General features: G+C 65.7%; 97 protein-coding genes and 1 riboswitch (1 of these 98 running past the window's edge). Of the genes, 52 read left to right on the plus strand and 45 right to left on the minus strand.

The window, feature by feature from the left end; genetic code table 11:
* Positions 1-264: the final stretch of a TetR/AcrR family transcriptional regulator gene (locus tag AB0L58_RS02790; protein ID WP_364379830.1), read on the plus strand. It extends 309 nt beyond the left edge of the window; the window shows 264 of its 573 coding nt (coding positions 310-573); the start codon falls outside the window, past its left edge; the stop codon is at positions 262-264.
* Between the two features lie 31 nt (positions 265-295).
* On the opposite strand, the gene AB0L58_RS02795 is transcribed toward AB0L58_RS02790, so the two are convergent.
* Positions 296-1,642 carry a CoA transferase gene (locus AB0L58_RS02795; RefSeq protein ID WP_364379833.1) on the minus strand — a complete coding sequence of 449 codons (1,347 nt, stop codon included), beginning with the start codon at positions 1,640-1,642 and terminating at the stop codon, positions 296-298.
* Between the two features lie 44 nt (positions 1,643-1,686).
* Between AB0L58_RS02795 and AB0L58_RS02800 the strand changes: the two genes are divergently transcribed.
* Positions 1,687-2,592, plus strand: a complete 906-nt coding sequence (locus AB0L58_RS02800) for a dienelactone hydrolase family protein (protein WP_364379836.1) — start codon at positions 1,687-1,689, stop codon at positions 2,590-2,592.
* Between the two features lie 63 nt (positions 2,593-2,655).
* Positions 2,656-3,414 carry an alpha/beta fold hydrolase gene (locus AB0L58_RS02805; RefSeq protein WP_364379839.1) on the plus strand — a complete coding sequence of 253 codons (759 nt, stop codon included), beginning with the start codon at positions 2,656-2,658 and terminating at the stop codon, positions 3,412-3,414.
* Here the strand turns inward: AB0L58_RS02805 and AB0L58_RS02810 are convergent.
* From AB0L58_RS02810 to AB0L58_RS02825, 4 genes are all read right to left on the minus strand, one after another.
* Complete coding sequence (locus AB0L58_RS02810; protein ID WP_364379842.1) at positions 3,354-3,743, minus strand: DUF2784 domain-containing protein; 390 nt, start codon at positions 3,741-3,743, stop codon at positions 3,354-3,356. The genes AB0L58_RS02805 and AB0L58_RS02810 overlap by 61 nt on opposite strands.
* A gap of 45 nt (positions 3,744-3,788) precedes the next feature.
* Positions 3,789-5,258 (minus strand): SDR family NAD(P)-dependent oxidoreductase, encoded by a 1,470-nt coding sequence (locus AB0L58_RS02815; RefSeq protein WP_364379845.1) that lies wholly within the window; start codon positions 5,256-5,258, stop codon positions 3,789-3,791.
* Between the two features lie 104 nt (positions 5,259-5,362).
* Positions 5,363-6,622 (minus strand): hypothetical protein, encoded by a 1,260-nt coding sequence (locus tag AB0L58_RS02820; RefSeq protein ID WP_364379848.1) that lies wholly within the window; start codon positions 6,620-6,622, stop codon positions 5,363-5,365.
* Positions 6,623-6,683: 61 nt separating this feature from the next.
* Entirely contained in the window at positions 6,684-7,619 is a 936-nt protein-coding gene (locus AB0L58_RS02825) for an alpha/beta fold hydrolase (protein WP_364379851.1), read from the minus strand.
* 195 nt (positions 7,620-7,814) lie between these two features.
* Between AB0L58_RS02825 and AB0L58_RS02830 the strand changes: the two genes are divergently transcribed.
* On the plus strand, positions 7,815-8,519 hold the full coding sequence (locus tag AB0L58_RS02830; protein WP_364379854.1) for a TetR/AcrR family transcriptional regulator: 705 nt from the start codon (positions 7,815-7,817) through the stop codon (positions 8,517-8,519).
* A gap of 154 nt (positions 8,520-8,673) precedes the next feature.
* Here the strand turns inward: AB0L58_RS02830 and AB0L58_RS02835 are convergent, their stop codons facing one another.
* Entirely contained in the window at positions 8,674-9,147 is a 474-nt protein-coding gene (locus AB0L58_RS02835; RefSeq protein ID WP_364379857.1) for a nuclear transport factor 2 family protein, read from the minus strand.
* 387 nt (positions 9,148-9,534) lie between these two features.
* On the opposite strand from AB0L58_RS02835, the gene AB0L58_RS02840 reads away from it, so the two are divergent.
* Together AB0L58_RS02840 and AB0L58_RS02845 are read left to right on the plus strand one after the other, a co-directional pair.
* Positions 9,535-10,680, plus strand: a complete 1,146-nt coding sequence (locus AB0L58_RS02840; protein ID WP_364379860.1) for an acyl-CoA dehydrogenase family protein — start codon at positions 9,535-9,537, stop codon at positions 10,678-10,680.
* 19 nt (positions 10,681-10,699) lie between these two features.
* Entirely contained in the window at positions 10,700-11,335 is a 636-nt protein-coding gene (locus tag AB0L58_RS02845; protein WP_364379862.1) for a helix-turn-helix domain-containing protein, read from the plus strand.
* 14 nt (positions 11,336-11,349) lie between these two features.
* Here the strand turns inward: AB0L58_RS02845 and AB0L58_RS02850 are convergent, their stop codons facing one another.
* Positions 11,350-11,718, minus strand: a complete 369-nt coding sequence (locus AB0L58_RS02850) for a hypothetical protein (RefSeq protein WP_364379865.1) — start codon at positions 11,716-11,718, stop codon at positions 11,350-11,352.
* A gap of 312 nt (positions 11,719-12,030) precedes the next feature.
* On the opposite strand from AB0L58_RS02850, the gene AB0L58_RS02855 reads away from it, so the two are divergent.
* Positions 12,031-12,786, plus strand: a complete 756-nt coding sequence (locus tag AB0L58_RS02855) for a DUF4190 domain-containing protein (protein ID WP_364379868.1) — start codon at positions 12,031-12,033, stop codon at positions 12,784-12,786.
* Positions 12,787-12,831: 45 nt separating this feature from the next.
* On the opposite strand, the gene ligD is transcribed toward AB0L58_RS02855, so the two are convergent.
* The 6 genes from ligD to AB0L58_RS02885 all read right to left on the minus strand — a co-directional run bounded on the left by ligD (position 12,832) and on the right by AB0L58_RS02885 (position 18,022).
* On the minus strand, positions 12,832-13,845 hold the full coding sequence (gene ligD, locus AB0L58_RS02860; protein WP_364379871.1) for a non-homologous end-joining DNA ligase: 1,014 nt from the start codon (positions 13,843-13,845) through the stop codon (positions 12,832-12,834).
* Complete coding sequence (locus AB0L58_RS02865; protein ID WP_364379874.1) at positions 13,842-14,927, minus strand: ATP-dependent DNA ligase; 1,086 nt, start codon at positions 14,925-14,927, stop codon at positions 13,842-13,844. Before AB0L58_RS02865 ends, ligD begins: the two co-directional genes overlap by 4 nt.
* A gap of 307 nt (positions 14,928-15,234) precedes the next feature.
* Complete coding sequence (locus AB0L58_RS02870) at positions 15,235-15,633, minus strand: cold shock domain-containing protein (protein WP_364379877.1); 399 nt, start codon at positions 15,631-15,633, stop codon at positions 15,235-15,237.
* A gap of 31 nt (positions 15,634-15,664) precedes the next feature.
* Positions 15,665-16,765, minus strand: a complete 1,101-nt coding sequence (locus AB0L58_RS02875) for an SPFH domain-containing protein (RefSeq protein ID WP_364379879.1) — start codon at positions 16,763-16,765, stop codon at positions 15,665-15,667.
* Between the two features lie 37 nt (positions 16,766-16,802).
* The gene (locus AB0L58_RS02880; protein ID WP_364379882.1) at positions 16,803-17,036 is read right to left on the minus strand and encodes a hypothetical protein; all 234 of its coding nucleotides are present in this window, start codon (positions 17,034-17,036) and stop codon (positions 16,803-16,805) included.
* A gap of 65 nt (positions 17,037-17,101) precedes the next feature.
* A complete protein-coding gene (locus AB0L58_RS02885; protein WP_364379885.1) occupies positions 17,102-18,022 on the minus strand; it encodes a hypothetical protein in 921 nt (306 codons plus the stop codon).
* A 102-nt stretch (positions 18,023-18,124) separates the two neighbouring features.
* Here AB0L58_RS02885 and AB0L58_RS02890 point away from each other — a divergent pair, with 102 nt between their 5' ends.
* Positions 18,125-21,082: a tetratricopeptide repeat protein gene (locus AB0L58_RS02890; RefSeq protein ID WP_364379888.1), complete on the plus strand. Its 2,958-nt coding sequence runs from the start codon at positions 18,125-18,127 to the stop codon at positions 21,080-21,082.
* A 61-nt stretch (positions 21,083-21,143) separates the two neighbouring features.
* Complete coding sequence (locus tag AB0L58_RS02895; protein WP_364379891.1) at positions 21,144-22,259, plus strand: BTAD domain-containing putative transcriptional regulator; 1,116 nt, start codon at positions 21,144-21,146, stop codon at positions 22,257-22,259.
* Here the strand turns inward: AB0L58_RS02895 and AB0L58_RS02900 are convergent.
* From AB0L58_RS02900 to AB0L58_RS02935, 8 genes are all read right to left on the minus strand, one after another.
* The gene (locus AB0L58_RS02900) at positions 22,246-22,992 is read right to left on the minus strand and encodes an MgtC/SapB family protein (RefSeq protein ID WP_364379894.1); all 747 of its coding nucleotides are present in this window, start codon (positions 22,990-22,992) and stop codon (positions 22,246-22,248) included. The genes AB0L58_RS02895 and AB0L58_RS02900 overlap by 14 nt on opposite strands.
* Before the next feature lie 233 nt (positions 22,993-23,225).
* Positions 23,226-23,397, minus strand: a riboswitch (M-box (ykoK) riboswitch).
* 98 nt (positions 23,398-23,495) lie between these two features.
* The gene (locus AB0L58_RS02905; RefSeq protein WP_364379897.1) at positions 23,496-24,122 is read right to left on the minus strand and encodes a TetR/AcrR family transcriptional regulator; all 627 of its coding nucleotides are present in this window, start codon (positions 24,120-24,122) and stop codon (positions 23,496-23,498) included.
* 97 nt (positions 24,123-24,219) lie between these two features.
* Positions 24,220-25,539, minus strand: a complete 1,320-nt coding sequence (locus tag AB0L58_RS02910; protein WP_364379900.1) for a pyridoxal-phosphate dependent enzyme — start codon at positions 25,537-25,539, stop codon at positions 24,220-24,222.
* Entirely contained in the window at positions 25,539-27,164 is a 1,626-nt protein-coding gene (locus AB0L58_RS02915; RefSeq protein WP_364379903.1) for a decarboxylase, read from the minus strand. The genes AB0L58_RS02910 and AB0L58_RS02915 overlap by 1 nt, the downstream gene beginning before the upstream one ends.
* Complete coding sequence (locus tag AB0L58_RS02920; RefSeq protein ID WP_364379906.1) at positions 27,161-28,453, minus strand: heavy-metal-associated domain-containing protein; 1,293 nt, start codon at positions 28,451-28,453, stop codon at positions 27,161-27,163. Before AB0L58_RS02920 ends, AB0L58_RS02915 begins: the two co-directional genes overlap by 4 nt.
* The gene (locus tag AB0L58_RS02925) at positions 28,450-29,658 is read right to left on the minus strand and encodes an aminotransferase class V-fold PLP-dependent enzyme (RefSeq protein WP_364379909.1); all 1,209 of its coding nucleotides are present in this window, start codon (positions 29,656-29,658) and stop codon (positions 28,450-28,452) included. The genes AB0L58_RS02920 and AB0L58_RS02925 overlap by 4 nt, the downstream gene beginning before the upstream one ends.
* A gap of 229 nt (positions 29,659-29,887) precedes the next feature.
* Positions 29,888-30,322: a CBS domain-containing protein gene (locus tag AB0L58_RS02930; protein WP_364379912.1), complete on the minus strand. Its 435-nt coding sequence runs from the start codon at positions 30,320-30,322 to the stop codon at positions 29,888-29,890.
* A gap of 84 nt (positions 30,323-30,406) precedes the next feature.
* Positions 30,407-31,666, minus strand: coding sequence for a helix-turn-helix domain-containing protein (locus AB0L58_RS02935; protein WP_364379915.1), 1,260 nt, complete (start codon positions 31,664-31,666; stop codon positions 30,407-30,409).
* Between the two features lie 193 nt (positions 31,667-31,859).
* Here AB0L58_RS02935 and AB0L58_RS02940 point away from each other — a divergent pair, with 193 nt between their 5' ends.
* Positions 31,860-32,246 carry a hypothetical protein gene (locus tag AB0L58_RS02940; RefSeq protein WP_364379918.1) on the plus strand — a complete coding sequence of 129 codons (387 nt, stop codon included), beginning with the start codon at positions 31,860-31,862 and terminating at the stop codon, positions 32,244-32,246.
* On the opposite strand, the gene AB0L58_RS02945 is transcribed toward AB0L58_RS02940, so the two are convergent.
* From AB0L58_RS02945 to AB0L58_RS02955, 3 genes are all read right to left on the minus strand, one after another.
* Positions 32,243-32,440, minus strand: a complete 198-nt coding sequence (locus tag AB0L58_RS02945) for a hypothetical protein (RefSeq protein ID WP_364379920.1) — start codon at positions 32,438-32,440, stop codon at positions 32,243-32,245. The two genes, AB0L58_RS02940 and AB0L58_RS02945, sit on opposite strands and share 4 nt — an antisense overlap.
* Positions 32,441-32,633: 193 nt before the next feature.
* Positions 32,634-32,870 carry a hypothetical protein gene (locus tag AB0L58_RS02950; RefSeq protein ID WP_364379923.1) on the minus strand — a complete coding sequence of 79 codons (237 nt, stop codon included), beginning with the start codon at positions 32,868-32,870 and terminating at the stop codon, positions 32,634-32,636.
* Between the two features lie 203 nt (positions 32,871-33,073).
* Positions 33,074-33,871: an SAM-dependent methyltransferase gene (locus AB0L58_RS02955; protein WP_364379926.1), complete on the minus strand. Its 798-nt coding sequence runs from the start codon at positions 33,869-33,871 to the stop codon at positions 33,074-33,076.
* 360 nt (positions 33,872-34,231) lie between these two features.
* On the opposite strand from AB0L58_RS02955, the gene AB0L58_RS02960 reads away from it, so the two are divergent.
* Together AB0L58_RS02960 and AB0L58_RS02965 are read left to right on the plus strand one after the other, a co-directional pair.
* Complete coding sequence (locus AB0L58_RS02960) at positions 34,232-34,456, plus strand: DUF397 domain-containing protein (protein ID WP_364379929.1); 225 nt, start codon at positions 34,232-34,234, stop codon at positions 34,454-34,456.
* An 88-nt stretch (positions 34,457-34,544) separates the two neighbouring features.
* A complete protein-coding gene (locus tag AB0L58_RS02965; protein ID WP_364379932.1) occupies positions 34,545-35,432 on the plus strand; it encodes a helix-turn-helix transcriptional regulator in 888 nt (295 codons plus the stop codon).
* Positions 35,433-35,445: 13 nt separating this feature from the next.
* Here the strand turns inward: AB0L58_RS02965 and AB0L58_RS02970 are convergent, their stop codons facing one another.
* Positions 35,446-36,393 (minus strand): carbohydrate kinase family protein, encoded by a 948-nt coding sequence (locus tag AB0L58_RS02970; RefSeq protein WP_364379935.1) that lies wholly within the window; start codon positions 36,391-36,393, stop codon positions 35,446-35,448.
* A complete protein-coding gene (locus AB0L58_RS02975) occupies positions 36,390-37,058 on the minus strand; it encodes a class II aldolase/adducin family protein (protein ID WP_364379938.1) in 669 nt (222 codons plus the stop codon). The genes AB0L58_RS02970 and AB0L58_RS02975 overlap by 4 nt, the downstream gene beginning before the upstream one ends.
* A 54-nt stretch (positions 37,059-37,112) precedes the next feature.
* Here AB0L58_RS02975 and AB0L58_RS02980 point away from each other — a divergent pair, with 54 nt between their 5' ends.
* The gene (locus AB0L58_RS02980) at positions 37,113-37,751 is read left to right on the plus strand and encodes a TetR family transcriptional regulator (RefSeq protein ID WP_364379941.1); all 639 of its coding nucleotides are present in this window, start codon (positions 37,113-37,115) and stop codon (positions 37,749-37,751) included.
* A 53-nt stretch (positions 37,752-37,804) separates the two neighbouring features.
* Here AB0L58_RS02980 and AB0L58_RS02985 read toward each other — a convergent pair whose 3' ends face one another.
* The 5 genes from AB0L58_RS02985 to AB0L58_RS03005 all read right to left on the minus strand — a co-directional run bounded on the left by AB0L58_RS02985 (position 37,805) and on the right by AB0L58_RS03005 (position 40,311).
* The gene (locus AB0L58_RS02985) at positions 37,805-38,032 is read right to left on the minus strand and encodes a hypothetical protein (protein WP_364379944.1); all 228 of its coding nucleotides are present in this window, start codon (positions 38,030-38,032) and stop codon (positions 37,805-37,807) included.
* A gap of 310 nt (positions 38,033-38,342) precedes the next feature.
* Complete coding sequence (locus AB0L58_RS02990; protein ID WP_364379946.1) at positions 38,343-38,651, minus strand: putative quinol monooxygenase; 309 nt, start codon at positions 38,649-38,651, stop codon at positions 38,343-38,345.
* A 26-nt stretch (positions 38,652-38,677) separates the two neighbouring features.
* Positions 38,678-39,373: an SDR family oxidoreductase gene (locus AB0L58_RS02995; protein WP_364379949.1), complete on the minus strand. Its 696-nt coding sequence runs from the start codon at positions 39,371-39,373 to the stop codon at positions 38,678-38,680.
* A gap of 49 nt (positions 39,374-39,422) precedes the next feature.
* A complete protein-coding gene (locus tag AB0L58_RS03000; protein WP_364379952.1) occupies positions 39,423-39,929 on the minus strand; it encodes a DUF2599 domain-containing protein in 507 nt (168 codons plus the stop codon).
* 115 nt (positions 39,930-40,044) lie between these two features.
* The gene (locus AB0L58_RS03005) at positions 40,045-40,311 is read right to left on the minus strand and encodes a hypothetical protein (protein WP_364379955.1); all 267 of its coding nucleotides are present in this window, start codon (positions 40,309-40,311) and stop codon (positions 40,045-40,047) included.
* A gap of 355 nt (positions 40,312-40,666) precedes the next feature.
* On the opposite strand from AB0L58_RS03005, the gene AB0L58_RS03010 reads away from it, so the two are divergent.
* The 7 genes from AB0L58_RS03010 (at position 40,667) to AB0L58_RS03040 (ending at position 47,986) form a co-directional block, all read left to right on the plus strand.
* Positions 40,667-41,842, plus strand: coding sequence for a lipase family protein (locus tag AB0L58_RS03010; RefSeq protein WP_364380217.1), 1,176 nt, complete (start codon positions 40,667-40,669; stop codon positions 41,840-41,842).
* A 264-nt stretch (positions 41,843-42,106) separates the two neighbouring features.
* Positions 42,107-43,522, plus strand: coding sequence for a lipase family protein (locus AB0L58_RS03015; RefSeq protein WP_364379957.1), 1,416 nt, complete (start codon positions 42,107-42,109; stop codon positions 43,520-43,522).
* 70 nt (positions 43,523-43,592) lie between these two features.
* Entirely contained in the window at positions 43,593-44,648 is a 1,056-nt protein-coding gene (locus AB0L58_RS03020; protein ID WP_364379959.1) for a fused (3R)-hydroxyacyl-ACP dehydratase subunits HadA/HadB, read from the plus strand.
* A gap of 108 nt (positions 44,649-44,756) precedes the next feature.
* Positions 44,757-45,698: a helix-turn-helix transcriptional regulator gene (locus AB0L58_RS03025; RefSeq protein WP_364379963.1), complete on the plus strand. Its 942-nt coding sequence runs from the start codon at positions 44,757-44,759 to the stop codon at positions 45,696-45,698.
* Between the two features lie 137 nt (positions 45,699-45,835).
* Complete coding sequence (locus AB0L58_RS03030; protein WP_364379967.1) at positions 45,836-46,678, plus strand: SAM-dependent methyltransferase; 843 nt, start codon at positions 45,836-45,838, stop codon at positions 46,676-46,678.
* Positions 46,679-46,733: 55 nt separating this feature from the next.
* Positions 46,734-47,381, plus strand: coding sequence for a helix-turn-helix domain-containing protein (locus tag AB0L58_RS03035; protein ID WP_364379970.1), 648 nt, complete (start codon positions 46,734-46,736; stop codon positions 47,379-47,381).
* Positions 47,378-47,986, plus strand: a complete 609-nt coding sequence (locus tag AB0L58_RS03040) for a hypothetical protein (protein ID WP_364379973.1) — start codon at positions 47,378-47,380, stop codon at positions 47,984-47,986. Before AB0L58_RS03035 ends, AB0L58_RS03040 begins: the two co-directional genes overlap by 4 nt.
* A 228-nt stretch (positions 47,987-48,214) precedes the next feature.
* Here the strand turns inward: AB0L58_RS03040 and AB0L58_RS03045 are convergent, their stop codons facing one another.
* Positions 48,215-49,762: an acyl-CoA carboxylase subunit beta gene (locus AB0L58_RS03045; RefSeq protein WP_364379976.1), complete on the minus strand. Its 1,548-nt coding sequence runs from the start codon at positions 49,760-49,762 to the stop codon at positions 48,215-48,217.
* A gap of 444 nt (positions 49,763-50,206) precedes the next feature.
* Here AB0L58_RS03045 and AB0L58_RS03050 point away from each other — a divergent pair, with 444 nt between their 5' ends.
* From AB0L58_RS03050 to AB0L58_RS03070, 5 genes are all read left to right on the plus strand, one after another.
* Positions 50,207-51,178 carry a transcriptional regulator gene (locus AB0L58_RS03050; protein ID WP_364379979.1) on the plus strand — a complete coding sequence of 324 codons (972 nt, stop codon included), beginning with the start codon at positions 50,207-50,209 and terminating at the stop codon, positions 51,176-51,178.
* A gap of 46 nt (positions 51,179-51,224) precedes the next feature.
* Positions 51,225-52,175: an acyl-ACP desaturase gene (locus AB0L58_RS03055; RefSeq protein WP_364379982.1), complete on the plus strand. Its 951-nt coding sequence runs from the start codon at positions 51,225-51,227 to the stop codon at positions 52,173-52,175.
* Positions 52,172-53,182 carry an alpha/beta hydrolase family protein gene (locus tag AB0L58_RS03060; protein WP_364379985.1) on the plus strand — a complete coding sequence of 337 codons (1,011 nt, stop codon included), beginning with the start codon at positions 52,172-52,174 and terminating at the stop codon, positions 53,180-53,182. The genes AB0L58_RS03055 and AB0L58_RS03060 overlap by 4 nt, the downstream gene beginning before the upstream one ends.
* A gap of 595 nt (positions 53,183-53,777) precedes the next feature.
* A complete protein-coding gene (locus tag AB0L58_RS03065; protein WP_364379988.1) occupies positions 53,778-54,458 on the plus strand; it encodes a hypothetical protein in 681 nt (226 codons plus the stop codon).
* 149 nt (positions 54,459-54,607) lie between these two features.
* On the plus strand, positions 54,608-55,333 hold the full coding sequence (locus tag AB0L58_RS03070; protein WP_364379991.1) for a 4a-hydroxytetrahydrobiopterin dehydratase: 726 nt from the start codon (positions 54,608-54,610) through the stop codon (positions 55,331-55,333).
* Between the two features lie 755 nt (positions 55,334-56,088).
* Here the strand turns inward: AB0L58_RS03070 and AB0L58_RS03075 are convergent.
* Together AB0L58_RS03075 and AB0L58_RS03080 are read right to left on the minus strand one after the other, a co-directional pair.
* Positions 56,089-56,556: a hypothetical protein gene (locus AB0L58_RS03075; protein WP_364379994.1), complete on the minus strand. Its 468-nt coding sequence runs from the start codon at positions 56,554-56,556 to the stop codon at positions 56,089-56,091.
* 81 nt (positions 56,557-56,637) lie between these two features.
* Positions 56,638-59,367 carry a discoidin domain-containing protein gene (locus AB0L58_RS03080; RefSeq protein WP_364379997.1) on the minus strand — a complete coding sequence of 910 codons (2,730 nt, stop codon included), beginning with the start codon at positions 59,365-59,367 and terminating at the stop codon, positions 56,638-56,640.
* 157 nt (positions 59,368-59,524) lie between these two features.
* Between AB0L58_RS03080 and AB0L58_RS03085 the strand changes: the two genes are divergently transcribed.
* On the plus strand, positions 59,525-60,556 hold the full coding sequence (locus AB0L58_RS03085) for an LLM class flavin-dependent oxidoreductase (protein ID WP_364380000.1): 1,032 nt from the start codon (positions 59,525-59,527) through the stop codon (positions 60,554-60,556).
* On the opposite strand, the gene AB0L58_RS03090 is transcribed toward AB0L58_RS03085, so the two are convergent.
* Positions 60,460-60,969: a MaoC/PaaZ C-terminal domain-containing protein gene (locus AB0L58_RS03090; RefSeq protein ID WP_364380003.1), complete on the minus strand. Its 510-nt coding sequence runs from the start codon at positions 60,967-60,969 to the stop codon at positions 60,460-60,462. The genes AB0L58_RS03085 and AB0L58_RS03090 overlap by 97 nt on opposite strands.
* Before the next feature lie 303 nt (positions 60,970-61,272).
* Here AB0L58_RS03090 and AB0L58_RS03095 point away from each other — a divergent pair, with 303 nt between their 5' ends.
* Entirely contained in the window at positions 61,273-62,481 is a 1,209-nt protein-coding gene (locus tag AB0L58_RS03095) for a lipase (protein WP_364380006.1), read from the plus strand.
* A 353-nt stretch (positions 62,482-62,834) separates the two neighbouring features.
* The gene (locus tag AB0L58_RS03100; RefSeq protein WP_364380009.1) at positions 62,835-63,635 is read left to right on the plus strand and encodes a VOC family protein; all 801 of its coding nucleotides are present in this window, start codon (positions 62,835-62,837) and stop codon (positions 63,633-63,635) included.
* On the opposite strand, the gene AB0L58_RS03105 is transcribed toward AB0L58_RS03100, so the two are convergent.
* Positions 63,636-64,589, minus strand: coding sequence for an AsnC family transcriptional regulator (locus AB0L58_RS03105; RefSeq protein ID WP_364380012.1), 954 nt, complete (start codon positions 64,587-64,589; stop codon positions 63,636-63,638).
* An 84-nt stretch (positions 64,590-64,673) separates the two neighbouring features.
* On the opposite strand from AB0L58_RS03105, the gene AB0L58_RS03110 reads away from it, so the two are divergent.
* From AB0L58_RS03110 to AB0L58_RS03130, 5 genes are read left to right on the plus strand one after another with little or no spacing between them, the layout of a single operon-like run.
* Complete coding sequence (locus AB0L58_RS03110) at positions 64,674-65,552, plus strand: VOC family protein (protein ID WP_364380015.1); 879 nt, start codon at positions 64,674-64,676, stop codon at positions 65,550-65,552.
* On the plus strand, positions 65,552-66,799 hold the full coding sequence (locus tag AB0L58_RS03115) for a carboxylesterase family protein (RefSeq protein WP_364380220.1): 1,248 nt from the start codon (positions 65,552-65,554) through the stop codon (positions 66,797-66,799). Before AB0L58_RS03110 ends, AB0L58_RS03115 begins: the two co-directional genes overlap by 1 nt.
* The gene (locus AB0L58_RS03120) at positions 66,796-67,752 is read left to right on the plus strand and encodes a hypothetical protein (RefSeq protein ID WP_364380018.1); all 957 of its coding nucleotides are present in this window, start codon (positions 66,796-66,798) and stop codon (positions 67,750-67,752) included. Before AB0L58_RS03115 ends, AB0L58_RS03120 begins: the two co-directional genes overlap by 4 nt.
* Positions 67,749-68,201, plus strand: a complete 453-nt coding sequence (locus tag AB0L58_RS03125) for an ABA4-like family protein (protein WP_364380021.1) — start codon at positions 67,749-67,751, stop codon at positions 68,199-68,201. Before AB0L58_RS03120 ends, AB0L58_RS03125 begins: the two co-directional genes overlap by 4 nt.
* Positions 68,202-68,714, plus strand: a complete 513-nt coding sequence (locus tag AB0L58_RS03130) for a hypothetical protein (RefSeq protein WP_364380024.1) — start codon at positions 68,202-68,204, stop codon at positions 68,712-68,714.
* Here the strand turns inward: AB0L58_RS03130 and ugpC are convergent, their stop codons facing one another.
* Genes ugpC through AB0L58_RS03155 form a run of 5 tightly spaced genes read right to left on the minus strand, consistent with a single transcriptional unit; the run spans position 68,715 to position 74,032 of the window.
* The gene (gene ugpC, locus AB0L58_RS03135; RefSeq protein WP_364380027.1) at positions 68,715-69,794 is read right to left on the minus strand and encodes a sn-glycerol-3-phosphate ABC transporter ATP-binding protein UgpC; all 1,080 of its coding nucleotides are present in this window, start codon (positions 69,792-69,794) and stop codon (positions 68,715-68,717) included.
* 16 nt (positions 69,795-69,810) lie between these two features.
* Complete coding sequence (locus tag AB0L58_RS03140; RefSeq protein ID WP_364380030.1) at positions 69,811-70,695, minus strand: carbohydrate ABC transporter permease; 885 nt, start codon at positions 70,693-70,695, stop codon at positions 69,811-69,813.
* Complete coding sequence (locus AB0L58_RS03145) at positions 70,695-71,660, minus strand: sugar ABC transporter permease (protein WP_364380033.1); 966 nt, start codon at positions 71,658-71,660, stop codon at positions 70,695-70,697. Before AB0L58_RS03145 ends, AB0L58_RS03140 begins: the two co-directional genes overlap by 1 nt.
* Positions 71,657-72,994 carry a sugar ABC transporter substrate-binding protein gene (locus AB0L58_RS03150; RefSeq protein ID WP_364380036.1) on the minus strand — a complete coding sequence of 446 codons (1,338 nt, stop codon included), beginning with the start codon at positions 72,992-72,994 and terminating at the stop codon, positions 71,657-71,659. The genes AB0L58_RS03145 and AB0L58_RS03150 overlap by 4 nt, the downstream gene beginning before the upstream one ends.
* A 24-nt stretch (positions 72,995-73,018) precedes the next feature.
* Positions 73,019-74,032 carry a sugar-binding domain-containing protein gene (locus tag AB0L58_RS03155; RefSeq protein ID WP_364380223.1) on the minus strand — a complete coding sequence of 338 codons (1,014 nt, stop codon included), beginning with the start codon at positions 74,030-74,032 and terminating at the stop codon, positions 73,019-73,021.
* Positions 74,033-74,137: 105 nt separating this feature from the next.
* Here AB0L58_RS03155 and AB0L58_RS03160 point away from each other — a divergent pair, with 105 nt between their 5' ends.
* The 3 genes from AB0L58_RS03160 (at position 74,138) to AB0L58_RS03170 (ending at position 79,015) form a co-directional block, all read left to right on the plus strand.
* Complete coding sequence (locus tag AB0L58_RS03160; protein WP_364380226.1) at positions 74,138-75,142, plus strand: NAD(P)-dependent alcohol dehydrogenase; 1,005 nt, start codon at positions 74,138-74,140, stop codon at positions 75,140-75,142.
* On the plus strand, positions 75,139-76,602 hold the full coding sequence (locus AB0L58_RS03165; RefSeq protein ID WP_364380039.1) for a mannitol dehydrogenase family protein: 1,464 nt from the start codon (positions 75,139-75,141) through the stop codon (positions 76,600-76,602). Before AB0L58_RS03160 ends, AB0L58_RS03165 begins: the two co-directional genes overlap by 4 nt.
* Positions 76,603-77,005: 403 nt before the next feature.
* Positions 77,006-79,015 (plus strand): polyprenyl synthetase family protein, encoded by a 2,010-nt coding sequence (locus AB0L58_RS03170; protein ID WP_364380042.1) that lies wholly within the window; start codon positions 77,006-77,008, stop codon positions 79,013-79,015.
* 57 nt (positions 79,016-79,072) lie between these two features.
* Here AB0L58_RS03170 and AB0L58_RS03175 read toward each other — a convergent pair whose 3' ends face one another.
* Together AB0L58_RS03175 and AB0L58_RS03180 are read right to left on the minus strand one after the other, a co-directional pair.
* On the minus strand, positions 79,073-79,891 hold the full coding sequence (locus tag AB0L58_RS03175) for a hypothetical protein (RefSeq protein ID WP_364380045.1): 819 nt from the start codon (positions 79,889-79,891) through the stop codon (positions 79,073-79,075).
* A complete protein-coding gene (locus tag AB0L58_RS03180) occupies positions 79,888-80,493 on the minus strand; it encodes an ABC transporter ATP-binding protein (protein ID WP_364380048.1) in 606 nt (201 codons plus the stop codon). The genes AB0L58_RS03175 and AB0L58_RS03180 overlap by 4 nt, the downstream gene beginning before the upstream one ends.
* A gap of 190 nt (positions 80,494-80,683) precedes the next feature.
* Between AB0L58_RS03180 and AB0L58_RS03185 the strand changes: the two genes are divergently transcribed.
* Positions 80,684-81,067, plus strand: coding sequence for a hypothetical protein (locus tag AB0L58_RS03185; protein ID WP_364380051.1), 384 nt, complete (start codon positions 80,684-80,686; stop codon positions 81,065-81,067).
* Between the two features lie 39 nt (positions 81,068-81,106).
* Here the strand turns inward: AB0L58_RS03185 and AB0L58_RS03190 are convergent, their stop codons facing one another.
* On the minus strand, positions 81,107-82,324 hold the full coding sequence (locus tag AB0L58_RS03190) for a helix-turn-helix domain-containing protein (RefSeq protein WP_364380054.1): 1,218 nt from the start codon (positions 82,322-82,324) through the stop codon (positions 81,107-81,109).
* An 825-nt stretch (positions 82,325-83,149) separates the two neighbouring features.
* Here AB0L58_RS03190 and AB0L58_RS03195 point away from each other — a divergent pair.
* The 13 genes from AB0L58_RS03195 (at position 83,150) to AB0L58_RS03255 (ending at position 102,129) form a co-directional block, all read left to right on the plus strand.
* Positions 83,150-83,413 carry an acyl carrier protein gene (locus AB0L58_RS03195; RefSeq protein WP_364380057.1) on the plus strand — a complete coding sequence of 88 codons (264 nt, stop codon included), beginning with the start codon at positions 83,150-83,152 and terminating at the stop codon, positions 83,411-83,413.
* Between the two features lie 3 nt (positions 83,414-83,416).
* Complete coding sequence (locus AB0L58_RS03200; RefSeq protein WP_364380060.1) at positions 83,417-89,431, plus strand: aminotransferase class III-fold pyridoxal phosphate-dependent enzyme; 6,015 nt, start codon at positions 83,417-83,419, stop codon at positions 89,429-89,431.
* Positions 89,428-90,267: a hypothetical protein gene (locus AB0L58_RS03205; protein WP_364380063.1), complete on the plus strand. Its 840-nt coding sequence runs from the start codon at positions 89,428-89,430 to the stop codon at positions 90,265-90,267. The genes AB0L58_RS03200 and AB0L58_RS03205 overlap by 4 nt, the downstream gene beginning before the upstream one ends.
* Entirely contained in the window at positions 90,264-90,518 is a 255-nt protein-coding gene (locus AB0L58_RS03210) for an acyl carrier protein (protein WP_364380066.1), read from the plus strand. Before AB0L58_RS03205 ends, AB0L58_RS03210 begins: the two co-directional genes overlap by 4 nt.
* Positions 90,515-92,230, plus strand: a complete 1,716-nt coding sequence (locus tag AB0L58_RS03215) for a fatty acyl-AMP ligase (protein ID WP_364380069.1) — start codon at positions 90,515-90,517, stop codon at positions 92,228-92,230. Before AB0L58_RS03210 ends, AB0L58_RS03215 begins: the two co-directional genes overlap by 4 nt.
* On the plus strand, positions 92,227-93,630 hold the full coding sequence (locus tag AB0L58_RS03220) for a cytochrome P450 (protein ID WP_364380072.1): 1,404 nt from the start codon (positions 92,227-92,229) through the stop codon (positions 93,628-93,630). Before AB0L58_RS03215 ends, AB0L58_RS03220 begins: the two co-directional genes overlap by 4 nt.
* Positions 93,627-96,350, plus strand: a complete 2,724-nt coding sequence (locus AB0L58_RS03225) for a PEP/pyruvate-binding domain-containing protein (RefSeq protein ID WP_364380075.1) — start codon at positions 93,627-93,629, stop codon at positions 96,348-96,350. Before AB0L58_RS03220 ends, AB0L58_RS03225 begins: the two co-directional genes overlap by 4 nt.
* On the plus strand, positions 96,347-97,669 hold the full coding sequence (locus tag AB0L58_RS03230; protein WP_364380078.1) for a pyridoxal phosphate-dependent aminotransferase family protein: 1,323 nt from the start codon (positions 96,347-96,349) through the stop codon (positions 97,667-97,669). The genes AB0L58_RS03225 and AB0L58_RS03230 overlap by 4 nt, the downstream gene beginning before the upstream one ends.
* Before the next feature lies 1 nt (position 97,670).
* Positions 97,671-99,074 carry a nucleotidyltransferase family protein gene (locus AB0L58_RS03235; protein ID WP_364380081.1) on the plus strand — a complete coding sequence of 468 codons (1,404 nt, stop codon included), beginning with the start codon at positions 97,671-97,673 and terminating at the stop codon, positions 99,072-99,074.
* Complete coding sequence (locus AB0L58_RS03240) at positions 99,071-99,799, plus strand: HAD family hydrolase (RefSeq protein ID WP_364380084.1); 729 nt, start codon at positions 99,071-99,073, stop codon at positions 99,797-99,799. The genes AB0L58_RS03235 and AB0L58_RS03240 overlap by 4 nt, the downstream gene beginning before the upstream one ends.
* On the plus strand, positions 99,784-100,716 hold the full coding sequence (locus AB0L58_RS03245) for a diacylglycerol kinase family protein (RefSeq protein ID WP_364380087.1): 933 nt from the start codon (positions 99,784-99,786) through the stop codon (positions 100,714-100,716). The genes AB0L58_RS03240 and AB0L58_RS03245 overlap by 16 nt, the downstream gene beginning before the upstream one ends.
* 11 nt (positions 100,717-100,727) lie before the next feature.
* Entirely contained in the window at positions 100,728-101,489 is a 762-nt protein-coding gene (locus AB0L58_RS03250) for an SDR family NAD(P)-dependent oxidoreductase (protein WP_364380090.1), read from the plus strand.
* A 166-nt stretch (positions 101,490-101,655) separates the two neighbouring features.
* The gene (locus AB0L58_RS03255) at positions 101,656-102,129 is read left to right on the plus strand and encodes an HAD-IIIC family phosphatase (protein WP_364380093.1); all 474 of its coding nucleotides are present in this window, start codon (positions 101,656-101,658) and stop codon (positions 102,127-102,129) included.
* Positions 102,130-102,288: 159 nt separating this feature from the next.
* On the opposite strand, the gene AB0L58_RS03260 is transcribed toward AB0L58_RS03255, so the two are convergent.
* Entirely contained in the window at positions 102,289-103,047 is a 759-nt protein-coding gene (locus AB0L58_RS03260) for an alpha/beta hydrolase (protein WP_364380095.1), read from the minus strand.
* Between the two features lie 73 nt (positions 103,048-103,120).
* Between AB0L58_RS03260 and AB0L58_RS03265 the strand changes: the two genes are divergently transcribed.
* Positions 103,121-103,534 (plus strand): MarR family winged helix-turn-helix transcriptional regulator, encoded by a 414-nt coding sequence (locus AB0L58_RS03265; RefSeq protein WP_364380098.1) that lies wholly within the window; start codon positions 103,121-103,123, stop codon positions 103,532-103,534.
* A gap of 60 nt (positions 103,535-103,594) precedes the next feature.
* On the plus strand, positions 103,595-105,301 hold the full coding sequence (ilvD, locus tag AB0L58_RS03270; RefSeq protein WP_364380101.1) for a dihydroxy-acid dehydratase: 1,707 nt from the start codon (positions 103,595-103,597) through the stop codon (positions 105,299-105,301).
* Positions 105,302-106,407: the final 1,106 nt, after the last annotated feature.

Consider the following 106,407-nt stretch of genomic DNA (forward strand, 5'->3'; position numbering starts at 1 on the left):
CTGGAGAATCTGGTCCGCGTCGCACGGACGCCGGAATCGCAGACATTCATGGCAGATAGCCTCGACGGCGCATACCGGGACATCGGTCGAGCCTTACGCGAATCCCGTCCGGATCTGGATGCGGACACCGCCCAGGCGATTGCCGAGTTGTATTTCGTACTGACCCAGGGCCTCGGCATTCTGTGGACGATCACCCGCGGCGCGAACCTGCCCGACGGCGCGCGACTGACCAAGGCCATCGCGGCCCTGGCCGACGAGTCCTGATCGGTCGAGGCGCGGCCGAGCTGTGCGCGTGCTATCGGGTGTGCAACGGCCACACCGGCCGGTCGGCGCCGTACCGCGGTGCAGGCCATGCGTAATCCGGATATTCGGCGAGTACCGGCGCGGCGGTCGTGACATTGCCGTGGGTGACCGCCGACGCCGGACTCGGCGGCGCGGCCTGCGGATGACGCGGTGTCCGGCCGGGCGCGGTGAGGAGCCAGGATGCGGTGCGCGCCAAGGCGACTCGGACGTCGCGGCCGATGCCGTCATGGGCGCGGGCGACGAGTGCGTCGATAACCCCGGCGGCGAGCAGGTAGCCGGAGGCATGGTCGAGTGCCTGCGCGGGCAGCGTCCCCGGCACCGCCGGTGCGCCCTCGACGATCGAAATACCCGCCGCGGCCTGCACGATGCTGTCGAAACCGCGGCGCCGACCCCACGGGCCGGATTCGCCCCATGCCGATATCCGACCGTGTACGAGGCCGGGACGACGGGCGGCGGTGAGTCCGGCGTTTTCCAGTGCGCCCGGTCGATATCCGGTGATCAACACATCGGCGGCGGTGAGCAACTCGTTGACCAGTGGCAGGTGCCGGTGCAGATCGAGCAGAGCGGAACGCTTGCCCTGGCAGGTGTCGTGGTACTGCCAGGGGATCTCGGATAGGTGCGGCGGGTCGATCCGTAGCACCTCGGCACCGAGCAGTGCGAGGGTTCTGGTCGCAACGGGTCCGGCGATCACGCGGGTCAGATCGAGTACGCGCACCCCGCGCAACGGCTGCAATGGTGAAGCGCCGATCGGCAGGCCGAGCTGGCCCCGGTCGATCCGGGCGTCGATCGCCACCAGCGGACCCGATGCGGCCGCCTGGCCCTGCGGGGTCGCCGCCCACTCCTGTTCGGTCCGCACCTGGACCGCGATGGCGCCGTGCGTGGCCGCATTCTCCTCGACATCGCTGGCGCGGCTCATCGCCATCTGAGCGACCGCGAGATCGACGGGAGCGTCGTCGGGTAGTCCGAGCGAGGCGAGCAACCGCGCGCGATGATGCGGATAGTTGGCATGAGTGCGGACCCAGCCGTCGAAGGTGGGAAAGAATCCGGACAAATCGGCGAACACTTCGGCAGGCGCACCACCGATGCGCAGCAGGCGTTCGCTGGCGAACGCGGCGCTGATCCGGTCCGGATCCAGCCGGTGCAGCACCGGATTCAGGTGGTGGGCGTCGCGGATTCGGTTCGCCGCCGCCGTCACCGCGCCGACCGATCCGGCGGCCAGTGCCCAAACCGGCAGCGCCGCAGCCAAACAGCTGCCCGGATCGGCGGCGGGGATGGAGCCGGAGGCCGGCACACCGATTCCGGCCTCGTAGTCGCGGACCAGCTGTTCGTGCGCAATCACGAGATCGAGAGTAGTTGTTGTGCCGCAGTAGTAGGGTCGGGGCCATGACGCCGCTGCAGCGTTATATCGCCGAAGAGATTGCCACCGACCATGCCGACGGATTGATCGGCCGCCGGGAAGCACTGCGCCGACTAGGGATGCTCGGGGTCGGAGCAACCGCCGCGGTCGCATTGCTCGCCGCCTGCTCCAGTAGCGGCGACCAGGCGAATTCCGCGTCGACGGGATCGAAGCCCGCGGCGTCGTCGGCCCCGCCGGGAACCAGCGGCGCGGTTGCGGCCACCGCGATCACCTTCGCCGGACCGGGAGGTCGTCAGCTACAAGCCGCATGGGCGGCCGCGCCGCAGCCGCGCGGCAGTGTGCTCGTCATCCATGAGAACAAGGGGCTCACCGACCATATCCGTTCGGTGACAGGACGTTTCGCCGGCGCCGGATACTCCGCACTCGCGGTCGACCTGCTGTCCGAACTCGGCGGTACCGGCGCCTTCACCGATCCGGCGGCAGCCACCGCCGAACTCGGCAAGATCGCGCCGGAACAGTTCGTCGCCGATCTGCAGGCCGGGATCGCCGAGTTGGAACGGCGGGTGCCGGGAAAGAAGATCGGCGCCACCGGATTCTGCTTCGGCGGCGGTCTGGTGTGGTTGCTGCTGGCCGACGGCACGCCGCAACTCGCCGCGGCGACACCGTTTTACGGTCCCTTCCCGGAGAACGGGGACCTGTCCGGGTCGAAGGCGGCGGTGCTCGGCATCTACGCCGCCAAGGACGAGCGGGTGATCGCCTCGCGCCCCACCGCGGAGGCGGCGCTGGACCGGGCCGGCCTCATACACGACATCTACGTCGCACCCAATGCGGACCACGCCTTCTTCAACGACACCGGACCTCGCTACAACCCGACCGCGGCCACCGAGGCTTGGCAGCGGGTCCTGGAGTGGTACGGAACCTATCTCGGGTGAAACGCGGCCGTGCGGGTGGCGATATCTGGGTCGGCGGAACTTTCGACAGCGAAGGAGATCGACGTGGACAAGGCCATTGCCGCGACGGACTGGTTGCGGGTGTTGCGCGCGCATCCCGCGCCGAGCCATCAACTGCTGTGTTTCCCGCCGGGGGGTGGATCGGTCACGGCATATCGGGCACTGGCCGAACGGTTCGACAATGGCATCGCCGTCGCGGCCGTTCAGTATCCAGGTCGGCAGGACCGGCTCGGCGAGCCCACCATCGGCGATATGGACACCCTCGTCGATCGGATCGTGGACGAGGTACTGAATCAGGGGCCGGTGGAACAACTTTCCCTGTTCGGGCACAGCATGGGTGCGACCGTGGCCTTCGAAACCGCACGCCGACTGGAAGGCAAGGGACAATCGCTCGTCGCGCTGTTCGTATCCGGTCGCCCCGCACCGACTTTCGTCGAGTACGGTCGCCTGCATCTCGGCTCCGACGACGAGCTGATCGGTGACCTGGAACGGCTGGCGGCCGATCCCGCGTCCATCCGGATTCTGCGTGACGAACCGAGTCTGGCCGAACTGGTGCTGCCCGCGGTGCGCAGTGACTACCAGGCCGTCGAGACCTACCGCTACCGCCCTGGCACCCCGCTGACCTGCGCGGTCTCGGCCTTGGTCAGCACCGAAGATCCGACGATGACACCGGAGCAGGCCGAGCAATGGCGCGAGCACACCACCGGCTCCTTCGACCGCACGGTGTTTCCCGGTGGTCACTTCTACCTGGATGACAAGGTCTCCGAGGTCGTCGACCTCATCGCCCGCACCCTCCACACATAGCCCACCCACGACACCACCACACACACCGCGACCAGCACGCGCACCAATCCCAGTGCGCTCTCCGGGTAGATCACCCCGGTCAGGTAGTGGTCGATGAACCCGCTCGGCGGCAGTCCGGCCATCCCGGCCCGATGCCGCGCCCAATTCTCCAAATACGTAAGCGGACAATCGAATCCGAACAGCACCGTGCTGAACCCCCAGCCGAATGCGATCAGATGCAGCCAGATGGTGCGCGGCCACCGCCACGCTACGAACCCGCCGACCACCACATACGCCACGAATGCGAAATGCACCGCGGCGGTGGCATCGGCCAGCAGCCGATACACCATATGCCCAGCGTAACTCGGGCGCGTGTACCGCACCGGTGCGCTGGATCACCAGGGTGAGGGTTGATAGTCCTTGAGGAAGCAGCCGTAGAGATCGGTGCCGGTTTCGCCCTGGACGATGGGGTCGTAGACGCGGGCGGCGCCGTCCACCAGGTCCAGGGGCGCGTGGAAGCCCTCTTCGGCGAGGCGCATCTTGGTGTAGTGCGGTCGTTCGTCGGTGATCCAGCCGGTATCGACGGCGGTCATGAGGATGGCGTCCTGTTCGAACATTTCGCGGGCGCTGGTGCGGGTCAACATGTTCAGCGCGGCCTTGGCCATATTCGTATGAGGGTGGCCCGCGCCCTTGTACGCGCGGGAGAACTGGCCCTCCATGGCGGAGACGTTCACGACGTATTTGCGCCGCGCCGCGGCGGCGGCCATGGCCGGGCGCAGCCGGGAAACCAGAATGAACGGTGCCACCGAATTGCACAGCTGGACCTCGAGCAGTTCGGTCGGGTCCACCTCGGCGATGGTCTGCACCCAGCTGTTGGTGTGCGCCAGATCCGGCACCAGCCCACCGGCATCGATAGCGATGCCGCGCGAAATGCGTTCCGGCGTGGCCGATCCCGCGACCAGGGCCAGCTCCGCCACCTCGGCCGAGGACAGCGTCGGAGTCAGGGATTCGGTGAGTGCGGTGGGATGGGCCTGCATGGTCTTGCCGAATGTCACCACATCCGGCAGCGCACCCGCGGGCAGCGGGCCGGATTCGGACTCGACCAGCGCGCTGTACGCGCCGGGGGACCGGCGCACGGTCTGGGCGGCATTGTTGATCAGGATGTCCAGCGGTCCCTGCGCGGCGACATCATCGGCGAGCGCGACGACCTGGGCCGGATCCCGCAGATCGATACCGACGATGCGCAGCCGGTGCAGCCAGTCGGCGCTGTCGTCCATGGCGGCGAAGCGGCGGATCGCATCGTTCGGGAAGCGCGTGGTGATGGTGGTGTGCGCACCGTCGCGCAGCAACCGCAGCGCGATATACATGCCGATCTTGGCGCGACCGCCGGTCAGCAGAGCCCGCCGCCCGGTGAGATCGGTACGGGCGTCCCGCTTCGTGTGGCTGCTGGCCGCGCAGTCCGGGCACAACTGGTGGTAGAACGCGTCGACCCGGCTGTAGCGCTGTTTGCAGATATAGCAGGGCCGTGGGCGGATCAGCGTGCCCGCGCTCGCTCCCGCCGCATTCGAGGTCAGCGCAATGCCCGCGGTTTCGTCATCGATGCGACTCGGCGATCCGGTCGCGGTCGCCGCGACCACCGCCCGATCCGCCTCGGCGACCGCATCCCTGGCCTCGGTTCGCTTGCGCTGCTTCAACTTCTTGAACATATGGCCGACGGCGCGCTGCACCGTGACCGAATCCGGATCGTCCTTGTCCAGCTGCCCGGCCTGCTCCAGCACCCGCAGGCAGGTCGCCAGCTCATCGGGGTCGATGGCGATGCCGCTCGGCGCTGGTGCGGTAGACGTCGACGCGGTGTTCTCGACCATCGGAATGCGGGTTGATCCTTCGTGAACTGGGAGGTTGACCCAGTCATTGTCGCATTCGAATGCGAACCGGTCGGCGCGGGCGGTCCCGCACCGACCGGACCGCCCTATTTGCGCAGCTTGCTCATTGTCGAGGTGGCCGTCTTCTTCAGCAGGTCGGTGACCTCGGACGCGCTGAGGATCTTGCCCGTTGACTTCGACGAACCGGATGAACTGGACGAATACTGCGACCAGCTGATGTGGTAGGTGGTCCAGCCGTCGCGCACGGCCAGTGAGACGTCGGCCGTCGGATCGTCCGACTTGTGCTTGCCGGTGATCACATATGCCTCGTCACCGAGTCCGGAGATCTTGTCGACCTTCGCATCCTTGCCGTACTCGCTCTGGGTCCAGGTCTCGTACGACGCGGTGAATTCCGGCCCCGGATTGCTCTGCTTGTGCACCTGCGCGCTGGTGTAGATCGCGGCGTAGTCGTATTTCTCGGTCGACCCGGACGGGGTGAAGCGGACATCGCACCCCATCGAGTCGACCGCGGCGTGCTTGGAGCCCTCGTGCTTCGGATAGGTATCGCCCGAGGAATCGGTCTTCGACAGCGTGAAACCGGCGCTGGTATAGGGCGAGGTTTCGGTGATATCGCAGAGATTGTCGATGTACTTGTAGCCGCGCAGATCGGCATCCTTGCTGATATCGGCCTTGCCCGCGTCGAAGGCGCCGATCGCGAACATCGCGCCCGCCCATACCGCGGAGGTGACGACGACCGCGCCGAGCGCCCAAAGCCAGCCTTTACCACCGGATTTGGGTGGCTGCGGATATCCGGGTGCGGCTTGCTGGAATCCAGGCGTGGGCTGGAATCCGGCGGGCTGCTGGTATCCGGGCTGTTGGAAACCCGGTGCGCCCTGCTGGTATCCGGGCGCGGATTGTTGGAAACCCGGTGCGACTTGCTGGGGTCCGGGTGCGGGCTGCTCGAATCCGGGCTGTTGGAAACCTGGTGTGGCGTGAGGTGCCCCGGGTTGCTGGAATCCAGGTGTGGCCTGCGGAGCACCACCCTGCGGGAATCCCGGCTGCGGATATCCGGGCGAGGATTGGTGATATCCCGGTTGCGGATATCCGGTCCCCGATGGGTATCCGGCCGGCGCGTTCCCCGGCTGATCGAACGGCTGTCGCACCATCGTCGGATCGGCGGGCTGCTGCTCCGCGGCAGCGGATTGCGGTGGGGCAAGTGGAACCGCGGGCTGCGACGGCAGTTGATAGCCTGGCTGCCCGACCATCGTCGGATCCGATTGTGAATACTGCGGTCCCTGCTGTTGCGGCTGCTCCTGCGCCCACCATGCATCGTTGGGCTGGTTCTGTTGTTCCCCCGGTCCGGTCATGCGCGCAAAGTACCACCTCGTCGGATTTTCCGGCCACCCAGCGCTGGCGGGACCCGCGCGGTCACTGCGGGATGTCGGCGCTCGCGGCGCGCAGATCCTCGACGAAGTTCGCGATGGCCTCGGCGACGAGCAGCGGTTCCGTTACCGGCAGCCAGTGGTCGGCGGGAATCGGGCAGCGCCACAGCCGATCCACCCAGCGCGCGCTGCCGTAGTAGAGGAACGGCGGTACCAGCACGTCGGTGGTGTCGACGACGAGCTGTACCGGGACCGCGGTCGTGCGCTCGCGCGGGCGCAGCAGATGATGAGGAAGGTTGGTCACGGCGATCCGGGCGCCCGCGGCCAGATCGCCACGCCACGTCGCGGCGGTCGGCGCGTACGCGTGGGCGACGCCGCCGAGTTGTTCGATCAACCAGGTGCGCACCCGCGGCGGATAGGCGATCCGCCGCGCCGCGGTCGCGGCCGTGCCGACTCCGTGCCGCCAGAATTTCCGGTCGGCGATCAGCTGCCCTGCCCGGCGCGGTCGACCAGCTAATGCGCGCAGTGTCATGCCGACGTGATCGAGATTCGGACCCGCGACGGCGGTGAACGAGGCGATCCGGGTATTGGCGCGCGGATCACAGACCGCCTCCCACAACTGCACCGCACCCCAGCCGTGTCCGCAGACGTGCACCGGTCGCTTCGGGCTGATCGCATCGATCAGCGCGAAGCAGTCCTCGGCCAGTTGATCGAGTCGATAGTCCTGCGGCACACCGGGTTTCGCCGATCCACCGTGCCCGCGCACGTCATAGGCGATGACCCGGAATCCATCGGCCAGCAGCGTCGCCACCGCGGACCACACCAGATGGGTATCGGACAGCCCGTGCACCAAGACGAGCGGTTCCGCGCCCCGCTCACCCCATTCGAAGGCGGCCAGCTCACCATTCGCGCCGGTGACGGTGTATCGGCGGTGTGGACGCTGGACGCCGGTCGGGTCGGGGGAGTCGAGCTGTTCGGTCATTCGCTTGCCTCGATCGATGCGCTGGATGCTGCGTGTGTACCGCCGGTACGTGATCCGATACTGACAGTACGAATGGCCCGAATCAATGGGTCGAAACCAGGGCCTGGTATGAGGTCGGTCACCCGTATCGCCCACAAACCCTGGCGTTGGTTGGGCGCAATAGAACGTACCGCCGGTACGTGTATGCTCCGGACCATGGCCCGTTCGGACAGATCTGCCGGATCAGCGTCGCGGACGATCACCCGCGAGGAGATCGTCGACGCCGCTATTCGGGTGATCGACCGGGACGGCCCGCGCCCGAGCATGGACGACATCGCCCGCGAGGCCAGGATCACCAAACCTCGCCTGTACCGCCAGTTTGCCGATAAGGCCGATCTGTACACCGAAATCGGCGATCGGATGGCCGGATCGGTCGCGGCCGGCGCGGGCAACGATCTGACGCTGATGCTGCAACCGCCCCGGGTCGCGCTGCGCCGCGTGCTCACCGGTTATGCCGACAGTATTCTTCAGCACCCCAATGTCTTTCGGTTTCTCGGCGGAGCGCACACCACCCAGCATTCGGACGGTTCGGTACCGCAATTCGATCTCGGCCGCGCGGCCGCGAGCCGAGTCGCCGGTCAGGCGCGTGTGGTCGCCGAATCCATTCCTATCGATACCGCCGGCATCGACTATCTGGCCCGCGCGGTCGTCGGCGTCGTCGTCGCGATCACCGATCTGTGGCTGGGCGACGCGGAGTGTCGCCGTCCGGACGACACCGTCGAATTCGTCGACCAGGCAACCGAATTCGTCTGGGGCCTGATCGATGGATTTCTGCGCCGCCAGGGCATCTCGGCCGATCCGGATAGCCCGATCTTTACCTCGCTCGCAGCCGTCAACCAGGCCCAGCGGTCGACCCGCTGATCCGCATTCCGCCTGGCGCACGACGCCTCGGAGGCCCTGCCCACCTCCAGCACCCGGCAACCATGGCTGCGGCCCGGACCCGCCGATAGCCGGAGCGGGGCGCCCTCGCGGCCTGGTACCTGCCGGAGGTCCGGCGGGAATCACTCTCCTCCGGTCATAGCCCGAGATCGCTCAGCCCCGGGTGGTCATCGGGGCGGCGCCCCAGCGGCCAGTGGTACTTGCGCTCGGATTCCTTGATGGGCAGGTCGTTGATGCACGCGTAACGCCGGCTCATCAGTCCGTTGTCGTCGAACTCCCAGTTCTCGTTGCCGTAGGAGCGGAACCAGTTGCCGGAGTCGTCGTGGCACTCGTAGGCGAAGCGCACGGCGATGCGGTTTCCGTCGAACGCCCAGAGTTCCTTGATGAGCCGGTAGTCCAGTTCCCTATTCCACTTGCGGGTGAGGAAGGCGATGATCTCGTCGCGGCCAGTGGCGAACTCCGCACGGTTGCGCCAGCGGGAGTCCATGGAATAGGCCAGGGCGACCTTTTCGGGGTTGCGGGAGTTCCAGCCGTCCTCGGCCATCCGGACCTTCTCGGCGGCCGTCTCTCGGGTGAACGGAGGAAAGGGGGGAAGCGATTCCGCACTCATATCGGCTCCTTGGTTGTCGTGCCTTCCGGGGGATCAGCTTCTTTTCCATCGAGCGGCCCGCGGGTGCGAAGTAGCGGTTTGACGTGATGCTTGATCCGGTATCGACCCTATGGCCGTCGGGCGGGTTCGTGTTGATCAGCGCCCTTCGCGACGGCCAGTGTCTGTAGGTCGTTGCCTTGACGGGCAGGTCGTGCCGGTGATGGACCGCCTTCGGACAATGAAGCCTTTGTTGACATCATGCCAATAGTGCGCCAATCTGATGATGAGACGCGGGTGCGACAGGCCCGCGCCCGCGGCAGGAACGACGGGCCCGAAGGCGGTAGCTTGCGTGACCACGCAGGGCCCCGTGCGTGCCGCAAATTCGACACCGAGCAAAGGATTTCTGCGATGGCACGCGCGGTATGGAGTGACGACGAGGTCGAGGCGGTCCGGGAACTGGCGCGAAACTTCTTCCAGAAAGAAGTCGTCCCGCACGAGGAGAAGTTCGTCGCACAGGGTCATCCGGACCGCACGCTGTACAACCGGGCCGGTGAACTCGGCCTGCTGTGCACCGCGATTCCGACCGAATACGGCGGCGGTGGCGGCACTTTCGCGCACGAGGCCGCCATCATCGAAGAACAGGCCTTTGCGGGCGACGGCTCGATGGGCATGGCCGTGCACACCTCGATCATCGCGCCCTATATCCGCGACTTCGGCACCGAAGATCTCAAGCAGCGGGTGCTGCCCAAGGCCGCGACGGGGGAGATGGTGCTGTCCATCGGCATGACCGAACCGGGCACCGGCTCGGATCTGCAGAACATCAAGACGCGTGCGGTCCGCGAGGGTGACGAGTACGTCATCACCGGTTCGAAGATCTTCATTACCAATGGCTGGCTCTGTGACGGCATCCTCATCGCCGCCAAAACCGATCCGGCCAAGGGTGCGGCGGGTGTTTCGCTGATCTTCGCCGAGGTCGGCGACGCCACTCCGGGCTTCAAGCGCGGCCGCATCCTGAACAAGATCGGCGGCAAGGCCCAGGACACCGCGGAGCTGTTCTTCGACGGACTACGCGTGCCCGCCTCGAATCTGCTCGGCGAGGCCGAGGGGCAGGGCTTCTATCAGATGATGCAGATGCTGGCCCAGGAGCGACTGGTCACCGGCATCATCGCGGTGGCCATGATGGAGCAGGCGGTGCAGCTGACCGTCGACTACACCAAGGGGCGCGAGGCATTCGGCAGGCCGCTGTTCGCGATGCAGAACACCAAATTCGAGCTGGCCGAATGCGCGACCATCGCCAAGGTGAGCCGAACCTTCCTCGACGACTGCATCGGCAAACATCTGCGTGGCCAACTAGATATTCCCACGGCTGCGATGTCGAAGTACTGGCTCACCGATCAACTCGGTATTGTGGTCGATCGCTGCCTGCAACTGTTCGGCGGCTACGGCTACATGACGGAGTATCCGATTTCCCAGCTCTACACCGGTGCCCGCGTGCTGCGCATCCTCGCGGGCAGCAACGAGGTAATGAAGGATCTCATTGCCAGGTCACTCTGAGGTCAGCACTGGCGATCGTGTGCGGGTCGCTCGGCACGACAGCGAGGCACAGCCGCGCAGGCGCAGGCTGGAACCGGACGAGCGACGCGCACAGATACTGGAGTGCGCGATCGACATGTTCGGCGAGCGGCCCTACGCGGCGGTCTCCACTGCGGAGCTCGCCCAGCGGGCCGGTGTCGCGCGCGGGCTGATCAACCATTACTTCGGCAATAAGCGCGACCTGTATCTCGCGGTCGTGCGCCGGATGGTCACCCTGCCGCGCCTGGACGATATGGTCACCCCGACCGGCACCGATCGCGAACGCGTCGACGCGAGTGTGCACTGGCTGCTGGATGTGATCTCCGAACACGGCAGCACCTGGGTCAAGGTCACCAGCCACGAAGGCGTCGGGGACGATCCCGAGGTGCAGCAGATCCTGGATCAGGCCGATGACGCGGCCGCCGAGCGGATGCTGCTGATGGTCGGACGCGCGGATTCGGCACATAGTGCGCAATTGCGCGCCATGGTCCGCGCCTTCGGTGGGTTGGTGAAAGTCGCCGGCCGGGAATGGATCACCCGCGGCACCCTCACCCGCGAGCAGGTGCATGTGCTGCTGTCCGACATGCTGATGACACTGATGACCGAAACCATGCCGAAGGTGGATCCCGGGCGCTGACCTTGCGGCGCGGACTATTTCGGCAATTCCGAAGGGTTTTCACCCGCTGCGATCCGGCGCTCGGTGGCACTGTAGCGGACGGGCCGCACGTGGCCGGGCGCGTGCCCGTGGCGGCCGTACTTCAGCTCGATCACTTCTTCGCGGCGATGCTCGATCAGCAGTGCGCCGATTCCGGTTATCCACAAGGTGGCCGTCGCTATCGCACCGATCTGGGTCCAGCCGATGAAGCCGTAACCGGCCGCGGTCAGCGTGCACGCCATGCCGACGATGCCGAGCGCGCACAGAATGATGCCGGGAACGTTGTAGTCGTCACCGAGTAGATCGCCCGCATGGGAATGCCACGGGCGGGTTGGTTGTCCCTTCGAACCGGATTCACCGCGCATGGATCCCTCCTGTGCCGAAGTCCCGCAAGGTTGGTCCGAGAACAGCATGTACCCCGACGGCGCGGCGCGCGAGAGCTGTTTGCCGGTTTGTTACTCCGGTGCTCGCACCGCACCGCGTCGGATCCGGTCGCCCAAGTGTCGAGTAGAGGCCGAGTTGACATGGCGGCGTTCGCGGTTACGGTTTGATGACGATCGATCGGGCCGTTTCGGATGATGTTGCGGCCGTCGGCCCCTATTCTTTGTCGGTATCGGGGGCCGGTCCGGGCAGTTCGAGGTTCCTGCGCGGTTTGGTGGTGTGGAAGAGGGACCTGGATGGCACGGACGGATAACCGTGAGCGCGAGCGCTGGCCAGAGGCGCAGCCGGAGGAATACGACGCGGAGACGGCGGCCATCGGCCGGTGGCCGGATCCGGATCCCAACGACCGCTGGCCGGAGGTGGAGCCGCCGGCGCGGCGCGCTCCCCGGGCCGGTCGACTACGGGTCGAGGTTCCGCCCATCGTCAACCCGTATGCGATCGTCGCACTGGTGGCTGCCCTGCTCGGCCTTTTCCCCGTCGCGATCGTCTTCGGGTTCATCGCGTTCAGCCATCCGCGCGGTAAGACGATGGCGGTGTGTGCGCTGCTGCTCGGTGTGCTCGAGGTGGTCGCGATCGCCGGATATGTCGTGCTGTCCGGCAGCAATTTCTCCGACGCGCTGTCCGGAGTGAACCGGACCCCGGTCGTATCGAGTGTCTCGCTGCCCTCCACCATCGCGCAGACCGCCGTCGTGCCGCCCTCGGTGGCGCCGACGACCGTCGTCACACCCCCGTCCGCCACGTCGACGAGCCAGGTGACCCCGAAGAAGGGCACAGTGTGCACCGAGCCGGGTCGCATCGGCACGGGGACCGATGGCACCACCCTGCTGTGCCTGGCCAGCGGCGGTGTCTACCAGTGGAACGGTCCCTACACCGTCGGCGGCACCGTCGCGGAGCCCGGCGGCAAATGCGACGGCTCGGCGAAGAGTGCCCGCACCGCGGACGGGCGCGCGGTGACGTGCGAGAGCAAGGTGTGGGTGCTGTGGACCGAATAGGCCCGAGGACCGAATAGGCTTCGCAAACGAATAGCCCTCCGGTAGCTATCCTTCCATTTCCGGCTTCTTGGCCCGGCTCGGTTGCACTCGGGGCGGCTCGTTCGGCATCTTGGGATACTGCGGTGGCCACGGTGCGTCCATGAGTCCGGATGCCATATCCCGCTCCGACATTTTCAGCAGTGGCTCGATGGATTGGGCCGGTCGGTCCGCCCAAGGGTCGCCGGATTCGACCAGCCGTGCGGGGACGGTGGCGATGGTCAATTCCTCGGGGACAACGGTGTCCAGATCGGCCCAGGCGATCGGCGTGGAGACCTGTGCGCCGACCTTCGGACGCACACACCACGCGCCGAAAACCGTTTTGTGCGGGGCATTCTGGTTGAAGTCGACGAAGACGCGGTTGCCGCGCTCCTCCTTCCACCACTGCGCGGTGATCTCGTCCGGATACCGCCGCTCCAGCTCCCGAGCCAGCGCCACCGCGGCCGCACGCACCTGATAGCCGTCCCATTTCGGTTCCAGCGCAACGTAAATGTGCAATCCACGCGAACCGGAGGTCTTGATGCGGGAGTCGATGCCGAGTTCGGTGAACAGCTCACGGGTGAGTACGGCGGCGTGTTTGAGATCGTCGAAGGTGATGCCGGGCGAGGGATCCAGGTCGATGCGCAGCTCATCGGCGATATTCAGATCGTCGACGTGATTGGGCCAGACATGAAATCCGAGGCAGCCCTGGTTCACCGCCCACAGAATGTGTGCGAGATCGTGGGCGACGAGAGCATCGCTGGTGGTGCCATTGGGCGTGGCGACCTCGACGGTGTGCAGCCAATCCGGCGCGGATTTCGGCACCCGCTTCTGGAACCATGATTTGCCGGATGCTCCGTCGGGATACCGCTCCAGCAGCAGCGGCCGATCGCGCACCACCTTCAGGAGCGGTTCCGCCACCGCCTCGTAGTACCGCACCAGATCGAGTTTCGTCTCACCGCGTTTGGTGAAGTAGACCTTGTTGGGATTGCTGATGGCGACGGTTCTGCCGTCGACCTCGATATCGACCGATTCGCTCGTCATTTCCCCCGGCCTTCGCTGAAGATGGCACTCAATTCGGCCGGTGCGACCTCGTCGAGCTGCGCATAGGTACACGATTCCGGAGTGCGATCGGACCGGAAGCGGACCAGTCTGCCGCCGTGCCGCAAGCGGCCGGATTGCACATGTTCATAGCGGACCTCGGCGACCAACTCCGGACGCAGCGCCTCCCAGGACAAATCCTTACCGCCGGTCCACCGGCTCACCCCGCCCGGCATCTTGCCCTCGGCCTTCGCCTGTGCCGCCGCATCGGCCCATTCCCGCCACGGATGGTTCGCCAAGGCGTTCTCCCGCAACGGTTTCAACTCATCCACCAGCGACTTGCGTTTGGCCGCGGTGAAACTGCTCGCCACCCCGACATGATGCATATTGCCCTCGTCGTCGAAGAGTCCGAGCAACAGTGAACCGACGCCCTCGCCATCCTTGTGCCAGCGGAAACCGGCCACCACACAGTCGGCGGTGCGCTCGTGTTTGACCTTGAGCATCACACGCTTGTCCTGCAGATACGCCAGCTCGTTGGACTTGACCATGACGCCGTCGAAACCCGCACCCTCGAAACGGGTGAACCAGTCCTCGGCCACGGCGGGATCCTGGGTGATCGGGGTCAGGTGCACCCGGGCGAGTTCGGTATCGAGAATGGTCTCCAGCAACCGGCGGCGTTCGGCGAACGGCTCACCGGTCAGATCCTTGTCGCCGAGGGCGAGCAGATCGAAGGCGACGAAACTGGCGGGCGTTTCCTCGGCCAACTTGTTGACCCGCGAGGCCGCCGGATGCAACCGGTTCTGCAAGGTGTCGAAATCGAGTCCCTCATCGGTGACCACCACGATTTCACCGTCCACCACGCATTTATCCGGCAGCGCCGCCTTCAGCAGTTCGGCGACCTCCGGAAAATAGCGGGTGAGGGGGCGGTCGTTGCGGGAACCGAGTTCCACGTCATCGCCGTCGCGGAACACCACGCAGCGAAAGCCGTCCCATTTCGGTTCGTAACTCAGGCCCGGCTCGTGTGGCACTGAAGGCGCCGTTTTCGCCAGCATCGGTCTGACGGGTGGCATCACAGGCAAATCCACACCATCCTCCTCGAGGGTCCGTTCTCTCACCCATGTCGACGTCGCAGTCGACGCCAATTCATCGGTGCGGCCGTGGCTGTGGCTCGATCCTAGGACGGCGGTCCGACAAGGTCGTGAACCTCGCTTGAACTGCCCGAAGTGGCGGCTCCCCGCCTCCCTGGGCCTTCAGGCAGACTCAGGTGCCACGAAATTGCGTTGGCGCCTGGTGGCAAGGTGTGAGTCGAGTTGGCCCGTCTCCCGTGGGTTACCCATGTTCACACCTGATCAGTTGGTGCGTGGTCGGCCACACCCGACGCCACTTCGTGCTCTATTCGAGCCAGCCGTGTTGATCGGCGAAGGCGGTGAGGCGGTCACGGATGGTGAGGATCTCACCGGCGGTGAGGGCGGGGCTCGCGTCCAGTAGTAGCTCGGTGATCAGGCGTTTGTGTTCGGTGGCGGTCAGCTGGGCGGAGCCCGATCTGTCCTTCTTGTGCCGAGGAGCGGGTGGTAATGGTTGACCGCCGACCACGGCGAGGTTGACCGCCTTCGGACCACGATCACCCTCGGTCACATCGAATTCGAACACCCGGCCCTGGCGCAGTTCGTCCTCGTCCAGTCCGATGTCGTTCACGTGAACGAACACATCCGGTCCACCATCGTCGGGCCGAATGAAACCGAATCCCCGCGAACTGTCGAACGACACCAATTTCCCTATGGACACCAACACCCGCTCCTCGCGCCGTCGCTACCCGGCCACTTTAGCCCGCATTATCCCCGTCGTTGGATGAAAGCGCCTTTTGTAACGAGTTGAATACAGTGAGGCCCTGACCGACCATTCCGTTCACCAATTCGCTGACGCCGTCGGGTCCGTTGAGCACCGTCAGGTTGGCGTTTGCCAGGCCGTTGGAAGCCTGCCTGACGATTTCCGGCAGTTGCTCGATCAGCAACTGGTCCAAGGCGATCCGGTTGTTCGAGGCCGCTGCCTCGGCCTGGATCCGGGTTCGATCGGCCTCGGCCTCGGCGAGAATGCGTACCCGTTCCGCTTCGGCCTGAGCGGGTTTCACGACCTCGGCCTGCAACTGCTGCTCGCGCAGCTCGGCCTCCTTGCGTGCCTGTTCGGCCTGCGCGGTGAGCACCTCCTGCATCGCCTTCGCCTCGGCCAGCGGACCGGCCTGGGCTGCCTCGGCATTGGCCTTATCGATATCCTGCTGATATTGCGCCTGGAGAATGGCGGTCTCGCGCTGATATTCGGCTCGGCGGCGCAGCGATTCCTGTTCGGCCTCGGCGGCGTGCTGCGCGGCTTGGGATTGCGCGATCTGCGCATCGCGCTGTACGGCCGCGTTGTGCGGTGCGGCCAGCGCGGTGATGTACCCCAGATTGCCGTCGTCGATGGACTGGATCTGGAACGAATCCACCCACAGGCCGATATTGCTCATCTCCACCTTGGAGGCCACCAGCACCTCGTCGGCCAACCGCTGGCGTTCGCGGATGATTTCCTCGACCGTCATCGAGCCGACGATCGAACGCAGATGCCCGGAGAAAATGCGACCGGTCAGCACCGACATCTCCCGCTCCTGTTCGGACAGAAAGCGTTGGGCCGCATTGACGATCGACTGGGTGTCGTTGGCGACCTTGAACGCGATCACCGCGCGCACCTCGAGCTGGATGGCCTGCTTGGTGACGCAGCGTTCCTTGATCTCGGCCTCGAACATGGCCAGCGACAGATAGCTCACCTTGCGGAAGAACGGCATCACCCATTTGCCGCGCCCGATGACCACGCCGAACGGCGCGTTGTCCTTGCTCGTACCGCCGCTGACCAGCATCGCCTCGTCAGGATCCGGAACGTGATATCCCAGCACAGTGCCTCCCTAGCAGTTCATACTTCGATCGCGGGTGTCAGATGTCGTCGATCGGGACGGGTTCCAGCGGAATCCACGGCACCACATCGACGATGCGGCCAGGATGTACCGCGATGATCAGGACGGTTTCGCCGACCGAGATCGGCTCGGCCGCCCGCGCGATGTATATCTCCGTGCCCCCACGAATCGCAACCAATACTTCGCCGAGCAGTCCGGAGCCCCGGATCGGCGAGGTGAGCGTACCCGTCAAACCTTGCACGGGGTCGGTCATCGCGGTGAACTCCTCGCACTCGGTGCCAGAGTTGTCAGCGTACGCGCGAATCGGAATGGCTCCGGTTACGAGAGAGACTCGGCGATGATGCGCCCGACCGACTTCTTGGTGAGATAGTTCGCGACGTCGTGCGGACTCGAACCATTGTCGAGTTCAGGGTGGCTCGTCGGCACCACTTCACGTCCCGGCGCGGGCGGGAAATACCGCGCCAGATCCAGATGCGCCGCGACGATATCGTCGCGATCGGCCAGATTCTCCCAGCGGGTGAGCGCGGCGGGCACCGTCGGCGGTTGTGGGCGCAGTAGCGGATAGATGATGGACTGCAGTGCCAGCGGCGAACCCAGCGTGACCAGCGCCACGGGCCGCTCGGTCCGATGCAGCGCCTCGTACGCGACCACCGAGCCGAGCGAATGTCCGATGACGAGCCGGGTCTCCGGTCCGATCAGGTCGAGCACCTGCTGTTGGGCGTGCGCACGCACCGCCTCCTCGGCCAGATATCTGCTGACCTGGTCCAATGACCGGTTGACGAATTTGCCCGCCATCCCGAAACCGAAGGGCGCGAACCACTTCAGCTTGGTCAGCGCATTCGCCGCCGGTCTGGCCTTGCGTCCCAGGCCCTGTGCGCCGTCGGTGCCGAGCACTGAATTGTCCAGGTAGCGTTGCGCTTCCAGCCGATCGCGCTGCTCGGCCGCCTGCTCGGCCGCTGTCGCCAACCAGGCCTCGGCGATCCGCTCGGTGAGTTCGGCGTCCTCGGCACCGACCGGTCCGCCGCCGCCTTGCGCGCCCGGATCGAGGAAGACATTGCCGTAGAACGCCATTCGAACCTCGAGCACACCCGGACGCTGACCGCGCCACAGCTGATCCGCGAGTACGCCGTGGCCAGCCGAGCGGACCCCGGACGCCAGCGCCGGAAGCCATTGCGCTTCCAGCAGATCCGGACCGTACTGCTCCTGTGCGATTCCGTGCACCAACACGATCGTTGCCATCAGCCGCCCCCGTTGTCCGTTGCCCCGATGTGTGTTCGGGTACCTTCCTACCACGCACGGTGGCCGGTGTCGGGGTGTTCACGGTCGTCGGGGGAGTCGACGGTGGGAAATGGTGATGCTGATATGGGTGGCAGGCTGGCTCTGGTGGTCGGGTCCGAGTGCACGGCACTGGGAGATCTGGGGTTCACCGGTGAACTGGCCGCGGATCTGTTCGGCGCGCTGACCGAGTTCGGTGGTTGGCGAGCGGCGACGCAGGTGGCGGGTCCGGTACTGAATCCAACAGTGGCACAGTTGGTTACGGTGGTGGACGAGGCGTTCGAGGCGGCCGCGCGGGAGCAGGCGACGCTGCTGATCGGATTCGTCGGACACGGCACCGCGACCAGTGCGGAGGACTTCTTTCTACTCGGCCATGATTCGCCCGAGGTGCCGAATTCACATACGGCCTTCCATTTGACACAGGAGATTCGGGAGCGGTTGAACCGATCGGCGGTGGATGGGCTGGTGGTGCTGGTAGACGCGTGTGAGACCGAACAGGGCGTACTCGGCGCGGCGCGCCGCTGGACCGACCTGTTGTCGCGGGCTGCGGGCCGGATGGAGTTGCTCGTCGCCGCCGGTGACGGGCCCGCGTACGCCGGTTGCTTCACCCGAACGCTGTTGTCCACCTTCGCGGCCGGGCTTTCCGCACGCGGGGAGAATCTGCTGCCGTCGGATCTGGTCGATCCGATCGCCGCGGCGTGCACCCGGCAGCAGCCGGAACATCTGTCGTTCACCTCGGGCACGGTATCCGCGTCCGAGGGCGGTGATCCCGGCCTGTGGCTGGTGCCGAATGTCGCCCGGCGCCGTGATGCCGTAACCGGTCGTCCGGCAGCGGGTTTCGTCGATCAGCTGACCCGCAGACTGCTCCTGACCCCGGCCGTGCGCGAGACTCTCGACGATATCGTCGGATCCGGCAGCTACCGCTTGCGCGGGGTGATCGGACCGCCCGGTGTCGGCAAATCGACACTGTTGGCCATGCTCATCCGACCGAGCCTGGTCGACACCCTGCCGGTCGCACCCGAATACATCACGGCCGCGGTGTTCTTGACGGTCAGTAGTTCCATCGAGGCGGTCGCCGCGGAGCTGTCGGCGCAACTGAGCACTCGCCTGCCCGGCTTCCGCGCCGCGGTCGCGGCGGCGCGGAGCCTGGCCCGCCACAGCCTCACCGCGCCCGATGTCTTCGATGTCGAGGTGCGGCAACCGCTGGCGGACCTGGGTGGGTGGGGTCGCCGGGTCACCATCGTGGTGGACGGACTGAACGAACCGGAACAGGGCACCCAGCGACTGCTGGTGGCCGCTGTCGCCGAGTTGACCCGGCGACCGGAGCTCGCGCACGTCCGGGTAATCGTGGGCATACGGGCGGGGCTCGGCTTCGAGAACGATCCGGCACTGCGGCATATGCATCGGATCGTGGTGGCCGAGCCGGTGGCCGAGGATATCGCCGCGATCGTGGAGTCGGCCGGATATGAGCGTGCGGCCGTCGACGAACAGGAATGGGTCGGCTGGATCGATGCGCGGTTGGCCGAAACACCAACGGCGCGTGCCGATCCTCCCGCAGCTGCGGCGGGCTGGCTGCTGGCCGGACTGCTGGCCGAGGTCGCCACCGAAGTCACCGATCGGGCCGTCGCCGAGGATATCGGCGTCGACGGTCTGGTGGCGCTGCGGGTCGGCGCGGCCATCCGAGCCGCGGCGGGCGATGGTCCGGATATCGCACCGAATGTCGCCGATGCCTGGGGAATCGGTGCGCTGCTCGGTGTGCTGGTCGCCGCGGGTGTTGGTCCGGCGCTGCCGCTGGAGCTGCTCGATGCGGCGATGCGTGAACTCGGAGCCGAGGTGAGCATTGCCGGAATTCGCGATCTCACAGTGGGTTTGGGTGTACTTGTCACGCGCAGTCGCCCCGGGACGGCGGACGAATCGCTCGGTATCGCCCATGCCGCGCTGATTCCCGGATTGGCCGACGAATGCGACCGGCTCGGCGTACACAGTGAAGATGCGCACCGCGCGGTGATCGCAGCTGTCGAGGCGGGCACCACCGAGCGCGTGGCCGACTATGCTCGCGGTGCGGCGGTGCGCCACTATCTGGCCTACGGCGCGGCTGCGGCCGCCTTCGGCTACCTCGAATCGCTCGAAACCACACGCGTGGTGGATAATCGGGATCTCTGGGCGGCCTGGCTGCCGAGTTTCACTGCCGCCATGGGGCCGGACCATCGTGTCACCCTGTTGGTTCGCAATCATCTGGCGAACTGCCGTGGCCGCAGTGGTGAATTCGGGGCGGCCATCGCCGAATTGGAAGAGTTGGCCCGCGATCAGACGCGCGTACTCGGCGCGGATGACCTCGATACCGTCACCACCCGCTACGACATCGCGGATTGGCGTGGCCATATGGGCCAGCTCGAACGGACGGTCGCGGACTTCGAACGACTCGTCCTCGATCACATCCGCATTCTCGGCACCGCCCATCCGTGGACACTGCGCGCGCGAAACAGCCTGGCCTACTGGCGCAGTGAGCGCGGCAGCCTGCGCCGGGCGGTCACCGAATTCGAACAGCTGATCGCCGATCAGGAACGCATCCTCGGTCCGGTCGACCCACAAACCCTGCGCACCCGACTGCATCTCGCGCGTTCCCGCGCCATGGCGGGCGAGTTGGCGCGCGCGTTCACCGAATTCGAACTGCTGCTGATCGACCAGGTCCGCATCCTCGGCCCGGATGACGCCCAGACCCTGCGGACTCGCATCAGCATGGCGCGCTGGCGCCGAGAGAGCGGCGAAACGACCAGGGCCATTGCCGAATACGCGGCCCTGCTGACGGATCAGTTGCGCATCCTCGGGCCGGATCATCCGGACACCCTGCACACCCGCAATTGCCTTGCTGGCTGCTACGGCGAAGCGGGTGATATCGGCGCCGCCATTGCCGAATTCGAGCCGCTGCTCGCCGATCAGATCCGCGTCCTCGGCCCCGATCACCCGCATACCCTGCTCACCCGCAGCAACCTGGAGTACTGGCGCGCCAGGTCCGGTGGGTAGCCGGGGTCGAGGTTAATGTTCTTGCGGGCCACCGGGTGGCCCAGTCGTAAGGAGTGCGGCCATGACCGAAATGCGGGCGCAATTCGGTGTGCTCGGGCCGGTGCAACTGTCGATCGATGGCGTCGCTCAGCCGGTCGGCGGGCCGAAGCAGCGCGCGGTGCTGGCGTATCTGGTGATCAATGCCAATCATCCGGTCTCGGTGGATGCGTTGGCGCAGGCGGTGTGGGAGGAGAATCCACCCTCGGATGTGCGGGCGAGCCTGCACGCCATCACTTCGAATCTGCGCAAACCGCTGCGTGCTGCCGGACTCGACGCTCGCGACGTCCTTGCACAGGTCGGCACCGGCTACCGGATCACGGTGCCCGATGGGGCCGGTGACGTGCAGCGGTTCCGGGCACGCAAGGAGGCTGGCCTGCGGGAATTGGCGGCGGGGCGCTTCACGGCAGCCGCCGAAGCACTGTCGACCGCGCTGGAGCAGTGGCGGGGTCCGGTGCTGTCGGATCTGCGCGGGCTCGGATTCGCCGACGCCTACGCCGCCGCGCTCGACGATGAACGCCTCGGCGTCATCGAGGCGCGGGCCTCGGCCGATATCGCGCGCGGGCGCGCGGACACCGTCGCGGCCGAACTCGCCTTGCTCGTGGGGTCGCATCCGCTGCGAGAACCATTGTGGGAGAAGCTGATCACCGCGCTGTATCTGAGCGGACGGCAATCCGACGCGCTCGGCGCGCTCCGACAGCTACGAACCACATTGGACGACGAACTCGGCATCGATCCGGGCCCGGCGATCCAGGAGTTGGAGGCGCGGATCCTGCGTCAGGATCCGCTCAGCGTCCGTACCGTCGCCGATGCGACGGTCACGCGGGCGACCACCATTGTCGAGCAGGCCTCGGGGGGTGCACGGGCCGAATTGCACGGTCGGCACGGCGAGAGCTACCCGATCACCGGATCGGTGACCAGGATCGGGCGGCTGCCCGATAACGACATCGTGCTCGAACACGGCAAGGTCAGCCGCCAGCACGCGGTGATCGTGGACAACGGACTGAGCTTCGTGATCAAGGATCTGTGGTCGTCCAACGGGGTGTACCTCGACGGCGCGCGCATCGTCGACAGTGTGACACTGACCGACGGCGCCGTGCTCCGCATCGGCGAGTTCGAGTTCGTTTTCAGGCTGATCTGAGCTGTGCTGCCGGATCGCCGGTGATCCGATCGGAGTCGGTGTCATCGCTCGAAATATGCCAGCCGACGCTGGTCACCGACGGCTCCAGGCTGAGCCGACTCACCGCCGATTCCATTTGCCGATCGTCGCGCTGATCACCGGCGAGCTCGGCGCGCACCTCGACCCGACCCGCGATATCGGTATTCGCACTGGCCACCGAGATCAGCCGAAAGTCGGTGCGGGTCAACGCCTGAACCAGCAGTGCTCGCACATGCGCTTCCTGCTCGTCGCTGGTCACCGCGACGAACACATAGGACGCGGGTTGTTCGGCGGCATCGGGCTGGCGGTCCACCGCACGTCCGGCGGCGCGCAGCGCGATATTGACCAGCATCACCGCCAGTGCGCCCGCGGCGGCCGTGGTGTACATGCCCGCACCGGCCAGCGCGCCGACGGCGGCCGAACACCACAGTGTCGCGGCGGTATTGAGCCCACGGACGTTCAAACCGTCCCGGATGATCACACCCGCGCCGAGGAAACCGATACCGGAGACGATCTGCGCGGCCACCCGGGTCGGATCGGCGTCTCCGCCGTGGAAGCCGTGCGCCGAGAGCAGGACGAACAGCGTCGCACCCGCGGCCACGAGCGCATTGGTGCGCAGCCCCGCCATCCTGGCCCGATACTGCCGCTCGAATCCGATCACGGCGCCGAGGCCGACACCGGCCAGCAGCCGCAGGAGCATCTCTACCGTTGACATGACGCACTCCTGACCAGGTCAAGCGCACCATCGAACAGCAGGCTACCGGCCGGTTCCGTTCCGGAGCGCCGCTGCGGAGGTGTCGCCGGGTGAATATTCGGCTAACAGGGGCATGGGACTATCACCGCCGGACATCCGGCTCACCTCCTCTCTCCGATCGGACGCACGGCACCGCCGGGCATCATGTGTCACCGTCGCAGAGCACATCAGAGGAATCCGACAAATCACCGGTCAGAGCCTCTCCTCGTAAGACCTTTGGCACTTCACGGCGTGAACCCGACGGTGTCGGGAGCCAATCGGGATCACCCCTTAGGCCGGGGAGATCTGTCCTGACCCGGGGCGTCTCTCGACGTTCGGGGTCGCTGGCCTGTATCCGTGAAGGAGCCTCAGCGAACGATCGGCACCTTGCGTTGGCAAGTAAACACCCGCATCGCCGACCGTGCAACCCGATGTGCGCCGCGCAACGTCCAATCCCGCTGCGCCGGAGCCGAATGCGGGCCGAATCAGGTCTGGTACAGCGAGCGGTAGGCGGCGAGCGTGGCGACGCAGTGGTCGATGACCTGCTCGCGGGTGGCGCGCAGCGATCCGTTCAACCAGGCCGAGAACATGCCCGCATTGCCGCTGGCCATGGTGAGCGCGGCCAGTCGGCGGCGCACCGGATCATCGATATGGGCGAACAGGTGGTCCTGCAGGACTTTCGTGAAGACCGGCATGACCGCGATGGTGGTCTGGCCGAGGCCGGTACTCGAATACGGTTCGACCAGGAACAGGCGGGACTTGCGTGGATCGGCGAGCACCTTGTCGACCAGGATCTCCGATAGTGCGCGGTCACGGGAGGGATCGGCGGCGGCGAAGGCCGTCATCGGCTCCAGGAATTCGTCGGCGACCTGTCGGTAGAGCACATCCAGCAGTTCGTCGCGGCTGGCGAAGCTCTCATAGAAGTACCGGTCCGTCAGATTGGCGCGCCGACATACCGCGCGCATGGTGACACCGCCGGCACCCGATTCCCCGATCAGGTCGAGCGCGGCCTCGAGCAGCGCGGCGCGGCGAGCGTCGCGACGCTCGGTGAGCGTCGTACCGCCCCAGATCCGTGGACCGGCATCGTCAGCTGATTCCTGGCCTTTCTGCACCCGCCCACATTAATGCCTGGCGGTCGAGGCGCGGTCACGGCTGCGCACACACACCCGGTCTCCGCGCGCGGGTCGGGTGGAATGCCGAATTCGGGGTTCAGCTGCCGCGTTCGAGTGTGAATCCGGCATCGCGCCAGGCGACGATTCCGCCGCCCAGGCTGCTGGCGTCGAAACCGTACCGGCGGGCGATCGCGGCGAAGCGCAGGGACAGTTCGCCGACCGGGCAGACGAATACCAGGGGGCGTGATCGGGAGAACGGGATGCCGTGGGTGAACATATCGTCGAGTTGGTCGTCGCGGATATTGATCGCACCCGGGACGTGACCGATGCGATAGGCCATGGCACCGCGGGTGTCAACGATGGTGGGCCGGGCGGTGCGGTCCAGCTCGGCCAATTCCTGCGGGGACACCACCTGGGTCGCGGCGAGTTCGGCCGGGGTCGGTGCGCGGCGGCGATCGGCGCGGTCGAACAGTTCCGGCCTGCGCTTCTTGATATAGGACAGATACGGTTCGAGTCGATCGCAGACGATGAAGACCGCGACCACCGGCTCGATCGATGAAATAGACTGCTCGCCAAGGGTTTCCAGCGCCGCGGCATAGCTCGCGCCGCTGGTCGGACCGGCCAGGATGCCGTATCCGGTGGCCAATTCGAGGGCGGCATCCACCGCACGGGCGGAATCGATGGTGACGATACGGTCGTAGAAATCGGGTTGGAACAGCCCCACATCCCACATTTCGCTCTCCGAGCGAATACCGGGTATGAAATCCGACCGCTCGGAAACCACCGCGACGCAGCGCAATTCGGGATTGTGTTTGCGCAGGTAGGTGGCGGTGCCACGGGTGGATCCGGTGGTGCCGAGTCCACCGATCAGATAGTCGACGCGGGTGATGCCGTCGGCGGCCAGATCCTCATGGATCTCGCGGCCGGTGCCGTGGTGATGCGCCTCTATATTCTTCTGGTTGGTGTACTGCGATGCGTGATAGTAAGCGCCCGGCTCCTTGCCCATGGTCGCCTCGATCACCGAATACACATCGTTCGGCGTGGTCGGGTCCGGACATTCGGACAGTCCGGGCAACTCCACGATCTCGGTGCCGAAGAGCTGCAGCAGCTCGCGCACCTCGGCGACCTTGATCCGATTGGTCACCGCTCGCAGGCCGATGCCGTGTATCGCGCCGAGAATGCGCAGGGCCTTGGCGGTATTGCCGCTGGACGCCTCGATGAGCGTCTGCCTGCTCGCGCGGATCTCGTCCAAGTCGTCGCGGATCATGCCCCACGCCACCCGGTCCTTGACCGAGCCGAAGGGATTGTGCGACTCCAGTTTCGCGTACAGCTCGACATGGGCCAAGCCGTGCACCGCCGGGTCCAGGCGCAGTAGCGGCGTATTGCCGATGAGCTCGGTGATGTGGTCGTAGCGCATTACGGCGCCCCGGAGGGTCGGCGCGGCAGCGGTGGTCGGCGTGGGCCACGCGGTGGCGTGCGGCGCGGTGGCGGGACACCGACAGGGATGAGCGGTTCGTAATCGGTATCGCGGTAGACCTGGAAACTCCCCGTGCGGTGCACGACCGCGAGTTTCGCGGGCAGTGCGTGCATCGACGCCGATGCCGCGGACAGATCCATGTGATAGGCGGCGGTATTCGGGAACACCACCAGATCGCCCTGGCGTGGGCACTCGGGCAGCCACACCTTGTGATTGGTGATCAGATCGCGCTCCAGGCACAGGCGTCCGGCGAAATACACACCGACCGGCCCGGATTCGACGACTGGACGCAATGTCGGCATAGTGTCGGCGGCGCTGCGCAACGGCGTCACACGATCGCCCGGGATGGCATTGCGGACGGGGGCATCTGGCGCGGTGCCGGGTATATGTGTGGCGTTGGGCCTATGCGCGATACTCGGCAGGATCACCGGATCGACCATGACCTCCTGATCTGCCGGAGTGACCTGATCCCGGCTCAGATCCAGGTTCACCAGCACCGTGCCATCGGCGAGTTCCTTGACGAACTCCACCCGGGACACCGTCACCCCCGCATGATCGACGAGCGCCTTACCCGGCTCCAACCAGATATCGAGCATATTGTCCCCGGCGACCTGAGCCACGGTTCGGCCCCCGTGCCGCTCCAGCGGCGCGCCGAGCAGATCGTCCAACATGCGCGTCGCGGGTATCGTGTTCGCGTATTTGTGAAAGACCGGAATCCCGTGCACCGCACCATCATCGACGTGGTAGCCGAAGGTATTGTTCGACCAGCTCATCGATTCGCCATGGCCGAGCAGCGATTCGCGCAGTGCCCGTACATACCCGTCGAAGCGGTCCGCGTCAGCGGTGAACACCTGCCGCAAGCCGCCGCCGATATTCAGCACCGAGGGGCCGAGTCCGCGATCGTAGGCGCGCTCGACCAGATCGAGGCAGACGTCGATGGCCCGTACGCGTTCCGCGGCATCACCGGAGTCGATATGAAAGGCGAAGCCCAGGAACGCAATTCGTCGGCGATTGGCCGACAGCAGATCCAGCGCACGGTCCATGTGGGCCAGCGGCACACCGAACCGGCTCACGGCCGTCTCATCGAAGCCGGAAACCCGCAGCAGCACCGGAACTCGCGCACGCTCGCCGGCCAATTCCGTGATCCGCCGCAGCTCCCACAGATTGTCGACATTGATGGTGACGCCGCAATCGATCAGATCACGCAGGAACGCTTCACCTTTCGGCCCGGTCACCTCGATCCGCATCGGGCCGAATCCCGCCCCGATGGCATTGGCCAACTCCTGCGGTGACGCGACGTCGATGGCGATACCGGCATGCTCAGCGGTGCGCACGAAGGCGCGGGACTGATTCACCTTGTGCGCGTAGCAGATTCGGTAGCGCGCGCCCTTGCTGTCGAGTACGGCGCGCAACCGCTTCAGGTTCTCCGCGTAGACCTGCGGAAACAACAGGTGGATTGGGGATCCGAAGCGAATCAGCGTCTCCTCGACGGCATCGCGGGTATCGAGAAAGGTGCGCACCAGCGGATGGATCTTCGCGGGTAGCGCCGGTAGCGGTGCCGTCATACCGCGGTTTCCGTGGGCTGGGACCGCGTGGGCGCCAATGCGGTTCGCGCCGGTTTCTCGGTGACCGGGTTGTAGCCGCCGTCACGGATCGACTCGAACGCACGGGCCCGATTGCGCGGACTGCGGAATTCGGCGACCACGCGTTTACTGGGCAGATCGATCTCGATCACGTTGATGCCCATTGTCTCCAGCACCCCGGTAATGGTGCGGACACAGTGCTGACAGCTCATATCCGGCACATAAAAGATCCGGTCCTCGGCACTGGCGGGCGCGTCGGCGGCCGGTTCGTCCAGCTCGGCAGTCACCTCCGTGATCCGGACCCGTTCGGCGAGCTGTTCGAAGATCTCGACGAACGTGTCGACCACCACTGGTAACAACGTGTAGTGCCCGCCGCCGAGATGATGTGGCATAGCGGCCAGACATGCGGGCCGGGTATTGGCGGGCACCAGCGCGTACTGGCGAGAGATCAGATCGAGATCGTCGTGGTATTTGGCAATGGCCGCCTCGACGCTCAATCCCTCGGCGCGGGTCGCTCGCCGCATCACTGTGTGCGCGTCCTCGATGGTCGCATCCTTCATGGCGCGCAGCGTCGCCGCGGTGTCGGCGGTATAGCGGACCGTGCCGTCTGGTTGGGCGGCCAGTGTCACCGGGATCATGCCACGCCGGTAGGTGGAGGCCTGTAGTTCCCAGTACCATCGGGTGGCTACCGCCGCGAAGATGCCGGAATCGTGGATGCCCCTGGCGAATTCGGCCGCGCTGCGATAATGCGTCTGCCGCGCGAGCAGCGCGTGCTGGGCCAGTGCGCGCCCGATGGCCTCGATACCGACGCGGAAGATTTCGATCGGGTCGTGATCGGTGGTGGTGCCGTCGAGGACCCCGTGCTCGCGCAGGCCGAGGCCGCCGACCCGTTGTGTCAGTGCGGAATTCGAGGCAAGGGCATGCCACAACACCAGCACCGTCTCGCGCATGGCGATGGGAACCAGCGGTCCGAGGCCATCGGCGCGGAAGTGTCCGGTATTGGGAACGCCGTCACTATCGGTCCAGGCGATGCGGTGCGTCGCACTGGTGACCTGTGCGGGCTGGCACGGCCGCATGAACTGCTGTAGGTACAGTCGCTGCGAATAGGTGAGGTGACTGCCGGGTTCGGGACGCAGTGCGGCACAGGTGTATTCGATATGTCGACTCGACGGGACCGCGATGGGAGTGGCGAACAATCCGGGTTGGGCCAGGCCCGCCAGCACCCGGGACGCCGCGCGCCGGTCATAGCGCGGGGTGTCGTCCATTCTCATGTGACCTCCTCGGCAATCGTCTTGACGCAGGTCGCGAACCGGTCGATCTCGTCGACGGTGTTGTAGATGTGCGTGCTGACCCGTACCGAGTCCGTGGCATCGTCGCCACCCCGGGGTGAGCAGTGTAAGCCGGTGCGGACCAGAAAACCCAACTCGCTCAATACGAATCCGAGATCGGTCGCGGAAATGCCTGCGAGCGTGAAGGACACGATGCCGTAGCCGATCGCGCACGGCGCGTGTGCCGGACCGGGTAGGAATTCCAGCCCGGGTACCAGACGCAGATTGTCGATGAGCCGCAGCGTCAATGTGCGATTGTGTGCGGCGATCACGCCGAGGTCCAGTGATTCCAGCACCTCCAGTGCGCTGCCGAGGGCCAGGATGCCCGGAATGTTCTGGGTGCCGCCCTCGAGCAGTTCCGGCATGCCGGTCGAGGTCAATCCGGCGTCGGTGAGGTCGACCCCGGTATTCCCACCGGGCAGGAACGGCAGCAGCCGATCGTGAACTCTGCGGTGGCAGTACAGGATTCCGGTACCGGGCGCACCGAACATCTTGTGGGCGGCGAAGATGGCGAAGTCCGCGCCGAGTTCGGTCACGTCCAGCGGCATATGCCCCCCGCTCTGACTGCAGTCGAAGCACAGCAGAATCCGCGGATCGAGTTCTCCACGCAGCTCCTCGAGCGTGGTGAGCCCGCCGAAGACGTGGTGCAGATGGCTGGTGGTGATCAGCCGGGTGCGCGGACCGACCTTGGCCAGAATATCGGCGGTATCGGCTTCACCGAGTTCGGTCACCCGGTAGGGGACCAGCTCGATGCGCCGGCCGAAGCGGGCGAGCACTTGGCGCAGATGGTGCCACGGGTGCACATTCGAGGCGTGATCGCGTGGGTTGTAGAGGATTTCGTCGCCGTCATCGAGTTCGGCCAGCCCCCAGGACAGTGCGACGGCATTGAGCGCCGCCGTCGCGCCACCGGTGAAGACCACCTCCGCGGGCGATTCGGCGCCGATGAAGGTGGCCATGCGATCGCGGACCCTGGCCAGGCGGGCGGTGAGATCGGTGGCCCACGGATAGGTGCCGCGACCGGCATTGGCGGTACGCGAGGTGTGGTAGCGGTGGATGGTCTGGATGACCGGCCGCGGCTTCTGCGTGGTGGCCGCGCTGTCCAGATAGATGTCTGTGGATTCGGCCAGCGCCGGAAACAGTTCACGCACGGCGGTGAGGGGCGATGGCGCCGATATCCGCGGGGCGGACCGGGTGGTGGTCGGTCGAGCTGGGTGCGTACCGGACGCAGGTGAACGCAACGTGCCGCTCCCTTCCGAGAACGCGCTGGACGTCACCAACGATACGCACTTTTCCGAGCGACTTCGAACGTTTCTCCTAGCCAACGTCTTTCGGCAAGCCGCAGGTACCAAAGGCACTGTCGGGGTTATCCGTCGTCGTTCAGTACTGCCCCTGTACGTACTCGACCAGATGCTGGCGTTCAGTGGCCAGTTCGGAGATCGCGCTCTTGACCACATCGCCGATACTGACGATGCCGATCAGGTGGCCGTCACGGACCACGGGCAGGTGCCGGATGCGGTGCTCGGTCATGGTGCTACGCAGTCCGTCGACCCGGTCGTCGGGATCGCAGGTGCGCACATCGACGGTCATGATCTCCGAGACCGGCGTATCGAGCAGTGCGGCGCCGCGCGCGTGCAGACTGCGCACCACATCGCGCTCGGAGACAATGCCGAAGATCCGGTTGCCGTCCGGCGATACCACCACCGCCCCGATATTGTGTTCGGCGAGTGTGCCGAGCAGGGTCCGTACCGTGGTCTCGGGCGCGACGGTCGCCACGTCGCTGCCCTTCCTGTGCAAGATCTCCGCAATTTGCATAATCCACCATCCCGACGTCGTGGCACTACCAGGATGACGCCTTTGTGATCTACTGACCAGCACAAATCCGCATCAGGCTGTAATTTACAGTCGTCGCGCGACGCTGCGCTCCAGATCGCGGGCGAGCAGGGCGATGGCGGCCTGTGAGATGCCCGCCGAGGTGGCCAGATCGATCGAGGTCAGCTGCGCGATGCGGCGCAGCCGGTAATCGACGGTATTCGGGTGCACATAGAGCTGACGCGCGGTGAGCTGGCGATTCATATCGTTGCCGAGGTAGGCGCGCATCGTGTCGAACAGTTCGCGATGGGCGTCGAGCGGATCGAGAATGGTCGCGATGCGCCGGGTGGCGGGTCCGCCGCGGGTGAGTTGGTACTCCACGGCCAGGTCGGCCATCTGGTACAGGCCCGGATTGCGGCCGCCGACCCGCACCAGATTGAGTAGTTCGTGGGCCTGATCGGCGGCGTCGGGTATCTCGTCGGTCTCACTGGTGACCAATGTCGCGGTCAGCGCGACCTCGGCGGATTCGGCCAACAGAGCCAGTGTCTCGGCGGTCAGGACCGGCGCATCACCCTCGATCGGGACCAGCAGCGTGCCGCCCTTGGTACTCAGCAGCGCGAGCACCCGGGACTCGAAGGCGGTCGCCAGTTCCGATTGCAGTCGGCGCAACTTCCTGCGGGCGGCCACATGGCTGTCGACCCGCGGATCGCGCTCATCCGGATGTTCGGGAATCGATAGCGCGACCACCTGATACGAGTCGGCGATCGGAATGCCGGCCTGGCGGGCGAGTGCGGAACTACCGCGACCGCTGAGCAGCGCCGAGGCCAGCGTCTGCGTCGCGGTCTGGTGTTCGCGCGCAACGAGATGCTGTTCCTCTACATACGCGTCCGAAACCGACGCGGTAATCGCCTCCAGGAGTTCGAGCATGAGGTCGGTGGCGACCAGCAGCTCATCGATATCGTCGGCCTTGGCTCGCGCGGTCACCAGACCGAACGCGATGCGCAGCCCCTCGTGGTAGGCGCGCAGGATGGTGCCGAGCGGTACCGCCTCGCGGGCCCATTGCGCCGCCGCCTCTCTGACCTCGCCGAGCTGTTCCTCGCCGGGAACCGTTCGCTTGTCGAACATTTCGGCGGCCAGTGCCAGGCAGCTGCGGGTCAGCTTGGTGACATCGCCGCGCAACTGTTCGCCGGGCAGCGTGCGACACGGCGCCATACAGGTCGCGAAGTAACCGACCATGCGCGAGGCGACGCGGTCGGTATTGAGTAGGGGAATCGACGCGGGCTGGCCGCCGATCTCTAGGACAGGTTCCGTCGGCTCGACGGAAAGATCCAGCGCGGAGAAGGTCATCAGCGTCGCTCCAGTGCCACCTCGGACGTGATAGATCTGCGTCCGAATCGTTGCATCACTATACGAAATGGTTATGAACCGAGGGAAGACTACGCGAGATCTATTGCGCTGCTGCAACGTTGTGCATTGATTGCAAACGGGCTATGTCCTGTGGTGGGAAGCTCCAGCGCGCGGTGCTGGTTGTCGAAAATCCGTGGCCAGCCGTCTTAACGTCGGTCGCGGGGCGGCGTTCGCGCGTGATTCGCCTATGTCGTCGTGTCCGGGCACGGCACCCGGCTCAACGTCTATGACAGCTTCGCCTACCTCGCACCGCAACTGGCGCGCGCCGGTTTCTGTGTCTTCGCGCTACGACCAGGTGACCAACCCCTATGAGCCGGCCTTCCAGACCACGGGTCCTGGCACGGCCGTGCACAACATCACGCTTCAGGACGACTGCGATCAGGATATGTCCGATCGCCTGACGAGGATGTACTCGCCGCGCGCGAATTCGATTGCGCTGTCGGCGCTCGATCCTGCCGCGTATCCGAACCCGGTGTGCACCTTCGATTCCTGGTTCATCGGCGGAGGTGGCGCAATCTAGGCCGCGCCTTGTTGATTCCGCAGATCTGAATCGGTTATCAATGCGCCGCCACGGATTTCACGTTCGATCGCGATGGCGGCGTAGTGCCGACCGCTGGCGCGCAACTCGGCAATGCGCTGCTGCAGTGCCTCGGTGCCGTATGCCGCGGCGATATCGGCGATCCCGAGTCGACCGACAGCGTGTGGTGGATTCATGCGAACGCCCCTGTGGCTCTGGCGCCGAGAGATCCCGGTGGCGACAGCGGCACGGGCTCCCGGATGCGAAACTCCCTTGTCGCGCAAGAGTTTAGAGCGATGTAGCTTGCAGATGCAAGTACATCCGCACGAACATCGCTGCATGCGAAGCGATTTGGGGGCTGGTCTGATGTGGAGCCGTTGGGGTCGAACGCTATTCGTCGTCCAATCCGGCCGAGAGGTAGGCCGCGGCGGCGAGCCACTGGCGACACTGTGGGCCGTGTACTTCGTGTAGGCGCAGGATCTCGCGGGCCTGCCGATAGGTGAGTCCGCCCGGTTCGACGCCGCAATCGAGTGGCGCATACTCCGGCGTCGAGCGTTGCCGCAGGGTGTCGATCCCGGATACTCCGGCGATCGTGTCCCCACGCGGAGTTCGGAATGGCGTACTCATCTCGACCGCCCCTCGCGTCTACCGGATGGGGAGGCGATTGTGGTGACGCCGGCGCGAACTCCCTGCGTACCTCCCCGATTCTGGTTCCGAGTTTAGGCCGTCGGCACTTACAGATGCAAGTACATTTGCACGAACGACCAACAGAAATATGAACGGCGGTCGTCGACCGGATGGCCGATGGCCGCCGTTGTGCCGCTTGCGCTTTAGGGCTTGCGCGCGACCGCACCATAGGCGGAGATCGGCCGGATCTCGCCGACCTCGGCGGCATCGGTGCGCCACTGGGTGATCGAGACGAATCCGGGGTCGACCTGTTCCAAACCGTCGAAGACGGCGCGGATTTCGGCCTGGGGGCGGGGAATATAGGGTACACCGCCGGTGCCGGTGTAGTTCTCACACAGTGTCACGTACTCCTTGCTGTCATCGGTGCCGTCCCACATGACCAGGAAGCTGCCCGACGGCACCGCGGCGAGCACCGTGCGCACGATGCGCAGCAGTTCGCCATAGGACTTGGCGTGCCCGAGCACGCCCATGAACATCACCGCGATCGGCCGGTTGAAATTCAGTACGTTCTTGGCATCGGCGATGATCTGCTCCGGATCATGGAAATCGCAGTCCACATATGTTGTTACGCCCTCCGGAGTGGTGCTGGTCAGCAGTGCCCGCGCGGTCGCGAGGACCAGTGGGTCGTTGTCGACGTAGACGACCTTGGACTCGGGCGCGACGCCCTGCGCGACCTCATGGGTATTCTGCATGGTCGGTAGGCCGGTGCCGATATCGAGGAACTGGCGGATGCCCTCCTCGCCGGCCAGATAGCGGACCGCGCGCATGAGGAACTGGCGTGATTGCACGGCCATGGTAGTGATGTCGGGGTCCACTTCGACACCGGCGTCACCGGCGATCCGATCGATTTCGTAATAGTCCTTACCGCCCATCCAGTAGTTCCAGATGCGCGCGGAATGGGGGATGTCGGTTCGGATGAGTGGGCTGTGATCGTCGGACATGGGGCTGGACTCCTCGGCGAGCTGATAAACGGTGAACCGGACTGCTCAGGCGGCGGGTGTCGCGATTGGCTGGCACGGCCGATGTGCACTGTGACAGTACAAGATTCGCCTCCCCTCGACCGTCGGGATGGAGTAGTCGATCACGCACTTCGGGTACGTCGCGTGGTGGGGTCCACGGCACTCGGGTAACCCGTTGAACAGGCGTCACGAAGAGGACCGACAGGTCTGAATTCTTTTGTGCCGCAGGGCGGAGCATCGTGCTATCTTGCAGATGTAGGTGCAAATGCAAGAACGTTTGAGCGCACATCTGTAAGGCCGCTCGAGCGTACATCTCACACTGGAAGCCGAGGAGTGGGGAAGATGTTCGACACCGGTACACCCAAGATCAAAGGCGCGTGGCGCAAGAGCTCGTTCAGCGGTCCGTCGGGCGGTAACTGCGTCGAGGTCGCCGAGGCGTCGGATGGTTCGATCGCCGTTCGCAATTCACGCGACCCGGAAGGTGGCATGCTGTTCTACACTCGACCGGAGATCGATGCGTTCGTGCGCGGCGCGAAGGCCGGGGAGTTCGACGACCTGACTAGCTGAGCGGTAACATAGGCGATCGGTGCGGTGTGTTTCCAAACGTGGTTTCTATGACACACTGTGGTCAAACCCGAGTATCGGAGATGACTTGATGATCGCAGAACCCGATGACGACGGTCGCGTGCAATCGGTTGTAGTGGAACGTGGTCCGACCGTTTTGCGGATCGCGCTGGGTGGGCAATTGCGCGACCTCCGGGTGAAGAACGGCATCACCCGTGAGGCCGCAGGTGACGCCATCCGCGGTTCACACGCCAAGATCAGTCGTCTCGAGTTGGGTCGCACCGGTTTCAAGGAACGCGATATTCGCGACCTGCTCACCCTGTACGGTGTCAGCGACGCCGAGGAGCGGGAACGTTTCCTGGATCTGGCCCGGCAGGCGAACGAACCAGGCTGGTGGCATCGTTACAGCGATCTGCTGCCGTCCTGGTTCGGAACCTACCTCGGTTTGGAGCAGGCCGCGACCAAGATTCGTACCTACGAGGCGCACCTGGTGCCGGGGCTGTTGCAGACACCCGAATATGCCAGGGCCGTAATGTCACTGGGGTACGAGGACGCCGATATGGACCGCCGCGTGCAGGTCCGCATCCGTCGACAGGAAGTGCTGCGCCGCGTCGATCCGCCGATCATCTGGGCGATTATCGATGAGGCGGCGCTGCATCGGCCGGTCGGTGGTTCGCGGGTACATCGCGAGCAGATGGAACACCTCATCGAGCTGGCGCAACTGCCGAATGTCACGGTGCAGGTCCTGCCGTACTCGGCGGGCGAGCATGCTGCCGCGGGTAGTTCGTTCAGCATCTTGCGTTTCGCCGAGACCGAGCTGCCCGACATCGTCTACCTCGAACATCTGACCAGTGCGCTGTACCTGGATCGGAAGCAGGATCTGGCGCTGTACCTGTCGGTCATGGACCGCCTGAGTGTGCAGGCCGAGTCGCCCGGCGAGTCGCTCGAGATCCTCGCCGACTACGCCGAGAAAGCCTGACGGCCCAATTCCCCTATCGACCCGGCCTGTTCGGGTCGATAGTGCTTGTCTCGGCTGCGAACGCGTCCGCAGCCGCGAGATCGAAATCGCCGTGGTCACTGCCGAGTCCGCGGGCGACCAGCGCCGCGACGGCATTGCCGAGTATCACGGCGGCACGCAGATTCCGGCCGAGTGCGATCGCCCGGATGAAACCGGCGGAGAAGGCGTCGCCGCAGCCGGTGGTGTCAACGACGTCGACGGCGAACGCGGGAATGTGCTGATGGTTGTCGGGGCCCACGAGTAGCGTGCCGTCGGCGCCCCGGGTGATCGCCAGAATTCCTGCGCCCGCGTCCTTCAGCACCTCGCAGCCTGCCATCAGATCGGTGGTGCCGGTGAAGCCGAGTACCTGTTCGTCATTCGGGAGAAAGTAGTCGGTATGCGGGAGGACCTCGGCGATGGCGTCGAGGCTGCCCAGTGCGCCGGGGGCGATCAGATCGACGGAGGTGCTGACGCCATTGTCCTTGGCATGCCGCAGAATTCGCGCGGCATTGGCCGCACCGATGAGTTCCGGACCACCGAGGTGGAGATGATCGGCGGCGGCGAGTGCGGCCCAGTCGATATCGTCGAGGGTGTAGAACGGGTTGGCGCCCAACAGATGCAGGCTGGGACGCGCACCATCCGGGCGGATCGGCAGCACCGACGACGAGGTGGGCTGGCTTTCCTTACGCACCACCAGATTCGTATCGATGCCGGCCTTGGCGAGCAGCCCGAGCAGAATATCGCCGGAGTTGTCGGTGCCGATCGCCCCCGCGGTCCGCACGCTCGCACCGAGTTTGGCCAATGTCAGCGCGGTGCCCGCGGCCGTACCCGCCGGCGTAATGCGAATGTTCTCGACCAGGGCCGTCTGCTGGCCCTCCGGTATGGCCGCGACAGGTCGAACTAAAATATCCAAAACATGTGCGCCCAAAGCGATTACGTTCATTCGGTATCCTCCTCCAGCGGTTTGCGGGTGCCGTACCCGGTGCGCAGTGCCACCTCGACGACCGCGGCCTGCTGCTGTTCGGAGAGTTCGCGCGGCCTGCCGATCGTCACCGCGTCCAGATACAGTGCGCAGGCCCATTCCAGCAGCAGTGCGGATTCGACGGCCTGCGGCAGCGACGCACCGATGGTGACCGCGCCATGATTGGCCATCAGCGCAGACTGCCTGTCCTGCAATGCCGTTCGCACCGCATCCGCAAGTTCGGCGGTGCCGAACGGGTGGAACGGAGCGACTCTCGTCGCACCGCCGAGCAGCAGCTGCTGGTAATGGATGACCGGGAGTTCGTCGAGCACACAGGAAATGGCCGTCGCCTTGGGCGCATGGGTGTGCACGACCGCCTGCGCGGCGTAGGTGCGATAAATATCGAGATGCAAACCCAATTCGGAGGTGGGTGCGTACTGTCCCGCGACCACCCGGCCCGCCAGGTCGACCACGGTGACGTCATCGGCGATGACCTCCGCCAGCACCGCACCGGTTGCGGTGACGGCGACCAGCTCACCGCAGCGCAGGCTCACATTACCCGCGGTGCCGATCAGCAGCCCCTGTGCGGCCAAGCGCTGACAGGCGACCGCTACCTGGGCGCGTTCGGTTGATGCGATGGTGGTCATCCGGATACTCTACCGAAATCTGAATATGATTCACATTACGTTCGGAGGTAATCTGTGCCGATCCGTGCACTACCCCAGGCGGGTCTGCGTCGTGTGCCGATTCAGGCGCGCAGCCGGGAGCGGCTGGCGCGGGTGCTCGAGGTGGCGGATCGACTGATCGCCACCGAGGGTGTCGAGGCGCTGACCATGATCAGAGTGGCTGCGGAGGCACGGATTTCGGTCGGCTCCCTGTACCAGTACCTGCCGGATCGCGAGGCGGTCATCGAAACCCTCGCCGCGGCCTATATCGAACAGTTGGAGGCCAAGGCGGCCCTGTTGCTCGAGCTCGCGCGCCAGCAGCGCTGGGACGATCCGATCGGTGTGCTGGTGGATGCGTTCGCTCAGGTGTATCGGGACGAACCCGGCTTCCGGGCGCTGTGGTTCGGCAAGGATTTCAACGAGGCCGCACGGGCCGCCGACCGTGAGCACAAACGCCGGATGGCGGTGACGCTGCGGGAGGTCATGCTCGCCCAGGGCGCCGTGGCCGATATCGAAGGACTTGATATCGCCTGCCGCGCCGCCCATCTCATGGGCGATGCCGTCCTCCAGGAGGCCTTCCGATCCGACCCCGACGGTGACCCGAATCTGTTGCGCGAGGCCAAGGTCGCACTGCGGGCCTATACGGCACAGTGGGCATCGCCGACCGAGGTGTGACGCAATTCGGTTGCGCTGCTACATCATTGAATGCAACGGCTGGTGCTTACCGTTCACTGCTTGATGAAGCTGGAGGCGATGCGCCAGAACGTGGCCGGCTGCAGGGTCTCGAGATCCCAGTCGTCGGCCATCGCATGCGCGGTGGTGACGATCCGGTCGATATCGAAATCGTGTCGAGTGGCCGCACCGGTTGACTCGACGGCATCGATAACGAAAGCGACTGCGGTTTCTCGCGAGTACGCGGTACTGCGCTGTCCGCTTCGGGTCGACGGTGTGCTCATAGTTGTTATACCGTTCGCTGGCTGGTCGGCCAGTGCGGCTTCGGCGATCCCGAGCCGGCCGCCGTGAAGTGGTTGGTCCATTCGAACGCCCCTGACGTCTGGCGGCAGCAAACCTCTGGCGACATCGGCCCTTGGTTCACCCACGCGGCCTCCCCTGGTTGTCCCCTGTAATGCCTTGCGGGACTGAGTTTAGGTCGGTGTGCCTTTCAGATGCAAGCACATCTGCACGATCGATTGTGCGTTCGCAGTTGGGTTTTCGCATCTGCTAATAATCCGCGAACCAGCGCGGTGGCGGGCGAATTCGCCGCGATCATTTCGCATTGATAACCACATCGGTGCTGTAGTGCACCTGAGTGCCGGGTTCGACAAATCGGTCGGCGGCGCAGCGCCAGGCCAGGAAATGATCGGTGAAACGGTGCGCTTCGGCGGCCTCCTCATCGATATAGACCTGGTAGAGGAAAAACCGATGCGGATCAACGCGGTCGGCACACACATCGAATCGCAGGCAACCGGGTTCCTCACGCACTGATGCGGTCGCACTGCGGCCGACCACATCGAGGAATTCACCGCGGGATCCGGGTCGCAGCTTCAGGGAAGTGATACGGCTGAACACGGTCATGTTCTCCAATCTTGCGGCGAAAAATATCAATCGGTAAGTGCGGCACCGCCTTCGGCGACCGACTGGCTACCAAAATCTGAGACCGCGCGCGTTACCGGTGTATCGCCCGCGACGAGCTCCAAAGTGGTGTGCGTGGTCGGTGGCGCGTGCAGAATTTCGGCAAGGACGGCGGCGACATCGGCACGGCCGATGCTGCCGAATGGCAGCGGCGGCGTGCTGAGCAGAACCCGGTCGGTCGCGGCGGTATCGAGCAGTCGGCCGGGGCGCAGGATCGTCCAATCGAGATCGCGGGCCCGTAGATCGTCCTCGGCCTGGGTCTTGGCGTCGATATAGGCGGCCCAGACCTCATCGGTGCCGGGTGCGGGCGGTTTACCCGCGCCCATGGTGGAGATCTGCACGAACCGCCGGACACCGGCCGTCTCGGCGGCATCGGCCAACAGCACCGAGCCGCCCTTGTCCACCGTGTATTTGCGGGCGGCCCCGCTGCCCGGACCGGCGCCCGCCGCGAAAATCACGGCGTCGGAACCCTTTACGACGGCGGCGAGCTCTGCCGCCGTGCTGTGCTCGAGATCGAAGACGACCGGTCGGGCGCCGGTCGCCGCGACCTCGTCCGCGTGGTCGGCCTTGCGGATCAGGCTGGCGACCTCGTCGCCGCGCCTGGTGAGTATTTCGCCGAGCAATAGTGCGATCTTCCCGTGTCCGCCTGCGATGACGACGCGCATATGGGGTCCTTTCTGGCCGTAGCGACTGCGTGCAGGTCGCTCGAGATGATCAGCGTTCGGGTCCTCCGGGATTGCACGATGCCTGGACGGTGGCCTGATAACCCACCGCCGGACGCCAGGGTTCCAGATTCCAGCTCTCTTTGTTGGGCTGCACCATTCGAGCCCAGACCCAGTGACAGACGAACTGGTCACGCATTCCGGGCGTATCCGCGTCGGGGGAGCGCGTGAGCACTTCCTGCCAGGCCCGCTCCTCGGTACCCGGGAAGGCCTCGCGCCGCCCGGCCTCGGTGGGGTAGACCAGCAGGCGCGAGCCGTCGAGGCCCTCGGTCCAGGTGGTGTGGTCGATGAGCGGCATACCGGCGTAGGGATCGACGCTCGGCAGTGCGGCAAGGGGCGTGCTGGATGCGGGCCCGGCCGCGGTCGTCGTGGCAGGCGTTACGGTCGCCACGGCCGACGGTGTCGCGTCGGAGCCGCACGCGGTGACGGCCGGGGCCAGCGCGCCGCAGCACAACAGCATCGCACCCCATCGTGCCCGTTCGGTATTCCGGTGGGTCAACGTCGATCCTCCCGCATGGTGTCCACCATCCGAGAGTAGTCATCGTGCGGCGCCACATCAGCCATACCGGGATGTGGCCGCGCGGTGGTTTATGGCAGCGGTGCCGCAGCAACCGTCAGTGCCACAGCGAGCGGCACGGCAGGCGGCGCAGGTCCGGTCGCACCTTGCCGTCGACCGTCACGGTCAGCCCGGCGTTGACCGCCGCAGAGGTGAATTCCCAGGCCTCGGTGAGGGTGGCGGCGTATTCCAGAACCAGTGCGTCCTCGGGGGTCGGACCGTCGAAGTAGACCGTGATCCGTCGGGTCGGTGGATCCTGGACATCCATCGGATACACCGAGTTGCACTCGCTGGAATCCGTTTCAGATTTCACAGTGCCGTCCATGCCACCGTCTCCTTCCGACCCGACTCGCCGCGTCGACGGATATGACGGTAGGGCGCGCACCATGACGTGGTACATGGTCCGGCAGATCGGTTGGACATGTCACAGACCCGACACCTCGCGATCGGAGACAGTCACGAAGGCGCCCGACAGTCGACCACTGTCGGCGCGCCCGAGAGTTGTGATTTCTCAGAACATTTCGCCTTGCCTTTGCTTTCGAGACAATCGTGGTCGACTATGTTCGCAACGTTGGACCAAACTCTCACCCGGAGGCAATACGTCGATGAGACCGGCCCTACGTAGCCCGATTCGCGCACTCGGCGCCGTGATGAGAGCGACCGGCAAACAGTCGCTGGCAATGACGATCGGTCTGCTCATGGTGCTTACGGCGGCAGGCGCCGCCCACACCACCCCCCTGTATCCCACCCCGGATCCCGACCCCTTCTACGCGACTCCGCCCGATCTGGCGGACAAGAAACCCGGTGATGTGATCGCGACGCGGGTGATGCCCCCGCTGGCGATCTTCCCAGGTACCACCGTGACCGTCGTGCGCTTCCGTTCGACGAGCTCCGAAGGCCAGCCGATCGCGGCGACCACCACGGTGCTCACTCCGAAGTCGCACGCCCCTGACGGCCCCCTGCTCTCCTACCAGCACATCATCAACGGGCTCGGCGCCGAGTGCTCGGTATCGCGGGTGCTCTACACCGGCGACCCGAACCTCATCGTCCGGGAGGCCCCGGGCTGGAATGTGCTGCTCTCGCGCGGCTGGAGCGTCGCGCTGCCGGATCACCTCGGTCCGAATTTCGCCTACGGTGCGGCCAAATTGGGCGGCATGATCACCCTCGACGGGATCCGGGCGGTGAAGCAGGTCGCCGACTTGCAGGTGCAGCAGAGCCCGGTGTCGATGATCGGATACTCCGGCGGCGGTATGGCCACCGCGTGGGCGGCCGCGCTGGCTCCCGAATACGCGCCGGAACTGCAGATCGCCGGTGCGGCGATGGGCGGTGTGCCGATGAATCTGGTGACCATGCTGGAGACCCTCGGCTTGAACTCGCATCCGGTTTTCGGGCTCGCCCTGGCGGCCGGACTCGGCCTGGAGCGGGAGTATCCCGACCGCTTCCCGCTCAGCGACCAACTCAATGAGCGCGGCCTCAACGCACGGGCCGCGATCGCCAATAGTTGCACCAATGACATCCTGGCCGCTGGCGCGGGGCGCGGGGCGCTGGACTTCGCGAAGTCGACCTCGATGATCAACGATGCCACCGCACGCGCGGTGGTCGAGGAGAACAGCCTCGAGCTGTACGACGGCGTGCCGACAACGCCGGTCTTCGAATGGCATTCGCCGATCGACGGACTCATTCCGATCGATGCGGTGGTGAATACCGATAAGCGCTGGTGCGCGGCCGGGGCACGGGTGCAATCCGAGCAGATCCCGGTACCCGACCATCTCACCGCCGCGGTCCTGGGTATTCCGGCGGCGCTGAATTGGTTGGATGCGCGATTCCGAGGTGAGGTGGCGCCGAGCAACTGTTGAGAACGGGCACAAGCGAATTGGTGCGATCCGGCGGATCCCGGATCGCCACCGAGCCGGATTCGTGTTGATGGACAGGCAGATTCGGCCTGGATTGTTGCGATTCGGCGACGTGACACACACAACTCGGGCACGGTGAGGTATCCGGCCGGGTCGTCTCGGTTAGCCTGACTTCCTGGCCTCGGCACTCAGGGGCATTTCGGGGGTCGAAGGCACCACAAACCCGGGCGCCAGGGAACCCGACGTCGCACCCTGGGGCGTGTTTCAATGAGTTGCCTGCGTGTCATCGTTTTCGTGCTGTTGCTGGTGTGTACGGCCGCGACGGGAGAGGCGGCGGCCGAACCACCGGCCGCACCGGGCCCGCCCGTCATTCCCGGTCTGCCCGCTTTGCCGATTCCGACCGGCGGATCGATCCTCCCGGATCTGCAGCAGTGGATCGATAGCGTGATCCCCCCGCCACCGATCGCGCCCGCCCCGCAGGTGTCCGGTCCGATGCAGGAGGCCACCACGCTGTCCCCGGCGCTGGCCGCCTTGCGGCAGGCCTCGGCGCCGAGCGCCATCGGTGATCCGATCTTCGACGCGTGGCCGGCGAATCTGGACGATTACGCACCGGGTGAGCTCGTGGAGGTGCGCGATGTCAGCGCGACGGCCGCGCCGCTGGTGCTGGTGCCGCTACGGCAGGCGCTGTTGCTGAAATACCGCACCACCGATTCGCGCGGTGCGGCCTCGTATGCCACCGCGACATTGATTGTTCCGGCCACCGCATGGTCCGGTCCGGGTAGCCGACCGGTCGTGGTGAACAATCTCCCGATCGACGCGCTCGGCCGGGACTGCACGCCCGGCTACACCTTCGCGCACGGCTGGTCACGCAATACCAGCATCACCGACTTCCTCCCGCCCACAACGCAATTGGCGGCCTTGCGCGGATACGCGGTGCTGGTTCCGGACCACGAGGGACCGTGGATGGCCTACGCGGAACCCTACGTCGCAGGGCATGCCGTCCTCGATGCCATTCGCGCGGTGCGTGGACTGCGCCCCGACGAATTCGGCGACAGCCGATTCGGCATGACCGGGTACTCCGGTGGCGCTATCGCCACCAAGGGAGCGGTGAAGCTGATCGACAGCTACGCCCCGGAATTGGCCGGGTCGATCGTCGGCGCCGCGCTCGGCGGCGTGCCCGCCGACTACGAAATCCTCGGGCGCAGCATGAACGGCAACCTCGCCTCGGGGGTGTTCCTGGCCGCGACCTTCGGCGTCGGCCGGGAGCGTCCGGAGATTCTGGCCAGCATGAACAATCTGGCGCAGTGGGCGGCGACCTCACCGCTGAAAGATCTGTGCGGCAGCGTATTCGGTGCGGTCGGCGTTCTGATGCTGCCCATCGATATCGCCGCGAAGATTCCGGATCCACTGCACTCCGAGGTCGCCGGTGAGATCTACGATGTGACCCGCATGGCGGGCATGAAGTCCGCGACACCGCTCTACATCTACAACGGCGAGCAGGAATTCTGGATTCCGGCCGAGGGCGCGCGGAATCTCTATCGGGAGCAGTGCGATCTCGGCGTGTCGGCGGCGTATCGCAGCGTCCTCGGTGAACACATCATCGCCGGGGTGCTCGGCTATCCGGATGCGATGGTCTGGCTGGATCAGCGTCTGCAGGGCGTGCCGGCGCGTGATGAATGCTGAAGGAATTATGGCAATCGGCTATCAACGTTGCATCTGCCGGCGGAACCGCGATTTATGACATGTGACGGTTTTGAATGGATCTGAGCAGGCCAGCGCGATGGTGGGGCGCCACTATCGGATGTCCGACCATTACGAGGTCGGGCGGGAGAAGATTCGCGAATTCGCTCGTGCGGTTCGTGACTTCCACCCCGCGCATTGGCATGAGGACGCGGCGTGGGAACTGGGCTATGACGGGCTGATCGCACCGCCCACCTTCTCCTCGATCATCTTGCTGCTGCTACAGCGCAAGATGTTCGATTCGGTACTGACCGGTTACGACATCAGCCAGGTGCTGCAGACCGAGCAGAGCATTCGGACGCACCGGCCGCTGGTCGCCGGTGACCAACTGCGCTGCGACTCCTATATCGAATCGTTCCGGCAGTTCGGCAATACGGACTTCATGGTCATCCGGAGTGTGCTCACCAACCAGTACAAGGAACTGCTGCAGACCGCACACACCACGGCGGCGGCCCGCACCGGCGCCGAGGTGGCCACCGAACTGGTCAAGGCGGTCGACGGCGTCATCATGAGTGGCGAGGCGCTGACCCAACGGCAGGACGTGTCGCGGCGGTTGCCGGACCATGCGCTGGAGAGCGGCATGTTCGAATGCTTCGATGAGATGCCGCCCGAGGCCGATGCGGACGAGATCCCGGCACGGGTGCGGTGTGGCGTCGAATACGACGAACTGCGGGTCGGTACCGAACTGCCCACCAGTGTCGTCCCGCTCTCGCGCGGAGATCTGGTGAATTATGCTGGGGTATCCGGTGATTCGAATCCGATCCACTTCAGCGAGCATGTCGCGGTCGCCGCGGGACTGCCCGGCGTGGTATCGCACGGCCTGCTGACCATGGGCCTGGGCGCGAGCTATCTCACCGACTGGCTCGGCGATCCGGCCGCGATCACCGAATACGGTGTCCGGTTCGCCGGATTCGCGGCGGTCTCGGCCACCAGGCAGTCCGAAATCGAATTCCGCGGCCGGGTCAAGGCATTGGATCCGGACCGCCGTGCGGCGACCATCGCGCTCACCGCGACCTCCGATGGCCGCAAGCTGTTCGGCCGGGCCACCGCGGAGGTGCTGCTGCGCTGAGCCAGGGCCGAAGATATTGATAAATGTCCTTGCAGATGTACGAATGTTTGTGGAAATGAGGCATTTTGGTTCTAGAGAGTGGCGGCTACTTCATGGCAGACTCGTCGAATGCGTGCTTCGCAGGTGCGACATTCATTCGCCGGCCAGAACCCGGCTGACGATGGTGGGCCGACCGTACTGCGGATGATGCTCGGCAGTCGGATGCGACGACTGCGCGAGGCCTGTGACATCTCCCGTGAGGATGCGGGCGAGGCGATCCGCGGTTCGCATTCCAAGATCAGCCGACTCGAATTGGGCCGCACCGGTTTCCGGGAACGTGATTTGCTCGATCTGCTTACGCTCTACGGGGTCGCCAACCCGGAAGAGCGCGAGGAGTTCAAGGAGCTCGCGCGCCAGGCCAATGCCTCGGGCTGGTGGCACCGCGACAGCGATTGGTTGCCGAAGTGGTTCGACACCTATCTCGGACTCGAGCAGGCCGCCAAGCTGATCCGCGGCTACGAGCCGAGGGCGGTACCGGAACTGCTGCAGACCGCCGACTATGCGCGGGCTTTGCTGGCACTGGCGCATCCAGCCGAGTCGGCGGCGGGGATCGCCCGCCGGGTCGCGCTGCGGCTGCGCCGTCAAGAGATCTTGCGCCGCCCACATCCGCCGCAATTGTGGTTGATCGTCGAGGAGGCCGCGCTGCGCCGGCCGATCGGTGGGTCGACGGTGTGGCGGGCCCAGCTCGAGTACCTGCTACGCATCGCCGAAGAGCCGCACATCACCCTGCAGGTGCTGCCCGATCATGTCGGTGGTCCGGCGTTGGCCGATGGTGCGTTCACCATGTTGCGTTTCGCGGAAGCCGATCTCCCCGATATCGTCTATCTGCAGCAACTCACCAGTGCGCTGTATCTGGACAAGACCGCCGACCTCGACGCGTACCGCGCGGTGGCCAATCAACTATCGGTCCATGCCGCCCCGCCGGAGTTCACCCCTGGATTGCTCCGCGCCCTGTGCGAACGGCATCCGGAGACGCTCGATCACCCGGCCGTGCCGGGCGATCCACGGTGATCCGCCGAAAACGATAAACGGGACAATCGAACTCGGCTCGGTGTGGTGCCACGCCCAGTCGGTCGAGTGCGTACGGGTGTGATGCCGCGTCTCATACGATAGGAACCACACATGTCCCCTGGACGAAGGTGTTGCCAATGACCGACGATGCTGCGCGCCGAACTCTGCTCGACCAGGAGATCGATCAGAGTAAACCGAGTATTGCCAGGGTCTACGACTATCTGCTCGGCGGTAAGGACAACTACCTCGTCGACCAGCAGATCGGTGATCACTTCAAGCTGAACCTGCCCGGTTCGGTGGCGATCGCCTTCACCAGCAGGCGGGCGCTGATCCGCGGCGTCCGCGATATGGCTCGCGCGGGGATGCGACAGTTCATCGACTTCGGCAGCGGCCTGCCGACCGCCGACAATGTGCATCAGGTCGCGCAGCGGCACCTACCCGAGGCCCGAGTGGTCTACATCGACAGTGATCCGATCGTGCTCGCGCACGGCCGCGCGCTACTGGCCACCGATGCGAACACCGCGGTAATCCAGGCCGACGCCCGCGATCCCGATTCCATCCGCGATCATCCGGAGGTTGCGCGGTTGATCGAGTTCGACCAGCCGGTCGGCATCATCTTCAGCTCGATCCTGCACCATCTCAACGACGATGAGGATCCGGCCGCCGTGGTGAGTTTCTGGAACGACCAGATTGTTTCCGGCAGTCACGTATTCATCACGCACTTCCGCTCCGGCCACAATTCGGAGACGGCCGCGGCGGAACGGAAGTTGCAAGACACCTTCGGGCGTGGCCGGTGGCGCGATACCGACGAGATCCGCGAACTCTTCGGCGACCTCGATGTCCTCGAACCCGGTATCGTCCCATCGGCGCAGTGGCGACCGGACGTGCAGGCCGCGGGTTCGGGATCGGTCGGCTCCGCCGGACGCAAACTGAGCGTCTGGGAGGAGCTCATCGTCACCGGACTGGCCCGGAAACCCTGATGCGAATCACACCGAACTAATGTCCCGTTGGGACAATAGGGCGTAGACTGCCCGTATGGGTATCGACGACGAAGTCGACCTCGACGGCCGTCGGCTGCGCACACTGCGCAGTCGCGCGGCAATGTCGCGCGCCGCATTCGACCTGCTCAACGAGCGTGGTCTGGGTTCGGTGGCCGTCGAGGACATCGCGGAGCGCGCCGGCGTCACCCGGCGCACCTTCAGTCGTCATTTCTCCTCCATCGAGGATGCCGTACTCGGTGAAATCGACCAGGATGTGCACCTGTTCAACGAGGCGCTGTCCCGCCGCCCCGCGGACGAATCGCCGCTGGTCGCCTACCGCAATGCCCTGCACGACTGGCTGGCCGCCGAACACACCGGTCCGAAGGCGGCGCGTTTGGCCCGGCGTTGGGCGCTGTTCCAACGCTTCGAGGCGGAACCGACACTGGCCGCCGGGTATCAGCGCATCCGGCTCGACGGGCAGCGCGAATCCGTGCGGATCATCGCCGCCAGACTCGGTGTCGATCCCACGGTGGACCGGCGCCCGGAGGCGGCCGTCGCGGCCGGAACCGGACTGCTCATCGCCGCCCTGCAGGTCTGGGGCGCGGGCTCGGACACCGACGGGTTGCCCGATCTCATCGACACATTCTTCGACACCCTTCACGGGCTGACAGCTGAATTCCAGAGCGAGGTGTCATCATCATGACCGCTGCAACCGGGTCACCGAGCGTTGTCCGCCGTACCTGCCGCCGGGTCGGACTGGATCGAAATCCGATGCGCCGCCGTGAGGATCGCGTGCAGCTGGCGGTCGCCGCATTGCTCACGCTGTTGTTCCTGGTCATGGCCCCGCTACTGTCGATGGTGGTCGGCGGCCGGATCTATCAGACCGAAGACCGCATCGCGCGGGCCGAGGCGGCGCGGTTGCACGAGGTCGACGCGACGGTGCTCGAGGTCGGCAAGGCGCCGCTCTACGCGCCCATCACCCCGGCTCGGGTGCAGTGGCACGACGCCGACGGTGCCACGCACACCAGCGACTACCAGGCCACCGGAGTGGTGAAAGCCGGTGCCACGGTGAAGATTTGGCTCGATGGCTCGGGCAAGGTCACCGAGCCGCCGTCGAGCACCCGGGCACTGAGCAAGGCCTTGCTGATCACTACCGGCATGGTCTTCGGGATCGCGGTCGGCTTCGGCTGCGCCTACGCACTGCTGCGTCGCGCACTCGATCGGCGCAGGGCGCGGCTGTGGGAGGCCGAATGGGCCACGGTGGAACGTACTTGGGGCAACCACGGGACGCGTCCGGATCAGGCTTAGTGCCGAAGTGCGGCGCGCCCACCCGGAGTGGGTAGGGACACTCTCGGTGGGCGTGCCGCGTACCCGGCCGTCCTGCGGCGAACACGGGGTCGGGCATGGATAACGTCAGGGCCTAGCGGTAGCGGTCTGCGCGGCGCGCGAACGAATATCGGAGATCGCACGATCGATTCCCGTTTGCGCTGTGACACAACACAATCGGGGACTCGACACAATCGGTTCCGACGGCACCTAGACCGGGAAGAGGCTGTGCTTGCGTGGGTTGTGCTTCCTGACCGCGCCCTTCTCCCGCAGCAGGCGCAGTGCCCTGCGGATCTCCAGACGGGTTTGCGACGGCTCGACCACGGCATCGATATAGCCGCGTTCGGCCGCGGTCCACGGGGTGGCGACGGTGGCGTTGTAGAAATCGATCATCTGCTGGCGCACGGTGGCGCGCTGGTCGGCCGGCGTCGCCTCCAATTGTCGGCGGCCGATGATGCCGACCATGCTCTCGGCGCCCATGACCGCGATCTGCGCTGTCGGCCAGGCCAGGGCCAGGTCCGCGCCCAGTGGCTTGCAGCCCATCACCGCATAGCCGCCGCCGTATGCCTTGCGTGTCACGATCGAGACGATCGGCACGGTGGCCTCGATGACCGCACGGAAGAACCGACCGCCGCGTTTGATGACGCCGTTGCGTTCCTCTTCGAGACCGGGCAGCACACCGGGGGTGTCGACGACGAAGATCAACGGCAGGCCGAAGGCATCGCACAGCCGGATGAAATATGCCGCCTTATCCGAGCACAGTCCATCCAGTGCGCCGCCGAGTACCTGCGGCTGATTGGCGACCACGCCGACACTGCGACCGTCGACCCTGGCGAATCCGGTGATCAGATTCTGGGCGGTGCCCGCGCTGATCTCGTGAAAATGGCCGTCGTCGAAGATGCGCAGCAGCACCTCGTGCATGTCGTAACCGGATCGGTCGGAATCCGGAATGATCGTATTCAGCTCGAGGTCGTGGGCGGTGGTCTCCGGTTCCAGGCCCGGATTCACCACGGGCGCCTGTTCCAGGCAGCTCGACGGCAGGTAGCTCAGATAACTGCGAACCCAGTCGAAGGCGGCCTGCTCGTCGGCGGCGACATGGTGCACCGTGCCATTGGCCTGCAGGGCGGCGGCGCCGCCGAGATCGTCGGCGCTGACCACCTCACCCGTCACCCCCTTGATGACCTCGGGGCCGGTGACGAACATGTACGACTTCTCGGTCGCGACCAGCACATCCATATTGACCGGGCCGTATACCGAACCGGCCGCGCATTTGCCGAGCATGACCGCGACCATCGGGACGAAGCCGGACAGATCCTCCTGACGTCGGCACATCAGCGCGTACCAGGCCAGCGATGTCACCGCCTCCTGGATGCGGGCGCCGCCGGAATCGTTGATCGACACCACCGGGCAGGCGTTCTCCTGCGCGAATTCCATTGCGGCGGCGACCTTTCGGCCGAACATCTCACCGACCGAACCGCCGTGCACGGTCTGATCGTGCGCGATGACGACGACGGGGCGCCCGTCGATGTAGCCGCGGCCGGTGACCACACCGTCGCCGTACATGCCGTCGGTGCTGCCCGGCTGGCGCACCAGCGCTCCCATTTCCACGAAGGAGCCCTTGTCGAGCAGCATCCGCACACGTTCGCGGGCACTGGGTATGCCCTTTTTCTTGCGCTTCGCGATGCCGGTCTCACCAGCGGGTTCTTCCGCGAGCTCCAGGATGTCCCGGAGTTCCTCGAGCTTTTCTCGCGTGCTCATATGGGTTTGCCATCCTTCGGACTCGTCGCCGTTTGCACCGCCCGGGTGCACCGAGCTGGGCGAAGCGCTCGATGCTATCGGGCATATGACTCGCAGCACAGGTGATCCACCTTAGTCATGGGACAGCTCACAGGTTCGGAGGGTGTGCGCTGGTTTGAACTCGCGCCGCGTGGGTACCGGAGTGCCGTCCAAGACGGGCGTCGGTGGATCGCCGCCGGGCGTTACAGCCGTCGCGCCGAGGTGGCGCATCCGCGTCAGTGTCCGCGTGGCGACCCCGGGCTTTGTCGGCCATTTCCGGTCATCCGAATGACCGGAAATATTGCGACCGAGAATCGCTCCACCCCTTGTGATTTCGCCCAAGCTGGTCGGCCCGGCGTGATGACTTTCCTAATTACCGGACCGAGTGTGCGATTTTGCCTGGAACGCCGCTAACATTTTGGAGTCATGATGGGCAAACACGCTGGTTCGGGTGGCAAGAGCCTGGAATCGAAACTTGTCGAATATCTGACTTTTCAGGCCCGGCGCTCGCAGCGTGGAGATCTCGGTACTATCACGCGCACCTGTCTGGCGGAGGCCGCGCAAGTGCTGGAACCGCACTGGGTTCCGGTTGCCGAGCAGCCCGCGGTGATCACCGGATCGGCCGCGCGGTGGGCGCGTGAGGGGGTGGCGCTGGAAACCGTGCTGGACGCCTATCACGACGGCGTGCGGGTCGGGTTGGAATTCCTCGCCGAACAGGCGGCGGAGGAGGATGCCGACCAGGTGGCGGCCGCGGCCGGATTGATCGTGCGCGTGCTGGAAATGGTGACGGCGGGGACGTCGACGGCCTATCTGGACGAACATCGCCAGGTCGCCCGTGAGCAGCAGACCGCCGCCCAGACACTGGTATCCGCCCTGCTCAGCGGACACGGCGTCGCGCGGCTGGCCGGCCGCGCCGGTATCAGCATCGCCGCGTCGTACCAGGTGGTCGCCCTCGCGATTCCCGTACATCCGGACGAGCGAAGACCCGGTCTCGGTGCGCCGTCCGCGGCCCGCAGGAAGTTGCGCCGGGTCCAGGCGGCGCTGGCCATGCCGCTCGGTTCCCGCGCGCTGTCGGTGCTGTCCGATGAGGGCGGCACGATCCTGGTGCCGATCGACGAGATATCCGCATTGACACCGCTCGCGCTCACGTCGGAGGTGCTCGAGCTGGTCAGCGAGGCCGCCGAGGTGCCGTTGACCGCGGTGGTGGCCTCGGGTGAGACCGCCCGGATTCCCGAATTGGCCGGATCGGCGCAGGAACGGCTCGCCCGACTACTCGCCGAAGGTCGAGCGCCTGGGTTCTATCGGCTGGCCGACCTGTCGGGTTGTGACGGCCTCCAGTCTGTTCGTCGACCTGTCGTCACCTCGCCCAATGATCGACGAATCACCCGTTCGGCCTGAGCACCCCCATTTATCGTCGATTCCGGGATGAGACAAAGGAGCACGTGTGACGACCGCGTTGACCGATCTCGATATTCTGCGCGAACTGGAGCCCGTCGCCGAACGTCATCTCGACGAGCATCTGCGCAAGGCGAAGGCATGGCACCCACACGACTATGTGCCGTGGGACGACGGGCGGAATTTCGCGGCCATGGGCGGTGTCGATTGGGATCCGGAACAATCCGAGCTGTCGGAGGTCGCACGGACCGCCATGGTGACCAACCTGCTCACCGAGGACAATCTGCCCTCCTATCACCGGGAGATCTCGGAGTCGTTCTCACTCGACGGCATCTGGGGTACCTGGGTCGGGCGCTGGACGGCGGAGGAAAATCGTCATGCGATCGTCATGCGCGACTATCTGGTGGTCACCCGCGCGGTGGATCCGGTGGCCCTCGAACAGGCCAGAATCGCGCATATGACATTGGGTGTCGCGAAACCGGAGAAGGGGCCGCAGTTCCTGCGCTCGGTCGCATATGTGACACTGCAGGAACTGGCCACCAGGATAAGTCACAGAAATACCGGCGCCGCCTGTAACGAGCCCATCGCCGAGCGTATGCTGCAAAGAATTGCCGCCGATGAGAACCTGCATATGATCTTCTACCGCAACCTCAGCGCCGCCGCCCTCGACCTCGCACCCGATGCGGGCATGCGCGCGGTCACCGATATCGTCACGCGGTTCCAGATGCCTGGACTCACCCAGCCCAACTTCCGGCGAAATGCGGTGATACTGGCCAAGAACGGCATCTACGACCTGCGCCAGCACCTGGATGTCGTGCTGCGGCCGGTGCTGCGCGCCTGGAATGTCTTCGAGCGCACCGATCTTTCCGACGACGGCGAACGCGCCCGCGACGAGCTCGGCGCCTTCCTCGACGAGTTGGCAATCAAGGCAACACGTTTCGAGGAGCAGCGCGACCGCGCTGCGGCCAGACAGGCAGAGCGAGCTGTCGTCCTACCATGAATCTTCGAGCACCGATCACCGCAGCGGCGATGGCGCTCATCGCTGCGCTGGCGTCCGTGCCCGCACTCGCGGATCCGCCCGCGATCGATCCGGCCATGACGCGGACCGGGACGATCAGTATCGAGTCGATCGGACCGCGCCACGAGCGTTTCGCCATCGCCTCGGCCGCCATGCGTCGAGTCATTACAGTGGATGTGTTGCGCGGCAGCGGTTCCGGGCCGCGTCCGGTGCTGTATCTGCTGGATGGCGTCGATGGCGAGGCGGTCTCGGGGTGGCTGACCAAGGGGCGTGCGGCGGAGTTCTTCGCGGATAAGCCGGTCGATGTGGTGTTGACCAGCGGCGGCACCGGGAGCATGTACAGCGACTGGTTGCGCCGTGACGCCACTCTCGGGCTCAATCGGTGGGAAACCTTTCTCACAGCCGAGCTGCCGCCGATTATCGAGTCGTATCTGAAAACCGATGGGCGGCGCGCGATCGCGGGTGTATCGATGGGTGCGCAGGCGGCCATGATGCTGGCCCAGCGATATCCTGGGCGGTATCGCGCGGTCGCGGGAATGAGCGGATGTTATTCCACCGCAGACGATCTCGGCCGGGCCGTCACCACGATCACCGTCGCATCGCGCGGTGGTGATGTCGAAAACCTCTGGGGCCCACCAGAATCGCCGGAATGGAGCGCGCACGACAGCCTGCTCGGCGCCCAGCAGCTGCGGGGCACCACGATCTACCTGTCCGCGGCGACCGGTCTGCCGACCGACGCCGACCTCGTCGCGGTATCGCGTGCGTCGGACCTCGCCGAAGCCTTGAAGACAGCGGGCGGTGGGCTGGCTCTGGAGGCCGGTGCGCGCTCGTGTACCGAACGCTTCGCCGGGCGACTCGCCGAGCTGAATATTCCGGCGACCGTCGACTATGCGCCGACGGGCATGCACACCTGGCCCGACTTCGAGGCCCAGCTGCCGCGGGCCTGGCGGGTGCTCGCACCGGCGCTCGGCCTGCCCGACCCCCACTGATCCACGGGATACTCCTGTGCTGGTGGGGCTTGCCTCGATGTGTCGATGACAGCGTGTCGGTGCGGCGCCTGCCAGCATCGACAGCGCCATCACGTAGAGCAACCGTGCTCCCGGCACGAACAGCTGAAATGCCAAGGGTATCAGCGGAATCAACGGCAACGCCGGCGCGGCGACCGGTCCGGCCGATAGCTGGAATCGGCTCGGTACGCACCGGACGGCCGGCGGCTCACCGTGCCAGGTTCGCAGCAGTCCGTGCCGGCCGCCATCATCGTGAACGTTTCGAAAGTCGGTGCGGTGAAACACATCCGGAACGTGGCCAGGACACGCATAAGGGTGCCCGGTAAGGTCGGGGCCCGCAGCATCGGCGAAACCGCCCTGTGCCGTGCGGCGCGTCTCGACACGCCGGAACCGCCCCGGCTACACCATCAGGTCCTCGAAATCGTCCTGGCGCCGATCACCCGTTGCGCCGTGCGCGGTGGTCGCGGCGAATTCGACTGTATTACAACCAAATTCGACAGGATCGCGCGGTGGCCGCCCTTCACCGGCGGCGACACGCCGACACCCACGATCCAAGGCTGGAGTCTAGGCTCGGGGCATGAGCATGGCCCGAACCGAGAACCGCCGACCGGGGGACCAGCGATTCCAATCACGGCTTCGCAGATATCTTCTGCTCGTCGGCACCGGCGTGGCCTGCCTTGGGATAATCATTTCGGCGAGCAAGCCGGCCAGCGCCGAGCTGATGTCGTTGTCGCCGTTGTTGATCCTCGTGTGGGCATTCATGGTGGTTGCGGTGTTCTGCGTGGTCATCGTCTACCCGATTATGGCAGTCCGATCCCGGCGGCTTCGGGTACCTGAGCTCGGCGCCCTGGCTGCTCCCGTACTGATAGTCGCGCTCACGGCGATCATATGGAGCGCAGACCTGCCAATGGCAGTGCGCTGGCACTTCTCGGCGCACGCATTCGACGATGCGGCACAGCAGGTGAGTGCCGGTGTCGATCCACGGACGTTCGAAGGTGAGCGGCTCGGCCTTTACCGCATTCGTGGTGTGGAACCCAACGGCGATCGCGGTGTGCAACGCCGCAACGATGGCATCTACTTCGAGACGGGCCCTATGGTGGCCTATTGCTCGATGGGAAGTGGCTTTGCCAGTCTTCCTGGTCACCGGCCCGCCACAGGCGCATTCCATCACCTCGGCGGCGACTGGTACTGGTTCTGTTTCAACACCAGAGAACAAGGGGGTGTAATGCCCGACCACCCTATCGGACGGGAGCACTAGCCGGTGACAAACCGCTAGCCTGAACGAGTAACGAACTACCGCTGATTCGGTCGCGGAGGCGGCGGCTCGAGAGTCTTGCCGTTCGTCGCAGCAATCCTGTCCGGAACTAGGCTGCTGCGAAATCGTAAGGGCCCCGGTACATTTCACACATGACGGATGATCGGATCGAATACAGCGAGTTCTTCAGCGCCACGGGCCTGCAGGACTGGCGCAGCGAGTACACCGGGGCCTGCGTGTGCTACCGCACCGGCTCCCTGGCCGCCGGCGCCGAACTGGCGCAGGCCATCGCCGCGTTGCCCGGCACCGAAGACGGCCGACCCGACATCGACATCCGCAGCGACGCCGTTTTCGTCCGGATCATCACATTCACCGACGAATACTCCGGGCTGACCAAACGAGATGTCGAACTGGCGCAGCAGATCACGGCGACCGCACAGCGGCTGAACCTCACCGCCGATCCCTCGGCCGTGCAGGCCCTCAAGGTCAACTTCCTGCTCGACACCGACTGGAGCAGCGACGACCAGAAGGCAGTTGTGGAATTCTGGCGCGCGGCCCTCGGCTACCGAGACGCCCCTCGGCACAGCGACGTTGGAGATCCGGCCGCGATCGAGCTGATCGACCCGAAGCGGAGACAGGTCCCGATCGGCTTCGAACGCGTCAGTGCCGATCTCGACAACCCGGACGGATTTTGCGCGGGCGATCATCCAGTGCACCTGCACGTACAGCAGCCCATGGAAGTGGCCGTACCCCGCATCGAGGCAGCAGAAGACTGGGCCCGTGATGTGGACGAAGGCATCCCGAACTCCAGACTCGCGGACCGCAACTACGTCACACTCGTCGTCACTATCACAGACTTCCCAGAGCAGAACTCGTGACTTCGCCACACATGGTGAGGCTGCGGCCACGGTGACCGGTCGCACAAGCCGGTAGCGAGCCGTCGGCGCTGTGCGCCCCAGCCGAGTCGGGCATCGAATGCGGGCTGTTCGAGCACGCCGACGAGGCGGCACAGGAGCTGAACGAAATGTCGCCGGAGATGGGTTGATCTCGAGGCTGGTCCTTCTTGCCGACGGTTTGTGCAGGGGTTATGAGCCGGCCGACCCCCAATGACGTGCATTCCTGGTATCGCGCGGTTCGAAACGGCCACAGTCTCTTTCAAGCCCGATCGAGGTGTGCCGAACCAGGCCGAGGTTCTACTCGGCGACGGTCGGGATCTCACGGGGCAGAAGCTCGTCCGGAGATGGACTCGAACGTAGGGATGCCGAGCTCGGTTCCTGTCGCCGTTCGCTCGAGCGTGGCGTCTATCTGGGCGAGCTTGTCCTTGACGCCGGCACAGCTGACTTGGAGACCCTCAACTTCGCCAAGCCAGCCTTCGCGTTTGGCTTCGATGATGCGGGCTTCGAGATTGTCGTGGATCTCTTCGAGCCGGGCTCGCTGGGCGGGGTCCGGCCTGAGGAGCGAGCACCTGACACAGGCACGCTCATGCTGACACTCCACTCGATATGGTCTGGCGCAGCCACCGAGTTCGACCTTCCGTTCATCGAAGTGCTCCTGTGGTCGCAACTACAACTACAAGCGAGTTATCACCACCCACGAGATGGCCAGCCCCGGCCACATCGCGGTCCGAGTGCGGCTAACCGGGGAGCATGGTGGTGGTCGCGCAGACGCTGTCGCGCAGGAGTTTCGGGGTGGTGTCGAGTGGAATGTCGTACCAGAGATCGAGTTCCAGTCGGTTCCCGGCACCGAGCGTTACTTCGGTGGGTTGACGTTTGATGGCCATGGCGTCATTGCTGACCGGATGTGCGGTCCCCGCGGCGTCGTCGAGCTCGTAGTCGGTGGTGCGGGTCGTGTGAAATGTGTTGTCGGCGTTGGTGATAGCGATCCGAATACGAACGAACTGCCCCTTGGGCAGCCATTCGGCATGCGTGCCGAAGATATAGCCGTGGCCCGGTTCCACCACCAGCGCGGCGAGTTCCGATTTCGCACAGTCCGCTGGTGTGCGGACGTATTCGGTGGTCGTAACGGCCGGTGCGCTCGGCGTCGGTGTCGTATCGGCGCAGGCGGCGAGCGGGAGAATGAGAAGCGGGAGGAACCGACGCACCCGTTTCATGCTAGAACCCGAACCGCGATGACGCGCACGTATCGGGTACCGGAACCGATACCGCTGAGTCCGTGGCGCCGGTCAGGTTCGAGGGCCGGTGATTTCGAGTTCTCGGAGAGTGGGGTGGGTGGCTGGTGTCGTGAGTTCGAGGCGGACATAGCGGGTTGCGAGCGGGGTGGGGAGGGAGCCGGTGGTCGGGTCGGGAGTGACCGGGATCCAGGTGTGGTTATCGGGGGAGGTGGTGAATGTGGTTGGGGTGGGTGCGGTCCAGTGCGGGAGGATTCGGTCGATATGGGTTTCCTGGCCGAGGTCGACGGTGAGTGCTGCGGTCGGGGCGTTGGGGGACCAGCCGGTGGCGAGAGTGCCGTCTACGGCGGCTTCGGCGTATTTGCCGGGTTCATCGGAGCTGGTGGTGACCGATTTGCAGCGGGCGAGGTTATCTGTGGGGACGCGGTCGGGGCGGCGGGTCGGGATGGTCAGTTCGCTGTCGAGACGGTGTGTTCCGGTATCGGTTCGGACCTGTAGCGGTTGGCCGTCGGTAAGGGTGAGTTCGGTGTGGTCGGGGCCGATGGTGGCGTCGAAAGTCCGGCCCTGCCAGTGGATTCCATGGATGGTGAGGCCATCCGGGAGTTCGGGTGGGAGGGTCGGCGCGATGCGGATTCCGTCGGTGTCGAAGCGCAGCCCGAGTAGGCCGTTGGTGAAGGTCTGCAGGAAACCGCCTGCCGCGGTGACGAAGGTGAAGGCGGGTGCGCCCGCGAGCGGGTCAAGGGCACCGACTTTCGCGCCGCGGGCCTCGGCGAATTGGCCGAACGGGGCGCGGACGAACGGGCGGGCGGCGCGTTCGAGGAAGGTGTCGGTGGCGCAGCCGGGGAGTTCGAGCGTCGCCGAGTCGATGGCGTGCACCGAATCGGTCATTGCCGGGCCGTCGGGATCCGTACGCTCCGAATAGTATTCGAGCACATTGGCCGCGACATCCGGTGGCATCGGCCAGTCCAGCGGGTAGATGAGCAGTACGGTGTCGGCCTGTTTGATGGGAGTGCCTGTGTAGCCGTCGAATTGGACGAAGATTCGCTGCTTGTCATCGAAGGGCATGCGCAGACCATCGGCGATCGCGGTCCACTCGGGCGGGCGCGGTTCGCCCAGAATCTCCGCCGCGCGTGCGGTATTGCGCAAGGCGAGGGCAGCGACGGCATTGGTGTAGACCCCGTCGTTCACCCCGTTGCTGTACTCGTCGGGACCCGCGACATTGCGAATCGAGTAACTGTGGTCGTCGTTGCGGGTCACCCGCGAGACCCAGAATTCCGCGAGCGCGCGCATTACCGGCCAGCCGCGTTCGCGCAGGTAGCCGCGGTCGCCGGTGGCCGCGTAATACTGCCAGGCCGCCAGGGACACATCGCCTTGCAGATGGATCTGGGTCAGGCAGTGCGGCGGATCCCAGCTGTGGCATTCGTCGAGATCGCCGTGGCTCGCACTGGTCCACGGATAGAAAGCACCGCGGTAGCCGAGCCGCTTGGCATTCGCCTGTGCCGCGGACAATGTCCGGAAGCGGTAGTCCACCACGGATTTCGCCAATTCCGGTGCCAGCTGCAGTAGTCCGGGAAATATCCAGATATCCGCATCCCAGAACACCGCGCCCCCGTAGTTGTCGCTGCTGAGCCCGACGGGCGAGATGCTGTTGTTCTGTGTGGAATTCGTGCTGGAGTACAGCGAATAGAGCGCACCACGCGCCCAGGTCTGCACGTCGGGCTGTCCGCGCACCTCGATATCACCGCGCCACCGCGCCCGCCAGGCCGCGGATGTTGCGGCGAGCAGGCTCGTCCATCCCGTCCGCACCGCCCGCTGTGCCGCCTCCAACGCGGTGGCCGCCGGATCGGGCGAGGTGCGGGTGGTGTCGACACCGACGAACTTTGTCACCTGGTAGGTGCTGCCGTCGCGCACCGGAAACCGAACATCCTGGCGCACACTCAGATCGCGGCCCGGTGGCGTCGGTTCGATCGCGTTCGAAGCGATACCCGCTCCTGGCCGCAGCACCGAGACGATGTCGCCGTCGACATCCGTTCCATCGGTACGGAAGCCGACTCGAATGGTGTCGTCATCGCGCGCGCCCACCTCGGATTGGCTCATCCGTCGCGCACCGGCGCCATCGACGAGATCGGAGACGACCATCTCGCCGGACCAATGCGGCGCCACCGTGACGTGTACGGCGCCGACATGCTGATCCGACTGGTCGGTTAGCACGTCGTAGACGAGATCGGTGGCCTTGCCATCGGGTGTGGTCCAGGTCAGCTGGGTCCGCACCAGCCCACAGCGCAGGTGCAGTGTCTGGGCGAAGTTCGTGATCTGAGCCGCCGGTGTGGCGGGCGAATAGGTGTGCTCGCCGACACCGACCAGCAATGCGGACCAATTCGGGATGGCGGCGGCGACCTCGCGATTGTCGGCCACCCCTGGAGTGCGCGCGTAGAGGCCCGCGACGAAAGCACCATCGTAGGCGGGGGTGTAGAGCGGCCAGCCGGTCATCTCATCGGTCGCGGTGTATCCCATGCCGTGCGGCGGCACCCGTAAGCCGAGATAGCCGTTGCCGACGAAGGGATGCGCATCGATCGGTGCGTCCACCTGGTCGTTTATCGGCGCCCAGGCTGGCGCGGATGCCAGTGGATCGTCCGGACATGCGCCGCTCGCCACCCGATCGGTGTGACGCACCACGGCGAGCACGGCTGTTACCACCAACACGATGACGGCCGTGAGCGCGATACCCAACAGCACGGTGGTGCGACGGCTCACACGGTGGAACAACTGGCCGATCCGGGACATTCGCGCCTCCACGTCGAGCTCGACGTTCGTGCCGAGCCGCGATACGCGTCGACGACCGCAGGACCGGCTACCGGTTTACGCAGGTGTGATGTCCATTCTTTCATCCAGCGGCAGCCGCACGGCGGAATGCGGCCAGAGCCGGGGTGTTGACACAGATATGACTTCGGGACTCGATCAGGTGCGGTTTTCGATTCTGGATCGCTCGCGCGTCCGACGCGGACAGAGCCATCCGGAGGCACTGCGGGAAACCGTGGAATTCGCTCGTCACGCCGAGGACTGGGGATATCACCGGTTCTGGGTCTCCGAGCACCACAGTGTGCCCGGCGTCGCGGGTTCGGCGCCGACCGTGCTCGCCGCGGCTGCGGCTGCGGCGACCTCGCGGATCCGGATCGGGACCGGCGGGGTGATGCTGCCGAACCATCAATCCCTGGTCGTCGCCGAACAATTCGGGGTGCTGGAATCGTTGTATCCGGGGCGGATCGATATGGGGCTGGGGCGCTCGGTGGGTTTCACCGACGGCGTGCGACGGGCACTCGGTCACGGCAAGAGCGATGCCGACGATTTCGATCAGCAGCTCACCGACGTCCTCGAGTACTTCGCGCGCGGCAAGTCGGGTGTGCACGCCTGGCCGGCAGAGGGGCTGCGGGTACCCGCATTCCTGCTGGCGACCGGATCCGGTGCCGAGCGGGCGGCGCATTTCGGATTGCCGCTGGTCATCGCCTCGATCGCCGGACCGGACCGCATGGCGCAGGCCATCGAGCGCTATCGCGCGGAATTCCGCCCGACGATATGGGGAGCCGAACCGTATGTGGTCGTATCCGGCGCAGTGGTGATCGCCGATACGACCGAGGAAGCTCATCGGCTGTTGCTGCCCGAGGCATGGTCGAGCGCGTATTCCCGCACCCGCGGCGAATTTCCGGTACTGATTCCGCCCGAGGAGATCGAATCCATGACGATGGCCGAACGGGAACGCCGGATCTTCGACGAGGCGTTGCGCGACCATATCCATGGCACCGAGGACGAGGTCGCGGAGGCATTGGAGGACTTGGTCGCGCGTACCGGCGCGGCCGAAATGCTGGTCCACACCAGCACTTATGACCGCGCGGCCCGGCTGGATTCACATCGCCGACTCGCGCGGTTGACCGGACTTCGATCCGGCATCGGGAATCGGACTTCCGCGGCGGCATAGCCGAAAAGCCTGCGGCCGTGCGCCCTTGCGTCCACTGCGACGGTGGCCTTGCGGCATTGCGGGTCGAGCGAGGTTATCCGGCCACGGAATTCGATCGCGCTGGTGTGGAGCGGCGGAATATGCAGGTAGTGCGTGTAATGCGCGAACTGGCCGCGGAATCGGGTAGCGGCCGCGGGATCGCCGAGCCAACCACCGAGGTATCCGGCGGCCAGGCCGAGTTCGAGCATGCTGGGGGCGACCACGGTCGGTAGCTCGGTCGCGGCCCGCTCGCTGAACAGCACCGGATTGGTATCACCGGTCACCCCGGCGTAATTGACCAAATCACCGCGTGACAGATGTACGACCCGGCCGGGTAATTCCGTACCGACCGAAAGGGATTCGAAATCGACCGTGGGGCGCGGTGTGCGGGGCACCGACGGTGGGAAAACGTGGAACCATGGTCGTCCCGAATATCGCGAATTCCTCGTGATCCGTTGGTGATCTGGAGAATTCACCGAATTCGACCGTGCTTGTTGTGTCCGCTACCGCGGCTCCGGGAATCCGTTTTGTGTCGCACCCCTAACGGAGACAAAGCCGTTTCGTGAGGTATCCAGTTACCTTGCCGCAGTATGGGTTTCGCCTGGACCCGGCTTTAGCGTTGGCGCAGTTTCGGCGCCGTCGACCGACATACCTCGGCGCTGTGACTCGAACGCTGTCGTTCTCCAGGAAGGCATGTCATGAGACGAAGCAGATGCGGTCGGTCGGTCAGCGCCGCGGTGATGATGGGCGTTTCGGTGCTCGCCATGAGCATGCCCGGTGTCGCAGCCGATGCGAATCCCGATCCGGCGCCGACGGAGCAGACCTTGGCCGACCACATCGCCGCGGGCCGGAAGACGGCGCCGGTCGCCGATTCCGGTAGCGCGGGCAGTTCGGGTTCGGCCTGCACCTCGGGCAGCGGTGCGGGATCGGGCAACGGCTCCGGAGATTGCTACGGCGGATCCGGCAGCAGCTCCGGATCATCAGGTGGATATGCCAGCGACACAAAGGGTTACGGCCCGTCGATGACGTCGTGGCTGGCCGCCTTCGGGTACGGCCTGCTGAATCCCGATGCCGCACCGCCGGGCACCAATGACTGGAACTGCAAGCCGACCGCCGAACATCCGCGCCCCGTGATCGCACTGCACGGCACGTGGATGAACGCCTACAACGGGTTCGCCTACATGGGCCAGCCGTTGAAGGATGCAGGCTTGTGCGTCTTCACCTTCAACTACGGTCGCTCGAACCTGCTGGAAGGCGGCGGTCTCGGCTCGGTGCTGCCCGGCGTGATGGGCACCGGTTACATCCAGGATTCGGCCGAGCAGGTGGCGGCCTTCGTCGATCGAGTGCTCGTCGCGACCGGCGCATCCGAGGTCGATATCGTCGCCCACTCGCAGGGCGGTTCGATGGCCAACTGGTACACCAAGTTCGAGGGTGGTGCGGCCAAGGTGAAGAATCTGGTCACCTTCGGCGCCACCCACCATGGCACCAGCCTCGACGGAATCGGCGCATTGGGCCGGGCGATCAATAACTTCGGTATCGACATTCTCGGCTTCATCGAGATCTTCGTCGGTCACGCTGGCATCCAGCAGACCATCGGCTCGGATTTCGTGAACCAGCTCAACGCGAACGGCGATACTGTTTCCGGCGTCGACTACACGGTGGTCGGAACACGCTACGACGAGGTAACCAACCCTTACGACCTGACTTTCCTGAAGGCGGGTCCTGGCGTGAGCGTCCACAACATCACTCTGCAGGACGGTTGCGAACAGGACCTGTCCGACCACCTGACGATCATGTACTCGCCGCGCGCCCTGTCGATCGTGCTCAACGCACTCGACCCGGCCGGTCATCCGAATCTGGAATGCGCCTTCAACCCGTGGTTGATCGGTGGTGGCGGCCGCCTGTGATCTCCGAGTAGGCGTGCACCGCGGCCGAACAGGACGAACCCTGACTCCCCGAGCCTGTTCGGCGGTGCGCCGACCGCCATGCGATCCGACACCGGTGAAACGGACTCCTACCCCGCCGCTGTTTCCCGGTCGGAGTTGTCGCGTGGCGGCGTGCCCACCGGGCCGATCCGCACAATCGGCCCGGTGGGCATTCGGATGTTCGAAATCTTGGTGTTGTAAACGTTCGGCAAACCTCGGGACGTCAGCCGGGAATGCTGGTTCACTGCTAGACAGCAGTGTGTTCGGCATCACGCCGGGCGGCGTCAGCGCGCCTGCCCGCGACCTCAGCAATCTACGAGTGAACGGAGATATCGATGCCTGTTCGAAGCACACCTTGGTCCGAGGGCACCCCGTGTTGGGTCGACTGCCAGGTCGACGACCCGGTGAAGGCGAGCGAGTTCTACAGCGGTCTGTTCGGCTGGACCATCGAGACCGGTGGGGAAGAGGCCGGCGGATATCTGATGGGGATGAAGGGCGGGAACGCGGTAGCCGGAATCGGCCCCAAACCCCAGGCCGAGATGCCCTCGGTATGGACGACCTATCTCGCCGCCGACGATGCCGACGCGATTGCCGAACAGGTGGCCGAGGTGGGCGGCCAGGTGGCCGTGCCCCCGTTCGACGTCCTCGATGCCGGGCGCATGTTCATCGGCGTCGACACCGTCGGCGCGACCTTCGGCATCTGGCAGGCCCGTGCGCACAACGGCGCTGCTGTCCACAACGAGCACGGCGCCTACTGCTGGAATGAACTGCACACCCGGGAGCTCGAAACCGCGAAGAAGTTCTACGCCGACGTCTTCGGCTACACCTATTCCGATATCGGCGACGGCAAGAACATGATCTACGCGATGTTCACCCCGCGCGAGGCCGACCAGGCCGCCGGCGGTATGAACGACGACACCCTGATGCCAGGCGATCCCGTGCCGAGCCATTGGCTCACCTGGTTCCAGTTCGACGACGTCGACGCCGGGGTGCAGCGGGCTTCCGACCTCGGTGCGACGGTACTGATGCCCGCCTCCGACTCACCGGCCGGACGGATGGCGATGGTCGCGGCGCCACAGGGTGAGGTGTTCGGAATCATCGACACCAATGTGACGGTGGGCGAGATGCCACAGTAGCTAACGAAATATCTGCGCGTCGCGTTTGGTGTAGGAGGCGATCGGCGTCGTCTCCATGCGTTCGATGCCGTTCAGTGCGGTGATCCGCTCGGTGAGGTAGGTGTACAGCTCTGCCGAGCTGCGGAATACCGCGATCGCGATCAGGTTGTGCTCGCCCGTGGTGGCGCCGATGAACGCGGCCTCGAAGTCGGACGCCAAGGCCGTCGCCACCGCCTGCAGCTGATGCGGCACCACGCTCATCCAGATCACGCACGAGACGGTGAAACCGAATGCGGCAGGGTCGATTTCGACGCTGAAACGCAGTATTCCGGCGCGTCGCAGTTCGTCGAGTCGGCGCCGGATCGCGGTTTCGGACCAGCCGATGCGACGGGCCAGATCGGGGTAGGCGGCGCGGCCGTCGAGCGATAGGGCGGCGAGTAGTCGGTGGTCGAGGTCGGTCGGCGTCAGTGGCTGTGTGGTCCCGATGGCCGGTGGCTGCAGTGCCTCGACCTGCGTCGCGGTCAACGCGGAGGTGCGACCGCGCCACCGGCGGTCCATGAAGTGGTGTAGCAGCCGGTGCGCGGAGATGTCGAGGACATCGCGGTGCCGGGCGAGTGCCTCCAGCGGTGCGGGGCCGTCGCCGGGAATGCGGAAGATACACGCGATTTCGGTGCCACTGTCGACCACTGTGACCCACGCGGTGTCCGGTCGCTGGGCGAGGGCGTGCGCCAGCGCAGTGGCGCCACTGGCTCGTACCGTGATTCGGACGATCCACTCGGCGGTGGCGATCGGCCCCGTGGTCGCGACGCCGGTGACTCGGACGAGTCCGTTGGCGCGCAGGCGGCCGTAGCGGCGGGCCACGGTGCGCGCGGAGACCCCGAGCACCTCAGCGATGGTGCTGTATGCGGCGCGACCGTCGATCTGCAGTGCGTGCAGCAGTTGCAGGTCGAGATCGTCGAGGCTGTCCGAATCCACCCGATCAGGGTAGACAGTTGTCCGAAAACGGCGTCGAGAGCCCGATAAGGGACTTCGGCGCTGCGGCCGAGCAGGCTCGTCCGCATGAACGACGACATCGACCAGCAGTACATCGGAGCCATCCACCACACCGGGCTCAAGGGCAGTGACTTCGATGCGATGACGAACAGATACCGGTCCTTCGGATTCACCTTGACTCCGCGGTCGCGGCATCTGATGAGCCAGCGGCCGGGTGAACCTGCGGTGCTGGGTTGCACCGCCAATGAATGCGCGGTGTTCGGCAACTCGTACATCGAGTTGTTCGGTATCGTCGACGCGTCCGCGCCGGACCCGTGGCACGCGAAGCCGTTGCCGGATGGCTTTCGGATTCTGAACCTGGAGACCGACGACGCCGCCGCGGTCAGCGACCGGCTCATCAATGCCGGGCTGCCCGCTTCCGGTGTGCTCGATTTGGAACGTGACGTGGACACCGAGGACGGCGTTCGGACCATGCGCGCCCGCACGGTACACATCGACCCGCGCGGCACATCCGAGGGTCTGCTCGGCATCTCCCAGCACTTGACCCGCGAATACGTACACCAGTCACGGTATCTCGGCCATGCCAACCGTGCGCGCGCGATCACGGCGCTGACGATTGTGGCCGCCGACACCGAGTTCGACGAGATCGTCGACCGCTACCGGCGCATCATCGCTGTCGACCCGACCACCGAAGGATTGTCGACAGTGCTGGCGCACAAAGAGATTCGACTGGAATTCGTTCGGACGTCGCACGCCGCGCAGGTGCTGCCGGACGAGCCGGTGCCCGCGCCGTCGTATTTCGCGGCGATGACCATCCGGGTCGATGATGTCGACCACGCGCGCCGGATCGTGGAAGACGGTGGCACGCCGACCCGTACCACCGCGGCCGGATTCTTTGTGTCCGCGCGCCACGCATATGGCGCGGGCCTGGCATTCGTCGCGTGATGATCGTCGAGACTTCCGCCGGGAAGGTCAGGGGGAGTTTCGAGGGGGCGGTGGCCGCGTTCCGCGGCATTCCTTTCGCGACCGCACAGCGGTTTGCCGCGCCGCACGCGCTCGCGCCTTGGTCGGGCATCCGCGACAGCGTCGAGATCGGCCCGGCCGCACCGCAATTGGCGTCTCGCCTGGAGCGGGTAATGGGCGGGTTCACCGTTGCCCAGGCCGAGGATTGTCTGTCACTCAATGTCTGGGCACCGGCCGGATCCGGTCATCCGGTGCTGGTATTCCTGCACGGCGGCGGATTCACCAGCGGCTCGGGCGGATTGGCCTGGTACGACGGTGCGGAGTTGGCCGAGCACGGCGACATCGTGGTGGTGACGGTCAACTATCGACTCGGTGCACTCGGATATCTGTACTTGCCCGGGGTGAGCGAAGGCAACCTCGGATTGCTGGACCAACTGGCCGCACTGCGGTGGGTGCGGGACAATATCGCGGCATTCGGCGGGGATCCGGCGCGGATCACCGTCGCCGGGCAATCCGGTGGCGCGCTCTCGATCCTGGCGATGCTGGCCGGAACCGATGGTACTGGGCTGTTTCGACGCGCGATCTTGCAGAGCGCCCCCGCGGGCATGCCGCCCACGTCACCCGAGGATGCGGTGGCCGCCGGGCGAATGCTGTTGCGCGAGTTGGATCTTGCACCGGACGAGCAGCGGCGACTATTCGATATTCCGGTCGCCGACCTGCTCTCGGCGCAGTACGCGGTGGCGGCGCGGGGCGGTGGCGCGGTTCCGCCCTATCAACTGGTCGCCGATGGTGATCGCGTCGGCGCAGACTTGGTGCGTTCGGACTTCGCGGCGGGCGTCGAGGTCCTGCTGGGAACGACAAAAGACGAGGCGGCGGCGATGTTCACCGACGCCGCCGACACCGTCACAGACCAACTGTTCCGCGGTTCGACCCTGCGCTTGGCGCAAACCCTTGCCGAGCAAGGAAATGCCGCATGGCTCTACCGGTTCGACTGGCATCCCGCGGCCAGCCCCTTCGGCGCCTGTCACTGTCTGGATCTGCCGTTCCTACTCGGCAGTGCGGCCGCGTGGGCGCACGCACCGATGCTCATGGGCGAGCGGCCGGAGGAACTGGTCGAGTACATGCGCGAGCGCTGGACCGGCTTCATCCGTGACGGCGACCCGGGCTGGCCCCGTGCCACCGAACACCACATCAACATCCACGCGGCACCGCCGAAGGACCCGACATGACCGCCCTGCATTGGCACCGTCCACTCATGCTGCTCGCCATCGTGATGGCGCTGCTTGTTCTTTTCTCTATCGGGGGCCTGATCGTCGACGATCGCATCCTGACCGGACTGCCGATCTGGGCCAAAGCGGTGAAATTCGCGCTCTCGGTGCTGATCTATGCCGTTACCTGGGCGTGGCTGATTGCCCAGCTCACCCGTTGGTGGCTGATCTCCTGGTGGGCGGGCACGGTGGCGGCCGTCGGACTCGGTGTGGAATTGGCCGTTATCGTGACTCAGATCGTGCGCGGCACCACCAGCCATTTCAACTTCACGACTCCGCTCGATGCGGCGCTGTGGGACACCATGGGGCTGTCCATAGTCGTGGTCTGGGTGGCGACGCTGGTTGTATCGCTCGTGCTGTTCCGCAATCCGGCGCCGGATCCGGCACGCAACGCCGCGATCCGCTACGGGGCCGGACTATCCCTGATCGGTGCGGCGCTCGGGATACTCATGGTGGTGCCGACCCAGGCCCAACGGCAGACCGGCAGCGCCATCCGAGGCGCGCATACTGTCGGTCTCCCTGACGGCGGACCGGGCCTGCCGATTCTCGGTTGGAGTACCACCGGTGGCGATCTACGCATCCCGCATTTTGTCGGCATGCATGCGGTGCAACTGCTTGCGCTGGTCGTCATCGCCCTGGAATTCGGTGCGCGCCGCATTACTGTGTTGCGATCGGCCCGATCCAGGGCAGCGCTCGTGACCGTTGCGGCGGCTGGCTTCGGCGGTGTCCTCGCCGTGCTGACCTGGCAGGCGCTGCGCGGACAATCCCTGGTGCATCCGGACGGACCGACTTTGCTGGCACTCGGCGTAATCAGCACTGCCGCAGCCGGATCGGCCTTGCTGATCATGCGGCGGCGACCGCGGTCCACGCTCATAGCACCCGAGCCACGACGTGCGATCGGAGCGACTCGATGACCCGTTCGCTGTTCGAGCTGACCTTCTGGCTGGCCGCGCCCTTCTGGGCACTCATGATCCTGGCGCCGCGCTGGCACCGAACGCCGACCATTGTCGCGTCACCGCTGATCTGCGCGCCGCCGTTGCTGATCTACGCGGCGCTGGTGCTACCGGAATTCGGGCCGTTCCTGGCCACGCTCACCGCCCCGAACCTGCCTGGGCTGCAAGCAATTCTCGCCGGTGGTACCGGCGCGGCCGCGGCGTGGGCGCACTTCGTCGGATTCGATCTGTTTCTCGGCCACTGGATCTACTCCGACAGCCGCGAACGTGGCATCCATCCGCTGTTGATCAGCGGACTGCTGATGTTCACCGTCCTGTTCGCGCCGCTCGGCGTACTCGGCTACCTGCTCATCCGATTCCTCCCGGCATACCGACCGGAACCACAACGACCCACGCATGCGGAGGCATAAATGGAAACCCTGATTTTTCTCCTGATCGTCCTGCTCGGGCTGCGACCGGCGGGTGCGCTGGGAGCCAAGCGATTCACCGACTGGCCGACGTGCGCGGCGTATGCGCTCGCGGCGATGCTGGTGCTCACCGGCACAACGCATTTCCTGCCCGACAGCCTCGCCGACGGACCCGCTCCCACCCACGGCGATCTGGTGCCGATGGTGCCACCGTTCGTGCCATTTCCGGATTTCATGGTGTACCTGACCGGTGTGCTGGAACTGCTCGGCGCGCTGGGGCTGGTCCTCGCCGGGACCCGTCGACCGGCCGGGATCGGTTTGGCCGCACTGTTCGTCACGCTGCTGCCCGCCAATATCTACGCCGCCGTATCCGACACCCCGTTCAACGGTGCACCGGCGTCTCCGCTGTGGATTCGGATACCCGAACAGGTGCTATACATCGCGGTAGCGCTGTGGGCGGCCGGTCTGCTCAGCTCTAGCCGGGACAACCGCGCCGGGGTGGCCGTGGAACGCTGACTACGCGCCGAGACGGTGTCCGCTGTCGGGATGGAACAGGTGCACAATGCTTTCCGGGCGCTTGCGGAGCCGGACCGTCTCGGCCAGGGCGACCGGGGCTCGGCCGGGGCAGCGGGCGACGAGCCGGATATCCGGTTCGGTGTGGGTGTGGATGAACGATTCGCTACCCAGGCTTTCGATCAGTTCGACGGTCGCCTCGATTCCCGCCTCCGTGAGTTCGAATTGCTCGGGCCGCACGCCCACGGTGACGGTGACGAGTTTCTCCTCGTGCAGCAATGCGATCTGGTCTCGTTCCAGTTCCAGCACGGAACTACCGATGCGCACTCCTTCGGCGACGATGGGTGCGGTGATCAGGTTCATCGCAGGTGACCCGATGAAACCCGCGACGAAGGTGTTGACGGGCCGGTCGTAGAGTTCGGCGGGCGAGGCGAACTGCTGCAGCTTGCCACCGCGCAGCACCGCCACCCGATCACCCATCGTCATCGCCTCCACCTGGTCGTGGGTGACGTAGACCGTGGTGGTGCCCAACCGTCGCTGCAGCGCGGCGATCTGGGTCCGGGTCTGCACCCGCAGCTTCGCGTCGAGATTCGACAGGGGCTCGTCCATGCAGAACACCTGCGGTTCCCGAACGATGGCACGCCCCATGGCAACTCGCTGTCGCTGCCCGCCGGACAGCTTTGCGGGCTTGCGGTCCAGGTACTCGGTCAGGTCGAGCAACGCGGCGACCTTGCGGACCTTACGCCGACGCTCGTCGGGCGGGATCCCACGCATCTTCAGTGCGAATCCCATGTTCTCGGCGACCGTCTTGTTCGGGTACAGCGCGTAGTTCTGGAACACCATCGCGATGTCGCGGTCCTTGGACGGCACGTCCGTCACGTCCTTGCCGCCGATCTCGATGCTCCCCTCATCGATAGCCTCGAGACCGGCGAGCATGCGCAGGGCGGTGGACTTTCCGGATCCCGAAGGTCCGACCAGGACGACGAATTCGCCGTCGTCGATGTCCAGATCCAATGAGTCGACCGCGAGCGTGTCCGCTCCGGAGTAGATGCACGAGGCATTTCGGTAGGCGATGGCAACCATGGCCGAGTCCCTTTCCTTACTTGATGGCGCCGAACGACAGCCCGCGCACCAGCTTGTTCTGTGCCAGCCAGCCCGCCAGCACCACCGGCAGCGCGGCCATGGTGGCGGCGGCGGACAGTTTGGCCCAGTACAGGCCCTCACCGGCGATGAAGCCGACCAGGAACACCGGCATCGTCTGTGCTTGCACCGCAGTCAGATTCACCGCGAAGAAGAATTCGTTCCACGCGAAGATCAGACAGATCAGCGCCGTAGCGGCGATACCGGGGGAGACCAGCGGCAGTACCACCTCGCGGACCGACCGCCACAGGCTGGCCCCGTCCAGGCTGGCGGCTTCGAGGATTTCGCCGGGCACTTCCAGGAAGAACGAGCGCATCATCCACACCGCGATCGGCAGATTCATCGCGGTGTAGAGGATGACCAGCGCCCAGATGTTGTCCAGCAGCCCCAGGTCGGACACGATCACATACAGCGGCAGGATCGCCGCCACCACGGGCAGCATCTTCGTACTGAGGAAGAAGAACATCGCATCACGCGTCTTGCGCACCGGCCGCAGCGACAGCGCGAACGCCGCGGGGACACCCAGGGCCAGCACCAGCGCCGTCGACACGACGGTCGCGAAGGTCGAATTGATCAGGCCGGTGCCGACTCCCTGATCGAATACCGCGCGGAACTGATCCAGCGTCGGCGCGAAGACCAGCTTGGGTGGGTCGGTATATGCGTCGCCTTCTTGTTTGAACGCGGTCAGGACCATCCACAACACCGGGAAGAAGAACCCGAGTGCGGCGATCCAGGCCACCACACCCCACGGATTCATGCTGCGGCGCTTGCGGATTCGACGCGTCCGTGGTGCCTCGAAAGCCTGCTCCGAGGTCGCCGAAGTAGTGGATGTCGCGGTGCTCATCAGGCCGCCTCCTCTTTACCGGTGAACGATGTGAAGATCAGCCGGAGCGCGCTCGTCGCGAGGATGATCGTGCCGACCACTACGACCACACCCATCGCGGCGGCCTGGCCGATGTCGAAGCCGAGGAACGCGCGCTGGTAGATATAGAACGGCAGGTTGGCGCTGGCGATGCCGGGACCGCCCTGGGTCATCATGTAGATCGCATCGAAGGTGTTGACCAGGTAGACCGCGCCCAGCACCACCCCGAGTTCGATGAACCGCCGCAGATGCGGCAGCGTCAACTCCCGGAACAGTGCGAACGCGCCCGCTCCGTCCACCCGCCCGGCCTCTAGGATGTCGCGCGGCATGGACTGCAGTCCGGCCAGGATGAGCAGCATCATGAACGGCGTCCACTGCCAGACCATTTCGATCATCACCGACGCCAACGGATACCGGCTGACCCAGTCCACGTCGTGCACGCCGAACGGCCTGAGTGCGAAGTTGACGATCCCGAATACCGGGTCGAGCATCGCTGTCTTCCAAACCAGCGCCCCCGCAACGGGGGTCACCAGGAATGGGGTGATCAGCAGCGTCCGCACGATACCGCGGCCGAGGAAGGCGCGGTCCAACAGCAAGGCGAGCAGCAGGCCGAGGACCGCCGAGATCAGTACCACACCGACGATCAGCACAACGGTGTTGACCGTGACCGACCAGAACTGGCTGTCCCGCACGATCTCGAGATAGTTCCGCAGGCCCACGAACCGGCGCGATCCGGGCCGGACCAGGTTCCACGACTGCGTCGAGTAGTACAGCGTGAACAGGAACGGCACCTGGGTGACCACGATCATGAAGATCAGCGCCGGGAGCAGCGGACCGCGCCGACGCCAGCCTTCGGTGCGAGACACCGTGGCGTTCTTGTTTTCCCGGATTCGGTGCACCCGCTCGGCAAGGGGGGCCGAGTCGATGTCAGCGGCGGCAGTCGTCATTTCTTCTCCCGGTATGTCTTACCGACCGCCTCGGCGTACTCCTGTGCTTGGGACAGTGCCTCGGCGACCGACTTCTGCCCGGCGATCGCCGCGCTGATCTGCTGGCTCACCCGGGTACCGAGGTCCTGGAACTCCGGGATCGCGAGGAACTGCACACCGGTGTACGGAACCGGTTGCACGGTGGGGTGATCCGGCTCGGCGTTCTCGATCGACTCCAGCGTCAGCGGCCCGAAAGCCGCTGCGGCCCGCCGGTATTCGGGAATGTCGTAGGTCGAGAGCCGACTGCCCGGCGGCACCCGCTCCCATCCCAGCTGTTCACCCACGGTCCGCAGATAGGCCTTATCGGTCATCCAGGAGATGAATCGCCAGGCGGCATCGTGGTGCTTACTGTTGACCGGGATGCCGAGCGACCAGGTGTACAGCCATCCAGAGTGGTCCTTGACCGCGATCGGCGCCGGAGCGTACCCGATCTTGCCGACGACCTTGCTCTGTTGCGGATCCTCCAGGACCGACACCGCCGAGGTCGCGTCGTACCACATGGCGACCCTGCCCTGTGTCAGCTGCGTCGCGCATTCACCGAACCCGCTGGTCGCGGCACCCGGTTGGCCGTGCGACCGCACCAGGTCGACATAGAATTGCACGGCCTGCTCGGTTTCCCGGCTGGTCAGCTGCGGGCGCCACTGCTCGTCGAACCAGCGCCCGCCGAACGTGTTGATCACGGTGTCCACCGGTGCCAGCACTTCGCCCCAACCGGGTTTACCACGCAGGCAGATGCCCGCCAGATCGGGGCGGTCCAGCTTGGCCGCGGCGTCGGCGACCTCTGCCCAGGTGGGCTTGGGCGACAGCGTGATTCCGGCCTGTTCGAACAGATCCTTGCGGTACATGAGGAACGAGGACTCGCCGTAGAACGGCACGGAGTACATGGCGCCGTTGTAGGACAGCGACTCCCGCAGTGACGGGATGAAGTCGTTCTCGTCGTATCCGGGTGTCTTGCGGATGTAGTCGGAAAGGTCTACCAGCCAATGGTTCTCGGCCCACTGCCGGGTCTCGTAGTTGCTGATCATCACCACGTCGAACTCGCCGCCGCCCATCGCTGTGGACGCGGTGATCTTGGCGCGCGCCTGATTCTCCGACAGTGTGATGAACCGCAGGTCGATATCCGGATTCGCCGCTTCGAACTGCTTCGCCAACTTCTGCGCGTCGGTCATCTGTGAATTGGAGACCATCGCGATGGTGACGGTATTGCCCGAGGCGCCGAGCGAACCGGCACCCGCGCATCCGGACAGCGTCAGGCACAGCGCCGAGAAGGCGGCCGCGAGCAGACGGGGTTTCATACCTACCTCATTTCCCCATGGATCTCACTGCTGTTCGAGAAGCCAACGCGCACAATCGATGTCACAGACCAAGAACCGGGCGAACCGGCCACGCAGCGCACCGAGCGCGGCCTCGTACTTGGCGGCGCCGCCGGTCAACAGGACGGATTTCGGACACTCCCGGATGTCCTCCAGCGGCACCGACACCGTGCGGTCGCGCATTTCGGTATCGAGGACGGTGCCGTCGGCCGCGAAGAACCGCCCGCCGATCTCGCCGACCGCCCCCTGCGCGGTCAGTGCGTGCAGCATCGCGGTATCCAGGTAGCTACCGTCGAACAGTGTGGTCGAGGTGGATACCGCGCCGACACCGAAGACCATCGCGCCGGCGGTGCGCCCCGCCGCCAGGGCGACCGAGAGCACCGAATCGGAACGCAGCGAGGCGACGGTGGCCGCGTCCGCGTACAGCGGCGCGGGCAGCCGGATCATGTCGGCCTGCAATTGCTCGGCGCAGCGGCCCAGGACGTATTCGCTGCCCGTCTGATAGTTGGCTGTGGTCATCGCGCCGTCGAGTTGCACGATCGCGCGACAGGTGGCCGCGCCGGTCGGGAGCCCGCGTGCCACTGCGACGGTCTCCGGTCCCCAGGTGAAACCGAGCATGTCCGATTCCGACAGGCGGCGGGTAAGCAGCCTGGCGGCCGCCCGGCCCACCCCGACCCAGCTCGCCGGATCGTCGAGTGGTCCCGCGGCATCGACGGTATCGCCGACGACGACGGCCTCGGTGAGCCCGAATGCGCGCTCCAGCGCGCTCTCTTCATCGGCGTACAGAGTGTCGCGCTGATCGTCGGGCACCACGATCTCGATGCGGACCAGGCCCCGAGCCTTCGCCCGCGCGATCAATCGCCCCGCGGTCGGTCGCGAAACACCGAGCCGCGCAGCCACTCCCGCCTGGGTGAGCCCGTCGAGGTAATAGAGCGAGGCCGCGCGCAATGCCAGCCGCAGATCCTCCGGCACCGAGCCCGGTGCGAGGGGCACTCGCCCGCTGAGCGCCGATCCGGCCATCACAACCACTCCGATGCCTGCCAACCCGTGAGCAAATGCTCAGGGGTGCGTGAATATGCTCACCACGCTAGCATGCGAAGTGTGACGCAGACAACACCTTCTCGGATGCGGGCGGCCGTGCTGCTCGAGCCAGGGCGAATCGAAATGCAGGAGAGGCAGGTTCCCCGGCCGGCGCCGGGTGATGTGCTGATCCGGGTGCACGCCGTCGGCGTCTGCGGATCCGATGCGCACTATTTCCGTGCGGGGCGGATCGGGGAGTTCGTGGTCGAGGCGCCGCTGATCCTCGGACACGAGGCCGGTGGCATGATTGTCGCGGTGGGCGATGGCGTGTCCGAAGAGCGTGTCGGACAACGTGTTTCGATTGAGCCGCAGCGTCCGGACCCGAACAGTGCCGAGTCTCGGCGTGGGCACTACAACCTGTGTCCGCATATGCGGTTCTTCGCAACGCCTCCGGTCGACGGCGCGTTGTGCGAATACGTCACGATCGGTGCCGCTTTCGCTCACCCCGTGCCCGCCGCGATGTCGGACGAAGCGGCGGCGCTGTGCGAGCCGCTGTCGGTGGGCATCGCGGCGATCCGCAAGGCCGCTGTCGGAGGCGGGGCGCGGGTCCTGGTGGCCGGTGCCGGGCCGATCGGCGTCATGGTCGTTCAGGTGGCCAGCGCATACGGTGCGACCGAGATCGTCGTCAGCGACCCGGATCGGCACCGGCGCGAGATGGCTTGCCGATTCGGTGCGACCGGCACGATCGATCCGGGCACCGACGACCTGCCGGCGTCGGTCGACGCGTTCGTGGACGCCTCGGGCGCGCCGTCGGCGGTGGCCGCGGGTATCGCCGCGGTGCGCCCGGCCGGTCGCGTGGTGCTGGTAGGTTCGGGCGCACCGACGATGTCGCTTCCGGTGCAACGGATTCAGAATCGTGAACTGATACTCACCGGGGTATTCCGCTACGCCGATACGTGGCCGGCCGCGATCGCACTGGTGGCGAGCGGTCGCGTCGATCTGGACGCAATGGTGACCGCGCGATACTCGCTGGAACGGACCGCTGAGGCGTTGGAGTCGGACCGGCAGCCGGGCAATCTGAAGTCGATCGTCGAGGTGGCGCAGCAGTGAAGTTGAATCGGATGACCCTGTCCCGTTTGCCGATTCCCGGTCCCCGATACCAACGCGACCAGGTCCGCGCCGGTATCGCGCATTTCGGTGTCGGCGGATTCCATCGTGCCCACCAGGCCATGTATCTGGATCGGCTGATGTCCGAGGGCCGGGCCCTGGAATGGGGTATCTGCGGCATCGGGGTGACGGCGGCGGACCGACGCATGCGCGATGTGCTGCGGGCTCAGGACGGACTCTACACACTGACCCTGGCGCATCCCGACGGCTCCCGCGAGTCGCGCGTGATCGGCTCGATCGTCGATTTCCGTTATGCGCCCGATGATCCCGAGGCCGTATTGGCACTGCTCGCCGACCCCGCGATCCGGATCATCTCGCTGACCATCACCGAGGGCGGCTACAACCTCCGCGACACCGACGGCGAATTCGATGGCACGGCAACGGCAATTCGCCGCGACCTCAGCGGCGAGCAGCCTCCCGTGACCGTCTTCGGCCTGGTGACCGCGGCCCTGGCACGCCGTCGCGAGCACGGCATCGCGGCGCCGACGATCGTGTCGTGCGACAACATCGAGGGCAACGGCCGCATCGCCCGCCGCGCCTTCATGGGCTATGCGCGACAGCTCGACCCGGCCCTGGCGCAATGGATCCACGACAATGTCGGATTTCCCAACTCGATGGTGGACCGCATCACGCCCATCACGACGCCGGAGGTGATCGCGTGGCTCGAGTCCGACACCGGTGTCCACGACGACTGGCCGGTGGTCGCCGAACCGTTCACGGCTTGGGCGCTCGAGGACCACTTCGTTGCCGGGCGACCGCCGCTCGACGAGGCGGGCGTGCACCTGGTCGACGATGTCACGCCCTACGAGCTGATGAAACTGCGTCTGCTCAATGCCGGGCATCAATGCCTGTGCTATTTCGCCTATCTCGCCGGATACCGGCTCGTGCACGAGGCGGCGCAGGATCCGCTGTTCGCCGAATTCCTCGGCCGGTACCTGGACTCCGAGGCGATGCCCACGCTGACTCCGATCCCGGGCCTCGATGCGTTCCGCGCATCGCTGCTGGAACGGTTCGGCAACGCGCACATTCGAGATACCGTGGCCCGGCTGTGCGCGGAATCGTCGGACCGCATCCCGAAATGGCTGCTGCCGGTGGTACGTGAAAACCTGACCGCGGGGCGTTCGGTGCGGCTGGCCGCAGCTGCCGTCGCCAGTTGGGCACGGTATGCCGAGGGCATCGACGAACACGGCGAACCGATCGAGGTCGTCGACCGGCTGGCCGACACCTTGACCCCGCTCGCCCGCGGACAACGCGACAATCCCACCTCTTTCCTGGAGAATCGCGCGCTATTCGGAGATCTGGTGGACCAGCCGCGATTCGTCGAGGCATACGTGACGGCGTTGCGGTCACTGCATCGCGACGGTGCCCGCGCGACGTTGGAAATGGTGGCGAAGCCGCAATGACAGGGTGGGCAGCGGTTCGCAGCCAGATCACGGCGCGGCCCTCGTTATCGGTGAAGCATTGATCGACACCGCGATCGTCGCCGTCCGCGATGCACACCTCACCAGAGAAGGCCATCAGGACTGTGGTGACGTAGGTTAGGTCGTCAGGTACCAACACCGCCCCCGAGGCGCATCCGCACGAGCGCACCTATCGGAGGTGCTTGTGCCACAACGTTTCTGGGCTGGCTGGAGTTGGCGCTGACCCGCCGTGATCGGCATTCTTCGATACCATCCATGCTACCGCGATGAGGCTGCGGTGGTGTGAAAAGTGGCCGATACCAACATCTTCCGCGTGATGCTGGTATTGATAGCCATTGATCGGCGGTGTTGTGGATGATCGATGTAACCAGTCAGGAGTATCTGCGTGCCACGTGAAATCGATTCGGCTGTCTTCCCGCATCTGGAGGCGGACTTGGACCGCGTCCGTGATGTTCTCGGCCCCGTGCAGTTCCGAGACAGGCCAGAGCTGACCGCGCTCACCGACGAAGGGCCCGTCACCTCTCGCCGCCTGGTCCGTCCCACCTTGACCTTGTTGTCGTACTACCTGCTCACCGACCCCGCGGCCCCGGCCGACGACCGCGCTGTGCGCGCCGCCGCCGGGATGGAGCTGCTGCACCTGGGCTCGCTCTACCATGACGATGTCATCGATCATGCTTTTCTGCGCCGAGGCCGCCCCAACGCCAATGCGGTGTGGGGATCCCATATGGCGGTATTGGGTGGCGACTCCGTGACGTCCTCGGGCACGCGCATACTGGCCGAACTCGGCCAGCGCGAGGTTCTCGCGGGGGCGATCGCGAGTGAGCAGATGTGCGAAGGCATGGTGATCGAGGCCGCCGACCTCTACGCGGCCTCCCGCAGCGAGCAGTCCTACCTGGACGCGATCCATGGCAAAACGGCGGTGCTGCTCTCGCTGGCCTGCCGGGTGGGCGCGATGCAGGCCGGTCGGCCCGAAGATCAAGAAGAGGCACTTGCCCAGTTCGGTCGGTACTTCGGACTGGCCTACCAGCTGTGTGACGACATCCTCGACCTGACCTCGACCGCCGAAGAAATGGGCAAACCCGTCAATACGGATCTGTCCGAGGGCATCTACACCCTGCCCGTGATCCGTGCGGCTGCCCGCGACCGGGAGCTTGTCCGCCTGCTACGCAGAGCAATGACAGGTGAGCAAGCCGCACGTGCCCGCGAGCTCGTCGTTGCCTCCGGCGCCGTGGACGAAGCACGGGCTATGGCCGATGAATTCATGGACCAGGCTGCTGGTCAGCTCGCCACTCTGCCTGCTCACCCGAACATCCGCCACGCGATGACCGCCTACGCCCGCTCGGTACTCGATCGGCGAACTCCGCCGTCGGTGGTTCCCCCGCAGGCGACACCGCCACCCGCGGCCCATGATCACGGGCTCCCGCAGGAGCTCACGCAATGGGTGCGGAGCTGGATGGTGGATACCGGACTTGTCCGCTCCCCAGCCGAGTTCGATCACCACCACCGATGGGCAGGAGTGATGCGGTTCGGTGCGGCAGAGATCTTGGCCCCAACGGACGGCACTCGTGAACGAACCGCCATCGGTATGGCCATGCTGTCCGTTGTATTGGACGACCTCTTCGAGGACCCGCAGCTGCGGGACCCGAACGCCGTTACCGCGCTGAGGCGCGGCCTGGTGGCGATGCTGCGCCAGGCCCCGGAGGCGCCGGCACGGCCCGGCGCGATCGCGACGGCCTGGGCGAGTTTGTGGCCGCGTCTGCGTGCGGGCCGGACCACCCGCTGGCAGGAGCGGTTCCTCGACGGCCTCGAGGAGTGGTTCGAGGCGGCCGAATGCGAAGCGCACCATCGCATCAACGGCTACATCCCCTCCGTAGCCGATTATCTGCCGCTGCGGATGTCGACCAGCGGGATCGAGACCGCCATCGCGTGCGTGGAGGTGTACCAGGATCGCGAACTGCCGTCGAAGCTGCGTAACCACCCCGTGATCCGCCGTCTCGAGGAACTGGCCTTCTTGGTGACCTTCGTGGAGAACGACCTGGTGGGGTTGGACCAGGACGAGGCCGACCAGATCCCCTACAACCTGGTGCGGGTGGTCCGTCACGACACGGGCTGCACCCGCAACGACGCGATCGAGCAGGTGCAGCGCCAAGTGGCGGAGCATCGCGCCCAGCTCGAGGCGGTAGTCCGTTACATCCCCGTGCTCCTGCGCATGGTTCCCGGTCTGTCGGGCCAGCGGAAGGAATACGGGTCGATCTATGGAAACCTGACGAACTTCGCGTTCTGGGTGAATCGGACCGATCGGTACGCGCAAACCGCTGCGGCGGGGCCCGACTTGGAACGCTTGCGCCGCGAGATCTACTACCCGGCCGCGGAACCGGCTCCGGCCGCGCCATAAGCCGGCAAAGCAGGTGTTGCCCGCGCGATCCACTGTGATGGTCGCGCGGGACGCCCTTCAGTACTTCGCCGACTGTTCAGACCTCGTCGTTCCGGGAAGGCGGATCCACATCGTGGGTCGAAGAGACGAGCGGGTGCGCAGATGGAAAGCGACCAACCCGACCAGCGCGCTCCCGGTGAACCAGGCCAGTTGCACCGCGAAGCCCGCGAACGGTGTGGTGTCGGAGAAACCTGCCGCGGTCGCGGCCTGCATGGCCCCGTAGGAGGGCAGCCAGCGCACGAAATCGCTGTCCGCCCCGGCGCTGGCGATGGGATTCTGCACGGCCATGTCGACGCAGGCGATCATCGCGATGGCGAACATCCCCTCCACCTCGCGGCGCAGCAGCGCGCCGAGCGCGACACCCAGCGCCCCGTAGGTCATCGCCGCGCCGAAAATCGCCGCAGCGAGCAGGACCGGCTGCCGAGGCGACCAGTAGCAGCAGATGACAGCGGTGGCGTAAGCGCAGACCACCACCGACGCCACCACCAGGCAGGCAAACTTCGCCAGCCCCAACGCAACCCGAGGGTATCCGGCCATCGACAGCCGTCGGTCGAATGCTCCGCTGCTGAAAGTCGCCGCGAACATCATGAACCCGATGATCAGTGAGACCGCGGTCAGAGCGCCGCTGATCTGGGCGAGCGCATTGCCGTTGGCGTGCAGAACAAGACCGGTGTTCCGCAGCCGGAACGGCACCTCGATATCGGTGACGGCCACACGCACCAGAGTGATCAATATGGGGACGAAGGCAGCGACCAACAGCATGGCGAACCGATTACGAGCATGCTCGATGAGGCCGAAGCGCGTCGCGATCACGAACAGCCGCACACTCTCGTTCATCCGGCCTGCTCCTGCCTGCTGTGCAGGACCCCGTCGTGCAACCGCCACACCTGATCCAGCTTGTCGGTGTCGTGGGCCAGATGCGAGACAACAAGAACCGACCGGCCGGTGTCACGGAACTCGGCGACGAGATCCCAGAAGCGTAGGTACGTCTCCCAGTCGAAACCCTGATACGGCTCGTCGAGCAGCAGCACCTGCGGATCGTGCATCACCGCCAGCGTCAGGTTGAGCTTCTGTCGCGTGCCACCGCTCAGCGTCGCGACCCGCTCACCGGCACAGTCGGAGAAACGCAAGATCTCCATGGTCTCCTCGGCCCGCCGCAAGTCCGGGATCGCATACGCCGCAGCGAAGTAATCCAGGTGCTGGCGAACCGTGAACGCGTCGTTCAACACCACCTGCTGGGGGCAGTAACCGAACCGCCCACTGTGCCGGACCAGCCCCCGGTCCGGTCGCAGCCCTCCGGAAAGAACCTTCAACAACGTCGACTTGCCCACCCCGTTCTCGCCGACGATTCCCACCAGCGCCCCCGCGGGCAGCACGAGATCGATGCCACGCAGCACCGACCGCCTGCCATATGAATGGTGGACGTCCTCCACTTCCATCAAACGCCCCTTACCTGGCACCGACATGGTGGCCAGCAACGTCGGAATACTATCAACAAACGACGAAAACCCGTGCCGGGGCGCCGAATTCACGACTCTATGGGCTCCCGGACCCCGATCATCCCGATACCACGGTCCCGGCTTCGGATCGAAGATTTCAGCTGCTTCGCCGCGGCCGAGCCGTTGCCGCGTGTTCACCAACCTAAGGATCGGCCGATATGGGCTGCCGCCAACGTGGTTCGCGCGTTCACCGGAGGGCGTTGGGATCTCGGTCTCTCCGGCCGTTGTGCCGTATCCCTCGACGGGAACCGGCGTTCCCGGCATGTACGACCGCTACAACGCCGCGCGTATGCGGCCCGGCCCCCGTGGCCTCTTCGATCAGCTGGTGATCGGTGGTGTCATCGAATCCGCGGTGAACTGGTGCACCCAGAACCTGCGCACCGAACTCGATCGGCTGAGTATCCCGGCCGCCTACGACTTCCAGCCCACGGGCACGCACTCGTGGGGTTACTGGGAAGTGGCACTGAAGACTTCGTGGCCTGTGCTGGCCGAGGGGCTCGGCCTTCCCTCCTGATAGTCGAATGTCCCGCGGGATGGCGGGCCATTTTCATCGTCAGGTGCGGTACGTGCGCGCGACCAAGGCGGAGCGCAGGTACCAGAGCCCGGATGGTTGTGACGGGTCGAAGCCGGTGAGTTGTCCGATGCGCTTGAGTCGGTAGTCGACCGTATTGGTGTGCACGTGCAGCACCCTGGCGGTGCGCTGGCGGTTGAGGTTATTGCCGATGTGGCGCTGCAGGGTCTCCAGCAGCTCGGGGTGTTCATCCAGCGGATCCAGCAGTGAACCGAGGTATTCGCGGCCAGGACCCGGCCGGGTGAGCTGGTATTCGAGAGCGAGTTCGTCGAAGCGGTAGAGCCCGGCCACCGCCTGCAACCGCTGCACCATGTCGAGAAGTTCGTGCGCCTGGTCCGCGGCGTTCGGGATCTGTTCCGGCGTGGCCACGACCATGGTCGCCGTAATGCCGACCTGCGCGGCGTGCGAGAGCCTGGTCACCATCGCGTCGAGCTCGTCGTTGTCGAATTGTGCCGAGGGGATCAGCACGGTACCGCCGTCCACACTGAGCAGCGACAGTGCGCTCGCGCCGCATTGCGTGGCGAGTTCGGCCTGCAGCCGCCGCAACTTGCGCCGGGCCACCACCTGGCCGTCGAGCATCGGATTGTGCTCATCGCGATGCGGTGGAATGGCAACGGCGAGAACGTCGTACGACTCGGCGATGGCGATGCCGCATTCGCGGGCCATGGTCGAGGTGCTGTGCCCACCGAGCAGTGCGGAGGCGAGTGTGTGGACGGCGGTGTGATGCTCGCTGACGACGGCGCGCAGCTCGCGGATGTAGGCCACCGAGATCGCCGAAGTGAGCTTGTCGAGCAGCTCGACGACCATCTTGGCGCCGTCGACGAGATTGTCGTAGTCCTTGATCGTCGCGCTGGACACCACCAGTTCCAGGCCCATCTGGAAGCCCTCGTGGATGGAATGCAAGATGGTGTCGATCGGCACGCCCTCGCGGGCCCAGCCGGCGGCGTGGTCCTCGAGCCGCTGCACCTTCTCCGGGATGTCCTTGCCGTCGAGCATGCTGACCGCGATCTCGAGGCAGACGCGGGTGCTGGCGGTGAAATCGCCGGTGATGGCATCCCCCGGCATCGTCGCGCACGGGATGACGTTGTCCACGAAGTGGCCGACCATCTGCCGAGACAGCGCACGGACGTCCTTGAGCGGGGATGACATCGGCTTGCCCGAGAGGGTCAGGGTCGGCCTGGTCGAGTGGTCGACGGACATTGGCGACTCCTTTTCGGCCACGGATGTAGCTGTGTGGAGCAATCACAGTAACCTTCCGAGGAGGCGTGTGGACCCGTTCCCATGGTTCTGTGAGAGTGTGCTATCCCGGCGGGCGGACGGTTGTGATCGGTCACAGCGTTTCAGAGGGGCTACCGGCGGGTAATGAGAGCCGTCACATCCGCGATCGGGACCAGAAGTTAGCCGGAAGTTCGGCCGCGACACCCGGCCGGCCGCATGACGTGAAAATGCCGTTACGTGACTTTGCATTCGGCGCGGAATGTGTTACCGCACAATGCAAAACAAAAGTACCGATGGGTCGGTTCGGAAACTCTGCTGTCCGATCGGTGAACCGGGTGTGAACAGCGAATTCATTGGCGAATGATCCGTCCCGTCGACCGCTGGTCGAATTGGCGAATTATCCGTGACCGCCGATCGCGGAATATATTGTCTCAGACGCGGTCTCGTCGGGCCACTTTCGATGGCGTATCCGACGGGTATGTATACCTTCTGATTGAATTAGCGAAACAGTTGCCGAAAGCTCGAGTGGGTTCTGTGGCGGAGCTATTCGCATTGCCAGCCGTAAATCGGCGGTGTACAGATGTGTGCATGCACGACTGTGGTTGCCAACAGTTGTGCACATCGACGAGATATTGGACGTGGCAGTCCTGATTGCCGTATCGGAGGGCAAGTGATCGCATTCTCGGCTGACGCTGAATTCCGCCTTGAACAGCGAAGATTCACGGCATACGCCATGGAGTCGAGGGTTCGTACCCGCGTTGCGCATACCGCGGACGCGGCAGGTTCGAGCGCGCGGGAGGACGTGCGATGACCGGGTTGAACGATGTTGCTACGCGGGTACGCGAACTCTTTTCGAGAGGTTTACAGGTGCCGTCGATCGATGTGAATACGCCGTTGCTGGATTATGGCTTGGACTCGGTCCGCTCGGCCGAACTCGTCATCGAGCTCGAGCGTGAGTTCGGAATCGAGATCTCCGATGCGGAGGCCGCGACGCTGCACACGGCGCGCGAGGTAATCGACTGTGTGGTCGCCAAGTCCGCCACCGAACGGCACTCGGGTATCGGAGCTTAGGTCGTGTCGGCAGATGTTCTGTTTTCGGAACAAATAAATTCTTCCACCATTGTTTCCGAAGACGAATTATTCGATGATTTCGCCCGGCACACCCGTCCCGGATTGGCTCGGCTGCTCCGTGCGTGTCATCTCGACGTCGTGTACGCGGGCGCCGAAAGTGACTACCTGATCCGGCCGGATGGGACCCGCGTATTGGATCTTGTCGGCGGTTTCGGTGCGGCGCTGTTCGGGCACAACCATCCGGCGCTGGTGCAGGTGGCCACCGCACGGCTGAATCAGCGGACGCCGTTCGTCTCCCAGGGCAGTATCCGGCCCGGCGCCGCGCGACTTGCCCGAAGGCTTTCGGAGGCAGTGGCCGCCGAGAGTGGTCGCGAGTATGTGGTGACCTTCGGATCCACCGGTGCCGATGCGGTGGAGGCGGCGATCCGGCATGCCGCGGTGGCGCATGCCCGTGCCCTCGGCGATCTGGAGACCGAACTGCGACGCACCCTGCGCCGGGTTCGCCGCGATGGCCTGCATGATGTTCGTCCGATTGCCCCGGACGACAACCGATCCGATGTCACCGACGACGACGGCCGCTGGGTCGCCGAGATTCTCACCGAATCACTGCGTGAGATCGACGAACTGCGGCGGCGCGGAGCGGTTTTCGTCTCGCTGACCGGTGCCTTCCACGGCAAGACCGCCGGTGCGTTCGCCCTGACCGAGCAGGCCGACACGCCAGCGGACCTGGTGGTGCCGGGTCCGGAGCGGCGCAGGCTCGACACTTGGGAACCGGACGCGGTGGCGAATGCCTTCGCCGAGGAACTGCGGCCGATATACCGGATCACCGTCGACGGTACGGGTCGGCCGGTTCGGTCCCGGACCAGGATCTCACCGATCGCCGCGGTATTCGCCGAGCCGATCCAGGGTGAGGGCGGCGTCCGCGAGGTTCCGTCCGCGACCCTGAAGGCATTGCGCGAGTTGGCCGATCGGCACACCGCGGCCCTGGTATTCGACGAGATCCAGTCGGGTATGGGTCGCACCGGAACCTTCCTCGCCGCGGCGCCGTCGCAGGTGCGCGCGGACTACTACCTGCTGTCGAAATCGCTGGGCGGCGGCCTGGTGAAGATCTCCGCTCTGCTGGTCGACCGGCAACACTCGATCGCCGACTTCGGCCGCTATCACACCTCGACCTTCGCCGATGACGATCTGTCCTGCGCGGTCGCCGATGCCGCGCTGGACCTGTTGCGGGACAACCAGATCCGCATCACCGATATTGGCGCGCGACTACGCTCGCGGCTCAACGCGGTGGCGCAGCGCTGGCCCCGGGAGATCGTCGCCGTGCGGGGACGGGGACTGCTGCAGGGCATCGAACTGTCGCCACCGGAACCGGCATCCGCGCTGCTGCGCGAGATCTGCGATCCGGAACTGTTCGGATATGTGGTGACGGGATATCTGCTGCACGTCCACCGGATCCGCATGCTGCCAACGCTTTCCGCGCCCACCACATTGCGGCTGCAGCCCTCGGCGTTTCTCGCCGACGTGGAATTGGACCGGCTGACGGCGGCACTCGACGATCTCGCCGCACTGCTGCACCGCGGCGACTACGCCCGGTTGCTCGCACACCTGGCGGCACCGGTCACCACGAAGTGGCCGGTGCCGGAACGCCGATCGCCGGCGCGGCGACGCACCCATGAGGTCGCCCGCGACTGGAACGCCCCGACCAGAGTGGTATTCCTGGCCAATCTGCCCGTGGTCGCGGATCTGCGCAGATTCGCACCGGAACTGGCCGAATGGTCCGACGACCGATTCGCCGCACTGTTCGAACGGCTGCGCGGGGTGGCTGACCCCTTCGAACTGACCAGGCAGATCGTCACCTCGCCGACCGGCGCCGCGGTCGAGGTATGCCTGATCGCGGTGCCGATTTCGGCCGAGCAGATCATCGAATGTCAGCGCGCCGGACATCGCGCCTGGCTGCGCGATCTGGTGCTGGCGGCGGTTGAGCAGGCGATCGCCTTGGGCGCCAGCGTAATCGGGCTCGGTGGATACACCTCCATTGTCACCGACGCCGCGCGCGATGTCGTGGAGGACACCGTCAAGGTGACCTCCGGCAATTCGCTGACCGCGGCCTGCGCCTACGAGGTCGTCCGTGCCGAACTCGCCCGCCTCGATCCGGGGCAGCGCCGGGTCGGCATCCTGGGCGCACTGGGCAATATCGGCGCGGTGATGGCGGAACTGCTTGCACCGCTGGCGGATTCGGTCACCCTGGTCGGGCGCACCGGATCGGCGTCCCGGCTCGAGCGGGTGGCCGCGGCCCTGCCCGGCGTGGTGACGGTCAGTGCGGACCTGACCGCTCTGCGTACCTGTCGCGTCGTCCTCACCGCCACGAATTCGGCCGTGCCCGTCGTCACCGCCGAAATACTGGCCGACGACCATCCGGTGCTCGTGGTCGATCTCGCGGTCCCCGGCGATGTGGATTCCGCGCTGTCCCGGCAACCGAATATCACCCTGGTCTCCGGCGGGCGCATGGCGCTGCCGCTCGGCCAGACACCACCGTTTCCCGAAACCGGGCTGCCCGCCGGGGTCGTCTATGCGTGTATGGCCGAAACCGTTCTGCTCGGTTTCGAGCCGCGCACGGCGAGTCCGTCCTACGGCGGCCTGACCGCGGCAGGCGTACGTGCCGCCCGCGAACTGGCCGCCCGTCACGATGTGCGCCCGGTTCTGCTTCCGACAGGAGTTCCAACCGTGTCCGAAACTCTCACCGCAGCCGTGCCCGCCCCGATGTTGCTCGGCGCGGCCGATTTCGCATCGGTCCGCGCCGGTGGCAAGGCAGGCACCCTGCACGAACTGATCGTCGCCGGATTCGAGGTGCCGCCCGGTTTCGTCGTCCCGGCCGATCTCGATCTCGCCGAGATATCCGATGACGACCTGAGCGGCTGGGTCCGGGCGCTGGGGGGTTTCCCGGTTGCCGCGCGTTCGAGTGGTGTGCTCGAAGACCTCGACGATGCGAGTTTTGCCGGTCAGTACGAGTCGTACCTCGATATCGCCGATGTCGCGGCCTTGCGCAAACATATCGAGCAGTGCCGCGAGTCGGTGCACAACGCACGAGTGCGTACCTACCTCGCCCGGCGCGGCTATCCCGAGGCCGGTGCTCCGGTCGCCGTTCTGGTGCAGCGCATGGTCGACGCGCGTTGCGCCGGTGTCGGTTTCAGCATCGACGCGCTCACCGGCATCGAGGACCATGCGGTTGTCGAAGCCTGCCGGGGACTCGGCGAACGACTCGTCTCCGGACATGTCACGCCGACCCGATACACGCTGCGCCTGTTCGACGGCGCGGTGGTCGAACGGGATGCGGGCGATGAGGATGTCGAGCTGAATCCCGTCGCCGCCGCTGAACTCGCCGCCCTGATGCTCGCGGTGCAGGCGCAGCGTCACCGCCCGCAGGACATCGAATGGGCCATCGACGGCGACGGGAAACTGTGGTTGCTACAGGCACGGGCCATTACCGCGATCACCTGGCGCACCGATATCGACCAGTTCTCGGATGCCGACCTACGCGATGGCGGCGTCTCGGCGCGTGTCTGTACGCCGATGATGTTCTCGCTGTACGACAATGCCTTCCAGTACTCGATGCAGCAGTTCTTCGAGCGGTTGAAGCTCGCCGAACCCGGTGTGGAACCGGACTGGATGGCCATGTACTACGGCCGCGCCTACTGGAATGTGAGCGCGGTGAAGAAGTGCTTCTTCCGCATTCCCGGTTTCGACGAACAGCATTTCGACGACGACCTCGGCGTCCGCAACGACTACGGGCCCGATGGTCCGCATCGCACCCCGACGAACGCGAAGACCATTGCCAAGGCACTGCCCGCGGCGCTGGCCGTGCAGAAGAGCTACCAGGATCAACTGGCGGCGGTCGACGCGTTCGCGGCGGAATGGCCCGCGAAATACGCGGTGTGGCGCGAGCGGGTACGCGAACTGCCACGGACCGACGAGGCCACCTTCGTCGCGGATCTGGCGGACTGCCTGCTCACCTTCCACGCCGCCACCGAGCGCACCTATTTCACCACCATTTACCACAACTCCAGCGTCCAGACCGACTTCAAGCAGCTGCTCGACAAGGTGGATGCCGCGACCGGCGCGCGCACCTCGGCCATCGACCTGATGGGCGGGCTCGCCGATATCAGCCATATGCAGCTGCAGCGCGGCATTGTCGAATTGCACCGGGTGGCAAGCGAGCACGGCCTCGACAGCCCCGAATGGGCGAAGGCGCTCGCGGCCTTCATCGACGAGCAGGGTTTCCACGCCGACGCGGAACTGGATCTCACCGGCCCCCGCTGGTCGGAGGCGCCCGAGCGGGTGCGCTCGATGATCGCGGTCATGCTCGAAAACCGCACCCCGCCCGCGGATCCCGATGTGACGCTGGTGGATCAGCGCAAACGCTACGAGGACGAACTCGCCGCGGTGCGTGCGCGGGTGCGGGCAAAGCCGCTGGCGCGGGTGAAGCACGCCAAGGCATTGGATAGGCAGGTCGAGCGGATGCGCCGGTATCTTGTCGCGCGCGAACGCATGCGGGAGTTCTCGGCGCAGTGCTACGCCATTGTGCGCGCGTACGTGGTGGAGGCCGGGGTGCGGCTGGCCGCGGCGGGCACACTCGAACACGCCGACGACGTCTTCCAGTTGTCCATCCACGAGCTCAGCGATCTCGTGGCCGGGCGGGTGGATATCTCGACCCTCGCACCCCAGATCGCGTATCGCCGTGCGGTTTACGCGGGCTATCGGGATCTGGTGCCACCGCACGAGCTGGGTGGCGGTGTCACCGTCGGCGCGATCCGCGAGATCGGCGACGGTGATCTGACCGGACTCGGGTGCAGTCCCGGCATCACCGAGGGCACCGCTCGGGTGATCACCTCGCTGGCCGATATCGACCAGCTGCGCGCGGGGGACATCCTCGTGACGCGGTTCACCGATCCGGGCTGGACACCCGCGCTCGGGCTGGTTGCCGCAGTGGTGACCGAGGTGGGCGGCATGCTCTCGCACGCGGCGGTCATCGGCCGCGAGTACGGAATACCGGCGGTGCTCAATGTCGCGGGTGCGACGACGGCGATGCGCTCCGGACAGCGCATTCGGGTCGACGGCGGTGCCGGAGTCATCACCGTGCTCGAGCCGGATGTCCCGTCCGGGCCAACGGCGCGACCGTCCGAAAATCGTGACCACACATCAGCACTCGATATCAGCGCCGTCGCGGAACCGGGGCAGATGCGGGAGCGGCCGCGCCCGGTCCCGGACGAGCGGCCGACCACCGAGCCCGTTGAGCCCACCCCGCCGAAACGCGTGGCGCCACCACGGCCCGCGGAACCCGAGCAATCGCCCCCGGCACAGCCACGCCCGGCTGCCATCAGAACGGATGAACCACTGATCGCACGCAAACGCCTGATCTGCATCGCCGGTGCCGACGGATCGGGTAAGACAACGCAGGTGGCGCGCATCGCCGCGGAATTCGAGGCGCAGGGCCAAAGCGTTGCCGCCGTGACCATCTGGGACGCATTCCTCGATCCGAAGGTCTCCTCGAAGCTGCCATGGCGCAGTCCCGCCGAGATCTATGGCTACCTCGAACTGCTGTCCCCGCTGAGTCGCGCGCACTTCCTGTTCCACGCCATGCAGCTGTCCGTCGACCTCGCCGCCGAACGCGGCCCGGACATCCTGTTGGCGAATGCCTACTGGTACAAGTACTTCGCCACCGAGGTGGCGCACGGCGGCGATCCGGTGGTGCTGCGCAAGTTGGCGGCAGGATTCCCGGAACCGGACCGCACCTTCTACCTCGCGGTCGGCCCACAGGATGCGTTGGGGCGCAAGCAGCTGCGCAGCGACTACGAAAGCGGCTACGGCGACGAGGAGACCTTCCTCGCCTTCCAGCGGCGTAGTCACGATGCGTTGGAGGCATTGTCGGAGGAGTTCGGCTGGATCCGCCTGGACGGCACCGACACCCCCGCCGACATCACGAAGGCCGTTATCGCCCAACTGCGGGAGGACGACCGATGACCCGCCGCGTCGCGATCGTCGGCATCGACGGCTCCGGCAAATCATCGGTCATGGCGCGGCTGCGCGAAGCGGCACCGGGCACCGGTCTATTCGCCTCGATGACCTGCCCGGACTTCCACAACACCAGGAATGTGCCGCTGACGGATCTGTCCGAGCAGCTCAGAGCCTTCAGCGTCGGATGCGATGAAATCGGCAGCCTGGAAATGAAGGCCACCGCGATGTATCTGCAGATGACATTGTTCGGTCCGGTGGAGCGGCACTTCCTGACTACCTGGTCACCGGATGTGCTGGCATTCGAACGGCATCCGCTGATCGAATTGCTGGTCTACGGGCCGCTGTATGTCGCGCTGGCCCGCCCGGAATGGAACGGTCAGGACCGCGCCGCCGAAATCGTGGCCGTGCTGGAGCACCATCGGCCGGGCACCTTCGACGACATCCTCGCGTGGCAGCGGTCCGAATCCACGCGTCTGGGCACCTCCCCGGACATCTGGGAACTGCTCTCGGAGATCGCGGATCTGGTGCGCCGGGACATCACCGCGGCCGTCCCCGGCTTCGCAGCCCGTTTTCGCACCACACTGCCCGATGCGGTGCTCTGGCTGGACGCACCGCCGGAGCAGGCCGCGGCCCGGTGCGCGCAACGCACGGGGGACGGGCCAAAAGAGGCCCATGAAACAGCAGAGCGGCTCGTTGCTCTGCGTGACGGATACCTACGGGTGCGTGAGACCCTCGCGGCGGCCTTCCCGGAAGTGGGATTCCACCGCGTCGATACCAGCGACGGTGTCGATCTCGAGGAGTCGGTACGCGCCTGCGTGACGGAAGGGAAGTTGTTCGGGTGAGTACACAGGCAGGTACCCCGGCCACCGAGATCGAGGCGCGGGTGCGCGCCATTGTCGGCGAGGTGCTGTGGGTTTCGGCGGACGAGATCGATGCGTCCGCACAATTGATCGACTACGGGCTGGATTCGCCGACCGCGATCGAGCTGACCATTCAGCTGGAGCAGGCATTCGGCATCGTCATTCCGGAAGATGCCGCGGCACAATTGAATACGGTCGGGGAGATCGTGCGATACGTGCGGGGTGACCGGTGACGGCACTGGTTCCCCGGCATCCGACGATCGTGCATGCGCTACTGAGGAATGCCGAGCATGGTGCGTCGGCACCGTCGACGATCTTCGTGCCGGAGCGCGGCGGCTCCGACAGTGAAATCACCTGGCGGCACGACGATCTCGCGGCCGCGGCCGGCCGGACGGCGGCCGCACTCGCCGCCGAGGGCGTCGAGCCGGGGGATCGGGTGATGCTGTGTCTGCCGACCTCCCCGGAGTTCGTCACGGCATTCTTCGGTGCGCTGGCGCTGGGCGCGGTGCCGACCGCGGTGGCGACACCGGGCGGATTCGGTTCGGCGGATATCTTCCAGGACAAGTTCACTCGGCTGCTCGATTATCTGGAACCCGCGGCGGTCGTCGCGTCGCGGTCGGTGCTCGCAGGGGGAGCACTGCCGGACGATGTGGCCGCCATCGAAGGCGATGTGCTGCACGCCTCGGCCGGTTCGCCGGATGTGCCGACGCTGGGGCCGCGGCTTCCCGAACCGGGAGATCTGGCATTCATCCAGGCGACCTCCGGTTCGACGGGAACGCCCAAGGGTGTGCAGGTCACGCACGCGAATCTGGCGGCCAACTGCGAACAGATCGCCCGCGCCGCCGCGATGGGTGCGGGCGACACCTGGGTTGGCTGGCTACCGCTGCATCACGATATGGGGCTGATCGGCGGATTCCTGACGCCGGTATTCCGTGGCATCGATGCGGTGCTCATGCCGCCGAGCCGGTTCCTGCGCAGTCCGGGGGACTGGCTGCGCGCGGTCGGTCGATATCGCGGAACATTCACGGCGGCACCAAATTTCGCGTATGGATATGCGGCGGCCCGGGTCACCGACGCCGAACTCGACGGCGTCGATCTGTCGAGTTGGCGTTTCCTGTTCTGCGGTGCCGAGCCGATCCATCCGCCGACCGTACAGAGCTTTGTCGACCGGTTCGCGGCATGGGGACTACCGAAAGACGCTCTGGTGCCGTGCTACGGCATGGCTGAGGCGTCCCTGGCGGTCACCGTGAACCGACCACACGCGCCGGTCGCCTACGACTCGGTATCGCGCCGGGCGCTCACCGGAAATGGTGTGGCCCTGGATATTCCGGAAGGCGACCTCGATGCGCTGCATATCGTCGACTGCGGGGCACCACTGCCCGGTACCGATGTGCGCATCGCCGACGAGGAGGGCGTGGTGTGCGGTCCGGACATTGTCGGCCACATCCAATTTCGGGGCCCATCGATGACTACCGGTTACTTCCGGCTGCCGGAGCAGACCGCGGCCGCGTGTCGCGACGGCTGGTGGGATACCGGCGATATCGGCTACCTCCGTGACGGTCGACTGCGCATCACCGGCAGACATAAGGACCTGATCATCATCCGCGGCGCGAACTACCTGCCCACTGATTTCGAGCTCGCCGCTCAGCAAGTGGCGGGCGTGCGCCTCGGTGGGGTCGCGGCCGTCGGTCACACCGATACCGGAGGGCTTTCGGAGGAGTTGCATCTCATTGTCGAATCCGGAGCGGACGCAACCGAACACGATACGCTGCGCCGAGCGGTGCGGGCCGCGGTGAGCAAACGCACCGGTGTGCTGCCCGCCGGGGTGCGGGTGGTGCCGCCACGCAGCATTCCGAAGACGACGAGCGGCAAGGTGCAGCGCGCGGAGGCCCGGCGGCTGTTCCTGGTCGAGGATGATCTGGTCGGTGCCGGAGGCGCGGCATGACGGTGCCGCCGAAGTTCCGCGCCCGCGGGCTCGGCGGTCCGGCCCTGCGACATCCCTTGGGTGCGTATCCGGATTACCGCACCGACCCGCTCGCACTGTTCTACGAGCAAGCCGTCGCACACGGCGGCAGCGTCCGGCTGCGCCTGGTGCATCAGCAGCTGCACCTGCTCGTCGAGCCGGAGCATATCAATCAGGTGCTGGTCACCAATGCGGCGAAGTATGAGAAGGGCATCAGCTATCAGAGTCTGAACTACCTGCTCGGACCCGGACTCCTGACGAGCGGCGGCGAACTCTGGAAACGCCAGCGCGCCTTGATCAAGCCCGCGTTCTCCCGCCGCCATGTCGACACCGAGATTCCGCTCATGGCGGCATGCGGACAGCGGATGCTCGATCGCCTCGATGCCTACGCCGTGACGGGTGCGGCCTTCGACCTGGTCCCCGAGGTGATGGGCTTCGCGGCCGATGTGGTGTGCCGCGCGGTCATGGGCTCCGATATCGACGGCATCCTGCCCCGGATCGAAGACGAGGTACGCGAGGGTGTCTCGTGGGTGATGCGGCATATGGCAGCACCCATCCGAATTCCGCCGAGTGTGCCGACCCCGGCGAATCGCCGCTTCCGCGGTGTTCGCGAGCGGCTGTATCGCGTGGTGGACAGCGTCGTTCAGCGGCATCGAGACGCCGATGCCGAAACGACGTCCCTGCTGGCCCGGCTCCTGGCCGCCCGCGACGACGCCGGGCACGCCATGGATGACGCGCAACTGCGTCACGAGGTACTCACATTCCTGCTCGCCGGACACGAGACCACCGGCGGTGCGATGGCGTGGAGCATCTACGAATTGGCCCACAACCCGGCGATGCTCGCGCGGGTACGCGACGAGATCGATGCCGCACTCGCGCTGGGCGACGGCGTCGAGCGGGCGCTGCCCGCACTGGAGCTGACCGGGCGTGCGATCGACGAGGCCATGCGACTGCACCCGCCCGCGTGGGCGTTCAGCCGCACCGCCGTCGCACGCGACAGCTTCGACCGCTTCGATCTGCGACCGGGCGCGATCGTGGTGATCAGCCCGTTCGTGAACCACCGCTTCCCCGAATTCTGGGATTCACCGCTGACTTTCGATCCGGACCGGTTCACCAAGGACCGGACCAAGGCCCGCCCGCCGTTCCGCTATTTCCCGTTCGGGTGGGGCGCCCATCTGTGCGTCGGCCAGCATATGGCGCTGACCGAGGTGCGGGTGGGCATCGCAATGCTGTTGGCCCGCTACGACATCGAACTCGTCAATGGAATGCGGGTGCGGGAGAACCCGGAGATCTCCAATACCCCGGATCCGGTACTCGTCCGGCTCACCCGGCGTGCGCCCGCGGCGCCGATGACTACAACAAGGCAGGAGGCCGAGCAATGACCGGACCAACCATCAGCGATATCGCACTGGCCGCCGATGCGTCGATGGCGGCGCGAGTGGGCGCCAAGGCCGCGAATCTCGGCAGGCTCATGGCGGCGGGCCATCGGGTGCCGCCGTTCGTCGTGCTGGGTACCGCCGCCTGTGCGCGCATTCTCGAACCGATCCGTGGCTCCATTGCCGCGGCGCTGGATTCGCTCGACCACACCGATCCGGCATCGTTGCGTGCGGTGTCGGGGGAGATCCGCACGATCATCCTGGCGCAGCCGATACCGGCGGATATCAGCACCGCACTGAGCGCGGATGTACGCGAAATCATTGACCGCACAACACAATCCGCTGCTCGGCTGGCAGTGCGTTCCGCCGTCGGCGGCGAGGATTCGGCGACCGACTCCTTCGCGGGCCAACTCGACTCCCTGCTGAATGTCGCCCCGGCGGACGTTGCGGCGGCGGTGCTGGCAGTGCTGGCCTCCGCCTACTCGGAGCGATCGCTGTTCTATCGTGCGCATCGTGGACTGGACAACACTGATATCGACTGCGCCGTCCTGGTGCAGGCGCTGATCGACAGTGCGGTCTCCGGCGTCGTCTTCAGCTGCAACCCGCAGACCGGCGACCCGGGCGTGGCCGTCGTCTCGGCGGCCCTCGGTCTCGGCGAAGGTGTGGTCGCCGGAACCGTGGAATGCGATACCTATTTCATCGACGCCGCCGCGCGCACGATCGTGTCCCGTTCGGTCGCCGAGAAGCGCAGCCGGGTCGTGGTCGCCGACGAGGGTTCCGGGACGGTTGTCGAGCAGATCGCCGCCGTCACCGATCAGGCACTCACCGACGCGCAGATAGTCGAACTCGTCCACACCGCAACGGGATTGGCCGACGTTTTCGGCGCGCCACAGGATATCGAATGGGCCTACGGCGCCGATGGGGTGCTGTACCTGCTCCAGGCCCGCCCGATCACTGCGACCGGCGCCCGCGAAACCGTTTTCGACAATGTGAATGTCGCCGAGTCCTATCCAGGATTGTCGAGCCCACTGACCTTCTCGATCCTCCGGAATGCCTATGAGCAGGTGTTCCGCACCTGCCACCGGGATTTCGGCGCCACCGGCACCATCGTCGAACGCAACGCCACGAGCCTCTACCCCTATCTGGTCGGCACCGCGCACGGCCGCATCTACTACAACATCAGCAACTGGTACCGGCTGTTCCTGCAGATTCCGGGTATGGAATTCGCCATCGAAGGCTGGGAGGCGGCACTCGATATCGAGAACCGCTACCAGCGCCCGGCTGTGCCGAAACGCGGGCTGGCACGGGCGAAGGTGTATCTGCTTCGCCTGCGCATCGCCGCCATCATCACTGCTGGCTGGGTGCGGTTGCCGGGTCGGTTGCGCGCATTCTTCACCGAACTCCAGGCCTATACCGCCGATCTCGACTACCGGCTGGACCCGGAAACGCCGGAGCGGGAACGCGATCCGGAGGCACTGCTGCAGTGGATGGAACGCTGCCTGCACGAACTCGTGCCCGCCTACGCGGTGCAGATCTTCAATGACTTTCTGGCCCAGCAGATGTTCCACGTCGTGGGTCTGCTGCTGGAGCGCGAAGGTCTCACCGAGACGGCCGCCATCACCTTGCGCAATGAGTTGTTCTGCGGCGAAGAGGGTGTCGACAGCGTCGATCCGGTGCGCTCGGCGCTCACACTGACCGCAACGGTCCGCGCGGATGCCGCGTTGCGTGAGCTGTTCGAGGGACCGCTGGAACCGCACGAACTGTGGAAAGCGCTGGCACAGCCGGAATTCGCCGATTTCCGCGGCGCCTGCCTGCGGCATATCGCCTTATTCGGCGACCGCACCGTCGACGAGCTGAAGCTGGAAACCGATCCGCTGGGCGAGCATCCGGAGCACCTGGTTCCGATGCTGCGCAATTATCTGCGCGGCGGTCAGAACATCGACGAAATGGCGGCCAGGGAGAAGCAGATCCGCCGCGCGGCGGAGCGCACCGCCGCGCAGCTGTTCCGTGGCAAGCTCGGGCGCCGGTCGGCATTCCGCTTCGCACTCGGCCGGGCGCGCGAGCACGTGAAGCAGCGCGAGAATATGCGGCTGGGCCGCAGCCGCTCCTTCGGCCTGGTCAAACGGGTATTCCGGGAATACGGCAGGCAGCTGCACACGGCCGGACTACTCGAGGACCCGCGCGATATCTTCTGGCTCACCTACGAGGAGATCGCCGCCCTCACCCGGGGGACCGCGGTCGATACCGATGCCGCGCGCACGGTCGCCACCCGCAAGAGCGATCACGAGCGGTGGCGCACCGAGCAGCTGCCGTCCCGGATTGTCACGGCGGGAATCGCGGCCGTCGGTCTCGATGATCCGGCCTTCGATCATCCGCGTCCCCCCGCCGATTCCGGCAGCGTGCTGCACGGAATCGGGTGTGCGCCGGGTCGGGTCGAAGCTCCGGCATTGGTATTGACCACTCCGGAGCCGGATGTGGTCGTCGACGGTCAGATCCTCGTCGCATCCAGCACCGACCCCGGTTGGGTCTTCCTGATGGTGGCCGCCGGTGGATTGGTCAGCGAAAAGGGCAGTCCGCTCTCGCACACCGCCATTATCGGCCGTGAACTCGGCATCCCCACCGTCGTCGGCGTCGCGGGCGTCACCCGGCTGGTCGCCAGCGGGGATGTGCTGATTCTCGACGGCAGGGCCGGAACCGCAACCATCGTTCAGGAACACAGCTCATGACATCCACCGCAGCCGCACCGCACGAGACCGCGCACGGCGAGAACTTCAGCCTCGAGCACTACCTCGATCCCGCCGCGCACACCTTCGAACAGCGCTTCGAGGAATTCCGGCCCTATGTCGCGCACGCACGCGGCACCGGATTCGTCCTCCGCGAGCTCACCGGACCAGCCGGTCCGGTCGTGCAGGTCCGTGATCCCGACGGCGGCGCGGTCCGCGACCTGATCATGCTGGGATCGAACAACTACCTCGGCCTCGGAAACGAACCGACGATCGTCGAGGCCGCCGTCCGGGCGGTGCGCGAATTCGGTGTCGGCCATGGCGGACCGCCACTGCTGAACGGCACCACCTCGGTGCACCGGCGGCTGGAGGAGCGCCTTGCCGAGACCAAGGGCTGCGAATCCGCGCTGGTGTTCTCCTCCGGCTATGCCGCCAATGTGGGCTGGGTGACCGGTCTGCTGCGCAAGGGCGACATCCTGCTCTACGACGAGCAGAGCCACGCCAGTCTCTACGACGGCATCCAACTCGGGCGGATTCGCTCGATGGCCTTCGCGCACAACGATCTTCGGCATCTGCGCCACCGGCTCATGCAGATCCGCTGGCGCAATCCGGGCGCAAATATCGTGGTGGCCGTCGAAGGCGTGTACTCGATGGACGGCGATATCGCACCACTGCCGCAGATTCGGGCACTGTGCGATTCGTTCGGAGCCTGGCTGGCCATCGACGATGCGCACGGCACCGGCGTGCTAGGCCCGAAAGGTCATGGCACCGCTGAACATTTCGGCATGGGAGCCGGATCGGTCGAGCTGTACATGGGCACCTTCTCGAAGGTGTTCGCCACCACCGGCGGCTTCGTCGCCGGTTCCCGAGATCTGGTGGATACGCTGCGGTTCTTCGCCCGCTCGTACATGTTCTCGGCAGCGCTGGCCCCCGCGGTCGTCGCCTCGGTCCTGGCCGCCATCGATTTCATCGACGCGCATCCGGAGCGGATCCGCCAATTGCACGACAATGTCGACTATTTCGTGCGAGAACTGCGCCGCATGGGTTTCGCGGTCGATCCGCAGACCGCGATCATCCCGATCCTGGTGCCGCAGCGTCTCGCCGTCGCCGAGGTCGTCGCGGCGCTGCACACCGAAGGGGTGTTCGTGAACGGCGTCGAGTTCCCGGCCGTGCCACGCGAACAGCAGCGGCTGCGGGTCAGCATGATGGCCACGCTCGGCCGCGATCAGCTGGATTCCGCGCTCGAGAAGATTTCGGCCGTGGCTCGCCGCTTCGCCTTCCACCCCGAACAGATCGGTCCGACCGAAGAAGGAATCCGCTGATATGACCGGAACCGAAATTGCTGCGGGCGGAACGGCTTCCGAACGCCTGCTGGTGCACGCCGCACTGGCCGACCCCAGCCAGGACGAGCGCACCGCGCTGGCGAAGCTCGCCGACGAGATCACCGACTGGGCCGAGGTCTTCGAATTGGCCGCACTCAACGCGACGGTCCCGCTGGTGCAGCGTCGCCTCGAATCCGAAGATCTCTACGACCTCGTCCCCGAATCGGTGCGCGCACATTTCGCCGGCGTCACCGACCACATTGCCGCGGTGAACGACCGTCGCCTGGCCGGTGCCCGGGAACTGCTGCGCCGCTGCGACGAACGCGGCGTGCGCTGTGTGGTGCTCAAGGGCATGTTGTTCTCGGCGCAGATCTACCACGACCCGCGCTACAAGCGCATGAACGACCTGGACATCCTCATCGAACTCGACCAGGTCGACACCGTCATCGAGATCTATCGGGAGCTGGGACTCTTCGCCACCTCCGAACTGCTGGGCAAGGCGCCGAAGGTCCGCGCCGAACGCTCACACCACCTGCCGTCATTCGTCTCCCGCGACGGTTCGCTCGTCGTCGGCACGCACTGGGGCCTGATCACCCCGCTGGCCCGGTACACCATCGACTACACCGCCATCTGGCAGCGAGTACGGCGCATCGACTTCTATGGTGTGCCCGCCTGGGCCATGTCGCACGAGGACAACCTGCACCACCTCGGCGTCCACCTGCCGTACTACAAGACCGGCGTGCGTGAGCTCGCCGACATCTGGAATCTGGCCCGCTACGCCGCGGACCTCGACTACGAACTGCTGGCCGGTGAAATCGCCGAGGCGGGCAGCGAAAGTCTGATGTACCATGCCCTTTCGCTGGCCGATCGACTGGTTCCGGTACCGGAGTTCGCGGCATTGCTCGGCCGGATCGCGCCGAGGATCAACCGCTTCACCCGCTACGACACCGCGCGCAAGACCGCCGATATCCATGCCCTGCTGCGCAGCCGCTGCACCCACACCTCACGCATCGAAAAGGCCTACACCGAATTCAACATGACCGCCGTCGCGAGCGAGAAGCGCGACCGCTTCGGTCGACTGTGGTCGGATCTGCTGGTGGTGCCGGGTGCGGAGGCACGAAAGATGAGTTCGCTTCGTGACCCGACGCCGCTGTCCGATCTCGGCGCGCGAATCTGCGCCCCCTACCGGCTGACCCGGGTCTTCCAGCGTGACCTGGGTCGCTGGCTGTTCCCGGCGGCTCTGGCCAAGACCGTCTTCGATCTGGGTGCCGCGTATGGTGCGGAGCTGGTGAGTCGGGCCGGAATCGGTACGAGCGCGACCGTACGTCCCGGCATCGACGAATACGCGGCACGGCTGGGCCTGACCCGCGCCGATCTACAAGCGGTACTGGACAGCCAGGAATGAATCGCACAGTGCTGTGGGACCTCGACGGTACCTTGGTGCGTTTGCGCCGCCGCCGGTTCAAGACGCTCATGCCGCTGGCAGCCGCATTGGCATTCCGCGAGCTGACCCCACCGCATCGGTTCCTGTGCGCGCTGTCCGGCGTGCTGAAGCAGGTGCGGGCCAACGACACCGAACACACCAACACCGAGCTCATGGTCGGACTGCTCGCCGAGCGGCTCGGTATCGCACCCGATGCGGTGGCCGTGCAACTGAAAAGCCTCGCGGAGCAGGGGTTTCCGCGCCTGCGGCGCTGTTTTCCGCCGGAGCCGTCGGCACTGGCCACGGTGACCCGGCTCCAGATGGCGGGAGCGACGCAGGTGGTCGCGACCAACCCGCTGTGGCCGGACAGTACCGTCACCTCCCGGCTCGGCTGGGGCGGCTACGACCTGTCCGCCTTCACCTTCCGCAGCAGCGGCGAGAATATGCGCCGCTCGAAACCGCGCATCGAGTTCTATCGAGAACTTCTCGACCGGCTCGGGACGGAACCGGGGGAGTGCGTGATGATCGGCAACGACGCCGCCAACGATGCACCGGCGGCACGCATCGGTATTCCCGTCTTCCTGGTGAATGTGCCGGAAAAAACGGTCCCGCAGGAATATTCGGGCACCGGATTGGTAAGTGCGGGGGATTGGCCTCGGCTGCGGGAGTGGCTGGGTATCGAGGAGGAGTCATGCTCGTCGTCCTGAATCCACAGTCCAATGCCGGGACGGCACTGCGGCGTTGGCGTCCGGTCGAACGCGTGCTGCGCGAACGCGATGCCGAGCTCACCGTCGAAATGCCCGGTGACGCGGAGCAAGCCACGAAACTGGTGCAGGCGAGACTCGAGTCGGATCCACCCGAGGTGATCGTGGCGGCCGGTGGTGACGGCATGGTCAACCTGGTCCTCAACGCGATCATGGATCCGGCGACGGACCGGCCGCGGCCCGGCACGGAAGCGGTCGGGCTCGGCGCGATCGGCCTGGGCAGTTCCAACGACTTCCACAAACCGGGGCGAACCAGCATCGCGGATATCCCGGTCCGGCTCGGCGCGCCCGAGCTCGTCGACGTCGGCAAGGCCACCATGCTGTTGCCGGACGGCACCCGAGCGGTCCGCTACTTCCTGCTCAATGCGAGTATGGGCCTCGTTGCGGCGGGCAATCATTCGTTCAACCACGCGCGCGGGCCGATCGGCTGGCTGAAATCCCGCAATGTCGAGGCGGCCATTATCGCCACCGCGCTGAGCAATATCGCCACCCACCAGCCACTGGCCATCCAGCTGCGCGGATCCGACTGGCTGCACACCGCACCGATCACGAACGTCGGTGTGCTCAAGAGCGTGCACTTCGCGGGTGGCATGTACTACGACACACCGGTCACCCGCGCGGACGGGCTGTTCGATGTGAATATCTGGGAGGCCGCGGGCCGGGCGCGGATTCTCGGGCTCATCGCAGGCCTCTACCGCGGCAGGTTCCGGGGTTCCGCGCTGGCCACCTGTTATCGCGACAGCGCCGTGGAACTGCGGCCCACCGCACCCGCACCGCTCGAATTGGATGGTGAGATCACGATTGTCGAATCGGCGCGCTTAGAGGTGCTGCCGCGCGTGTTGGGGGTATGTGCGCTATGACCGTTGTCCTGGTGACCGGCGCCGCTAACGGTTTGGGTGCGGCGACCGTCGAATACCTTGCGCGCGTCGGCTATGCGGTCGAGGGCAGTGACAAGGTCACGCGAGACGGTGTGCGTGCGGTCGATGTCCGCGATACCGAGGCGGTGCGGAGTTGGGTGAAATCGGCGCACGCACGGCACGGCCGCATCGATGCGGTGGTCACCTTCGCCGCCTACGGCATTGTCGGTTCGGTGGAGGAGACCGATCCGGACGAGGCCGCCGCACTCATCGATACCAATGTGATCGGCACTCACCGCGTGCTGCGCGCGGTGCTGCCGATCATGCGTGCACAGGGCCACGGGCGGGTGATCGTGGTGAGCTCCGGTGCGGGCGCGATCGCCGAACCCTACGGCGGCTGGTACTCGGCGACCAAGGCCGCCATCGAACGTCTCGGTGAGGCGATGCGGATGGAGACCGCGCGCTTCGGTATCCACGTCTCGGTGCTCGCGCCGGGGTGGACGGTCACTCCGATCATTGATTCCGCTGCGCGCGTTGCCGATCCGATCGAGGCATATACGGCCGATCGGACTGCGGTGCTGGCGCGCGTCACCGGATATCTGCGGCACGGACAGTCCGCGGCGATGGTAGCCAGGAAGGTGCGGACAATTCTGGAAGCGTCCGAACCGCGCCAAACCTACCTGTGCGGCGGCGACGTTCGGCTCTCGTTCTGGACCCGGCGATTCACCCCCGCTCGGGTCTACGAGCAGCTCGTTCGCCGCTACTACGGCTTTTGACCGGAGCATTCACCGGCCGTACCGGTACTATCACCTCGGCCGCACAGGCGCCCGAGGAAGCGGGGGCTTGTCCGGCACGTGCCGTTCGCTGGATGGTTTTCGCAGTAGCCCATCCGCCGACGACACGGCAGGAGAGGCAGTGATGACCAACCGATAGGGGCAGGCGATGGCACCGGCTCTGAGATGTCTTGTCTGGGAACTGGACAACACCCTCTGGGATGGTGTCGTCTGCGACGCGACCAGCGGTGCACCCCGCCCCGGCGCCCTGCGCACATTGCTGAAGCTCAGTGAGCGCGGCATCTGGCACGCCGTGGCCAGCCGCAGCGACCGCGACCTCACCCTCAACAAGCTCTACCGCCACGGGCTCTACGACATGTTCTCGGCCATCGAAATCGGCTGGGGCCGCAAATCGGCGTCGCTATTGCGAATCGCGCACACCCTCGGCCTGGAGTTGGACACCATCGGTTTCATCGATGCCGAACCGGTGGAACGAGCGGAAGTCACGCGCGCGCTCCCACGCGTACGCTGCTACGCCGCCCGCAACGCCGACGTCCTCCCCGCCCTCCCCGACTTCCGCCCGGTGCTCCGCACCGGCCCATCACCCACCCCTCCCATGGGCTTCGCCAGCGTCCGAGCCTAACCCGAGCAACCTGCGCCCACACTGCCCAAACGGGGAAAGCGAGATCAGGTGGAATCCATGGCGGCATCGCCCGCCGCCACCAGTGCCACCTGATCTTGGTTGTGATGCTGGGCTGCACAGTCAGGGGGAGCAGGGGCGGCGATGGCGCGCGTCGGTCGGCTACCGTGGGGTTGGCAGGAAGGCGTCGATTCGGGCGAGGGTGGTCTCCGGTTGCTCCAGATGGGGCAGATGGCCTGCCGCGCGGATGATTTCGAAGCGGGCATTGTCGAAGGCGGCGGCATAGGCGGCGCCGTAGGACGGGGTGACGATACGGTCGCTTTCGCCCCAGAGCAGCAGTGTCGGTGTGGTGACCGCGGCCAGTAGCGGCAGCAATTGCGGATTGTGCATGTACGGGTCGCCCGCGTAGTGCCGCAGTGTGATCATATTTGCCTGGCGCACGGCCGATTGCGCGGCGGGGAGATCGGCGGGGTCCTGGTAGAAGCGTGCCGGGTGGTGGTAGGAGTGCTCGGCCACCCCTCGGGCGTCGAGGGCGAAGAAGTTGGTGATCGGCTCGTCGTCGAACCACACGCCGGTCGCGTCGATCAGTACCAGCCCGCCGATCCGGTGTTCGCGATCGCGGACGGCCATTTCGGCGGCGATCCAGCCACCGATGGAGGAGCCGATGACGAAGACGTCACGCAGTTCGCGTTCGCGGAGCAGGTCCAGGTAGGCACGCGCGAGGTCGCCGATGCTGTCGAATCGCAACGGTGTGCCGTTCCAACCCGAATGGGTCGGCATAAGAACATGAAACGTGCGCGCCAGATGCTCGGCGATACCGGCCACCGAGGCCGGTCCGGCGCCGCCGTGTAGGACGAGAATTGTTGAACCGCTGCCTGATTCGGCGATAGTGAGCGGTTGCGGTTGAGCTGCTGCGGTCATGGGAAGCGCCTCGGTTCCGTTGACTAAATATGTTGATATAAACAAGCTTAGTCACACTGCTAGCATGATGTCTATGCCCGATGATCTGCAAGCTCTGGGACGCGCCGTGAAACAGGCGCAGTACCGCCACCATCGCGCGCTGGACACTCGGCTCGCCGCCATCGGCAGCACCCTCGCCCAATGGGATGCTCTGCGCGCTATCGACCGCAATCCCGGTGCCACCGCGCGCGCCCTGGCCGAGGAGACATTCCAGAGCGAGCAGGCCTTCGGCACCCTCGCCAACCGGCTGGTCGCGCGCAACCTGATCGACCGCACGCCCGGCCGCGGCCGCGCCATCGAACACCGGCTGACCGCGGCCGGTGAGCAGGTACTGCGCGCCGGAAACCAGGTCGCGAACGAGGTGCTGGCCGACTCCTTCGCCGCATTGTCGACCGGCGAACGCGCCACCCTGCGGAATCTGCTCCAGCGAATCGGTACGCACCGATAACCGACGCGGTGATCGGCGTGGTCGTCGGCGCTCGGCGATCCGGACGGGAATGATATGGCCATGGCCGATGATCCGAACGTTCCCGATATCAAACCGCGCAGCCGCGACGTCACCGATGGTCTGGAGAAGACGGCCGCGCGTGGCATGCTGCGCGCCGTCGGCATGGACGACGGGGACTGGGGCAAATCCCAGATCGGGGTGGCCTCGTCGTGGAACGAGATCACGCCCTGCAACCTGTCGCTGGATCGGCTCGCCAAGGCCTGCAAAGAGGGCGTATTCGCGGGCGGCGGATATCCGATGGAATTCGGCACCATTTCGGTCTCCGACGGCATCTCCATGGGCCATGAAGGCATGCATTTCTCGTTGGTCTCGCGGGAGGTGATCGCCGACAGCGTGGAAACCGTGATGCAGGCCGAGCGCCTCGACGGTTCGGTGCTGCTGGCCGGATGCGATAAGTCCCTGCCCGGCATGCTGATGGCCGCGGCGCGGCTGAACCTGGCGAGTGTGTTCCTGTATGCGGGCTCGATCCTGCCCGGTATCGCGAAACTCAGCGATGGCAGCGAGCGCGAAGTGACGATCATCGATGCGTTCGAGGCAGTCGGCGCCTGCTCGCGCGGTTTGATGAGTCGCGAGGATGTGGATGCCATCGAGCGTGCCATCTGTCCCGGTGAGGGCGCGTGCGGCGGGATGTACACCGCCAACACCATGGCGAGCGCGGCCGAAGCATTGGGTATGTCGCTGCCGGGCAGTGCGGCGCCGCCCGCGACCGATCGGCGACGCGACGGCTATGCGCGGCGCAGCGGCGCGGCGGTGGTGGAATTGCTGCGGCGCGGGATCACCACCGCCGATATTCTCACCAAGGAAGCCTTCGAGAACGCGATCGCCGTCGTCATGGCATTCGGCGGCTCCACGAATGCGGTACTGCATCTGCTCGCGATCGCACACGAGGCGAATGTGGATCTGACACTGGACGATTTCGCCCGTGTCGGTCGTCGGGTGCCGCACCTCGCCGACGTGAAACCCTTCGGACGACATGTGATGACGGACATCGACCGGATCGGCGGCGTACCGGTGATGATGAAGGCGCTGCTCGACGCTGGCCTGCTGCACGGCGACTGCCTGACCGTGACCGGCCGTACGGTCGCCGAGAACCTCGCCGATATCGCCCCGCCGGACCCCGATGGAAAGGTGGTGCGGGCCATGACATCCCCGATCCACCCGACCGGCGGCATCACCATCCTTGCCGGATCGCTCGCACCCGGTGGCGCCGTGGTCAAATCCGCGGGCTTCGACTCGGACGTATTCACCGGCACCGCACGGGTTTTCGACGGCGAGCGCGCCGCGATGGACGCATTGGAGGACGGCACGATTACCGCGGGCGATGTGGTGGTCATCCGCTACGAAGGCCCGAAAGGCGGTCCCGGAATGCGTGAAATGCTGGCGATCACCGCGGCCATCAAGGGCGCGGGCCTCGGCAAGGACGTGCTGCTGCTCACCGATGGGCGATTCTCCGGCGGCACCACCGGACTGTGCGTGGGGCACGTCGCTCCCGAAGCGGTAGACGGCGGCCCGATCGCCTTCGTCCAGGATGGTGACCGAATCCGCCTCGATGTCGCCGCGGGCACCCTCGACCTGTTGATCGATCCGGCCGAAATCGCCCGCCGCGGTGCGGGCTGGAAGCCCTTGCCGCCGCGCTATACCCGCGGTGTACTCGCCAAATATTCGAAGCTGGTCGGCTCGGCGTCATTCGGTGCCGTCTGCGATTGACAGAGGTCGGCTCGGCGTCGTCAATCGGTACCCGGATGCTTTTCGGCGCTCGGACGTCCCGCCTGGCGAGCCAGCTGACCGTCGGGCAGCCGGGAGTGCGGCTCGGGCTGTTGACCATCCGCGAGGAGAATCGCTGTCGGTACGTTGAGCTGGAGCGGCTGTGCGAGGGTGCTTTCGCGCCGTCGCCGACGGGGATGTGCAGCGGACTGGCGCGGGTGTGGGATCTGAAGGGTATGTGCACCCGTCGTGACCAATTCGTGACCTATTCGAGACATCGGGGTGGGCAGCCAGGTCGTACGCGGGTAGCGTCCGGACCTGCGAGAGCCTCGGCGGCATAGGCGCCGCCGAGGCTGTCGTCCAGCTTGGTGCCCGTCGTGCCCCGAGATCCCGCCGCCGCGGGGCTGCTGTGACACCCGGCGTCCTCGTCCATTCCCGTACGCAACCGCCGAGAGGGCATCGAACGCGAACGCTGACCGTCGAGAACACTGCGACGCGGGTCTATCGGCGGTCGGAATCGAGTACCTGCCCTCGTCAGGCGGCCGTCCCTGAATCCGCGGATCTCTTCGGCGAGTTCGCGGGTCTCCTCGTTGCTTGCAAAAGAACGGCACGCCCGCCTCGACGCATTGATCGCACAGGTCGCGCACCCAGTCGGGGGTGTCGGTCGTGCGTTCGGGCCGGATTCCCCGCCGACGGTCGCCCGGTAGATCGCGGGGTTGGGCTGCCATTCGACGAATTCCCACCAGGCTGGAAAAGGTTGTCGCGCAGGGCCGTCAGGCGGCGGATCCGCGTTTGTGGGCGCAGCTCGCTGGCCAGCTGGACCCTGCGGCGGTGCTGGGGATACTGGTCCCGCGAGAGAGACGCCGCCGCAAGGTGATCGAGCTGGAACGGCTGCGTTGCGCGACGTTCCAGGCGTCAGTGACGGGCAATGAGTCCACCCTCGAGGCGTACCGGTTCCAGGTGTTCAGCTCGTCGGCTGATGAATCTGTTGTCTGGATTGCCCAGGTCGGGTCGCTGAGGTGATCTCACCTTCGGGCGACCCGGCCTGAGGCGAACGGGGTCGGGACCTGGTCAGGCGTCGAGGGCCTGGTAGAGCGTGGTCCAGAAGT

The sequence above is a fragment of the Nocardia sp. NPDC052112 genome (assembly GCF_040680135.1).
In the GTDB taxonomy this organism is placed as follows: domain Bacteria; phylum Actinomycetota; class Actinomycetes; order Mycobacteriales; family Mycobacteriaceae; genus Nocardia.

Excerpts from the sequence above, each read along its gene's own strand:
- AB0L58_RS02800 (WP_364379836.1), top strand. The coding sequence starts at position 1,687 with ATGACGCCGCTGCAGCGTTATATCGCCGAAGAGATTGCCACCGACCAT.
- AB0L58_RS02810 (WP_364379842.1), bottom strand. The coding sequence starts at position 3,743 with ATGGTGTATCGGCTGCTGGCCGATGCCACCGCCGCGGTGCATTTCGCA.
- AB0L58_RS02815 (WP_364379845.1), bottom strand. The coding sequence starts at position 5,258 with ATGGTCGAGAACACCGCGTCGACGTCTACCGCACCAGCGCCGAGCGGC.
- AB0L58_RS02820 (WP_364379848.1), bottom strand. The coding sequence starts at position 6,622 with ATGACCGGACCGGGGGAACAACAGAACCAGCCCAACGATGCATGGTGG.
- AB0L58_RS02825 (WP_364379851.1), bottom strand. The coding sequence starts at position 7,619 with ATGACCGAACAGCTCGACTCCCCCGACCCGACCGGCGTCCAGCGTCCA.
- AB0L58_RS02830 (WP_364379854.1), top strand. The coding sequence starts at position 7,815 with ATGGCCCGTTCGGACAGATCTGCCGGATCAGCGTCGCGGACGATCACC.
- AB0L58_RS02835 (WP_364379857.1), bottom strand. The coding sequence starts at position 9,147 with ATGAGTGCGGAATCGCTTCCCCCCTTTCCTCCGTTCACCCGAGAGACG.
- AB0L58_RS02840 (WP_364379860.1), top strand. The coding sequence starts at position 9,535 with ATGGCACGCGCGGTATGGAGTGACGACGAGGTCGAGGCGGTCCGGGAA.
- AB0L58_RS02850 (WP_364379865.1), bottom strand. The coding sequence starts at position 11,718 with ATGCGCGGTGAATCCGGTTCGAAGGGACAACCAACCCGCCCGTGGCAT.
- AB0L58_RS02855 (WP_364379868.1), top strand. The coding sequence starts at position 12,031 with ATGGCACGGACGGATAACCGTGAGCGCGAGCGCTGGCCAGAGGCGCAG.
- ligD (WP_364379871.1), bottom strand. The coding sequence starts at position 13,845 with ATGACGAGCGAATCGGTCGATATCGAGGTCGACGGCAGAACCGTCGCC.
- AB0L58_RS02880 (WP_364379882.1), bottom strand. The coding sequence starts at position 17,036 with ATGACCGACCCCGTGCAAGGTTTGACGGGTACGCTCACCTCGCCGATC.
- AB0L58_RS02885 (WP_364379885.1), bottom strand. The coding sequence starts at position 18,022 with ATGGCAACGATCGTGTTGGTGCACGGAATCGCACAGGAGCAGTACGGT.
- AB0L58_RS02895 (WP_364379891.1), top strand. The coding sequence starts at position 21,144 with ATGACCGAAATGCGGGCGCAATTCGGTGTGCTCGGGCCGGTGCAACTG.
- AB0L58_RS02900 (WP_364379894.1), bottom strand. The coding sequence starts at position 22,992 with ATGTCAACGGTAGAGATGCTCCTGCGGCTGCTGGCCGGTGTCGGCCTC.
- AB0L58_RS02910 (WP_364379900.1), bottom strand. The coding sequence starts at position 25,539 with ATGCGCTACGACCACATCACCGAGCTCATCGGCAATACGCCGCTACTG.
- AB0L58_RS02915 (WP_364379903.1), bottom strand. The coding sequence starts at position 27,164 with ATGACGGCACCGCTACCGGCGCTACCCGCGAAGATCCATCCGCTGGTG.
- AB0L58_RS02920 (WP_364379906.1), bottom strand. The coding sequence starts at position 28,453 with ATGAGAATGGACGACACCCCGCGCTATGACCGGCGCGCGGCGTCCCGG.
- AB0L58_RS02930 (WP_364379912.1), bottom strand. The coding sequence starts at position 30,322 with ATGCAAATTGCGGAGATCTTGCACAGGAAGGGCAGCGACGTGGCGACC.
- AB0L58_RS02935 (WP_364379915.1), bottom strand. The coding sequence starts at position 31,666 with ATGACCTTCTCCGCGCTGGATCTTTCCGTCGAGCCGACGGAACCTGTC.
- AB0L58_RS02945 (WP_364379920.1), bottom strand. The coding sequence starts at position 32,440 with ATGAATCCACCACACGCTGTCGGTCGACTCGGGATCGCCGATATCGCC.
- AB0L58_RS02950 (WP_364379923.1), bottom strand. The coding sequence starts at position 32,870 with ATGAGTACGCCATTCCGAACTCCGCGTGGGGACACGATCGCCGGAGTA.
- AB0L58_RS02955 (WP_364379926.1), bottom strand. The coding sequence starts at position 33,871 with ATGTCCGACGATCACAGCCCACTCATCCGAACCGACATCCCCCATTCC.
- AB0L58_RS02960 (WP_364379929.1), top strand. The coding sequence starts at position 34,232 with ATGTTCGACACCGGTACACCCAAGATCAAAGGCGCGTGGCGCAAGAGC.
- AB0L58_RS02965 (WP_364379932.1), top strand. The coding sequence starts at position 34,545 with ATGATCGCAGAACCCGATGACGACGGTCGCGTGCAATCGGTTGTAGTG.
- AB0L58_RS02970 (WP_364379935.1), bottom strand. The coding sequence starts at position 36,393 with ATGAACGTAATCGCTTTGGGCGCACATGTTTTGGATATTTTAGTTCGA.
- AB0L58_RS02975 (WP_364379938.1), bottom strand. The coding sequence starts at position 37,058 with ATGACCACCATCGCATCAACCGAACGCGCCCAGGTAGCGGTCGCCTGT.
- AB0L58_RS02985 (WP_364379944.1), bottom strand. The coding sequence starts at position 38,032 with ATGAGCACACCGTCGACCCGAAGCGGACAGCGCAGTACCGCGTACTCG.
- AB0L58_RS02990 (WP_364379946.1), bottom strand. The coding sequence starts at position 38,651 with ATGACCGTGTTCAGCCGTATCACTTCCCTGAAGCTGCGACCCGGATCC.
- AB0L58_RS02995 (WP_364379949.1), bottom strand. The coding sequence starts at position 39,373 with ATGCGCGTCGTCATCGCAGGCGGACACGGGAAGATCGCACTATTGCTC.
- AB0L58_RS03005 (WP_364379955.1), bottom strand. The coding sequence starts at position 40,311 with ATGGACGGCACTGTGAAATCTGAAACGGATTCCAGCGAGTGCAACTCG.
- AB0L58_RS03010 (WP_364380217.1), top strand. The coding sequence starts at position 40,667 with ATGACGATCGGTCTGCTCATGGTGCTTACGGCGGCAGGCGCCGCCCAC.
- AB0L58_RS03015 (WP_364379957.1), top strand. The coding sequence starts at position 42,107 with ATGAGTTGCCTGCGTGTCATCGTTTTCGTGCTGTTGCTGGTGTGTACG.
- AB0L58_RS03025 (WP_364379963.1), top strand. The coding sequence starts at position 44,757 with ATGCGTGCTTCGCAGGTGCGACATTCATTCGCCGGCCAGAACCCGGCT.
- AB0L58_RS03030 (WP_364379967.1), top strand. The coding sequence starts at position 45,836 with ATGACCGACGATGCTGCGCGCCGAACTCTGCTCGACCAGGAGATCGAT.
- AB0L58_RS03035 (WP_364379970.1), top strand. The coding sequence starts at position 46,734 with ATGGGTATCGACGACGAAGTCGACCTCGACGGCCGTCGGCTGCGCACA.
- AB0L58_RS03040 (WP_364379973.1), top strand. The coding sequence starts at position 47,378 with ATGACCGCTGCAACCGGGTCACCGAGCGTTGTCCGCCGTACCTGCCGC.
- AB0L58_RS03045 (WP_364379976.1), bottom strand. The coding sequence starts at position 49,762 with ATGAGCACGCGAGAAAAGCTCGAGGAACTCCGGGACATCCTGGAGCTC.
- AB0L58_RS03050 (WP_364379979.1), top strand. The coding sequence starts at position 50,207 with ATGATGGGCAAACACGCTGGTTCGGGTGGCAAGAGCCTGGAATCGAAA.
- AB0L58_RS03060 (WP_364379985.1), top strand. The coding sequence starts at position 52,172 with ATGAATCTTCGAGCACCGATCACCGCAGCGGCGATGGCGCTCATCGCT.
- AB0L58_RS03065 (WP_364379988.1), top strand. The coding sequence starts at position 53,778 with ATGAGCATGGCCCGAACCGAGAACCGCCGACCGGGGGACCAGCGATTC.
- AB0L58_RS03070 (WP_364379991.1), top strand. The coding sequence starts at position 54,608 with ATGACGGATGATCGGATCGAATACAGCGAGTTCTTCAGCGCCACGGGC.
- AB0L58_RS03080 (WP_364379997.1), bottom strand. The coding sequence starts at position 59,367 with ATGTCCCGGATCGGCCAGTTGTTCCACCGTGTGAGCCGTCGCACCACC.
- AB0L58_RS03085 (WP_364380000.1), top strand. The coding sequence starts at position 59,525 with ATGACTTCGGGACTCGATCAGGTGCGGTTTTCGATTCTGGATCGCTCG.
- AB0L58_RS03095 (WP_364380006.1), top strand. The coding sequence starts at position 61,273 with ATGAGACGAAGCAGATGCGGTCGGTCGGTCAGCGCCGCGGTGATGATG.
- AB0L58_RS03100 (WP_364380009.1), top strand. The coding sequence starts at position 62,835 with ATGCCTGTTCGAAGCACACCTTGGTCCGAGGGCACCCCGTGTTGGGTC.
- AB0L58_RS03110 (WP_364380015.1), top strand. The coding sequence starts at position 64,674 with ATGAACGACGACATCGACCAGCAGTACATCGGAGCCATCCACCACACC.
- AB0L58_RS03115 (WP_364380220.1), top strand. The coding sequence starts at position 65,552 with ATGATCGTCGAGACTTCCGCCGGGAAGGTCAGGGGGAGTTTCGAGGGG.
- AB0L58_RS03120 (WP_364380018.1), top strand. The coding sequence starts at position 66,796 with ATGACCGCCCTGCATTGGCACCGTCCACTCATGCTGCTCGCCATCGTG.
- AB0L58_RS03125 (WP_364380021.1), top strand. The coding sequence starts at position 67,749 with ATGACCCGTTCGCTGTTCGAGCTGACCTTCTGGCTGGCCGCGCCCTTC.
- AB0L58_RS03130 (WP_364380024.1), top strand. The coding sequence starts at position 68,202 with ATGGAAACCCTGATTTTTCTCCTGATCGTCCTGCTCGGGCTGCGACCG.
- ugpC (WP_364380027.1), bottom strand. The coding sequence starts at position 69,794 with ATGGTTGCCATCGCCTACCGAAATGCCTCGTGCATCTACTCCGGAGCG.
- AB0L58_RS03140 (WP_364380030.1), bottom strand. The coding sequence starts at position 70,695 with ATGAGCACCGCGACATCCACTACTTCGGCGACCTCGGAGCAGGCTTTC.
- AB0L58_RS03145 (WP_364380033.1), bottom strand. The coding sequence starts at position 71,660 with ATGACGACTGCCGCCGCTGACATCGACTCGGCCCCCCTTGCCGAGCGG.
- AB0L58_RS03150 (WP_364380036.1), bottom strand. The coding sequence starts at position 72,994 with ATGAAACCCCGTCTGCTCGCGGCCGCCTTCTCGGCGCTGTGCCTGACG.
- AB0L58_RS03155 (WP_364380223.1), bottom strand. The coding sequence starts at position 74,032 with ATGGCCGGATCGGCGCTCAGCGGGCGAGTGCCCCTCGCACCGGGCTCG.
- AB0L58_RS03160 (WP_364380226.1), top strand. The coding sequence starts at position 74,138 with ATGCGGGCGGCCGTGCTGCTCGAGCCAGGGCGAATCGAAATGCAGGAG.
- AB0L58_RS03175 (WP_364380045.1), bottom strand. The coding sequence starts at position 79,891 with ATGAACGAGAGTGTGCGGCTGTTCGTGATCGCGACGCGCTTCGGCCTC.
- AB0L58_RS03180 (WP_364380048.1), bottom strand. The coding sequence starts at position 80,493 with ATGGAAGTGGAGGACGTCCACCATTCATATGGCAGGCGGTCGGTGCTG.
- AB0L58_RS03190 (WP_364380054.1), bottom strand. The coding sequence starts at position 82,324 with ATGTCCGTCGACCACTCGACCAGGCCGACCCTGACCCTCTCGGGCAAG.
- AB0L58_RS03195 (WP_364380057.1), top strand. The coding sequence starts at position 83,150 with ATGACCGGGTTGAACGATGTTGCTACGCGGGTACGCGAACTCTTTTCG.
- AB0L58_RS03205 (WP_364380063.1), top strand. The coding sequence starts at position 89,428 with ATGACCCGCCGCGTCGCGATCGTCGGCATCGACGGCTCCGGCAAATCA.
- AB0L58_RS03220 (WP_364380072.1), top strand. The coding sequence starts at position 92,227 with ATGACGGTGCCGCCGAAGTTCCGCGCCCGCGGGCTCGGCGGTCCGGCC.
- AB0L58_RS03225 (WP_364380075.1), top strand. The coding sequence starts at position 93,627 with ATGACCGGACCAACCATCAGCGATATCGCACTGGCCGCCGATGCGTCG.
- AB0L58_RS03230 (WP_364380078.1), top strand. The coding sequence starts at position 96,347 with ATGACATCCACCGCAGCCGCACCGCACGAGACCGCGCACGGCGAGAAC.
- AB0L58_RS03235 (WP_364380081.1), top strand. The coding sequence starts at position 97,671 with ATGACCGGAACCGAAATTGCTGCGGGCGGAACGGCTTCCGAACGCCTG.
- AB0L58_RS03240 (WP_364380084.1), top strand. The coding sequence starts at position 99,071 with ATGAATCGCACAGTGCTGTGGGACCTCGACGGTACCTTGGTGCGTTTG.
- AB0L58_RS03245 (WP_364380087.1), top strand. The coding sequence starts at position 99,784 with ATGCTCGTCGTCCTGAATCCACAGTCCAATGCCGGGACGGCACTGCGG.
- AB0L58_RS03255 (WP_364380093.1), top strand. The coding sequence starts at position 101,656 with ATGGCACCGGCTCTGAGATGTCTTGTCTGGGAACTGGACAACACCCTC.
- AB0L58_RS03260 (WP_364380095.1), bottom strand. The coding sequence starts at position 103,047 with ATGACCGCAGCAGCTCAACCGCAACCGCTCACTATCGCCGAATCAGGC.
- AB0L58_RS03265 (WP_364380098.1), top strand. The coding sequence starts at position 103,121 with ATGCCCGATGATCTGCAAGCTCTGGGACGCGCCGTGAAACAGGCGCAG.
- ilvD (WP_364380101.1), top strand. The coding sequence starts at position 103,595 with ATGGCCGATGATCCGAACGTTCCCGATATCAAACCGCGCAGCCGCGAC.